This window comes from Tropicibacter oceani (genome assembly GCF_029958925.1).
GTDB classification, from domain to species: domain Bacteria; phylum Pseudomonadota; class Alphaproteobacteria; order Rhodobacterales; family Rhodobacteraceae; genus Pacificoceanicola; species Pacificoceanicola oceani.
In genome coordinates this window covers 561,904-677,246 of record NZ_CP124616.1, presented here as the reverse complement: position 1 = coordinate 677,246, position 115,343 = coordinate 561,904, and the positions used below count along the sequence as shown (strand labels likewise).

At 63.5% G+C, this 115,343-nt stretch carries 98 protein-coding genes and 1 tRNA gene (2 of these 99 only partly in view); 53 read left to right on the top strand and 46 right to left on the bottom strand.

Translation table 11 applies throughout. The features are described from left to right. The 4 genes from QF118_RS03180 to QF118_RS03165 form a co-directional block, all read left to right on the top strand. Window positions 1–766, top strand: the 3' portion of a protein-coding gene (locus QF118_RS03180) for an ABC transporter permease (RefSeq protein WP_282301205.1). 224 nt of this gene lie to the left of the window's left edge; 766 of the gene's 990 nt are visible here — the last part of the coding sequence; its start codon lies off the left edge, out of view; it ends in the stop codon at window positions 764–766. After that, window positions 763–1,959, top strand: a complete 1,197-nt coding sequence (locus tag QF118_RS03175; protein ID WP_282301204.1) for an ABC transporter permease — start codon at window positions 763–765, stop codon at window positions 1,957–1,959. The genes QF118_RS03180 and QF118_RS03175 overlap by 4 nt, the downstream gene beginning before the upstream one ends. After that, on the top strand, window positions 1,956–3,602 hold the full coding sequence (locus tag QF118_RS03170; RefSeq protein ID WP_282301203.1) for an ABC transporter ATP-binding protein: 1,647 nt from the start codon (window positions 1,956–1,958) through the stop codon (window positions 3,600–3,602). The genes QF118_RS03175 and QF118_RS03170 overlap by 4 nt, the downstream gene beginning before the upstream one ends. Window positions 3,603–3,667: 65 nt before the next feature. Further along, window positions 3,668–5,221, top strand: a complete 1,554-nt coding sequence (locus tag QF118_RS03165; RefSeq protein ID WP_282301202.1) for an ABC transporter substrate-binding protein — start codon at window positions 3,668–3,670, stop codon at window positions 5,219–5,221. An 81-nt stretch (window positions 5,222–5,302) separates the two neighbouring features. On the opposite strand, the gene QF118_RS03160 is transcribed toward QF118_RS03165, so the two are convergent. Continuing rightward, window positions 5,303–5,980, bottom strand: a complete 678-nt coding sequence (locus tag QF118_RS03160; RefSeq protein WP_282301201.1) for a D-lyxose/D-mannose family sugar isomerase — start codon at window positions 5,978–5,980, stop codon at window positions 5,303–5,305. Window positions 5,981–6,147: 167 nt separating this feature from the next. Next, on the bottom strand, window positions 6,148–7,458 hold the full coding sequence (gene hslU / locus QF118_RS03155) for an ATP-dependent protease ATPase subunit HslU (RefSeq protein WP_282301200.1): 1,311 nt from the start codon (window positions 7,456–7,458) through the stop codon (window positions 6,148–6,150). A gap of 152 nt (window positions 7,459–7,610) precedes the next feature. Here hslU and QF118_RS03150 point away from each other — a divergent pair, with 152 nt between their 5' ends. Further along, complete coding sequence (locus QF118_RS03150) at window positions 7,611–7,811, top strand: hypothetical protein (RefSeq protein WP_282301199.1); 201 nt, start codon at window positions 7,611–7,613, stop codon at window positions 7,809–7,811. On the opposite strand, the gene hslV is transcribed toward QF118_RS03150, so the two are convergent. The 9 genes from hslV to regB form a co-directional block, all read right to left on the bottom strand. Beyond that, complete coding sequence (gene hslV, locus QF118_RS03145) at window positions 7,808–8,368, bottom strand: ATP-dependent protease subunit HslV (protein ID WP_282301198.1); 561 nt, start codon at window positions 8,366–8,368, stop codon at window positions 7,808–7,810. The genes QF118_RS03150 and hslV overlap by 4 nt on opposite strands. Window positions 8,369–8,488: 120 nt before the next feature. Beyond that, complete coding sequence (gene trxA, locus QF118_RS03140) at window positions 8,489–8,809, bottom strand: thioredoxin (RefSeq protein ID WP_282301197.1); 321 nt, start codon at window positions 8,807–8,809, stop codon at window positions 8,489–8,491. 78 nt (window positions 8,810–8,887) lie between these two features. Further along, on the bottom strand, window positions 8,888–12,241 hold the full coding sequence (gene addA / locus QF118_RS03135) for a double-strand break repair helicase AddA (protein WP_282301196.1): 3,354 nt from the start codon (window positions 12,239–12,241) through the stop codon (window positions 8,888–8,890). Further along, window positions 12,238–15,156, bottom strand: a complete 2,919-nt coding sequence (addB, locus tag QF118_RS03130; RefSeq protein ID WP_282301195.1) for a double-strand break repair protein AddB — start codon at window positions 15,154–15,156, stop codon at window positions 12,238–12,240. Before addB ends, addA begins: the two co-directional genes overlap by 4 nt. Then, a complete protein-coding gene (locus QF118_RS03125; RefSeq protein WP_282301194.1) occupies window positions 15,149–15,820 on the bottom strand; it encodes a nucleotidyltransferase family protein in 672 nt (223 codons plus the stop codon). The genes addB and QF118_RS03125 overlap by 8 nt, the downstream gene beginning before the upstream one ends. Then, a complete protein-coding gene (locus tag QF118_RS03120; RefSeq protein WP_282301193.1) occupies window positions 15,805–16,767 on the bottom strand; it encodes an aminoglycoside phosphotransferase family protein in 963 nt (320 codons plus the stop codon). The genes QF118_RS03125 and QF118_RS03120 overlap by 16 nt, the downstream gene beginning before the upstream one ends. After that, window positions 16,764–17,237, bottom strand: a complete 474-nt coding sequence (gene tsaE, locus QF118_RS03115) for a tRNA (adenosine(37)-N6)-threonylcarbamoyltransferase complex ATPase subunit type 1 TsaE (RefSeq protein ID WP_282301192.1) — start codon at window positions 17,235–17,237, stop codon at window positions 16,764–16,766. The genes QF118_RS03120 and tsaE overlap by 4 nt, the downstream gene beginning before the upstream one ends. A gap of 40 nt (window positions 17,238–17,277) precedes the next feature. Then, window positions 17,278–18,801 (bottom strand): PAS-domain containing protein, encoded by a 1,524-nt coding sequence (locus tag QF118_RS03110; protein ID WP_282301191.1) that lies wholly within the window; start codon window positions 18,799–18,801, stop codon window positions 17,278–17,280. 102 nt (window positions 18,802–18,903) lie between these two features. Then, window positions 18,904–20,301 carry a sensor histidine kinase RegB gene (regB, locus tag QF118_RS03105; protein WP_282301190.1) on the bottom strand — a complete coding sequence of 466 codons (1,398 nt, stop codon included), beginning with the start codon at window positions 20,299–20,301 and terminating at the stop codon, window positions 18,904–18,906. Between the two features lie 78 nt (window positions 20,302–20,379). Between regB and QF118_RS03100 the strand changes: the two genes are divergently transcribed. Continuing rightward, entirely contained in the window at window positions 20,380–21,000 is a 621-nt protein-coding gene (locus QF118_RS03100) for an SCO family protein (protein WP_282301189.1), read from the top strand. Window positions 21,001–21,106: 106 nt separating this feature from the next. Then, window positions 21,107–21,661: an ActR/PrrA/RegA family redox response regulator transcription factor gene (locus tag QF118_RS03095; protein ID WP_282301188.1), complete on the top strand. Its 555-nt coding sequence runs from the start codon at window positions 21,107–21,109 to the stop codon at window positions 21,659–21,661. Between the two features lie 18 nt (window positions 21,662–21,679). Here the strand turns inward: QF118_RS03095 and QF118_RS03090 are convergent, their stop codons facing one another. The 3 genes from QF118_RS03090 to QF118_RS03080 all read right to left on the bottom strand — a co-directional run bounded on the left by QF118_RS03090 (window position 21,680) and on the right by QF118_RS03080 (window position 23,838). After that, window positions 21,680–22,321: a hypothetical protein gene (locus QF118_RS03090; protein ID WP_282301187.1), complete on the bottom strand. Its 642-nt coding sequence runs from the start codon at window positions 22,319–22,321 to the stop codon at window positions 21,680–21,682. 215 nt (window positions 22,322–22,536) lie between these two features. Further along, window positions 22,537–23,130, bottom strand: coding sequence for an HD domain-containing protein (locus QF118_RS03085; protein WP_282301186.1), 594 nt, complete (start codon window positions 23,128–23,130; stop codon window positions 22,537–22,539). A gap of 9 nt (window positions 23,131–23,139) precedes the next feature. Next, a complete protein-coding gene (locus QF118_RS03080) occupies window positions 23,140–23,838 on the bottom strand; it encodes an FkbM family methyltransferase (protein ID WP_282301185.1) in 699 nt (232 codons plus the stop codon). Between the two features lie 121 nt (window positions 23,839–23,959). Here QF118_RS03080 and ahcY point away from each other — a divergent pair, with 121 nt between their 5' ends. Together ahcY and QF118_RS03070 are read left to right on the top strand one after the other, a co-directional pair. Beyond that, on the top strand, window positions 23,960–25,351 hold the full coding sequence (ahcY, locus tag QF118_RS03075; protein ID WP_282301184.1) for an adenosylhomocysteinase: 1,392 nt from the start codon (window positions 23,960–23,962) through the stop codon (window positions 25,349–25,351). Window positions 25,352–25,568: 217 nt separating this feature from the next. Then, on the top strand, window positions 25,569–25,910 hold the full coding sequence (locus tag QF118_RS03070) for a DUF2853 family protein (RefSeq protein WP_282301183.1): 342 nt from the start codon (window positions 25,569–25,571) through the stop codon (window positions 25,908–25,910). Window positions 25,911–26,151: 241 nt separating this feature from the next. Here QF118_RS03070 and QF118_RS03065 read toward each other — a convergent pair whose 3' ends face one another. The 5 genes from QF118_RS03065 to tsaD are packed head-to-tail and all read right to left on the bottom strand — an operon-like array spanning window position 26,152 to window position 29,323. After that, window positions 26,152–26,547 (bottom strand): DUF1761 domain-containing protein, encoded by a 396-nt coding sequence (locus QF118_RS03065; protein WP_282301182.1) that lies wholly within the window; start codon window positions 26,545–26,547, stop codon window positions 26,152–26,154. A gap of 51 nt (window positions 26,548–26,598) precedes the next feature. Continuing rightward, window positions 26,599–27,018 (bottom strand): EVE domain-containing protein, encoded by a 420-nt coding sequence (locus tag QF118_RS03060; RefSeq protein ID WP_282301181.1) that lies wholly within the window; start codon window positions 27,016–27,018, stop codon window positions 26,599–26,601. Further along, window positions 27,015–27,290 (bottom strand): YciI family protein, encoded by a 276-nt coding sequence (locus tag QF118_RS03055; RefSeq protein ID WP_282301180.1) that lies wholly within the window; start codon window positions 27,288–27,290, stop codon window positions 27,015–27,017. The genes QF118_RS03060 and QF118_RS03055 overlap by 4 nt, the downstream gene beginning before the upstream one ends. 3 nt (window positions 27,291–27,293) lie before the next feature. Next, window positions 27,294–28,244, bottom strand: a complete 951-nt coding sequence (locus tag QF118_RS03050) for an NAD(P)H-dependent glycerol-3-phosphate dehydrogenase (RefSeq protein WP_282301179.1) — start codon at window positions 28,242–28,244, stop codon at window positions 27,294–27,296. Beyond that, window positions 28,241–29,323: a tRNA (adenosine(37)-N6)-threonylcarbamoyltransferase complex transferase subunit TsaD gene (gene tsaD, locus QF118_RS03045; protein WP_282301178.1), complete on the bottom strand. Its 1,083-nt coding sequence runs from the start codon at window positions 29,321–29,323 to the stop codon at window positions 28,241–28,243. The genes QF118_RS03050 and tsaD overlap by 4 nt, the downstream gene beginning before the upstream one ends. A gap of 73 nt (window positions 29,324–29,396) precedes the next feature. Here tsaD and QF118_RS03040 point away from each other — a divergent pair, with 73 nt between their 5' ends. The 4 genes from QF118_RS03040 to QF118_RS03025 all read left to right on the top strand — a co-directional run bounded on the left by QF118_RS03040 (window position 29,397) and on the right by QF118_RS03025 (window position 33,194). Beyond that, a complete protein-coding gene (locus QF118_RS03040) occupies window positions 29,397–30,119 on the top strand; it encodes a uroporphyrinogen-III synthase (protein WP_282301177.1) in 723 nt (240 codons plus the stop codon). A 59-nt stretch (window positions 30,120–30,178) separates the two neighbouring features. Then, on the top strand, window positions 30,179–31,537 hold the full coding sequence (locus QF118_RS03035) for a mitofilin family membrane protein (RefSeq protein WP_282301176.1): 1,359 nt from the start codon (window positions 30,179–30,181) through the stop codon (window positions 31,535–31,537). 10 nt (window positions 31,538–31,547) lie between these two features. After that, a complete protein-coding gene (locus QF118_RS03030; RefSeq protein ID WP_282301175.1) occupies window positions 31,548–33,071 on the top strand; it encodes a heme biosynthesis protein HemY in 1,524 nt (507 codons plus the stop codon). Window positions 33,072–33,118: 47 nt separating this feature from the next. Beyond that, window positions 33,119–33,194: transfer RNA gene (locus QF118_RS03025), tRNA-Thr, on the top strand. A gap of 255 nt (window positions 33,195–33,449) precedes the next feature. On the opposite strand, the gene QF118_RS03020 is transcribed toward QF118_RS03025, so the two are convergent. The 8 genes from QF118_RS03020 to QF118_RS02985 form a co-directional block, all read right to left on the bottom strand. Beyond that, window positions 33,450–36,914 (bottom strand): class I SAM-dependent DNA methyltransferase, encoded by a 3,465-nt coding sequence (locus QF118_RS03020; protein WP_282301174.1) that lies wholly within the window; start codon window positions 36,912–36,914, stop codon window positions 33,450–33,452. 279 nt (window positions 36,915–37,193) lie between these two features. Next, entirely contained in the window at window positions 37,194–38,681 is a 1,488-nt protein-coding gene (locus tag QF118_RS03015) for a YfjI family protein (protein ID WP_282301173.1), read from the bottom strand. After that, on the bottom strand, window positions 38,678–39,568 hold the full coding sequence (locus QF118_RS03010) for a DUF7146 domain-containing protein (RefSeq protein WP_282301172.1): 891 nt from the start codon (window positions 39,566–39,568) through the stop codon (window positions 38,678–38,680). Before QF118_RS03010 ends, QF118_RS03015 begins: the two co-directional genes overlap by 4 nt. A 192-nt stretch (window positions 39,569–39,760) precedes the next feature. Continuing rightward, a complete protein-coding gene (locus QF118_RS03005; protein WP_282301171.1) occupies window positions 39,761–40,165 on the bottom strand; it encodes a winged helix domain-containing protein in 405 nt (134 codons plus the stop codon). Window positions 40,166–40,167: 2 nt separating this feature from the next. Next, entirely contained in the window at window positions 40,168–40,353 is a 186-nt protein-coding gene (locus tag QF118_RS03000) for a helix-turn-helix transcriptional regulator (RefSeq protein WP_282301170.1), read from the bottom strand. Between the two features lie 107 nt (window positions 40,354–40,460). Continuing rightward, the gene (locus QF118_RS02995) at window positions 40,461–41,183 is read right to left on the bottom strand and encodes a hypothetical protein (RefSeq protein ID WP_282301169.1); all 723 of its coding nucleotides are present in this window, start codon (window positions 41,181–41,183) and stop codon (window positions 40,461–40,463) included. Beyond that, window positions 41,180–42,382 carry a tyrosine-type recombinase/integrase gene (locus QF118_RS02990; RefSeq protein WP_282301168.1) on the bottom strand — a complete coding sequence of 401 codons (1,203 nt, stop codon included), beginning with the start codon at window positions 42,380–42,382 and terminating at the stop codon, window positions 41,180–41,182. The genes QF118_RS02995 and QF118_RS02990 overlap by 4 nt, the downstream gene beginning before the upstream one ends. Before the next feature lie 374 nt (window positions 42,383–42,756). Next, window positions 42,757–43,470 (bottom strand): LuxR family transcriptional regulator, encoded by a 714-nt coding sequence (locus tag QF118_RS02985; protein ID WP_282301167.1) that lies wholly within the window; start codon window positions 43,468–43,470, stop codon window positions 42,757–42,759. A gap of 225 nt (window positions 43,471–43,695) precedes the next feature. Here QF118_RS02985 and QF118_RS02980 point away from each other — a divergent pair, with 225 nt between their 5' ends. The 23 genes from QF118_RS02980 (at window position 43,696) to QF118_RS02870 (ending at window position 65,224) form a co-directional block, all read left to right on the top strand. Beyond that, entirely contained in the window at window positions 43,696–44,370 is a 675-nt protein-coding gene (locus QF118_RS02980; RefSeq protein ID WP_282301166.1) for an acyl-homoserine-lactone synthase, read from the top strand. A 119-nt stretch (window positions 44,371–44,489) separates the two neighbouring features. Next, a complete protein-coding gene (locus QF118_RS02975; RefSeq protein WP_282301165.1) occupies window positions 44,490–45,041 on the top strand; it encodes a hypothetical protein in 552 nt (183 codons plus the stop codon). A 30-nt stretch (window positions 45,042–45,071) separates the two neighbouring features. After that, on the top strand, window positions 45,072–45,476 hold the full coding sequence (locus QF118_RS02970) for a VOC family protein (RefSeq protein ID WP_282301164.1): 405 nt from the start codon (window positions 45,072–45,074) through the stop codon (window positions 45,474–45,476). Further along, window positions 45,473–46,423, top strand: a complete 951-nt coding sequence (locus QF118_RS02965; RefSeq protein ID WP_282301163.1) for a hypothetical protein — start codon at window positions 45,473–45,475, stop codon at window positions 46,421–46,423. Before QF118_RS02970 ends, QF118_RS02965 begins: the two co-directional genes overlap by 4 nt. After that, on the top strand, window positions 46,420–46,680 hold the full coding sequence (locus QF118_RS02960) for an acyl carrier protein (protein WP_282301162.1): 261 nt from the start codon (window positions 46,420–46,422) through the stop codon (window positions 46,678–46,680). The genes QF118_RS02965 and QF118_RS02960 overlap by 4 nt, the downstream gene beginning before the upstream one ends. 1 nt (window position 46,681) lies before the next feature. After that, complete coding sequence (locus QF118_RS02955; protein ID WP_282301161.1) at window positions 46,682–47,341, top strand: acyl-CoA dehydrogenase family protein; 660 nt, start codon at window positions 46,682–46,684, stop codon at window positions 47,339–47,341. Window positions 47,342–47,385: 44 nt separating this feature from the next. Then, window positions 47,386–47,958, top strand: coding sequence for a hypothetical protein (locus tag QF118_RS02950; protein ID WP_282301160.1), 573 nt, complete (start codon window positions 47,386–47,388; stop codon window positions 47,956–47,958). Next, window positions 47,955–49,310, top strand: a complete 1,356-nt coding sequence (locus QF118_RS02945; protein WP_282301159.1) for a hypothetical protein — start codon at window positions 47,955–47,957, stop codon at window positions 49,308–49,310. Before QF118_RS02950 ends, QF118_RS02945 begins: the two co-directional genes overlap by 4 nt. Beyond that, window positions 49,300–50,271, top strand: a complete 972-nt coding sequence (locus QF118_RS02940; protein WP_282301158.1) for an alpha/beta fold hydrolase — start codon at window positions 49,300–49,302, stop codon at window positions 50,269–50,271. Before QF118_RS02945 ends, QF118_RS02940 begins: the two co-directional genes overlap by 11 nt. After that, window positions 50,264–51,217 (top strand): 3-oxoacyl-[acyl-carrier-protein] synthase III C-terminal domain-containing protein, encoded by a 954-nt coding sequence (locus QF118_RS02935; protein WP_282301157.1) that lies wholly within the window; start codon window positions 50,264–50,266, stop codon window positions 51,215–51,217. The genes QF118_RS02940 and QF118_RS02935 overlap by 8 nt, the downstream gene beginning before the upstream one ends. After that, window positions 51,214–51,510, top strand: coding sequence for a hypothetical protein (locus QF118_RS02930; protein ID WP_282301156.1), 297 nt, complete (start codon window positions 51,214–51,216; stop codon window positions 51,508–51,510). Before QF118_RS02935 ends, QF118_RS02930 begins: the two co-directional genes overlap by 4 nt. A gap of 3 nt (window positions 51,511–51,513) precedes the next feature. Further along, window positions 51,514–52,803, top strand: a complete 1,290-nt coding sequence (locus QF118_RS02925) for a type III PLP-dependent enzyme domain-containing protein (protein ID WP_282301155.1) — start codon at window positions 51,514–51,516, stop codon at window positions 52,801–52,803. 3 nt (window positions 52,804–52,806) lie between these two features. Further along, entirely contained in the window at window positions 52,807–53,934 is a 1,128-nt protein-coding gene (locus QF118_RS02920) for an acyl-CoA dehydrogenase family protein (protein WP_282301154.1), read from the top strand. A 3-nt stretch (window positions 53,935–53,937) separates the two neighbouring features. Next, complete coding sequence (locus QF118_RS02915; protein WP_282301153.1) at window positions 53,938–54,795, top strand: hypothetical protein; 858 nt, start codon at window positions 53,938–53,940, stop codon at window positions 54,793–54,795. Continuing rightward, window positions 54,792–55,703 carry a beta-ketoacyl-[acyl-carrier-protein] synthase family protein gene (locus tag QF118_RS02910; protein ID WP_282301152.1) on the top strand — a complete coding sequence of 304 codons (912 nt, stop codon included), beginning with the start codon at window positions 54,792–54,794 and terminating at the stop codon, window positions 55,701–55,703. Before QF118_RS02915 ends, QF118_RS02910 begins: the two co-directional genes overlap by 4 nt. Beyond that, a complete protein-coding gene (locus QF118_RS02905; protein WP_282301151.1) occupies window positions 55,703–56,653 on the top strand; it encodes a 3-oxoacyl-[acyl-carrier-protein] synthase III C-terminal domain-containing protein in 951 nt (316 codons plus the stop codon). Before QF118_RS02910 ends, QF118_RS02905 begins: the two co-directional genes overlap by 1 nt. After that, on the top strand, window positions 56,650–58,161 hold the full coding sequence (locus tag QF118_RS02900; protein ID WP_282301150.1) for a class I adenylate-forming enzyme family protein: 1,512 nt from the start codon (window positions 56,650–56,652) through the stop codon (window positions 58,159–58,161). The genes QF118_RS02905 and QF118_RS02900 overlap by 4 nt, the downstream gene beginning before the upstream one ends. A 14-nt stretch (window positions 58,162–58,175) precedes the next feature. Beyond that, window positions 58,176–59,555, top strand: a complete 1,380-nt coding sequence (locus QF118_RS02895) for a cytochrome P450 (protein WP_282301149.1) — start codon at window positions 58,176–58,178, stop codon at window positions 59,553–59,555. Between the two features lie 32 nt (window positions 59,556–59,587). After that, on the top strand, window positions 59,588–59,851 hold the full coding sequence (locus QF118_RS02890; protein ID WP_282301148.1) for an acyl carrier protein: 264 nt from the start codon (window positions 59,588–59,590) through the stop codon (window positions 59,849–59,851). Next, entirely contained in the window at window positions 59,851–61,320 is a 1,470-nt protein-coding gene (locus tag QF118_RS02885) for an AMP-binding protein (RefSeq protein WP_282301147.1), read from the top strand. Before QF118_RS02890 ends, QF118_RS02885 begins: the two co-directional genes overlap by 1 nt. Then, the gene (locus QF118_RS02880; RefSeq protein ID WP_282301146.1) at window positions 61,307–62,593 is read left to right on the top strand and encodes a cytochrome P450; all 1,287 of its coding nucleotides are present in this window, start codon (window positions 61,307–61,309) and stop codon (window positions 62,591–62,593) included. The genes QF118_RS02885 and QF118_RS02880 overlap by 14 nt, the downstream gene beginning before the upstream one ends. A 30-nt stretch (window positions 62,594–62,623) precedes the next feature. After that, window positions 62,624–64,135, top strand: a complete 1,512-nt coding sequence (locus QF118_RS02875; protein ID WP_282301145.1) for an AMP-binding protein — start codon at window positions 62,624–62,626, stop codon at window positions 64,133–64,135. Window positions 64,136–64,189: 54 nt separating this feature from the next. Continuing rightward, window positions 64,190–65,224 carry a helix-turn-helix domain-containing protein gene (locus QF118_RS02870; protein ID WP_282301144.1) on the top strand — a complete coding sequence of 345 codons (1,035 nt, stop codon included), beginning with the start codon at window positions 64,190–64,192 and terminating at the stop codon, window positions 65,222–65,224. Window positions 65,225–65,298: 74 nt separating this feature from the next. Here QF118_RS02870 and QF118_RS02865 read toward each other — a convergent pair whose 3' ends face one another. The 4 genes from QF118_RS02865 to QF118_RS02850 are packed head-to-tail and all read right to left on the bottom strand — an operon-like array spanning window position 65,299 to window position 69,535. Continuing rightward, window positions 65,299–66,489: an ABC transporter permease gene (locus QF118_RS02865; protein WP_282301143.1), complete on the bottom strand. Its 1,191-nt coding sequence runs from the start codon at window positions 66,487–66,489 to the stop codon at window positions 65,299–65,301. A gap of 4 nt (window positions 66,490–66,493) precedes the next feature. Beyond that, entirely contained in the window at window positions 66,494–67,618 is a 1,125-nt protein-coding gene (locus QF118_RS02860) for an ABC transporter permease (RefSeq protein WP_282301142.1), read from the bottom strand. A gap of 33 nt (window positions 67,619–67,651) precedes the next feature. After that, window positions 67,652–68,368, bottom strand: coding sequence for an ABC transporter ATP-binding protein (locus QF118_RS02855; RefSeq protein WP_282301141.1), 717 nt, complete (start codon window positions 68,366–68,368; stop codon window positions 67,652–67,654). 3 nt (window positions 68,369–68,371) lie between these two features. Next, window positions 68,372–69,535, bottom strand: coding sequence for an efflux RND transporter periplasmic adaptor subunit (locus QF118_RS02850; RefSeq protein ID WP_282301140.1), 1,164 nt, complete (start codon window positions 69,533–69,535; stop codon window positions 68,372–68,374). A gap of 244 nt (window positions 69,536–69,779) precedes the next feature. On the opposite strand from QF118_RS02850, the gene QF118_RS02845 reads away from it, so the two are divergent. Then, the gene (locus QF118_RS02845) at window positions 69,780–70,499 is read left to right on the top strand and encodes a 4'-phosphopantetheinyl transferase family protein (protein WP_282301139.1); all 720 of its coding nucleotides are present in this window, start codon (window positions 69,780–69,782) and stop codon (window positions 70,497–70,499) included. A gap of 15 nt (window positions 70,500–70,514) precedes the next feature. On the opposite strand, the gene QF118_RS02840 is transcribed toward QF118_RS02845, so the two are convergent. Both QF118_RS02840 and QF118_RS02835 read right to left on the bottom strand, forming a co-directional pair. Beyond that, window positions 70,515–71,957: a mannose-1-phosphate guanylyltransferase/mannose-6-phosphate isomerase gene (locus QF118_RS02840; protein WP_282301138.1), complete on the bottom strand. Its 1,443-nt coding sequence runs from the start codon at window positions 71,955–71,957 to the stop codon at window positions 70,515–70,517. Window positions 71,958–72,074: 117 nt separating this feature from the next. Next, complete coding sequence (locus QF118_RS02835) at window positions 72,075–74,393, bottom strand: Tex family protein (RefSeq protein ID WP_282301137.1); 2,319 nt, start codon at window positions 74,391–74,393, stop codon at window positions 72,075–72,077. A gap of 125 nt (window positions 74,394–74,518) precedes the next feature. On the opposite strand from QF118_RS02835, the gene QF118_RS02830 reads away from it, so the two are divergent. Beyond that, entirely contained in the window at window positions 74,519–75,913 is a 1,395-nt protein-coding gene (locus QF118_RS02830; RefSeq protein WP_282301136.1) for a phosphomannomutase, read from the top strand. Between the two features lie 15 nt (window positions 75,914–75,928). Here QF118_RS02830 and kdsA read toward each other — a convergent pair whose 3' ends face one another. Genes kdsA through QF118_RS02815 form a run of 3 tightly spaced genes read right to left on the bottom strand, consistent with a single transcriptional unit; the run spans window position 75,929 to window position 78,521 of the window. Continuing rightward, complete coding sequence (kdsA, locus tag QF118_RS02825) at window positions 75,929–76,786, bottom strand: 3-deoxy-8-phosphooctulonate synthase (protein WP_282301135.1); 858 nt, start codon at window positions 76,784–76,786, stop codon at window positions 75,929–75,931. Beyond that, window positions 76,783–77,571, bottom strand: a complete 789-nt coding sequence (locus tag QF118_RS02820; protein ID WP_282301134.1) for a 3-deoxy-manno-octulosonate cytidylyltransferase — start codon at window positions 77,569–77,571, stop codon at window positions 76,783–76,785. Before QF118_RS02820 ends, kdsA begins: the two co-directional genes overlap by 4 nt. Further along, window positions 77,568–78,521 (bottom strand): KpsF/GutQ family sugar-phosphate isomerase, encoded by a 954-nt coding sequence (locus QF118_RS02815; RefSeq protein WP_282301133.1) that lies wholly within the window; start codon window positions 78,519–78,521, stop codon window positions 77,568–77,570. Before QF118_RS02815 ends, QF118_RS02820 begins: the two co-directional genes overlap by 4 nt. A gap of 156 nt (window positions 78,522–78,677) precedes the next feature. Between QF118_RS02815 and QF118_RS02810 the strand changes: the two genes are divergently transcribed. The 7 genes from QF118_RS02810 (at window position 78,678) to QF118_RS02780 (ending at window position 87,137) form a co-directional block, all read left to right on the top strand. Beyond that, a complete protein-coding gene (locus QF118_RS02810; protein ID WP_282301132.1) occupies window positions 78,678–79,982 on the top strand; it encodes a UDP-glucose dehydrogenase family protein in 1,305 nt (434 codons plus the stop codon). Then, window positions 79,979–80,986 (top strand): SDR family NAD(P)-dependent oxidoreductase, encoded by a 1,008-nt coding sequence (locus QF118_RS02805; RefSeq protein WP_282301131.1) that lies wholly within the window; start codon window positions 79,979–79,981, stop codon window positions 80,984–80,986. The genes QF118_RS02810 and QF118_RS02805 overlap by 4 nt, the downstream gene beginning before the upstream one ends. After that, window positions 80,983–82,287: an oligosaccharide flippase family protein gene (locus QF118_RS02800; protein ID WP_282301130.1), complete on the top strand. Its 1,305-nt coding sequence runs from the start codon at window positions 80,983–80,985 to the stop codon at window positions 82,285–82,287. The genes QF118_RS02805 and QF118_RS02800 overlap by 4 nt, the downstream gene beginning before the upstream one ends. Window positions 82,288–82,424: 137 nt before the next feature. Next, window positions 82,425–83,828 carry an asparagine synthetase B family protein gene (locus tag QF118_RS02795; protein WP_282301129.1) on the top strand — a complete coding sequence of 468 codons (1,404 nt, stop codon included), beginning with the start codon at window positions 82,425–82,427 and terminating at the stop codon, window positions 83,826–83,828. Between the two features lie 159 nt (window positions 83,829–83,987). Further along, window positions 83,988–84,995 carry an EpsG family protein gene (locus tag QF118_RS02790; RefSeq protein WP_282301128.1) on the top strand — a complete coding sequence of 336 codons (1,008 nt, stop codon included), beginning with the start codon at window positions 83,988–83,990 and terminating at the stop codon, window positions 84,993–84,995. Window position 84,996: 1 nt separating this feature from the next. Continuing rightward, window positions 84,997–86,112: a glycosyltransferase family 4 protein gene (locus QF118_RS02785; RefSeq protein ID WP_282301127.1), complete on the top strand. Its 1,116-nt coding sequence runs from the start codon at window positions 84,997–84,999 to the stop codon at window positions 86,110–86,112. A gap of 359 nt (window positions 86,113–86,471) precedes the next feature. After that, window positions 86,472–87,137 carry a sugar transferase gene (locus tag QF118_RS02780; protein ID WP_282301125.1) on the top strand — a complete coding sequence of 222 codons (666 nt, stop codon included), beginning with the start codon at window positions 86,472–86,474 and terminating at the stop codon, window positions 87,135–87,137. A 583-nt stretch (window positions 87,138–87,720) separates the two neighbouring features. On the opposite strand, the gene QF118_RS02775 is transcribed toward QF118_RS02780, so the two are convergent. The 5 genes from QF118_RS02775 to QF118_RS02755 form a co-directional block, all read right to left on the bottom strand. After that, window positions 87,721–89,091 carry a polysaccharide biosynthesis/export family protein gene (locus tag QF118_RS02775; RefSeq protein WP_282301124.1) on the bottom strand — a complete coding sequence of 457 codons (1,371 nt, stop codon included), beginning with the start codon at window positions 89,089–89,091 and terminating at the stop codon, window positions 87,721–87,723. A gap of 147 nt (window positions 89,092–89,238) precedes the next feature. Further along, the gene (locus QF118_RS02770; RefSeq protein ID WP_282301123.1) at window positions 89,239–89,493 is read right to left on the bottom strand and encodes a hypothetical protein; all 255 of its coding nucleotides are present in this window, start codon (window positions 89,491–89,493) and stop codon (window positions 89,239–89,241) included. Window positions 89,494–89,606: 113 nt separating this feature from the next. Next, the gene (locus tag QF118_RS02765) at window positions 89,607–90,266 is read right to left on the bottom strand and encodes a YjbF family lipoprotein (protein ID WP_282301122.1); all 660 of its coding nucleotides are present in this window, start codon (window positions 90,264–90,266) and stop codon (window positions 89,607–89,609) included. Continuing rightward, on the bottom strand, window positions 90,263–92,410 hold the full coding sequence (locus QF118_RS02760) for a YjbH domain-containing protein (protein ID WP_282301121.1): 2,148 nt from the start codon (window positions 92,408–92,410) through the stop codon (window positions 90,263–90,265). The genes QF118_RS02765 and QF118_RS02760 overlap by 4 nt, the downstream gene beginning before the upstream one ends. Window positions 92,411–92,601: 191 nt before the next feature. Then, entirely contained in the window at window positions 92,602–93,897 is a 1,296-nt protein-coding gene (locus tag QF118_RS02755; protein WP_282301120.1) for a S8 family serine peptidase, read from the bottom strand. A gap of 70 nt (window positions 93,898–93,967) precedes the next feature. Between QF118_RS02755 and QF118_RS02750 the strand changes: the two genes are divergently transcribed. Continuing rightward, a complete protein-coding gene (locus QF118_RS02750) occupies window positions 93,968–95,131 on the top strand; it encodes a helix-turn-helix transcriptional regulator (RefSeq protein ID WP_282301119.1) in 1,164 nt (387 codons plus the stop codon). Here the strand turns inward: QF118_RS02750 and QF118_RS02745 are convergent. Continuing rightward, window positions 95,123–97,075: a di-heme-cytochrome C peroxidase gene (locus QF118_RS02745; protein ID WP_282301118.1), complete on the bottom strand. Its 1,953-nt coding sequence runs from the start codon at window positions 97,073–97,075 to the stop codon at window positions 95,123–95,125. The two genes, QF118_RS02750 and QF118_RS02745, sit on opposite strands and share 9 nt — an antisense overlap. Window positions 97,076–97,126: 51 nt before the next feature. Here QF118_RS02745 and QF118_RS02740 point away from each other — a divergent pair, with 51 nt between their 5' ends. From QF118_RS02740 to QF118_RS02725, 4 genes are all read left to right on the top strand, one after another. Beyond that, complete coding sequence (locus QF118_RS02740; RefSeq protein ID WP_282301117.1) at window positions 97,127–98,443, top strand: hypothetical protein; 1,317 nt, start codon at window positions 97,127–97,129, stop codon at window positions 98,441–98,443. Beyond that, complete coding sequence (locus QF118_RS02735; protein WP_282301116.1) at window positions 98,440–99,288, top strand: hypothetical protein; 849 nt, start codon at window positions 98,440–98,442, stop codon at window positions 99,286–99,288. The genes QF118_RS02740 and QF118_RS02735 overlap by 4 nt, the downstream gene beginning before the upstream one ends. 377 nt (window positions 99,289–99,665) lie before the next feature. Then, window positions 99,666–101,534 (top strand): NHL repeat-containing protein, encoded by a 1,869-nt coding sequence (locus QF118_RS02730; RefSeq protein ID WP_282301115.1) that lies wholly within the window; start codon window positions 99,666–99,668, stop codon window positions 101,532–101,534. A gap of 227 nt (window positions 101,535–101,761) precedes the next feature. Continuing rightward, window positions 101,762–105,841 carry a peptidoglycan-binding domain-containing protein gene (locus QF118_RS02725; protein ID WP_282301114.1) on the top strand — a complete coding sequence of 1,360 codons (4,080 nt, stop codon included), beginning with the start codon at window positions 101,762–101,764 and terminating at the stop codon, window positions 105,839–105,841. A gap of 59 nt (window positions 105,842–105,900) precedes the next feature. On the opposite strand, the gene QF118_RS02720 is transcribed toward QF118_RS02725, so the two are convergent. The 3 genes from QF118_RS02720 to QF118_RS02710 all read right to left on the bottom strand — a co-directional run bounded on the left by QF118_RS02720 (window position 105,901) and on the right by QF118_RS02710 (window position 111,034). Next, window positions 105,901–106,692 (bottom strand): HpcH/HpaI aldolase family protein, encoded by a 792-nt coding sequence (locus QF118_RS02720; RefSeq protein WP_282301113.1) that lies wholly within the window; start codon window positions 106,690–106,692, stop codon window positions 105,901–105,903. A 152-nt stretch (window positions 106,693–106,844) separates the two neighbouring features. Then, window positions 106,845–108,710, bottom strand: coding sequence for a hypothetical protein (locus QF118_RS02715; RefSeq protein ID WP_282301112.1), 1,866 nt, complete (start codon window positions 108,708–108,710; stop codon window positions 106,845–106,847). A 206-nt stretch (window positions 108,711–108,916) separates the two neighbouring features. Next, complete coding sequence (locus tag QF118_RS02710; protein ID WP_282301111.1) at window positions 108,917–111,034, bottom strand: polysaccharide biosynthesis tyrosine autokinase; 2,118 nt, start codon at window positions 111,032–111,034, stop codon at window positions 108,917–108,919. 279 nt (window positions 111,035–111,313) lie between these two features. Here QF118_RS02710 and QF118_RS02705 point away from each other — a divergent pair, with 279 nt between their 5' ends. Together QF118_RS02705 and QF118_RS02700 are read left to right on the top strand one after the other, a co-directional pair. Then, window positions 111,314–112,642: a UDP-glucose dehydrogenase family protein gene (locus tag QF118_RS02705; RefSeq protein WP_282301110.1), complete on the top strand. Its 1,329-nt coding sequence runs from the start codon at window positions 111,314–111,316 to the stop codon at window positions 112,640–112,642. A gap of 140 nt (window positions 112,643–112,782) precedes the next feature. After that, the gene (locus QF118_RS02700; RefSeq protein WP_282301109.1) at window positions 112,783–113,847 is read left to right on the top strand and encodes a Hint domain-containing protein; all 1,065 of its coding nucleotides are present in this window, start codon (window positions 112,783–112,785) and stop codon (window positions 113,845–113,847) included. Window positions 113,848–113,859: 12 nt separating this feature from the next. Here the strand turns inward: QF118_RS02700 and QF118_RS02695 are convergent, their stop codons facing one another. Further along, window positions 113,860–114,354: an SH3 domain-containing protein gene (locus QF118_RS02695; protein WP_282301108.1), complete on the bottom strand. Its 495-nt coding sequence runs from the start codon at window positions 114,352–114,354 to the stop codon at window positions 113,860–113,862. Window positions 114,355–114,459: 105 nt separating this feature from the next. On the opposite strand from QF118_RS02695, the gene QF118_RS02690 reads away from it, so the two are divergent. After that, a protein-coding gene (locus QF118_RS02690) for a 2-hydroxyacid dehydrogenase (RefSeq protein WP_282301107.1) crosses the window boundary here: on the top strand, window positions 114,460–115,343 show its 5' portion. Its footprint extends 103 nt past the window's final position; 884 of the gene's 987 nt are visible here — the first part of the coding sequence; the start codon lies at window positions 114,460–114,462; the stop codon falls past the right edge of the window.

Here is a 115,343-nt window from a genome sequence, read left to right as displayed (position 1 = left end):
GCTGCGCGGCGATCTTGGGATCAGCTTTGCCCAGCTCAACTTTCAGTCGAACATGGGCGCGGTCGAGCTGAAAACCGTGACCGACCAGATCGCGCCGCGTTTTGCCAACACCATGTTCCTCGCCGGCGTGACCGCTGCAATCGCCGTGCCCTTTGCGGTGACGCTGGGCGTTCTGGCGGCGCTGTATCGCAACTCGGTCTTTGACAAGGCAGTGAACATATCCACGCTGACGTCGATTTCCTCGCCCGAATTCTTCCTGGCCTATATCCTGATCCTGTTCCTGGCGGTGCTGAATCCGATCCTTCCGGCGATTTCCAACATCTATCAGGGGATTTCCTTTGGCGATCGTCTGGCGGCAACGCTGCTGCCGGCGCTGACGCTGACTTTGGTGGTCACGGCGCACATGATGCGGATGACACGCGCGGCGATCATCAACCTGCTGGCCTCGCCCTATATCGAAATGGCTCGGCTCAAGGGGCTTAGCCCGATGCGGGTGATCGTGAAACACGCGCTGCCGAACGCGCTGGCGCCGATCATCAACGTGATCGCGCTGAACCTGGCCTACCTGATCACCGGCGTCGTCGTGGTCGAGGTGGTCTTTGTCTATCCCGGCATCGGCCAGCTGTTCGTCGACGCGGTCAAGAACCGGGACATCCCGGTCGTGCAGGCCTGCTGCCTGATCTTTGCCGGAGCCTACATCCTGCTGAACCTTGCCGCCGACATCCTGTCGATCCTGACCAACCCGCGTCTGAGGCACCCGAAATGAGCGTCTGGATGAACATTGCGGGCGCGCTGGTCGGTGTTGCGCTGGTGGGCTGGCTGTTCCGCTTGGTCGGGCAAAAGACCACGGGCAACAAACCCTATTTCCGGGACATGCCTTTTGCGGTTGCCTTCGGCTTTGCATTGGCCGTCGCGCTGATCCTTGCCGGGCTTTGGCTGTATTTCCAACCGGCAGAAACCGAACAGGGCGTGCCGCGCGCCTCGGTGATCTTTTTCCGCTGGGCGGTGCACTTCTTTGCCGTCTCGGCGTTGATGGCCTTTGTCTTTCGACTTTTGGGTCGAAATGTCGGCACCACGGACAGCAAAAAGCTGTTCCGCCAGATGCCGCTCACGGCCTCTTATGGCATTCTTGTCGTGTTGATCTACGCCACCGTCGCGATCTTTGCCGGAGTTCTGGCGCCGCATGGGCAGGACCAGGTCTTTGCCGCCGCCAACGTGGTGCCGGGGGGCAACCCGGCGCTGGGCGGCAACCCCGACTTTCCGCTGGGCACTGACCAGATCGGCCGGGATATCCTGTCGCGCCTGATCTTTGGCGCGCAGAACACCGTCGGCATCGCCTTTGCCACCACGCTGATCGCGTTTTTTCTGGGCGGCACGCTGGGCTTTCTGGCGGCAACGCTTCGGGGCTGGGTCGATCAGGTTCTCAGCCGCGGCGTCGACGTGCTGATGGCGATCCCGTCGCTGATCTTTTCGCTGCTGCTGATCACGGTCGCATCGGCCTGGGTGACGGGCACCGGTCTGACCATCGCCATGGTGCTGATCATCGCGGTGATCGATTCCACCCGGGTTTATCGCTTGGCCCGCGCCGTCGGCATGAACATCGTCGTCATGGATTATATCGAGGCCGCCAAGCTGCGCGGCGAAGGCCTGCCTTACCTGATCTTCAAGGAAATCCTGCCCAATGCCACCGCGCCGCTTCTGGCGGAATTCGGGCTGCGGTTCTGCTTTGTCTTCCTGACGATTTCGGCGCTGTCCTTCCTGGGGCTTGGCATCCAGCCGCCGCTGGCCGACTGGGGCACCATGGTCAAGGATCTGTCGGCTTTCATCAATTACGCTGCCTTTGCCCCGCAGATCGCCACGGCCCCGCTGATGGCCGCCGGGGCGATTGCCCTGCTGACGGTCGCGGTCAACTTTGTGGTGGACTGGATGTTGCAGCGTAGCTCGGGGTTGAAGGAATGAGCCATCTTGTCGAAATGCGCGGCATCGTCATGGAAGGCCGCAGCGATGAAACCTGGAACCCGATCATCAACGGCGTCGACCTGACCCTGGACAAGGGCGAGGTGCTGGGCCTGATCGGCGAATCCGGCGCCGGGAAATCCACACTGGGCCTTGCGGCCATGGGCTTTACCCGCGACGGCGTTCGGATTTCCAAGGGCTCGGTCATGTTCGACGGCATCGACCTGCTGGCCGCCAGCGCGGAACAAAAGCGTGCGCTGCTGGGCAAGCGGATCGCCTATGTCGCGCAATCGGCCGCGGCCAGTTTCAACCCCGCGCACAAGCTGATCGACCAGCATTCCGAGGCGCCCGTTCAGCACGGCGTCATGTCCCGCGCCGAGGCCGAGGCCGACGGCATGGAGCTGTACCGCAAACTGCGCCTGCCCAACCCCGACCAGATCGGGTTCCGCTATCCGCATCAGGTGTCCGGCGGACAGCTTCAGCGCGCGATGACGGCCATGGCCATGTCCTGCCGCCCCGATCTGATCATCTTTGACGAACCCACCACCGCGCTGGACGTCACCACCCAGATCGAGGTTCTGGCCAGCATCCGCGACATCGTCGAAGAATACGACACCGCCGCGATCTATATCACCCATGACCTGGCCGTCGTTGCCCAGATGGCCGACCGGATCAAGGTGCTGCTGAAAGGCGACGAGGTCGAAGAGGCCGAGACCCGCGAAATGCTGAGCGCGCCGAAAGAGGACTATACCAAAAGCCTGTGGGCCGTGCGCCATTTCCAGCGCCCGCAAAAGCCCGCCGTAGCGCTGGATGCAACGCCGGTCATCTCGGTGCAGGGCATTACCGCCGCCTACGGCAAGATTGACGTTCTCAAGGATGTCAGCTTTGACATCCACGAAGGTCGCACCGTTGCGGTTGTCGGCGAAAGCGGATCGGGCAAATCGACCACCGCGCGTTGCATCACCGGATTGTTGCCGCCGCGGCTGGGTCATATCGAGTTGGATGGCGAACCCCTTCCGCTGGATTACCGCAAGCGCAGCAAGGATCAGCTGAGGCAGATCCAGATGATCTATCAGATGGCCGATACGGCCCTGAACCCGCGCACCAAGATCGGGGAAATCATCGCCCGCCCGGTGGAATTCTACATGGGTCTCAAGGGCCGTGAAAAACGCCGCCGGGTCGATGAACTGCTGGAACAGATCGAACTGCCCGCCGCGGAATACTATCACCGCCTTCCGTCCGAGCTTTCGGGCGGTCAGAAACAGCGCATCGGCATTGCTCGCGCCCTAGCGGCCGAGCCCAAATTCATCATCTGCGATGAGGTGACAAGCGCCCTTGACCAACTGGTGGCCGAGGGCATCCTGCGCCTGCTTGCCGATCTGCAGGACAAGCTGAAATTGTCCTACATGTTCATCACCCACGACCTGGCCACGGTGAAATCCATCGCCGACGAGGTCGTCGTGATGAAAGAGGGCAGGGTGATCGAACAGGGCGGCAAGACCGAAATGTTCCGTCCGCCGCATCACGCCTATACCGACCTGTTGCTGTCTTCGGTCCCGGAAATGGACCCCGATTGGCTGACGAATCTTCTTGCCGAACGCGGAGTTGATAACATCGGCGACGCTGCTGTTGGTAAGATGGACTGAGAATCACCTATAATGGGTGCGAAATAAAGGCGGCGCAGTCCGCCAAAACAAAGGGAGATGACCATATGACACGCATCAGCAGACGCGGACTTTTGACCACGGGCGCTGCCGCCGGTGTGCTGGCGGCCTCGGGGCTGCCGCTTCGGGCGCAGGCAAAACGCGGTGGCCGGCTGCGCGCTGGCCTGTCTGGGGCCAACACCTCGGACAGCTGGGATGGCCGCACGCATTCCGACCTGTTCATGATCGCTTCGGCGCAGGGCACGGTGTTCGACAGCCTGACCGAGGTCAAGGCAGACGGTTCGCTGACCGGCGAACTGGCCGAAAGCTGGGAGGCCTCGGCAGACGCCAAAACCTGGACCTTCAACCTGCGTCAGGGCGTTTCCTTCCACAACGGCAAGGCCTTTGGCGCGGACGACGTGATCGAATCGCTTCAGATGCACGTTGCAGAAGGCTCGAAATCTGCGGCCCAGCCGATTGTCGAAGCCATCACCGAAATGAAGAAGATCACCGAACATCAGGTGCAGTTCACGCTTGCCGCTGGCAACGCCGACTTCCCCTACCTGATGTCCGATTACCACCTGCTGATCTATCCCGCGGGCCAGATCGAAGAAGCGATCGCCAAGGGCATCGGTACGGGCCTTTATGCCGTCACCTCGTTCGAGCCGGGTGTGCGCATGACCGCCAAGCGCGTCGACAGCCACTACAAGGGCACCGATGCGGGTCACTTCGACGAAGTGGAATATATCGCGATCAACGACAACACCGCCCGGATGAACGCGCTGATGACCGGTCAGGTCGACGCCATCAACCGGATCGACTTCAAGACCGAGGCGCTGCTGAAGGCAAACCCGATGGTCCGCATCCAGGAAGTGACGGGCAACCAGCAGTATACCTTCCCGATGCTGACGAACGTGGCGCCCTTTGACGATGTGAACATCCGCCGCGCGCTGAAGTTCGCGATCAACCGTCAGGAAATGGTCGACAAGATCCTGCTCGGCCATGGCCGTGTCGGCAATGACACCCCGATCGGCCCCGCCAACCAGTACTTTGCCGCCGACATGGAGCAGACCGCCTATGATCCGGACAAGGCCAAGTTCTACCTGAAAGAGGCCGGGCTGGATTCGCTCGACATCGACCTGTCCGCCTCGAACGCGGCCTTCGAAGGCGCGGTTGATGCGGCGCAGCTGTACCAGGCGTCGGCCAAATCCGCGGGCATCAACATCAACGTGGTGCAGGAACCGGCGGATGGCTACTGGTCCAACGTCTGGCTGAAAAAGCCGTTCTGCGCCTGCTACTGGTCCGGTCGCGCCACCGAAGACTGGATGTTCGCAACCGCCTACGAAGAAGGCGTGCCGTGGAATGATACCCAGTGGGGCCGCGAAGACAGCGAGCGTTTCCAGGATCTTCTGGTTGTTGCCCGCGCCGAACTGGACAGCGGCAAGCGCCGCGAAATGTACGGCGAGATGCAGCAGATTCTGCGCGACGATGGCGGCGTGGTGCTGCCGATGTTCGCCAACTACGTGCAGGCCGTCAGCAACAAGGTCGCCAACCCGGACACGGTGGGCAACCTTTGGCAGATGGACAACGCCCGTATGGCCGAACGGTGGTGGATGGCCTGAGCCAACCTGACTTGAAACCAAAAACGCCCCGCAGAATTTGCGGGGCGTTGTTGTTTTGACGGACCCGGGTGGACCCCGCCCTTACAGAAGCGTGTCGTAATCCGACACCAGCAGATGCAGAGGCTCTTCGTCTTCTTCGACATTGGCAAAGCGGCCGATGGGCTTGGCAAAGATATTGTCGGTCACATCGTCGTTGACGGTCGACACTTCACCGATCAGTACATCGCCGCGCTCGCCCCAAAAGGCATGCCAGGTGTCAGGGTACAGCGTCACGGATTCACCGGGCTTCAGCTTCAACAGCCCGCCGCCATCGATACGGCGAACCAGCCCGTCGCACATGACCTCGACCTTGGCTTCGTGGTCGATTTCACCCTTGGTGTCCGCCTTGTACAGCTTCAGCACAAGATCGCCGCCACCGCGGTTGATGATGTCCTCGACCTTGATGTCGTGCCGGTGCATCGGGCTCAGCTGGTCCTCGCGCGAGATCATGATCTTTTCAGCGTAAAGCATCGCCGACTTCCGCCCCAGATCCTTGTTCAGGCCATTGCGGGTGGTGAACAGGAACAGACCCATCTCGTCAAAATTGCCATCGCCATAATCGGTAATGTCCCAACCCATCCGGCGTTCCTTGATCTGCGCATGCGGGGCATTTCGCAACTCGCCGGGGGTGAAATAGGCAAAGGGCGGAAGAGAATAGCCGTGGCTGCGGATAAAGGCATCGGATTCTCGGATGATCTGGTTGATACGGGAACGTTTCATGGCATGTACCTGTCTGATGTTTGCGCAACCATATCAAGGATCAGCGCAAGTGGTAGAGGACGGATGCCTCCGGCGGCAGTATTTTTGACCAAGAAGAAGACCAGACCAATGCTCTTCTTCTTGGCGGAAATACTCCGGGGGTCTGGGGGCTGGCCCCCAGTCGGCACCTACAAAACGTAGCGGCTCAGGTCGGTGGAGCGGGTCAGTTCGCCCAGGTACTTTTCAACAAAGTCGGCATCCACCGTGACACTTTCCCCTGCCTTGTCGGGCGCGTTGAAGCTGAGCTCTTCGAAGACCCGTTCCAGAACGGTGTACAGACGGCGCGCACCGATATTTTCGACCGATTGATTCACCTCGGCGGCGATCTTGGCCAGCGCGGCAATGCCTTCTGACGTGAAGGACACGGTGACGTTTTCAGTGGCCATCAGCGCCGTGTATTGCAGCGTCAGGGCGTTGTCGGTTTCCGTAAGGATGCGGACAAAGTCGTCTTCGGTCAGGGGGCGCAGGTTCACCCGAATTGGCAGGCGGCCCTGCAATTCGGGCAACAGATCCGACGGTTTCGCGATGTGGAAAGCGCCCGAGGCGATGAACAGGATATGGTCGGTTTTCACCGGTCCGTATTTGGTGCTGACGGTCGTGCCTTCGATCAGCGGTAGCAGATCGCGCTGGACGCCTTCGCGGGACACGTCTCCGCCGCGGGATTCCTTGCGCGTGGCGACCTTGTCGATCTCGTCCAGAAAGACGATTCCATTCTGCTCGACTGCGTCGACGGCGGCCAGTTTGACCTGTTCGTCATCCAGCAGTTTGTCGGCCTCTTCGGAGATCAGGACTTCGTAGCTTTGGGCGACGGTCATCTTTTTACGGATGGTGCGCCCGCCAAAGGCTTTGCCGAAAAGATCGCCCAGGTTCATCATGCCCATCTGGCCGGCGCCGGGTTGGCCGGGAATGTCCATCATCGGCAAGGGCGACGCGGTGTCGGCGACTTCGAGTTCGATTTCCGTATCGTCCAGTTCGCCGGACTTCAGCTTTTTGCGGAACATTTCGCGCGTACCTTCGCGGGCGTCTGTCCCTGCGATGGCGGTGATCACGCGTTCTTCGGCAGCGTGATGGGCGCGGGCCTTGACGTCTTCGCGCATCTGTTCGCGGGTCATCAGGATGGCTGCATCCACAAGATCGCGCACGATCTGTTCGACATCACGCCCGACATAGCCAACCTCGGTGAACTTGGTTGCCTCGACCTTGATAAAGGGCGCCTTGGCCAGTTTGGCGAGTCGGCGGCTGATCTCGGTCTTGCCGACGCCGGTGGGGCCGATCATCAGGATGTTCTTGGGATAGACCTCGTCGCGCAGATCATCGGACAGCTGCTTGCGCCGCCAGCGGTTGCGCAGGGCCACGGCAACGGCGCGCTTGGCCTCTTGCTGGCCGATGATGAAACGATCGAGTTCCGAGACGATTTCGCGGGGGGTAAGGTCGGTCATGGGGGGCACATATATCCGTGGCTGTCATTTTCCAAGTCGCGCGGACCGGGATTTTTACTCGCCCAAAAGGCGAATTTGCGGTACATTGAACATTCTCAGGCATTTCACCCCAAGTCTTTCACCAATCTTTTCAGTCACAACAGGAGATTACCATGTCCAAAGGATATGCCGCATTCAAGACCCTCGCCCGCGACGAATATTGCAGCGCAAAAGAGTACAAGAACCACGACGGGGCCGCAGACTGGGCCTCCCGCGCGCTGACGCATCTGGGGATCGCAGCCAACCAGATGAGCGGCAAGGTACGCTACCCGCTGGACAGTCAGCCCAGCGGGGCAACCGAGCTTGACGTCTAGCTGGCCTTGATGGTTTCGACGGTAAGGTTGCCGTTGGTGTAAACGCAGATGTCGGCGGCGATGGCCATGGCGTCCCGCGCCACGGCTTCGGCGTCCTTGTCGCTGTCCATCATGGCGCGCGCTGCGGCCAGTGCAAAATTGCCTCCTGATCCGATGGCGGCAACGTCATGTTCGGGTTCCAGTACATCGCCTGCGCCGGTGATGATGTAGAGATCGCGCCCGTCGGTGACGATCAGCATCGCTTCGAGTTTTTGCAGGTACTTGTCGGTGCGCCAGTCCTTGGCCAGTTCGACCGAGGCGCGCTGCAACTGGCCGGGCGTTGCCTCGAGCTTGGCTTCGAGACGTTCCAGCAGGGTAAAGGCATCGGCGGTCGAACCGGCGAAACCGCAGACCACGTCGTAGCCGCCCGGGGACAGGCGACGCACCTTGCGGGCTGTGCCCTTGATCACGGTCTGTCCAAGGCTGACCTGTCCGTCGCCGGCGACGACGACCTTGCCGCCCTTGCGCACGCCGATGATCGTGGTGCCATGCCAGCCGGGGAAATCTGTGTCGCTCATGGTCTGCCTCCTTTGGTTCCTGCCGATATGGGGGATTTGAGTATTTTTGCCAAGAAGAAGCCGGGAAAAGAAAAAGGCCCCGCCGGGAAGGCGAGGCCCTGATTGCACCGGCAGGCCGGTTCAGATCGAGTCGTCGATCCAGCCCTTGAGCGCGGCCTTGGGGGCAGCGCCGGCGCGGTTGGACACGACCTGGCCGTCCTTGAAGATGAACAGCGCGGGGATGCCGCGCACGCCCATGGCGGCGGCGGCGTTGGGGTTCTGGTCAACGTCGACCTTGGCGATCTTGACCTTGCCATCATATTCAGCGGCCAGCTCTTCGAGGGCCGGACCGATCTGCTTGCAGGGGCCGCACCATTCGGCCCAGAAGTCCACGACAACGGGGACATCGGAATTCTTGACTTCGGCGTCAAAGGTGGCGTCGGTAACGGCAACAGTGGCCATGGGTCTTCTCCTATCGAAAATGGGGGCAGCTGTGTTGAGGCCGGAAGGTATGGAGCCGCCGCCCGCCCGTCAAGGTGTTCACATCCGCCCGAGTGCCTGTGTCACAGTATCGTGCGGCAAGGGCATGTATTGCGCATTGATGGTCCAGATCAGCCCGGTTTCGATTTCACGGCCCGGATAGATCTGGCCGAGCGCGCGGGCATAGGCGCCCATCTGCCGCTTTAGACCTTCGGGGACGGCATCGGCGTTTGCGGGCAGGACCCGGTTGGATTTGAAATCGAGCACGGTGATCTTGTCGGGGGTGACAACCAGCCTGTCGATGATGCCGTGGATCCGGCCAATGCCTGGAAGGTCGGCTGCCACGGGCACTTCGGCCAGGGTGCCGGGCGCGAAGAACGGGGCAAGATCCGGCGCCTGAAGAACGCCCAGGCTTTCGCGCAAAAGCGGTTCTGCGCCTGGCCAAAACCCTTTTGCCGTCAGCAGGGCCTGGCCGGCAGATTCGCGGGTTTCGGCGGGCAGGGGGGCCAGCAGTTCCAGCAGTTCATGGATCAGGCTGCCGCGTTCCTTGGCAGCGCCTTCATCGTCGCCTTCGTCGCCGGGCAGCGCCTTGGGGCCGCCAAGGTCAGACGGGCTGACCGTCGCCGGGGGAATCTGCGGCAAAGGCGCGGCGCGGGTCAGGTGGCTGGGCAGGTCAGGCGACAAATCGGCCACGGTGGTGGGCCGGGTCATGTCAAGCGCCGACCAGTCGCCATGCCGGACGGTCAATCCCTTGCCCGAGCCCAGATCGCCAAAGTCGAACAGCGTCTCTTCGGCGCCAACGCCCTGCATGCCGCGCGCGACCTTGTCGTACCAGGCGGCGCCGCTTTTGCCTGTATCGCCTGATGCGGCCACGATCAGCCACTTTTCCGCCCGGGTCAGGCCGACGTACAGCAGGCGGTCGTGTTCGCGGGCCTCGGCATCCTTTGCGTCCTGGATCGCGGCGGCGTGGCGGGCGGGCAGGGCGTCACTGGTTTGTTTCCACAACAGCCCGCCCTGGTCGCGCAGCAGACTGGCGCGCAGAGTATCCCTGCGTTCGGCGCAATCGGGCATGATGACGATCGGAGCCTCGAGCCCCTTGGCGCCATGCACCGTCATCACGCGCAGCGTCTTGCCGGCGCTTTCGGCGGCGCGCTTGATTTCAAGGTTGTCCGCTTCGGCCCATTGCAGAAAGCCGGTCAGCGACGGGATGTCGCTGCGTTCATAGGCCAGTGCCTGCACCAGCAGGGCGTTGATGCCATCCTCGGCCTCGGCGCCCAGGCGCCCGACCAGCAGCTGACGCCCTTTGTGCCGGGTTAGGATGCGTTCGATCAGATCGTAGGGCCGCAGGAAATCGGTCTGGTCGCGCAGGTCGTCGATCACCTGCATCACCGCCGGGAATTTTTCCCGGTTTTTGCGCAACGCCTCCCACAGGTATCTTTCGGTGCGCCGGTGGGCCAGGTCGAACAGCGCCTGTTCGCTGATCCCGAAAAGGGGCGAGCGCAGCGCCGTGGCCAGCGAAAGGTCGTCCTCGGGGGTCGACAGAAAGCTGAGCAGCGCCATGATATCCCGGACGGCCAATTCTGCCATGACCTTGAGCCGGTCCGCCCCGGCAATGGGCAGGCCCTTTTGCTTGCAGGCGCGGATGATTTCCGAAAACAACCGCGACCGCGCGCGCACGAGGATCAGGAAATCGCCGGCGTGGACGGGTCGGGCCTGATAGTCGCCGCTGTGCCCCTTTTCGATCGGCAGGGGGGTTTCCGCCTGGATGGTTCCGTGGATGAAATCCGCGATGCGTTTCGCCAGAATGACGGTGTGGTGCTGCACGCCGACCCGGTCGACCGGGTCGAACCACTCGGCGTCGACGTCTTCCTTGACGGTTTCCACGACGGGCCACAGATCGACGCGGCCGGGCATGCGATCCTTGAAGGCGCGGTGCTTTTGATCGGGGACAAAGCCCGACTCCTGCGCGTTGTCAAAGGTGCAGTCGACCAGCCGCAAGATGGGGTCGGCCGACCGAAAGGAATGCTCCAGTTCCATCGCGGCCAGCGGCGCATCCGTGTGCAGCAGACGTTCGCGGAATTCGTCGCGCATCCGGTCGAATTCGGCGGGATCGGCCCCCTGGAACGAATAGATTGACTGTTTCTTGTCCCCGACGACAAAGATCGTGCGCCGGGTGTCGGTCCGCGCGCCTTCGCCCGAGGTGAATTCCTGCGCCAGACGTTCGATCACCTGCCATTGCACCGGCGAGGTGTCCTGCGCTTCGTCCACCAGGATATGGTCAATCCCGCCGTCCAGTTTGTATAGAACCCAGGCCGCCACCTTGGGATCGTTCAGCAGGTCGCGGGCGCGGGTGATCAGATCGTCGAAATCAAGCCAGCCGCGGCGTTGTTTGGCCAGCTCGTAGGTGGGAATGAAGCGGGCGGCGAACCGGTGCAGGGCGATGTCGCGCTGGGCGGCAAGCAAGGCAAGGCGCGTCTGGCGCGCGTCTTCGACCCGCTGCATCAGCTGGGCAAAGGCTTCGGCCAGGTCAGGCGCGTTTTTCGTAAGCCCCTTGGACAGCAGGCGTTTGCTGACGGTTCCGGCCTTGGTCAGAACGGCGGCCTCTAGCGCGGTCAGGCCTGCGGGATCGGCGGCGATACCTGCCTCAAGCGCGTCGGCAAGGGCGTTGTCATAGACGCCGCTGGCCCGCAAATGGGGGATGATCTGCTGAAACAGAGCCTGTTCGCTGCCCAGAAAGACCTGCGCCGGCAGGGTGTCCAGGGTCAGCCCCTCGGCCAGGCCATAGGCGGCGTGGATCGCCGCATCAGACGGGGCCAGGGCAAAGGCATCGCGGTGCCGGGTCAGTTCCGCCAGCAGGCTTTCGGCATCGTCGCCGGAAATATAGGGCGCAATCGCCTGCACCAGATGGGCGTCCGGCCCTTCGGCGATCTGATCCAGAATCTCGGCCCGCAGCAATTCGCCGGACCGATCGACCATTTCCTGGAACTGCGGGCTGACCTTCGCCTCAAGAGGAAAGCGGCGCAGCAACGAAGCGCAGAAGGAATGGATGGTCTGAATGCGCAAACCGCCGGGGGTTTCGATGGCCCGGGCAAACAATGTGCGGGCCTGACGCAGGAAATCGTCATCCAGCGCGGTTTCCACCCCCAGCGTGCGCAGCTCGGCCCGCAGGGCTTGGCCGTCCAGCATCGCCCAGGCGCCAAGGCGGCGGAACAGGCGGTTCTGCATCTCGCTTGCGGCGGCCTTGGTATAGGTCAGGCACAGGATGTGCTCGGGCAGGACACCTTCGAGCAGCAGGCGCGCGACGCGGTCGGTCAGCACGCGGGTCTTGCCCGACCCGGCGTTCGCGGCCAGCCAGGTCGAGTTTCCGGGCGCGGCGGCATCGACCTGCCGCTGGGTTGCCAGATCGCGGGTCATGTCAGCACCTCGGGGTCGGCCGGGTCGGTCACGTCCCATTCGCCCAAGCGCGACAGGTGGTCGAATTCGGCGAAATCACTGTCCGACATCAGGGCGCGCCTTGCGGAAAACCCTTTGGCCGGGTCCAGGTAGGCGGCGATCAAAAGCGCCAGTTCTTCCCAGACCTTGTCGGGCGGGCTTTCGTCCAGGGGGGCAGGCACCTCTTTGAGGTCGCCGGGTTTGAGCGCGATGAACAGCGCGCGTTCGACGTGGCGCGGGGCAAGGTCCTTGAAGGCACCCTTTTCGACCATCGCGGCCTCTAGCAGCAGTTGCTTGTCGAACTGCTTTTGTTGCGGGCCGGTCGGGGCCGAGCCGGTCTTGTAATCATAGATATGGGCGCCTCCACGGTCGTCGATGTCGATCCGGTCGGCCTGTCCGGTCAGGGTGAACCCAAGCGCCGGGATCACCGCCTTGCCGCGCACTTCGAAATGCGCGGGATGGGCCAGCGCCTGCCGTTCCGCTTCGGTCGCCACGAACCAGCCCGAAATGGCCCGCATCCGTTCGGTCCATAGCGCCCGGATGGTGGGAAAGGGTACCTGTTCGGCATCGCCTACCAATTCGGCGGTCTTCTGCATCAGGGTTTCGACGGTCAGGTTGGCGGGGTCGTCCTGCGTGGCTTTCACAAAGTTCTCAAGCACCGAATGGACCAGCACGCCGCGCATCAGGGCATCGGGCGCGCGCATCAGTGGATCAAGGGCGCGCAGTCGCAAAATGCGCCGGACGTAGATCGCGTAGGGGTCGCGCACCAGTTTCTTGATGTCGGTCACCGGCAGTTCGCGCGGGCGTGCCTCGGCCGGGGGGGCGGGCGACGGACGCCGCGCCGGCGCGGTCGTCAGCGGTTGTTCCGATGCACGCGCAAGGGCCAGCCAATGCGCGCCCTTCGCCTTCATTGTCGCCAGCGCTTCGGGGCCATGGCGATCGGACAGGCCGGTCATCAGGTTCACGGTACGGTTCAGCCAGCGTGACGGAACGGTTTCCGCGTCGTCGGATTTCAGCGCCCGGGTGAACCAGACCTCTGGCGCGGCGGCGGCCTGCTGGAAGTCATGCGCAGACAGGCCGATGCGCCGTTCGGGCAACAACAGACCCACATCGGCGCGCATCTTACGGTTCAGCCAGGGATCGGCCCCGGGCATTTCGGGCCAGCTGCCTTCGTTCAATCCGGCCAGGATCAGCAGGTCGGCGTCCATCACCCGCGCTTCGAGCGTACCCCAGATCAGAATGTGTGGATGGCCTTCGTCGCGGTTGCGCACCTCTTCGGCGGCCAGGATCGCGCCGAACAGGTCGGCATAGTCGCGCGCATCCAGCGGGCTTCCATGCTCGGCCTCGGCGGCCAGGCCTGACACGATTTCCTGCAGCTTGCGGCCGGCGTTCTCTTGCCACAGGCCGCCTGACCCATCGGTCGCCGCTCCGGCGGCGATGCGTTCGGCCAGCGCCACGTGCCGATCAATCCAATCCGCCAGGGCCGGTTCGCCCGCTTCGCGCTGATCGCAGAAGGTTTCGGCGACCCAGGCGCCCCATTGCGGGCAATCATGCGCCTGCGCCCAGGCTTGCACCGCCTCGGCCCCCGGAAAAGGAAGCCCCTTTTTGCGGATGTGCAGTTCAAGATCGCGCGTATGGATCAGGTGCGGGCCGCGTTCCGCCCCCGAATGGGTCAGCGGATGTTTCAGCAGCGTCAGCAACGCCTCGGCGGACAGGTCCTTGGTGAACAGTTCGGCGACATGGCGCAGGAACCGCCCCGGAGGCGTCAGTTGCGCCGGTATTCCGGCGCTGTCATCGGGCGTGATGCCCCAGCGATCCAGCGCCGAGGTCACCTGCCGGGTCAGCATCCGGTCCGGTGTGATCAGCGCGGCGCGGGTGCCGGTTTCGGCAGCGTCGCGCAGGCGCAGGGCGATGGCCATGGCCTCGTCGCGGGTGGTCGGGGCCTCAAGCAGGGTGACATCGGCGCAGGCCTGCCGCAGGTCGGGCAGGTTCGGGCCTTCGCTCATCCATTGGTGGGTCACCGGGGCGGGGCGCAGCGCCAGCGACAACAGCTGCCCGCGCGCCGGGCTGGGCGGCAGGGCCCCGGTCCAGCGCGCCACGTCGTCCTTGGTCAGGCCCAGTTCGGCCAGCAGGCGGGCAAAGCGGAATTGCGGATGATCCTCGCCCTTCATCGGGTCGCCCAGCCGATCCCAGACCGTGTCCGGCATGTCGAAATCGAAACCGGGCAGGACGACAGCGCCCCTTGGCAGCCGCGCGACGGCGCGCATGAAAGCCGCCGTCGTCCCGCGCGACCCGGTCGATCCGGCAACGATGATCGGATGCTGGGGTGGCGCGATTTCCCAGCGATTCAGCCTTTGTTCCAGGGCAAGCCGCGCGTGCGATTGGCGGTCGGGTTCGGCGCCTTCGTCAAAGAACGGCTGCACGGCGTTGAAAAAGGTCAAAGCCCGCGCCCAATGCCCCGATTGGTCCGAGATATCCAGCTGCGCGACCTTTTCGGGCGGCACGTCTTCGCTGTGCATTTCCTCCATCAGGCCCACCAGGCTGTCGGCCAGGTCATACAGCGCCGAGCGCGGGGCAAGGTCGGGCTGTGCCTCGATCAGGCGCGCGACCAGGCCGACCATCTCAAGCCGGCGGCGCAGGGGCGGAACCGGTTGCGGCAGCTGCGCGCGTGTCAGCGGATCGGCCAGATCGGTGACCAGGCGTATTCTTGGCAACAGGGTCGCCGGGCCCTGGTCGAACAGGCTGCGCAACCGGCGCGCCATGCGTTCGGTGTTCACGTACAGCTCGACCTCGGCCATGGCTTCGGGCGGGCCGTCGATGCGGGCGCGTAGTCCGTCCAGCAGTTCGCGGGCGAAATCCACCCCCGGGGGCAGGGCGAATATGTTGGGCTTAGCCATCCCGCAAAACCCCTTCGGCCAGGGCGATCCCGTCCGGGTGGCCGACGTCGCACCATTTGCCGGGATAGGTCAGCCCGTTCAGGCGATCGTCCTGGGCCATGCGGTTCCACAGCAGGTTCAGGGAAAAGGCGGGCTGGGTCATGTCGTGCAACAGGTCGGTCTTGACGATCTGCGCGCCGGTATACACCAGGTCGCCCTGCCGGATCAGCCGTCCGCTGGGGTGCAGGGTAAAGTCCCCCGGGGCATTGCGCCCGACCGCCTGGGCAATCGGAACGCAAAGCAAAAGCGCATCCATCTTGCCGGGGTCCCAGGCCGCTTGCAGCAGGTCCAGCGGGTTCGGGCCGTTCCAGATGGCATCCGTGTTCAGCGTGAACACCGGCGCATCCCCCAAAAGCGGCAAGGCATGGCGCAGGCCGCCCCCGGTATCAAGGATCTCGGGGGTTTCGACGCTGACGGTGACATCGCGGCCTTGCAGGTGACCCAGGATCTGATCGGCGTGGTAATGCGCGTTGACGACCCGGGTGGACAGGCCCCGGGTCAGGTCCAGCGCATGATCCAGCAGCGGCCGTCCGGCGACCTCGATCAGCGGTTTGGGGCGGTCCTTTGTCAGGGCGCCCATGCGTGTTCCGAACCCGGCGGCGAAAAGCATTACGGCGTCGGGCATGGGGTTCTCAGTCTTGCAAGGTGGGGTTCATCGGGCTTTGGCAGGGCATCGGCCAGCAGATCGCGCAGCGGGGCAAGCGCCGGGTGCCGCAGGTCTGATTGCAGGTGGCGCCAGACCCGGGGGATCAGGTCGATGTAGTGCGGTTTGCCGCGCGTGGCTGCAAGCCGGGCAAAGACGCCCAGAATGCGCAGGTTGCGCTGGGCGCCCAGCACCGCCAACGAGGCGCGAAACCCGTCTTCGGGCAGGCCGGTTGCGGCGATATAGTGCCTGATGCAGGCCTCGGCGGTTTGCGGATCAACGTCGCGGCGGGCGTCCTCGATCAGCGACACCAGGTCATAGGCGCGGTGCCCTTCCATTGCGTCCTGGAAATCCAGCAGGCCGGCCTGGGCGGCGCCGTGCCGGTCGGGCAAAAAGAGGATGTTTTCGGCGTGATAGTCACGCAAGACCATGACATCGGCGGGCAGGGCGTGTTGCTGCAGGATCGGCAGGAACGCCGCGATGGCGGCGGGTTTGGCTGACTGGGCCTGCGTGTACCAGTCAAAGGCCAGATCGATCATTCCGGCCAGACGTTCGGGCGTGGCCTTTGGCAGGCCAGGTGCCGCGGGGTGGGCGTGCAGTTCGACCAAGGCCTGAGTTGCGCATAGATAGAGCCGCTTTTCGTCGCCTCCCTGCTGGGCAAGCCGTGCAATCAGGCCGTCGCCCAGATCTTCGAGCAGCAGCAGGCCGTGTTCGGCATTTTCGGCCAGAACCTGCGGAGCGCTGAGCCCAAGCGCGCCAAGGTGTCGTGCAAGGCGGGCGAACAACGCCACGTCGCCTTCAGGGTCTTCCATTAGGATGGCCCGGTCTGCGCCCCGCACCAGCCGGGTATAGCGCCGCGCCGAAGCATCGCCAGCCAAAGGTAGCGCATCGGCCCCGGCCCAGCCCGCCGCTTGCAGGAAATCGGTCATGCCACCAGGCCTTTCAGAACGGTGTCCCATCGCGGCGTGTGCCACGTCAGGGTCAGATTGCGCGCATCGTCCTGCGGGCCAGCGTCAAAACCAAGCCAAAGCGCGGTTTCCGGGGTCAGATCCTGCAATTTGTCGGGCCATTCCACAAGGCAGATGGCCGTTTCAAAAGCATCGGTGAGGCCCAGTTCGACACAATCGTCAGGGCCGGACAGGCGGTACAGATCGCTGTGCCACAGTTCGCCCTGCCGGGTGTCGTACACCTGGACAAGGGTAAAGGTGGGGGACGGAATGTCTTCGTCCTCAAGCAGCACGGAACGGATAAGGCAGCGCGCGAAATGCGTCTTGCCCGCGCCGATGCCGCCGGTCAGCAGGATCACGTCGCCAGCGCGCAGCAGCGGACCCAGGCGGGCCGCCAGTGCACAGGTGTCTTCGGGTGAGGTCAGGGTGGTCGTGATTTGCCGATCGGTCATGGCCCGAAGATACCGCCGGACCCGGCCGCTGCAAGCCCGTTCAGCCAGTCGCGACCTTGCTGCTGGGCGGGGCTAGCCGGGCGCGTGACGCGGGCAGGTTGGAAAACCGCACCATCGTCGCGCCAGCGGACACCGGTTCGATCCAGCACTGCAGTTCGTCGCCATCGCGAAGCGTCAGGTTCGCGCTCCAGGCCGCGCGGTCCTGCATGGTCAGCACGTATTCGCGCAGTTCGGACCAGATCGGGCTGGGGTCGCAGGCATCTTTCCATTCATTCGTCGCATCGACGATGGTCAGTTCGGAAAAGGCGCTGTCGGGGTCGCAGCTCCAGAGTTTGCGATATGCCGAGTTGCTGAAGGTCAGCACGCCCAGCCGGGAAAAGACGGCGACGGCATCGTGGAAACAGTCGATGACGGATTGCGTCAGTTCCAGCTCGGAGCGAAAGCGCCGGGTCAGCGAAATCTCGGCGCTGATGTCCTCCAGCAAAAAGGCCACGGCGCCGTCGGGATGCGGGCGACCGGAAATCTTGTAGGTCAGGCCCGAGGCCAGGCTCCAGGTTTCGCAATAGCGGTCATCGCGCGCGGCGGTGATCACATCGGTCAGCTGTTCGCGCCAGGTCGCATAGTTCTTGGGTTCCGGCATCATCCGCGTTTCGCGCATGTGGTCGAAAAAGCTGAGCAGGTTGGGCCGGGCCGACAGGAAATTGACCGGCAGTCGCGTCAGATCGACCAGGGCGGGGTTGAACAGGACAAGCCGCCTGTCGCGGTCAAAGACGGCCAGTCCGATCGGCAGATGGGCAAAGGTCTTGGCCAGCGTCTGGACAAAGTTGCGCTGGGCCAGTTCCGCTTCGATCAGGGCGTCGATATCGGTGGCGAAATGCACGCTTCCTTCGGGGGTCTTGCGCGATGTCACCTCGAACCAGCGGGTGGTGCCATTCGACATTTCAACCCGGACCCGGCTGCTGTTGGCATCAGAAAGCCCCGCCTGCCCCATGTCGAAAAGAGGTTTGTCGCTGTCCTGGTTGCCTATGGCCGCCAGCAACACATCGAAGGCCGCGTTTTTCCAAATGACCTGATCGTCGTGGTCGGTGGTCCAGATCGGGTTGGGGGCCACGTCAAAGGCGGTGCTAAGCTGTTCCAGCTGGTCGCCGCGCACCAGGTACTGGTGCTGCGCGGCGGGGCCAAGGGGCGCCGCCTTGAGTGTTGCGCGTATCCTGCTGCCGTCGGGTGTGACGGTCAGTTCGGTCTGCGCGATGTCATGCGAGATCAGTGAAACCGGTTGGGTGGGCAGATCGACCGGCAAATCCGGGAACCGCGTGACCAGCGCCTCGTGCAGGTCGCGCCAAACCCCGCCATTGGCCACCGATGCCCCAAGGATCGCATGCGCATCAGCCGTGCAATCCAGCAAGGCCCCGCTGCGATCGAACAAAAAGACGGTTTCGCTAAGCCCAGCGGTTTCGACCGATCGCGGGCTGGAGGATCTGGTGATCCGGATGACCAGCCAGCCCAGGATCAAAAGCGCGACTCCGCTCAGGATTCCGATCCCTATTGCCCAATGGTCTTGCAATTCGATTTTCCCGCTTCGGTTGCGTTGGCGAAATTCCACCAAGCCAAAAAGTAGTTTACGAAATGTTAAGTTTCAGAGCAACTGCGCCGGATTTCCGTGGGCTCATTGCGAGAAAGGTACATTTTCCCCCAGTGCGGTTCCGGGCTGCGCTGCCTCGGCGACGATCTTGTTGCGCGGCCAGACGACTTCGACCACGGCGCCGCAGCGATCACCCTGACGGTGAAGCCCGGTTGCCGGGTCGGACCCATTGGCAAAGCTCAGCTCGGCCCCGCTGCGTTCCAGCAGGGTTTTGGCGATGAACAGACCCAGCCCCATGCCTTCGTATTCCGGGCGCGCCTTGCGGTCGGCTTCGCTGCGCCGTTTGCGCACAAAGGGATCACCGATGCGCCCGATCAGGTGCAGCGGAAAGCCGCGCCCGTCGTCGATGATCCGAATGGAAATGACGTCATCGGTCCAGATCGCTTCGACCCAGACGGTGCTTTGTGCGAAATCGACGGCGTTCTGCACCAGGTTGCGCAATCCGTGGATCACTTCGGGGCGGCGCAGGACCTGGGGCTGGCCGAATTCGCCGCCGGGGCCGGGCCCGTCCTCGATGACGATCTGTTTGCCGCGGTCCTGATGCGGTTCGGCTGCCTCGCGGATCACCTCGATCAGGGGGGCAAAGCGCATGTGCAGGTCGTCCTTGCCGGCCCGTCCCATGGAGCGGAGGATATCGCGGCAACGGTCCGCCTGTTCACGGATCAGCAGGGCGTCTTCTTGCAGGTCGGGCCGATCATCCAGATCATCGGCCAGCTCGGAGGAGGCCAGCTTGATCGTCGCCAGCGGCGTGCCCAGTTCATGCGCGGCGGCCGCAACGACGCCGCCAAGGTCGTTCAGTTTCTGCGCACGGGCCAGCGCCATCTGGGTCGCGGCCAGCGCGTCGGACATCGAATTCATCTCGCGCGTGATGCGGCGTGAATAGACCGAGATGAAGACAAGGGCGATGCTGATCGCGGTCCATTGGCCAAAGACAAAGACATCCGGAATGCGCAGGATGAACCCTTCCTGGGTGCGCAGGGGCAGGTGGTAAAATACCATGCCTGACACCAGGACAAAGCCCGTCACGCCCAGGATCACCGTCGACCGCAAGGTCAGGACCGAGGCCGAAACCGTCACCGGCCCCAGCACCAACAGCGAAAACGGATTGTGCAGCCCGCCCGTCAGGTACAGCAGGAAACACAGTTGCAGCAGGTCGAACATGACCATCAGGAAATTCTCGGTTTCCGACAGCCGCTTGTTTTCCGGAAAGACAAAGATCGCCACCAGGTTGCCGACGATGGACACCCCGACCGCCAGGTAACAAAGCCCCAGTTCCAGTTGCAGGTTGTACATCCGCTGCGCGACGGTGATCGCGATCAACTGGCCGACAATGGCGAACCAGCGCAACAGGATCATCGTCCGAAGGCGAATCCAGTTGCTGCGTTGGTATTCGCCGAAAAGGCCGATTTCACTATTCGCCATCTGCGCCCATTCGTCACTTGCGGGGATCGTGTGGATTGTTACCTGTCAGGCAAGTCTTCGCAATGGGAGAGCCTGAAAATGAGACGTCTTGCCTTTTTGTCCGCCAGTGTTGCCATCGTTGGCCTGATGGGGGGTGTCTGGTACGCGACCATGGGTGCGAAAGGCGGCGATCAGTTCGCCCAGTGCCGCAGCACCGCCATTGCCGGGGGCAGTGGTCAGATCGGTGGCCCCCTGACGCTGGTCAACAAGGATGGCGAAACCGTCACCGATGCCGATTTCATCACCGAACCGACCCTGCTGTATTTCGGCTATACCTTCTGCCCCGATGTCTGTCCGCTGGACACGGTGCGCAATGCCGATGCGGTCGATGTTCTGGCTGACCGGGGGTATTCCGTGACGCCGGTCTTTGTGACGATCGACCCCAACCGCGACACGCCGCAGGCGGTGGGCGATTTCGCCGCCAACATTCACGAAAAGATGATCGGCCTGACCGGCAGCGAAGAGCAGATCAAGGCCGCCAGCCAGACCTATCGCACCTATTACAAACGCCAGCCCGGCGAGGATGATTATTACCTGGTCGACCACTCGACCTTTACCTATCTGGTCCTGCCGGATCACGGCTTTGTCGAATATTTCCGCCGCGAGGTTTCCCCCGACGAGATGGCAACCAAGGTGGCGTGTTTTGTCGATGCGTCGTAACCGACAAAGCACGCTGCCAAAACCCTTTTCCTCAATGGTTTGACCACCACCCATCGCGCCGCTAATACTCATCTTTACACGGGCGAACGGGCCGGGAGGATGGGCTTTGGCAGAACGCGACATCGATGAACTCGGTGAAGACAAGACGCTGCTTCTTGTTGACGACGATGAGGCTTTTCTAAAGCGCCTGGCGAAGGCCATGGAAAAACGCGGCTTTGAGGTTGAAACCGCCGGATCGGTGGCTGGCGGCAGGGCCATCGCAACAGCGCGCCCACCGGCCTATGCGGTTGTCGATCTGCGGCTCGAGGACGGTAACGGGCTGGATGTGGTCGAACTGCTGCGCGAAAAGCGTCCGGACAGCCGGATCGTGGTTCTGACGGGCTATGGCGCGATTGCCACGGCCGTGGCCGCGGTCAAGATCGGGGCAACGGACTATCTGTCCAAGCCCGCCGATGCGACGGATATCACCAATGCCTTGCTGGCCAAGGGCGATGACCTGCCGCCGCCGCCGGAAAACCCGATGAGCGCGGATCGCGTGCGGTGGGAACATATCCAGCGCGTTTACGAACTGTGCGACCGGAACGTGTCGGAAACGGCACGGCGGTTGAACATGCACCGCCGCACCCTGCAACGCATTCTGGCCAAGCGCAGCCCGCGCTAGGCCCATTGGCGTCGGCGCTTAGCCCGCCGTGACGTTCAGGCGGGCCTTGGCGCTTTCGGCAACGCTTTGAATCCGGGTCATTGATGCCAGATACCACGACAGACCGGTCTGGCCGTTGTCCTGCGCCTGTTCGAACATCTTGCGGGCCTTGGCGGCCTGCGCGGCACTCAGGGTCAGCGCCTCGGCCACGGCAGCGCGGGTTTGCTGCATGGCGGTGACGCGGGTGTTGTATTCCTGATCCGAAACCAGTCCCGCCGCGTGCTCTTTTTGCAGATGGAGCAGTTCCGCGCTTTGCTGTTTCAGCATCAAGGTCACGCCCTGATCGACACGCTCAAGCTTTTCGTGGCTTTGGGCGAGGCTGGCGGTGACGCGTTCCAGGTCGATGGGATCAGCGCCTTTTCCAAGCCCGCGCAAGCCGCCGATGGTGCGCCCCAACAGTTGGGTTTCCGAACAATCGGCCATCGTCGGATCGGACAGCACAGCCGAGCATTCGCCCCTGGCTGTGCCGCCCTTGGCCGAACGCATCAGCGCGCGCAAGGAATCCTCGAGCGCGATGGCCTCTTCTGTCAAAAGCACCTCTTGCGCCGAGGTTTGCGCGACCGGTTCGATCAGGAACGAGGTGCCCAACATGAAGGACGTGTCGTTGCGCGATGTCGTCATCAATCGAGGCGCCTGACCGCAACCGGTCAGGACAAAGGTCAAAGCTGTGATCAAAATGATTTTGCTGGGGGACATTGGGAACCTCTGGAACGAAACAATTGTCGTTCTCGATAGGGGACCAATGCGGCAAGAATTGGGCGCTTTGTTTCCAGGCGCGCACCGGCAAAACTCCGGTCAAACCTGTGGCAGTTTCCCCACGGTCACCCTGACCCGGATCAAAGCGCGACCATCAAGGCGGCATGCCGGGCGGTAAAATCGCGCCGCACCTGCAACGGCGGGCGCAGCAGGATTTGCAGGTCTGCGATCAGGTCAAGATCGGGGGCGCCAAAGAACTTGTCGGCCTCGGCCCGGGAAAACCCGGCGATCTGCACCGCCTCCATCCAGGCGCTGATCCGATCCGCCTGCTTGATCTGTTTCTTCAACTTGGCGGGGGTCATCGCGGGCAGGCCAAACCGGATGTGGATGGCCGAGGTCAACCGTTTGTCCAGGTCTTCATAGCCCGGGCCAACGGCGGCCTTGACCGGGGAAATCATGTCTCCGATCACGTATTCCGGCGCATCGTGCAGCAGCGCGGTCAAGCGGTCGGCCACCGTCGCCCTGGGGCACATGCGGCCAAAGATCTCTTCGACCAGCAGCGAATGTTCGGCCACCGAATAGGCGTAATCGCCGTGCGTCTGCCCGTTCCAGCGCGCAACAAAGGCCAGCCCGTGGGCGATGTCCTCGATCTCGATATCCACCGGGGTCGGGTCCAGCAGGTCCAGCCGACGACCGGACAACATGCGCTGCCATGCGCGTGGTTGTTTCGCCATGACAGCCCCCTAACGTTCCGAAAGGTAAAAAGCGTTGCGTTCCATGCCGCCGCAATACCGATAGCCCAGATCCCCGAAGTGTTCGTTCAGGAAATCCAGATACATGTTCCGCATCCATTTCCTGTCGGCTTCCAGAACGATCATCGGGCGACAGTCCTGAATGATCCGCTGCGCCCCAAGCAGGGCAGCCTTTTCATGGCCTTCGACATCCAGGTGCAGCACGGAAACCTTGCGGCCCTTGTCGACCAACGTATCCAGCGGCACGACGTCAACCTCGATGGTTTCGCCGTCGCCTGCGTTCTCGACGATCTTGGCGCGGGCGGCGGTGGCGCTGCCCCCCTGGCGCGCCAGTTGCAGATGCAGCTTGGCCGGCGCTTCGCCCACGGCAACCGGCGCAAGATCGACATTTGTCAGCCCGTTCAGCGCAATGGTTGCCTGCGCGGCGGCAAAGCTCAGCGGGTTCGGCTCGAAGCTGATCAGGCGGGCACCGGGGGCCAGGGCGCTGCCGAGTGCCGGAAAGAAATCCCCGATAAAGGCGCCGCCGGTCACGATGTCGCCATCGCCCACCCGGCGCCGCATCAGTTTCAGCGTATTGGGTTCGTAAACCCCGCCGTGGGCCAGGATTTTCGGTATCTCGCGCTTGGCGTATTCATCCGGAACACAGTAGAACCCATACTCATTGACAAAGGTGCGATGCTTGAAGTCCATTCCACGGCGTCCATGTTACCCGACGTGGTCCTGCATATGGCAACGGGGCTTGTTGTCAATCGGACCACCCTTTGTTAACGGAGCACGTCTTATACGTGTGGCATCAGGAGCAAGGCGCATCATGACCCAAGATTACATTGTGAAGGACATTTCGCTGGCAGAGTTCGGTCGCAAGGAGCTGGACATTGCCGAAACCGAAATGCCCGGCCTGATGGCCCTGCGCGAAGAGTACGGCGAAGAGCAGCCCTTGAAGGGCGCGCGGATCGTCGGCTCGCTGCACATGACGATCCAGACCGCGGTTCTGATCGAAACGCTGGTGGCGCTGGGTGCGGACGTGCGCTGGGCCTCGTGCAACATCTTCTCGACGCAGGATCACGCGGCGGCGGCGATTGCCGCGGCGGGGGTTCCCGTCTTTGCGATCAAGGGCCAGACCCTGACCGAGCATTGGGATTACCTCGACAAATCCTTCATGTTCCCCGAGGGCGCGAACATGATCCTGGACGATGGCGGCGATGCCACGCTCTACGTCCTTCTGGGCGCCCGCGTCGAAGCGGGAGAAACCGGGTTGATCGACGTCCCAACCTCGGAAGAGGAAGAGGTGATCTTCAAGCAGATCAAGAAGCGCATGGCCGAAACTCCCGGCTGGTTCACCAAGACGCGCGATGCGATCCTTGGCGTGTCCGAGGAAACCACCACCGGCGTGCACCGTCTGTACGAATTGCAAAAGAACGGGCAACTGCCTTTCCCCGCGATAAACGTCAACGACAGCGTCACCAAGTCGAAGTTCGACAACAAATACGGCTGCAAGGAATCGCTGGTTGACGGCATCCGCCGCGCCACCGACACCATGATGGCCGGCAAGGTCGCCGTGGTCTGCGGCTATGGCGATGTGGGCAAGGGCTCGGCCGCGTCGCTGCGCGGTGCCGGTGCCCGCGTCAAGGTGACCGAGGCCGATCCCATCTGCGCGCTTCAGGCCGCGATGGACGGGTTCGAGGTGGTCCTGCTGGAAGATGTGGTCGACAGCGCCGACATCTTCATCACCACCACCGGCAACAAGGACGTGATCCGGATCGAGCATATGCGCGCGATGAAGGACATGGCCATCGTCGGCAACATCGGCCACTTTGACAACGAAATCCAGGTTGCCAACCTGCGCAACCACAAGTGGACGAACATCAAGGACCAGGTCGACATGATCGAGATGCCCTCGGGCGCGCGGATCATCCTGTTGTCCGAAGGCCGGTTGTTGAACCTGGGCAATGCCACGGGCCATCCGTCTTTTGTCATGTCCGCCAGCTTTACCAACCAGGTTCTGGCGCAGATCGAACTGTTCAAGAACGGCGACAACTACAAGAACGGCGTCTACATCCTGCCCAAGCATCTGGACGAAAAGGTCGCCCGCCTGCACCTTGGCCGGATCGGCGTCAAGCTGACCCAGCTGTCGCCCGAGCAGGCCGCCTATATCGGCGTTTCGCCGGACGGCCCCTTCAAGCCCGAGCATTACCGCTATTGATCGGATGACGGTCCCTAAGTGATCCAAAGCCCTCTTTCGAAAGAAAGGGGGCTTTGTTTTTTGCGGGCTGCGTTCAGGGCGGCCAAAGCTGCGCCTTGGTGGTTTCTGTCCTTTGTCGCGACGTTGCCCCGCAGTTTTTCCCCTAGATTTACGCGCCGGGCTTGTCCAAGGTATCCGTGATTTATTGACCCGATCAAATTCCGAGGGAGAGTGGAACATGGGAAAACGTGACGACCTGATCGCGAAATACGCCGAAGACCTGAAGACCAAATGCGGGATGGAGCCGGACATGGCGCTGCTGACCAAGGTCACCATCGGCTGCGGCCCGGCGATCTACAACGCCGATGCCTCGACCGTCGCGGGCAGCCAGGAATCCGAGCTGGAAACCGTCAAGGAAAACTTCCTGATGAAAAAGTTGGGCCTGAAAGACGGCCCCGAGCTGATGGACGCGATCAACAGTGTGATCGAAACCTATGGCCGCTCGGAGCGCAACAAATACCGCGCGGTGGTCTATTACATGCTGACCAAGCATTTCGGCAAAGAGTCCGTCTACGGCTAAGCCAAGGTTTATCCATGATTAAAGGCCCCTGCTTCGCGGGGGCCTTTTCAATTGCAAAGCAAATCGAATTGCTTGGACTCGATGATTGCCACGCAGCCCTGTTTTCGGTTAGCTGATGTTCAAGCAGGCCAGAAAGGCCGGTTCTTTGATCAATTCACGTGTGGTGCGTAGGGAGCACGTGGGGTGACGGGGGTACCGACCATCTGGCTGGTACCCCCGTTTTATTTTGCGCGGTGACGTCTCAGAAAATCGTCAGAACCAGACCCATGATGGCACAGGCCAGCGTGGCATAGCCGCCGTCGATCAGGGTCAGTTTCCAGGGCCGCATGGAATAGACGTTGTTCAGCCCGATCCAGGGCGTGATGAAGAAAAGCCCGATACCAAGCCCTGCCACGATGCCTTCGCCAAGGGTGTCGATCCCGGCTAGCGAAAAGACATGGCGCATCATGCCCGCCACGACCAGCTGCAGGAAAAAACCGATGATGAAGGGCGCGGGGTTGTTGCCCCCCTCGGGCTTGCCATCGGGTCCGACAGGGATGCCCGTTGCCTCCAGCCACGGCTTGGACAGTTTCATGTACCAGACGGCCCCGGCCGCAAAGGCCGCGACGGTGGCAAGGATGACTTGGACGATTTCCATGGCGATGCCTCCTGTTTGCGCGAACATCCTGCCCAAAGCCGGCGCGTCTGGCTAGCCTTGCAATCCGGCCATGTCGCAGATGATCCGCCATTCCGCGTCTGTCACTGGCTGGACGGACAGGCGCGAACTCTTGACCAGCACCATGTCGGCCAGTCTTGGGTCGGCCTTGATGTCATCCAGCGTGACGGGGGTCTTGGCGGTCTCGACCGCCTTGATGTCCACGCAGTCCCAGCGCGCGTCGTCGGTGCTGCTGTCGGGGTGCGCCTCGGCGATCACCTCGACCACGCCGACAACCACGCGTTCTTTCTGGGAATGGTAGAAAAAGCCGCGATCGCCGACTTTCATTTCGCGCATGAAGTTGCGGGCCTGGTAGTTGCGCACGCCGTCCCATTCTTCGCCCGCGTCGCCCTTGGCCAGCTGGTCGTCCCAGCCCCAGGTCGAGGGTTCGGATTTGAACAGCCAGTATCTCATCCGCCGATCACCCGTTTCCACGCGGTCAGGGTGACGCTGTCGAACAGCCCGGCCTTGGCATAGGGGTCATTGTCCGCCCAATCCTGCGCGGCGGCCATGTCGGCGACATCCAGGATCACAAGGCTGCCGCACATTTCACCCGCGCCGTCCAGCAAAGGCCCGGCCTGGTTCACGACACCAGTTGCCTTGATATAGGCAAGGTGGGCATCGCGGTTGTCCTTGCGCGTTTGCAGCGCGCCTTTCTTGTCGTGGGCGATCAGGGCGATAAGCATGGTTCATTCCTCTTTCAAAGGTCGGGACAGCAGTTGGGTCATGGCGTCCTGCACCGTCAGGCTGCCATCGGTCAGATGGGCCACGGCGGTGCAGACGGGCAGGGGCAGGCCGCGCTTTTGGGCAATCTGCGCCACGGCGCGGGCGGTGGCGGCCCCCTCGACGGTGACGGTGGGGTCAAAGGCCTGCCCCTTGCCCAGGGCCAGCCCATAGCGAAAGTTCCGCGACAGGTCCGACGTGCAGGTCAAGGTCAGATCGCCCAGCCCGGAAAGCCCGGCCAAGGTTTCGGGGCGCGCCCCAAGGGACGCGGCAAGGCGGGTCATTTCCGCAAAGCCGCGCGTCATCAGCGCGGCGCGGGCGCTGTCGCCCAGGCCCGCCCCGATGCAGGCGCCACAAGCGATGGCGATAACGTTTTTCAACGCGCCGCCCAGTTCGGCCCCGGTCACATCCGTGGTGCGATAGAGCCGCAAAGTCGGCGTGGACAGCCATTCCTGCAAGGTCGTCCCAAGCGCGTCATCGGCGCAGGCCAGCGTCAGCGCGGTGGGCAATCCGCGCGCGATATCGGCGGCAAAGCTGGGGCCGGTCAGGATGGCCGGAGTTGCCTGCGGCCAATGCTGCGACAGGATCGCGGCGGGGCCTTGCAGTGTGGTCAGGTCGATCCCTTTGCAGCAGGCGACAAGCGCCTTGCCGGTCAAGGGGGTGGAAATCTGCGCCGCGAACCCCTCAAGGCTTTGCATCGGCATGGAAAACAGGATCGCGGTCTTGTCCAGCGCCTGTTCCAGATCGGCGGTGATCGTGACGGTTTCGGGCAGGGTCACGCCCGGCAGGCGGGGGCTTTCGCGATGTTCCAGCAGGTGCGCGGCATCGCGCGCCCACAGCGTCACAGGCCGTTTCTGCCCGATGGCCACGGCCAGGGCGGTTCCGAAAGCGCCGCCACCAAGGATCGCAACACTCATGCCTTGGCCCCCTTTTTGCCGGACCCGACCAAAGGCGCGGCACGTTTGTCCAGCGGCCAACGCGGGCGCGCCGACAGGGTCATGTCGGCGGTCTGACCGGCCGCGAGCATTTCGCCCCCGGCATAGGCGATCATCGCCGCGTTGTCGGTGCACAGGCGCAGGGGCGGGGCGGTGAACCGCAGACCCGCATCCGTGCAAACAGTCTCTAACCCCGCGCGAAGTGCCTGATTGGCCGCCACGCCGCCTGCAACGGCCAGCGCCGGATCTGCCGGGGCTTCGTCCAGATAGGCCGCAATCGCGCGGCGGGTCTTTTCCATCAGGACATCGCGCACGGCGGCCTGAAACCCGGCACAAAGATCGGCGCGATCCTGCAGGGTCAGCCCACCCTGATCGGCGATCAGGGCGTCGCGCTGGCGCAGGATCGCGGTTTTCAGCCCGGAAAACGACAGATCACAGCCCTCGCGGTCCAGCAGCGGGCGGGGAAAGCGGAACCGCTTTTCATCGCCTTTCAGCGCCTCGGCCTCGACCGAGGGGCCGCCGGGTTGCGGCAGGCCCAGAATGCGAGCGGTCTTGTCAAAGGCTTCGCCGGGGGCATCGTCGATGGTGCCGCCAAGCCGGGTAAAGTCCTGCGCCCCGCGCACGATCAGGAACTGACAATGCCCGCCCGATACCAACAGCATCAGGTAAGGATAGGTCAGATCGTCGGTCAGGCGCGGTGTCAGGGCATGGCCCGCCAGATGGTTCACCCCGATCAGCGGTTTGCCAAGACCCGTCGCCAGCCCCTTGGCCAGCATAACGCCCGAAAGAACCCCGCCGATCAGCCCCGGCCCGGCGGTCACGGCAATCGCATCCACCTGCGTCAGGGTCACTCCGGCCTCGTCCAGGGCCTGCTCGACACAGAGGTCCAGCCGTTCCGCATGGGCGCGGGCGGCAATTTCCGGCACGACGCCGCCAAAATCCGCGTGCAGCGCGTTCTGCCCCATCACGACGGAACTGAGCACATCGCGCCCGCGCAGCAGTGCCGCCGCGGTATCGTCGCAGCTGCTTTCCAGCCCAAGAATGAGAGGGGGAGGTTTCATCCGCCGTTCCCGTTGCTTTACCCTGCCTCCGCAGCTACCACCCTGAAAGGCGCCCCACAATCCCGGAGACGAGATGGCCAAGCCCGATCCCATTGTGCTGATGACCCGCCCCAGGGCGCAGTCCGATGGACTCGTGCAACAGTTGCAGGCCGCAGGCGCGCGGTTTCGGCCGGTGTTTTCGCCCTTGATCGGAATCACGGTGACTGGCCCCCTGCCGCCGCAGGACGATCTGGCCGGGCTGATCTTTACCTCGGCCAATGGGGTGGATGCCTGGATCGCGCTGGGCGGGCGGGTTGACCTGCCGGCCTTTGCCGTGGGCAAGGCCACGGCCGAAAAGGCAAAAGCCGCCGGCATCACCGCGCAAAGCGCCGATGGCAATGCACAAACCTTGATTGACATGATCGACGCCCGGCGGCCGAAAGCGCCCTTGCTGCATGTTTGCGGCGCGCACAGTCGCGGCGATGTGGCCGCTGCGCTGACGGCGCGCGGTATCGCCACCCGGGCCGCCATCCTTTATGATCAGCCTGCTTTGCCGCTGACGACGCAGGCCTGCGATGCCCTTGCGGGGGAAATTCCGGTGATTGCCCCGCTGTTTTCGCCCAGAACCGCCGCTCTTTTGGCGAAACAGCCGGTAAAAGCGCCGCTTCTTGTCGCGGGGATCAGTCAGGCTGTGGTCAATGCGGTTCAGCCGCTTCATATATGGAAGTCGAAGATTGCAAAGCGCCCCGAATCCGACGCGATGCTGGCTGCTGTCCTGGAATTGCTGGAAGTCGCTGGGGAATCGGTAAAGAATTGAAGACTGCAACCGCGGCCGCCAAGGGGTGCGCGCGCGGGAATGTGAAAGGGTGACGAAACGTGGCAAAGGCAAAGTCCGGCAAACCCTCAGGCAAGCCTGAGGCAGAAACCGCCAAACCCGATGAAACCGTCGCGGCCGTGACAGAAACGGCTGCCGAAGGTCAGGACGGCGTTGCGCCGTCTGATCCGTCACCTGATGAACCCCCCGTGGTCCAGGCCGAACCGGCCAAGGCAGAGGCATCCGAGGTGGACAGTGACGCGCTGGCCGACGAGGTGACCAATTCCAAGGGCGCCGCCGAGGTGCTGGACGAGGAAACGGCCGATGACGTGGCCTCCTCCGAGGTCGAGGATATCCTTGCCGACACGCAAACCGCCGAACCCACGCCTACCCCGGCACCGGTGGTGCAGGAAAAGGTGATCGAGCGTAAAGGCGGCTTTGTTCCCATGGCGCTGGGCGGCGTGGTCGCTGCGGCGCTTGGCTTTGGCGCAGCGCAGTTCACCGATTTCGGCGCCGAGCCCAACCCCTTTGAGGCCGAGGCCCGCGCGACCATCGAAGCCCAGGCCAAGCAGATTGCCGATCTTGAGGCAGGGATCGCCGATGCGCAAAAGGCCATCGGCATCATCGACCTTGGCCCGGTCATGTCCTCGGTCGCCGGGGTCGAAGACGCCCTGTCCGGCATGACCAGCAGCCTTGCCGCGCTGGAAACCGGCCTTGCCGGGCTGGACAGCCGCATGACTGCGCTGGAAAAGGCGCCGGTTGCCGGTGCCGTCGGCCCCGAGGCCATCGCCGCCTATGAACGCGAACTCGAAGAACTGCGGCTTGCCATCACCGCCCAGAAACAGGCGGTCGAAGAGCAAAAGGCCGAAATCCAGGCCATGGCGCAAAAGGCGCTGGCCGACCAGTCCAGCGCGCAGGAACAGGCCCAGTTGGCATCGTCCCGCAGCATCCTGGCGGAACTGATCGCGCTGGCCCAGGACGGCAAACCCTTTGCCGAACCTTTGGCGCAACTGGAAGAAAACGGTGTTCAGGTGCCGGACGCCATCGCATCGCGGGCGATCAAGGGCGTGCCGACGCTGACCGCCCTTGCGACGGAATTCCCGGACCTGGCCCGCGACGCGCTGAGCGCCGCGCGCAGGAATGCCCCGGCCGATGAGGGATCCGGCGGTCTGGCCAATTTCCTGTCGAACCAGCTGGGCGCCCGTTCGGTCACCCCGCGCGAAGGCAATGACCCCGATGCGGTCCTGTCGCGCGCCGAGGCGGCGATCAAGGTCGGTGATCTGGACGCCACGCTGGGCGAATTGCAGGCCCTGCCCGCCGAGGCGCAGGCCGTTCTGGCCGATTGGGTCGCCCGCGCCACCGCGCGCAACGAAGCTCTGGCAGCGGCGCAGTCGCTCGCTCAGGAACTGAACAAAGAATAAGGGTCGCGAAATGCTTTGGTCACTTATCAAGATTGTCATTTTCGTCGCATTGGTCGCGGCCCTGACCCTGGGCGCCGGGTATCTGATGGAAAGCTCGGGCGGGATTCAGATCACCGCGGCAGGCACCGAATTCACCCTTGGCCCGCTTCAGTCGGTCATTGCCGCCGTGGTGCTGGTGGTTCTGGTCTGGCTGTTCTTCAAGCTGTTCGGCCTGGTGATTGCCCTGCTCAAATTCATCAATGGCGACGAAACTGCGCTTAGCCGCTATTTCGACCGCAACCGTGAACGCAAGGGGTTCCAGGCCCTGTCCGAAGGGTTGATGGCGCTGGCTTCGGGCGAAGGACGTCTGGCGATGGCCAAGGCGCAAAAGGCCGACAAATACCTGCACCGCCCCGATCTGACCAACCTGATCACCGCGCAGGCGGCTGAAATGGTCGGCGACAACAAAAAGGCCGAAGAGGTCTACAAACGCCTGCTCAAGGATGAAAACACCCGGTTTGTCGGCGTTCGCGGGCTGATGAAGCAAAAGCTGGCCTCGGGGGATACCGAAACCGCGCTGAAGCTGGCCGAACGGGCCTTTGCCATCAAGCCCAAGCACACCGAGGTGCAGGACACCCTGCTGCGCCTTCAGGCCGAAGCCTCGGACTGGGAAGGTGCGCGCAAGACCCTGGCCGCCAAGCTGAAGACCGGCGCCCTGCCGCGCGATGTGTTCAAGCGCCGCGATGCGGTTCTGGCCCTGTCCGGCGCCCGCGGCGTCATCGACGACGAACAAAGCATCGAGGCCCGCGAGGCCGCGATCGTCGCCAACAAGGCATCGCCCGATCTGATCCCTGCTGCCGCCCTCGCGGCGCGCGGTTATATCGCCAAGGGTCGCCCCAAGAATGCGATCCGCGTGCTGAAAAAGGCGTGGGAGGTGCACCCGCACCCCGATCTTGCCGCCGCTTTCGCCGAGATCGAGCCCAAGGAAACCCCCGAGGCCCGCGTCAAACGCTTTGCCGCACTGACCGCGATCAACCCCGAGCACCGCGAAACCCGCCTGCTCAAGGCCGAGCTGAACCTGGCTGCCGAAAACTTCCCTGAAGCGCGCCGCAGCCTGGGCGATCTGGTCGAAAGTGATCCCGACGCCCGTGTCCTGGCCATCATGGCCGCGATCGAAAAGGGCGAAGGCGGGTCCGACGCGGTTGTGCGCGGCTGGCTGGCCAAGGCGCTGACCGCCCCGCGCGGCCCGCAGTGGGTCTGTGACAAGTGCAACACCATCCACGCGCAATGGGGGCCGCTGTGTTCGAACTGCGGGGCCTTTGACACGCTTAGCTGGACCAAGCCGCCGCAATCCGAGGTCGTCCTGCCTGCCGGCGCCGAAATGCTGCCGCTGATCGTCGGCGCGATCGAAGATCACTCGGCCGTGACCACCACCGATGCAGAGGTGATCGACGCAACGCCCAAGGCGGACACCACCGCCCCACGGGCTGCCTCTGAACCGGTGGACGCCGAAATCGTCGAAGAGGCGGAAACGGTCAAAGAGAGCGAAAAATAGCGCTTTCCTTGCGGCGGCCTTCTTGCTAATAGGCCGCCCACCAGAGTGCCGCTGTAGCTCAGCTGGTAGAGCACGTCATTCGTAATGATGGGGTCGGGGGTTCGAGTCCCTTCAGCGGCACCATGAAAAGCCCCTAAGGCATTGGCCTTGGGGGCTTTTTTGATTTTAACCGAAATTCAATCCACCTTTCTATCCACCCTTTGGGGCGTGATGGGAAGCCCGTCGCGCTCCCCTTTTGTCGGGTTGCGTCATTTCAGGGCACATCAAGGCGCTGGGCCTTTTTACCTTGGTTTTGCCCGCGCATAAAATCGGCTCCCCCCGCCGGTTCCTGACGGGTCAGCGGCAAGATTGATATACCCCCCTCCCCCCGACCACGGGTCACAGGGCAAATCGGCCACCTTCGACGGTGCGGGCCTGTCCCAGCGCCGTCAGGCTTTCCAGCAGCGGCTGCACCGTGGCGGCGCGGCCCCGTTTGAAACTGCGCGCAACCTGTTCGGGGGTGGCTTCGCCCAGATCGGACAGGGCTTCGCGCACGGCGGCGATTTGTTCGGGCAGGGATTTGGGGAAATCGGGTTTGGCAGTCGTGTCCCTGGGGCCAAGGTCCATGGCGTTCTGAGCGCCCTTGGTTTCGGCAACAAGGCCTGCGGGGTTCTGGTAATCGGGGCGCAGCCAATGCACGATTCCCTGCGCTTCCTTGGCCGCGCGTTCGCGGTTGAGGTCCACCAGCCGGTGCAGGATGTCATCGTCGGACAAATCAGCGGGCCAGCCATAGGCCTCGGCCACCGCCGCGTCGATGCGGTCGTGAATGTCGCGCAGGATGCCGATCAGGCCCTGATCGTAAATCTCGCGGTCCTTGCCTTCGATCTTTTCCCCGGCGCGGAGTTTTTCCAGCACGTTGTACATCTGGGTCAGGGTCAGCTTTGGATGGGCTTTCTGCTGCGCCTTGCGGTGCTCATCGAGTTCTTCTCCAAGAGCGCGCAGGCGGGTGTTCTGAGCGTCGGTTGGGGTTGGAAAGGGGAAGGGGGCGAAGCTGTGAGAAAGGTGGTATCTTGGGCGGTCCTCCAGCGTTCCACTGGTGGCTAAAGTCCAACTTAGATGAAGGCGGCTTGACAGAATTGCCATAAGAGAAGCATCGCAAACTGCTACCGCAATGATAGATCCATCGACCAATTGGTCAGGCCAATTTAGCCACGAAAAGAACCGATGCTTCGCAACCTCGCTTGTCGCTAGATACCTCGGCAGACCGCTCAACGCCTCTCGCATTTCGGGGCGCGGCCTTCCAAATAGCCACCATTTTTCGCGAAAGGTCTTATCGTTGTTTTGTTCGCGATACGGCTTCACGCTGTCGCCCAAATGCTGAAAAAGAGCGGGCACTTTCGTCTGTGCCTCGCTCTGGCCCAGTCCTGTCAAGTCTATTACAAATCGCTCGTCTACAATACCAGTAAGATCGGAACCGGTAAGGTACTGGGGTAAATATTGAGCAAAATCGGGACGGTCAGCTGCCCACCCATCTCTCAACCCTTTGGTAATCTGAAATCCAGCACCGACCAGCTTGCAACCTTGCCAGACCAGCTTGGAGTTAGCCTTTAGCGGCATCGCGCCCGCCACATCCGCGCCCAACCTTAGGTTGGCAAAAATCTTGCCCAGTTCGGTGGACAGCGTGACCGGGCGGCCCTCGGCCTCGGTCGCGCCTTTCACTTCCTCGGTTACGGTCAGCAGCCGCCCCGGACGGTTGCCAGCCGCCGCCACGGTCATGGCGATGCGCACCGCCGCACCGTCGCCCGCATCCACCCAAGGGTGATCGGGAATGGCAAACAGCAGCGACAGCGGCGTTTTCGGGTCGGCCATGTGTGGTTCCAGCACCTTGCGGTTAAAGGTCTGGCGCAGGGAATTGGTGGTGATCAGGCCAAAGCGCCGGGTGCCCTTGGCCCGCGCCTTGGCGGTGGCGGGTTTCCAGCCGCGCGTCGCCAACGCCGCCTTTTCCCACCAAAACATGACAAAATCCGTACTTTGCGGCATCTTGGGGTAGGCTTTCCACAGAGCCTCGGCATATCCATCGCCAAGCGCTTCTCTTATACGTTTCGCCCCAATAAACGGCGGGTTGCCGATGATGAAATCCGCCCTCGGCCATGTGACGGGCTTGGGGTGCAGATAGTCCAGCACCGGCACGCGCGCCGCCGGGTCTGGCACCTGTTCGCCGGTCACGCTGTGCGTGATGGTCGTCACGCCATCCCACCGGGTCACGGGCGCGCCCGCGTCGTCCAGCCGGGGCGTCGTGCCGTCATAGATCAGCACGGCATCGCGGTTTTCGATGTTGTGAAAGTCGCGCAGCACGGGTTCTGACGGGCTGGCCCGCCCATGGGTGCGAAAGTGCCATTGCAGATAGCCGATCCACAGCACCAGTTCCGCCACCGCCGCCGCCCATGGGTTCAGTTCCAGTCCAAGGAATTGATGCGGGTCCACGGTGTGACCGGCCAGCGCAAATGCGCCCTGATCCTCGCCCAGTTCCGCTAGCAGGTCGGTGACCTCGCCCTCCAACCGCTTCATCAGTTCGAGCGCGACATAAAGAAAGTTGCCCGATCCGCAGGCCGGATCCAGCACCTGGATGTCACAGAGTTGGGTGTGAAAAGCGCGCACGGTGTCGCGGGCCTGTTCCTCTTTGCCCTGGGTCGCAAGGGTCAGGGCGGCGGCCTGCACATCCCGCCAATCGGCGCGCAGCGGTTCCATGATGGTGGGCACAACCAGCCGTTCGACATAGGCGCGGGGCGTATAATGCGCGCCCAGCTTGTGGCGCTGTTTCTTGTCCAATGCGCGTTCCAGCAGGGTGCCGAAAATGGCCGGTTCGACCTCGCGCCAATCGCATTTGGCGGCGTCGATCAGCAGCGACAGTTGGACGTTCGACAGGGGCAGCGCCTGCGCGTCCTTGAACAGGCCACCGTTGAAGCGCATCAGATCGGTTGTCAGGACCGAGCAAAAGCCGCCGGTGTCCATGGTCTGCCACAGCGCCTTGAGCGCGGGGGCGGCGTGTTCGGGGTGGCCGCGCAGCCGTTGCAGAAGGTCGGTAAAGCTGCCCAGCGGGATCAGTTCGACATCCTCGGCAAACATGGTGAACAGGCAGCGCATCAGAAAGCGCGCGACGGCCTCGGGTTCGTGGCCTTGGCCCTCGAAAGATTTTCCAAGGGCTGCCAGTCGGTCGGCCACGGCGCGGGTGACCTGGGCCGATACCTTGGACGGGTCCAGCGCGGTCGGGTTGGTCCAGATCAGGCGCAGGCGTTCGCGGGTCTTTTCGTCGCGCAGGTCGTCCATGGTGATGCGATAGCGGCGACCATCGGGAAATTGCGTATAGCCCTGCCCCTGCCCTGAGAAATCGGCGTAGAGTTCGATAACGTGCCCCACGTCCACCACCATCAGGAAGGGCGGCCAGCCATCGTCGCGCGACACGGCACGGGCGTAGCCATCGGCCTGAGAGCGGGCGCGCAGCATGGTGTCGTCCCAACGGCGGGTGCCGCGTTTGCCGTGGCCGGTTCGGGTGACCTTGGGCAGATCGGGCAGCAGGTCCGCTTGTCCCGTGTCGGGTTCGGCGGGGGCATCCGTGCCCTGTTTGGCCTCCATCACAAAGTGTTCGGCCCGGTATAGGTCGATGAACCCCCGCGATTTGCTGCCGGTGTGAATGAAGGTCACGGGGCGCTCAAAACAATAGGCATCGGTTTTGGCGTGCTGGGTGGCGGGGTCCGGTCTGGGCAGGTCCAGCACATCGCAGAGTTCATTTGCAAAGGTCTGAAAATTGGCGCGTTCGCTGCCGCCCGAGTTTTTCCATCTGGAAATGAATTCTTCGATTTGCACGACGCCCCACCAAAACACTTGCCGCCAAGCGGTTTAAAAAATTGCGATTTCTGTTCATGAATGCAAATCACACGCGCCCCGTCTAGTGCGAATCCGCCCAGCTACGGGCCATGCCGCATCATGGCGGTCCATGTTTGAGGTCGCCGCGCGACGGATTGGCAATGCGTGAAAGGATCAGGTGCGAGAACCTGCGGTTCTGGCGTTCGGGGTGTTGCGACACTTGCGACACCTGCGACATTCCTTGTCCGGTGTCGCAGGTGTCGCGGATGTCGCAAAGGGTCAGTCGGTGTCCCGCCAAATCCGCCAGGCTTCAGCCCGCGCCGCCCCCCGCACCACGGTTCCGGGTTCCAGCGGGGTCAACCAGCCATGACGTTCCAGAAGTGCCAGCGCAGCCCGTGCCTTTGGGCTTTCCCGCAAAGGGTTCGGCCCCAGCCGCACAACGTCGCGCACCATCACGTCAGGGTGCGGCCAGCTTTCCAGCAGCCATTTGCGTAGGTTTTCCGCGCGGTCGATGTCCTGACTGACGGTTGCCGCATCGGCCAGCCGCACCGCCTCGGACATGTAGAAATGCGCAAGGGCGATACCATCGGCCATCGCATCCACTGTCACGACAGGCGAAAACAAATCGCCCCATAGCGTCAGAACCCCAGCGATGCGCGCCGCCTGTTCCGCCGCCTTGGACGCATAGCCCGTGACATGGGCAAGGTCACCGCCAGGGGCCTGCGCCGCCTCTGTCGCATCGGCAAAGCGGATCAGCAGCGCGCGGGCCTCGGAAGCAAGGGGCAAGACGCGTGGGGACAGTTCGCGGGTGGCGTCATCCATCGGCATGGGTGTATCGAGAATGGCGCGCATCCGGGTTCGGAATGCCTCTATTGCCTCTAGGTCGCCATTTGAATTGCGGTGCAGGCGGGTGCCGATGGTGCTGGGCGGTTCACAGATCAGGAAGCGCGGCAGAAAGCCCGTTTCCCCCGCCATTCGATCAGCCATGAAGGCCCGCGCGACAATCGGCTGCGCCATCAGATGCACCGCCAGCCGCCGCCCGAACAAAGTTGCGTGCCCATCCCCTGCCCGCGTGCGGCGGATCGGGTTGCCCTGCCAGAGGTCGTTGAGCGCGGCCAAGGTCTTTTGTCTGTTGTCGCTGTTCATCGCGTGACCGCCAAGGAATTGCCCGCCTTCATCGCTGAAAATGCCCAAAGACGGTTGCCCGGTTGTATAGAGCCGCGTCAGCCCCTCGAAGGTGGGTTCAGTCGCGGTGCGGTCGCCTGATGGCGGCGCAGCGGGTTCTTTGCCCAGCGCCTCAAGGTCTGCGCGCGCAGCCGTCTTTCGCTCGCCCTTGGCCTTGCGGGCCTCGGTCAGTATGCGGTCACGCTCGCCTTTCCAAAGCGCGTGCGCATTCTGCCAGCTTGCCAAAGCGTCGCCCTGGGCGCGGTTCTGTTCGCGCTCATGTTCGCGCAAACCTGCCATCAGCGGCCCGTCGCAACTGCTTTTGCGTTCGCCAGATCGAGCGATAGTCAAAGCGTAAAGCGATACAGGACGCGTGCCCCCCAGCGTTTCGACATCGGCAAAGCCTTGAACGGCCAGCGACGCCACCGCCAGGGCAGATGCCGCCGGGATGGCGACGGGGGCCTGCGTCATGCTTTGCACCGCTTCGACGGCGGTGCGCAATGGCCCAAGGTTCTGGACAGGATAGGCCGCACCGGCTGCAATCTCGCGCACCAAAGGTTGCGGGCCTTCAGGGGTGAAGGGTATCGGTTCCGGGGCGTTCATTGCTTGCCCCCTTTCATTGTCAGAATATCGTTCCAGTCGCGCCCGTTTGGCGCGGGAAGTTGCGAGACGGTCCAACCCGCTGCGTGTGCCCGTTTGGCAAGGGCATGGGCTGCTGCACGGCCCGCCGGGTCGCCATCGGGGGCAATGGTCAAACGGCCCGCGACTTTCGGAAGGCGCAAGCCGCGAAGGCCTGAGGTGGAAAGCGCCGCCCAGATGGTTGCCGGGGTTCGCAGCAGGCCGCTGCCAAGCGAAAGGGCGGTTTCAATACCCTCGGCAACCACAAGTGGCCCACCTGCGTCGGCCAACCTGATAGAGCCGCCAGCGACAGCCCCGAGCATGGCTTTGTCAGGATCAACCGCCGCCTTGCCACCGCCATCAGCGCAAAGGTAGGTGCGATGCACTGCGCAACCGTCGCCACCTTCGACCAGCGCCACAAGCGCCGGGTGCCGGGTCGCGGTTGCACCATGCCAGCAGTCTGCCTTGTAGCGCAGGGTTTTCGGCAATTCGCATGTGATGCCGCGCACTTCGCGCAAGTAGGTTTCCGCCGGGGTGCCACCAATGGGCTGCGCCTCCTGCCAAAGGCGATGCGCCTGCGCGGCGCGGCGCTGGGCCTCGGCCTGACGTTCCGCCGCCCGCTGCGCGATGGTCACAGGGTTCGGCGGGTTACAAGGTCCGGATTCCGGGGCGACGCCAGCCGCCCCCAGAATGTCGCGAAAGCCGCAATGCGATTTCTTGCAATGCGCCAGCAGGCCCGCATCACCATCGGCCAGCGTCAGGGCGTTCTGCCCCTTTCGCTGTTCCGGTTGGCAAACGGGGCACGGGGCAGTCCCATAGCGGTTGTACCATTGGCCCCCAAGGGCTTGGGTCAGGTGCCTTGCATCCATCATTGTCCCAACCCCCAGATCAGGACCGCAATTGCCTGGGCCTGCGCCTCGGTCAGGCCATGAACGCGCATCAGAAAGCGGATTTGTAGTTGGTTCACCACATCCCCTCCCAGATCAGAAGCGCCGCCAGAGAATAGAAGGTCAGCACAAAGGCCAGCGCCTGCCAGAACGGCACGCCGCAAAACAGAAGGAAAATCAGCATGCCGCACCGCCCTTCCAGGCAGGCGATACCTGACTGCGCAAGACATAGCGGGCGTGATGCCCCGCAAAGTCGCCGCCATGCGGTTCGGTGATGGTTTCGATTTCCACCGCAAGTTCGCGCAGGTTCCAGACGTATGCGCTCCAACGCGGTGCGGGTTCGGTGATCGGTGTGCAGCCCTTCGCGCCCGACGCGCGCAGGCGTTCCAGCGCCCAGCGATTGCGGCCAGCGACCACGATGCGGAAAGGGTCGCCCGCGCTGGGCGTGACCAGATAGGGGGTTCCCGCTTCCTTTACACGGGGTTTGCGTGCTATCGTTTGGGAGCCGTCAGCCTTCGGATGTTGAGGTAGTTTTGCCCCGGTTGCGCCCGCCAGCGCTCCGGGGTTTCGCTTCATGTTCATGGTCACGCCCCCCCATCGCGTTGGGCGCGCAAATGTTCTTCGGTTTCGTCCAGGGGCCAGTAATTGCGCCCCCCGAGTTTCAGGGGTTTGGGCAACCGGCCCGCATCAATGTCGTTGTAGACGGCGCTGCGAGAGCGGTTGCCCAGTAAGGCGCGCAATTCGGTGAAGGTGATGTATTTCGTTGCCATTTCGGACCATCCTTTCGTGCCTGTTGGTGGCTTAGGTGGTCCGATTTTGGGCGGCCTTGCTTGGCAACGCTTATCAAGGCTTGCCAAGTATTTTCGGAATTTGGCTTCTAGCGCAGCGTGCGGCGGTCACCCCGAATGGTACGCGGCGAAACGTCTATATCATGTCTTTTATGTAGCTGGACCTTGATCCACTTATCCAAGGCCCCGCCCGTCAGTTTGGTTTCACCCAACATTGACTCGACCAAAGCCCGCCTTGACTCCACGGTCGCCTTGGCCGCTTCGTTTTGCTTTTCTCTAAGTTCGCTAAGGTGCCGGTTTCTCTGAATAGTTGAAACAATCTGTTCTTTGCGCGTCGCTCGCCACTCCCATTCTGTTCGCAATCGGGATATTTCGAAAATCATGCTGTAAATGTGGCCCTTTGGGTCATTCTCTTTGTCTTTACTCATCAACACCAATCGGATGTGATGGCCAATGCGAGCGGCGTACCACTCATTGGAAAAATCCGCCGTTTGCGTTTGAACAAAATGCGCCCCATTGGTCATGGTCCAGCCAGCATTGTCTTTTTTCCATTCATCCAGAGAAAAGTAGCGCCATTCGCCTTCGCTATTGAACCCAACTTGATCTGACGCAGGCGGATAACCGCATTCTTTCAAAATCTTGTCGCAATCATCGGCCATGCGCTCAAGTTGCTGCCAAAAGTCGCCGTTATCAAAAGCTGCTGAAACTCGACGCAAATCTTCGAGTGTGTGGACGGTAACTCTATCCTGCACTAAAGTAGACAGCTCGTCTTTTGCGATGATTTTCCGGGTGTAAACAGGTTCGTCGCTCATACCGCCCCCACCATCTTGACCACTTGCCCCGCGCCGCCCGTCACATGGTCGGCCCAGCGTTCGGCCAGCACGCGGCGCTGTTCCAAAAAGTCTGTTCTGCGATAGGCCCGGACCACGGCGCTATCTGTCGTGTGCCCCAATATGGTTTCCGCCACTTCGTGCGGGGTGTTTGTTGCCTCTGCCAGCCAGTCGCGCAGGCTGGAACGGAAGCCGTGCGGGCGCGCCTCCTGCCCTGCGCGTTTCATGTGTTGGGAAAGTGTCATGTCGCTAAGGACGCCCTTTCGCACATTGGCAAAAAGATAGCCTTCGCGCTCGAAGGGGCGGGCCAATTCGATCACGGCCAAGGCCTCACGCGACAGGGGAACGCGAAAGTCTGAGGTCGCGCCCTTGCGGCCCTTCATGGCTTCACCCGGTATCGTCCACACATCGCCATCCAGTTGGTCAAGGCGCAGGTGGCGCAGCGGGTTCGAGCGCACGCCCGTCAGGATCAGCAGCCGCATCGCAAGATGTGTCGGGGTCTGCTCTGTCAACGTCGCATAGAAGGTCGGAACCTCGGCCCAAGGCATTGCGGGAATGTTCTTTGCTTCGTGACGCGATTTGCCCAGCAGCGCCTTGGCCTTTTCAGTCGCCTGCAAATCCACGTCCAGGCCCAGCGCGGCCCCGTGTTTCAATACGATGTTGAGACGGTTCATGGCCTTGCGCGCGGTATCAGCCTTTGTATGCCAAAGCGGGGCCAAGGTGTCGCGGATGTCGCGTTGATCCAGTTCCGTGACTGGTACACCGCCCAGCTTTGGCAAGACATGCAATTCAAGGGGCGAGAACCAGCGTCCAGCCTTGCCGTCGCCTTTCAGTTCCGCTTTGCGCGCCTCGAAGGCTTCAAGGGCGACAGTGCGCAAGGTTTGATCTGCGCGCGCCGCCTCGCGTGCCTGCCTTTCGCGTTCCTTCACCGGGTCTTTGCCCGCCCTGGCAACGCCGCGCCATTCCTTGGCCAATTCACGGGCCTGCGCGAGAGAAACTTGCGGAAAGCCGCCCAGCCCCATTTCCCGACGCCTGCCGTGGATCGTGATTCTTAGCATCCACTGCGCGCATTTGCCTTTGTGGTCCGGACGCTTCACAAGCCAAAGCCCCTGACCATCGCAATGCTTGCCCACCGGGGCGGAATTCACGAAGGCAGCCGATAATCTGTCGCGTGCTGGCATCTGGTGTCCTATCCAGAGGGAAAATCTCAATCCACCTTTCAATCCACCCCAAGATATTGGATACCCCCGGACATTTCAATACAGCCCCGGACAGATAAAGGCTGTAATACCAGTGTGATAGCTTTCTATGCCGACAGGGAAATACAAGATAGGGTATTGATGATGTGCCCTTCAGCGGCACCACTTTCTGCCCAAGTCTGCCAGAAAGCCCCCTAATCCCTTGGAATTTATGGATATTCCCTTGTTCTGGCAAGGGTCCCGGCCGTCCGGTCCGGGCGCGTCCAGCCTACCGTGGGCAGTAAAACGCAGCTTCGGGCAGGGTGGATTCGCGCGCCCCGGAACCGCAGGCATGGCCCAGGATACCGGCGATGGCTTCAGATCAGGCCAAGGCGGCTGGCGCGGCCTACCGCCTGCGCCAGGGATACGCTGTCCAGTTTCAACCGCGCGACCTTGAGATAGGACCGCACCGTGTGTTCGGACAGATCAAGGATGATCGCGATTTCTGAATAGGTCTTGCCCTCGGCGGTCCAGCGCAGGCATTCGAATTCGCGCGGGCTGAGCTGGGGAATATCGCCCTGTTCGGCAAAAGCCTCGGCCACGGCCTGCACGTGCAGGTCCTTGGACAGGCCGACCAGGTCCTGACCATTGCTGTCCAGAAAGGCCGTCCAGTCGGCGTGATCCAGATGGCTGTTCAGCGACAACACGCTTTTGCGGCCATAAGGATCGGCGCAGGGGATCGAATAGCCCGACTGCCCCAGCCCGAATTCGGCCGCCTTGACGAACAACTGCATTTCCGATGCGCTCGGCTCGATCTCGCTCCAGCTGAAGGGGCTGTTGCCGGTCAGGGCCTTGCGCAGGATGGGGTCTTTGACGACGTAATTGTTCAGCAGGTAATGCGACACCCAATTCGCCGGATAGGTCGTGCGCACAAAGGGGTTGTCCATCCCGGACTTGGCATTGCTGACCATGTGAAAGGTCACGTGGTCGATGGCAAACTGCCTGGCGAGGATCTCGATCGAGCTTTGGACCGAACCGGCGGCCAGAATTCCATTCAGTATCTGTTCGGAGTCAAATTGAATCACGGACACAAAACCCACTTGTCACTTTGTTGGCTGGCGCATGACCGCTTGAAAACTGACGTAAAGTCAAGACTGCAAATTGCGAAACGCCGATTCCCCGGCAATCTATCATAAGTTGTTTCATTTCTGCCCCCCGCATTTGTATGTGATCAAACGCGTGGCCTCAGGCGTGGAAATATCCAGACATGGCAATTCTTCCTAGCGTCCCCCCAACAGGACAGTGCGGAGGCGACCATGTTTACAACCATTCAACCCCATGAAGTAAAACAGAATTCCAAGCTGATGGCCGATGTTTTCCGGCTGCGCAAACGGGTGTTCGCGGACCAGCTGGGCTGGGACGTTCCGGTGCACGAAGACATGGAAAAAGACGCATATGACGACATGGGCGCCAGCTACCTGGTGTGGTGCTCGGATGACAAGGCCACTCTCTACGGGGTTGTGCGTTTGATGCCCACAGAAGGGCCGACATTGCTGCATGACGTGTTCCACGCAACCCATGGCCGCAACCCAGATCTGATCGACCGGACCGTCTGGGAAGGCACCCGGATGTGCCTGGACGACGCGCTGATCGCCCGCGATTTCCCTGACCTGCCGGCGGCGCAGGGGTTCAACCTGCTGTTCCTGGCCCTGTGCGAAGCCGCCTTGGCCCACAACATCCGCCGTATGGTGTCCAACTTTGAACCCTGCATGAGCCGCGTCTATCGCCGCGCCGGCCTGGCCTATGACATTCACGGCCGCGCCGATGGGTATGGCGCCAAGCCGGTCTATTGCGCCTCGTTCGCGGTGACGCAGGACGTGCTGGCGACGATCTGCGCCAAGATCGGCGTGCACGAACCGGTCTTTGAGCGGTCGCGGGGCTTCACCCCTCTGGTCGCCCCGGTGGCCCGTCCCATCCCCGAGCTGGCCTGATGCGCGCCGGCCGACCCATGTGCGGATCACGGCCCGGGGCAGTGCGCTGCCCCGCCGATGCAGGGCGCAATTCCCCCGTTCCGACCCACCTGACAGAAAGATCAAAGCAGCGCCCCCCGATGACATTGAAAGACCTCTACCGGCTGGCCATCGAACAAGGGGGCGATGCGGTTAGCCGCGCCCTTGGACACGCCGAGGCGCAGCTGGCCCGCAACCCGGGCCATCGACAGGCCCTGATGTACAAGGGCAGCCTGCTGACGATGGTCGGTGACCAGATGCTGACCCAGGAAAAGCGTCGGGCCTATATCCGCACCGGCGTGGCGCTGATGGACAGCGCCATGGCCAGCGACGATGCCTCGCCCGCCGTGATGTGTGAAATGACCTATGTCCAGGCCAGCACGCTTGCCTGTCTGCCCGGCGATCTGGGTCTGGACCGTGTCGCACTGGAGGCGCTGCGCGAATTGGCGCATTCGCCCTGTTTCGATGCGACCGATCCTTTTGACAGGGTGCGCACGCTGGTCCTGTTGTCCTGCCTCGCCAAGCACTTTGGCCAGCAGCAAGAGGCGCAAAGCCGTTTTCGCCAGGCCCGCGGTATCGACGAAGACCTTGCGATCCGGACCTACAGCGCCTGGCTGAACCGGTCGTCCCCCGACACCTCTGTCTCTCCGTGACCCGGCCCACCCGCTGAAAGGAACTGTGCCATGCAGATCGACCATTTCGCCTATCTGGTAAAGGATACCGACCGCGCCATCGCCGCGCTGCCCCATCCCGGTGCCGAGGTGACGTTGTACCGGCACGCCTTGGACAGCCAGCAGGCCTATATCAGTTTTGTGCGCACGGCCCATGACGCACCGCTGATCGAACTGGTCGAACCGTTCGAAGGCAACGCCGTGATGCAGGCCCGCCTGACTCGCGAAGGCACGCCCAGCGTATTGTATCACGTCGGCTATACCGTGGACGATTTCGACGCGGAATTCGGCCGGATGCGGCGCGGTGGCTGGATGCCCCTGACCCGCCCCTTCGAAGGGCTGACCCCCGGCTGTCGTGCCAGCCACCTGTACAACCCCGATTTCGGCGTGGTCGAGATCATGGAGGTCGCGCAATGACCTGGGGTCTGGACAGCATCACCCTGCCGGACCCCGGCCCGCAACCAAGGCCGCTGGACACGCTTGAACCCAGCCACGGGGTCAGTGCCCGCGCGGCGCGGATGTATACGCGGTTCTTCGGGCAGGAACAGGTTCTGATGACGGGCCTGCCGCATTCGGGAATGCTGCTGGAGACGCTGCGGCAACTGGTGGCGCGGCGTCCCGAGATCGCGGCGCTGGATGGCATCGCCTGCTATACCAAGACCCAGACCCACAACACCCCGGCAGAAGCCGACTGGCTGCGCGGCATTTTCGATGCCGCCGGGCTGCAGCGGTGGGAGGTCGGGACCTTTTCGATGACCAATTGCGCCTCGGCGCTGGCGGCCGTTCATGCATTTGCCGGTCAGGACCGGCCCTTGCTGATCCTTGCCGGCGAAAAAGCCTTTCACGCGACGGGCAACCGTCTGGCGGTTGGCTTGCTGGGCGAAGCACCTGCCGCTGCCCTTTTCCTCCCTGGGGGTGGGCGGCGGGTGCGCTTTTCCAGGGTGCGGCACATGCCGCGCTATTTCCTGAACCCGGACGACATGGCCGAAGACGACCGGCGCGCGCTGCAGACCGCCTTTGAAGAAGGGTTCGAGGGCTTTCTGGCCCAGATCCTGCGCGATGATCCGGCGTTCTTTGATCTGCGGCCGGTGCTGGTGCCCTATAACCTGAACGTGCCTTTGGTGGCGCGGGTGCTGGGGCGGCTGGGGCTGGGCGATCTTGTCCAGCCGGGCCATTCGGGCCGCTTTGGCCACACATTCTGTTCCGACAGTTTCCTGAACCTCGCGGCGCATCCCGTGCCGCAGGACAAGCCCGTGCTGCTGTTTTGTGCAGGCATGGGCGTCACCTATGCGGCCGTCGCGCTCGAGCGCGCGGCGCATGATCCCCAAGACCACTCCCCTGAAAACCCGGAGACCCAACAATGACCCATGCCCACCTGAACATCGTGCGCGAAGCGCTGAGCGAAGTGCTGGAATACGACGTCAAGGCACTGACCCCCGAGATGGAGATCGACCGCGAATTCGACCTGGATTCGGTGATGTTCGTGCAATTCCTGCTGTCGGTCGAAGACCGCATTCCCGGCCTGCGCTTTGACCCCGACGTCCTGGCCGAAGCCTCGTTCAACAATGTCGCCTCGCTGCTGGCCTTCATCGACAGCGTCGCGCAGGCCGAGGTCGCCTGAGATGTGGGCGCACAAGGCCTGTGACGAGGTGATCACGCAGGCGCGCACCCGTGACGCTGCTTCCGGGGCGCTGGCCCTGGGGCAGTTCGTGACGGGGCGGCCCTGCCATGTCGCCCTTGGCGGGGTGTACCTTCGCCGTTGCGACGACAACGAAACGCCCGTGCTGGACAGCGCGGGCAACCCCCTGCCGGTGGCGGGCGTGGTGTTCCCCGATCCGTCGCTGGCGGTGCTGGGGATCGAAGCCGTCCGGTTGCCGGGCGGTCCGTCGATGGCGCTGGACAGGCGCGCCCGTGTCGGGGCGGTTCTATGGCGCATCGGGGTGCTGCTGAAAATGCTGGACACCGCCTTTGCCCATCTGTCGACCCGCGAAAGCGGCGGCCAGAAGACCCTGCAACACCAGTTGGTCAAAGCCACCTTTACCGAGTGTTTCAGCCTGGCCGAACAGCTGCGACTTGAGGCGCCGCATTGGCTGGGCGCGGCCGAGGTGCCCGACCTGTCCGACCCCCATGCCCGGCTGACGGCAGCGACCTGCAAGGCCGCCAAGTTGATGGGCGGGCACGGTTATCTGCGCGGCAGTCTCAATTCGCTCGAATGCCTGTCGCTGTGTGTGTCGTCGCTGACCAACGCGGCGGTGCAGGCGCAATCCCGCGCGGCGGCCTGACCGCCCGCCCCCCCATCGCCAAGGACCCTGAAGGGAGCCACCCCATGCTAGAAATCAAACCGATCCGGCCAATGGACCCGGCCGGGGCCGTGATCCCGCAGGCGCCCCTGGCGATGCGGACCATAAAGCCCCACGTCACGATCCGGCGCGCCACGCCGGAAGAACAGTTCGCCGCGCAGGTCTGGAAAACGCTTGCCGCGCCGGGCCTGTTCGCCCCCGAGGTCGCCGAATTCAAGGGCGGGCGCATGACCCACGCCCCCGAGGTGATCGCCGCCTACCGCGACGAGGCTTCTGCGCTGCCGCCCGATTTCCTGCTGATCTACCTGCATCGCGGGGCGCAGGCGCAATGCGTCAACCCGCTGTTGCCCAGCCTTCTGCACCTGACCGGCCACCAAGGCCCGTCGCATGCCCTGCGCCGCGACGGACAGGATGGGCTGTCGGCGGATGTGATCCGCTTTGCCCGCGCCATGACGCCCGCCGGCGGCGCGGCGCTGATCATCGACGACCGCCAGCTGCGCCTGGCGGCGCCGGGGCGGATCACCGCCGAAGCGGTGCATTTCCATCAATTCCACAAACCGGGCCTGGCCCGCAGTCACGCCCAAGGAGCCTTTCAATGACCGCCATCGACACCACCCAATTTTCCGATCCGCCGCTGGGCCATCTGGGCATCATCGGTCGGATCGGCAAGCTGGCCATGCCGCTTATGGTCGGCTCGCTGGCCGCTGCCGGGTTGCAGGTCGTCAAGGCCGGCATCCTGACCTACAACGGCGAAGAGGCCGCGCTGTATTCGCTGTCTCTGGTGCAGCCGGCCTTTATCTTCATGCTCGCCTTTCTCGAGGCGCTGGCCATCACCAACCAGGTGTTCTCCTCGAAATCGGTGACCAACTGGGCCAAGGGCGACGTGCTGCGCGCAACACGCGTGTTCAGCGTGATCGGCCTGGTCCTGACCGCGCTGCTGGTTGCCGGGTTTTACGGAGCATCCTTTGCCGTGGCCGGACGCTGGCCCGATGCGGCGCCGGTGCTGCCGCAGATGGGCCTGTTCGTGCTGTCCATGGCCCCCTACCTGCTGTTCGAGTTGCGCAACGGTGCGCTGCGCGGTCAGGGCAAGACGGCCAAGGCGCTGATCCCCTTTGCGGTTCTGATCGTTGCGGATGTGGTGGCGACCTGGGTGGCGGTGGCCGAACTGGGGATGGGCTTTCACGGTGTTCTGATCGGCAATGCTGCCGGTCCGTTGATCGCCCTGCCGCTGGTAACGCTGATGCTACGCCGGGAGATCGGCGATGCCCCGCGCGGCGAAGCGGGTGATTTCAAGAAACACATGATCGGGCTGACGATCGGCGTTGCCGGGCCGGTCTTTGTGTCGATGTTCGCGGGCTCTGCCTCGGCGGCGGTGATCTTTCCGACACTGGCGACGCTTGGGTCGGACGTGGCCTCGGGGTTTCTGGTGATCGTGCGGCTGCGCATCCTGTTCATCATTCCGGCCATCGCCGTGGGGTCGGCCATTGCCATCCTGATCAACCAGATGCCCGAACAGGGCCACGCCAGCGAAAAGCGCGGCATCCTGTCGGTCGGCGTCACGACGGTGTTGGGGATCTATGCGCTGGCGACCTTTGGCATCTACGTGATGCGCGCCCAGGTCGTCGGGCTGGTGGTTCCGGCGGAAAACGCCGCACTTTTCGCCGCCACGTTGGACCTGATGATGGTGCTGATCGTGACCTTTTTCCTGGTGGCTGCCTTTACCATGCTTCAGGTGATCCTTGAACATCTGGGGATGGGCGTGCGGGTGCTGGTCGTGACCATCGCGACCGAACTGGCCACCATCGGGCTGGTCTTTGCGGTGTTGGCACGGGGCTATGGGCTGGACGGCGTGCTGCAGACGATGAACGTCATCGCGGTGGCCACCTTTGTCCTGCTGGGCGCGGTCTTTGTCGGATACGTGCGCAAGATGGGGCGGTCCGATGCTGTATGAGGTCGCCTTTCCCGCCCTGTATCTGGGTGCCAAGACCCGCCAGATGTCGCGCCGTACCCGGGCGCGTCTGGGGCTGGCGCCCGCCGACATGGCGCGCGTCACCTACCACCCCGAAAGCTATTACCGCGTGGCCTGCTGGCACCTGCGTCGCCTGGATGTGCAACTGATGATGACGCTGGCGCCGTTTCGCGCGGCGCGGCTGTCGATCGAGCGGTTCGAGCGGATCCGCCAGATGCCGGACCGCCCCGGGGTCGAAGCCCCGCCCCCCGCGGCCGAGCATCAGGATGTGAAGTACCGCGGCAAGCGCGTGCACCTGAGTTTCTACGGGCCAGAGGACGGCCCGAAGATCCTGGCGCTGCACGGCTGGAACGGGCGCGCCTCGATGATGCGCAAGCTGGTGACGGCGCTGGCAGGGCAGGGGTTCCGCGTGGTGGTGCCCGACCTGCCCGGCCATGGCCGCAGCGAGGGCAACCGCTATTCGTTCTATGACCTTGGTCAGGCGATGGCTGACTTGTTCCTGGGCACGCGGTTCCGCGCCGTCATCGGGCATTCGGCGGGCGGCCTGATCGCGGGCTTTGCCATCGGGCGCGGGTTGCGGGCGGATTGCTACATTCCCGTCGGGGCGCCTGCATCGTTGTCCAACCTGTTGAAATCCTACGTGGAAATCACCCAGATGCCGGCGCGCGCGCTGCCCTATATCGAACGCTACTACATCCGTCGATACGGCGTATCGCCCGAGGATGTCGGTACGTCGCTGCTGTCGCGCCTGCCGGTGCGCACGCTGGTCGTGCACGAAACCCGCGACTGGCAGGTCGGGGTCGAAAACGCCCATGAACTGGCCAATGCCGCCATGAACGGAGAGCTGTTCCTCACAACTGGGCACACACATCTGAGCGTGTTGAACGCCCCCGAAGTCCATGACCGTATTGTGTCATTCATCACGCGAGGGCGCCATGTTTGACATACTCGATATCGAGACCACCGTATCGGCCCGCAGCATCACCGTGTCGCAGGCCTGCGCTCAGCTGACCCTGTCGAACAAGGACCGTCGGATGTACGAACGGTTCTTCGGACTGGCTTCGATCCCCAGCGATCCCACGCAGTCACTGAACGTGATGACCGGCGCGGCGATTGCCCGCCTGCTTGAAGGACCCGAGGCGCCCGACCTGGTGGTGCATTGCCACACGCTGTTGTCCTCGGGGCCGTGCCGCAGCGACAGCGCCGTGCCGGTGCACCTGATCGAGGCCGGCAAGACCGAGGTCTTCAGCGCAACCATGTGCCATTGCGCCAGCGGTGTCGCGGTGCTGGAAATGGTCGAAAGCCTGCTGCCCGAAAACGGCACCGCGCTGATCGTGGTCAGCGACAAGGCCTTTCACCCGGCGGTTCAGCTGATCCGCAACACGACCCTGATGGGCGATGGCGCGGCCGCCATTCTGGTGGGCAAACGGCCGGGGCGCTTTCGTTACCTGGGCGGGCACACCGAACGGCTGGGGGCCTATTCGATCATCACCGGGCTTGTGGGCGAAGAAACCGACACCGCCTTTGCCGATGAATACATCGAGTTTACCGCGCGCTGCATCGAACTGGCGCTGGTCAATGCGGGGATCACGATTGCCGATGTACGGCTGATCCTGCCGCACAACGTCAACATTCCCAGCTGGGACCAGATCGCCCAACGGATCGGCGCCGCGCGCGACCAGATCTGGCTGAAGAACGTAAGCCGCTACGCCCACACCTTTGGCGCCGACCCCTTCCTGAACCTTGCCGACGCGGACCGCGACGGGGCGCTTGCCCCGGGTGATCACGTCGCGCTGGTCAGTGTCGGGCTGGGCGCAACGGCCGCCTGCGCCGTGCTTCAGGTCAATCCCCCCGTTGACGGGGCCAATGAAAGGACAGTTGAGAAATGACCGATATCTATTCCCGCATCGACGAGGCCCTGCTGATGTGCGGCCTGCAACCGGCCCAGGTGGTCGCGATCAAGGCTGGCGCGCCGATCTATGGCGACAACGGCCAAGTCGACAGTCTTGGCCTTGTGCGGCTGATCTCGGCGGTGTCGACCGGGTTCCAGGACATGGGCGTCGACATGTTCGACATGATGGCTGATCTCGACGTCGAGGCGATCGAAGCCTTTGCCGACCGCGACTCGATCCATGCGTTCCTGATGCGGTTCCTGAAGGACCGCCAGCCCGAGGCGGTCTGAGCCATGTCCCTGACCGCCGATCAGATCGACAACGCCGCCCGGCTGGCCGGAACGCCCCTGTATGCCTACAGCGCGCCTGCGCTGCGCGACCGGGTGCAGCAGCTGCGCAAGGCAATCCCCGAGGCGGGGTTCGTCTATTCGCTCAAGGCAAACCCGAACCTGTCCATCGTCCAGTGCCTGACAGGGCAGGGCATCGGAACCGAGGTCTGTTCCCTGTTCGAGCTGGAAACCAGCCTGGCCGCCGGGGTGCCGGCGCAGGCTACGATCTTTGTCGGCCCGGCAAAATCGCCCCGGGAAATCCGCCGCGCCATTGCCGTCGGGATCAAGGCGATCATCGCGGAATCGCTTGAAGAGCTGGGCCTGATCGACACCATCGCCGCTGAAATGGGCGTCGTGCAGCCCGTGGCGCTGCGCATCAACCCGTCGTTTCACACCCGCGGCGCGAAACTGTCGATGAGCGGCAAGCCCACGCAGTTCGGCATCGGTGACGAAGACATCGACGGCGCGCTGGCCCTGATCGCCGAGGCGCGTCAGATCCGGCTGGTCGGGTTGCATGTCTACATGGGCACCCGCATCCTGGATCATCAGGTGGTGGCGGAAAACACCCGCAACGTGCTGGCCCTGGCCGATGACATCATCGCCCGCGCCGGTCACGGGCTGGAGTTCGTCGATATCGGCGGCGGCTGGGGCGTGCCCTATGCAGCGGATGAAACCGCGCTGGATTTCCCGGCGTTGGCCGAGGCGGTCAACACCATGGCCGCCGCCTGGAAGACGCGCCATCGCGGCACCCAGATCATCATCGAACTGGGCCGCTACCTGGTGGCCGAGGCAGGCGTCTTTGTCACCGCCGTGCGCTATGTGAAATCGTCCAAGGGGGTACGCTTTGCCGTCTGTGACGGGGGCGCGAACCTGCACGGCGCAGCGGGACAGGCGGCGGGGTTCCGGCGCAACTTTCCCATCCGCGCGCTGCACCCGCGCCCCGGCGACACCGCGCCGTGGAACGTGTCGGGGCCGCTGTGCACGCCGATGGACGTGATCGGGCAAAAGGTCGACCTGCCGCCGGTGCAGCCCGGCGATCTGCTGTGCATCGACCGGTCGGGGGCCTATGGGCTGACCGCCTCGCCGGCGCAGTTCCTCAGCTTTGCCAGCCCCGCCGAGGTGCTGGTGGATGGGCCGCGCATCACCCAGATCCGCGCCCCAGGCACGCTGGCCGCCCATCTTGCACAATTCACACCCGCCGAGCTGACGCCCTTGGCGGATGCTCCGAAAACCCTCCAGACAGCCGAGGTCTGACCCATGTCCGTATTCAACCACCCCACCCTGGACGCGCTGGATGCCCTTGGGCCGCTGTTTCGCGACGTCGGCCACCGGATGGAAAGCGACCCCAGCGACTGGGCCCCGCTGTGGGACCATGAATTGCTGCGCGCCATCACCCTGATGGAGGTGCCCGAGCCCTGGAACCCCCTGCCCAATTGCGGCGGCTTCTTTGGTCCCGACCCGATGGTCTATGGTCTTCAGATCGCCGTCGCCGAACGCATCGCACGCCATGACGCCGGCTGCATCCTTGCGCTGCCGACACCGACCATGTCGGGGTTCGCGGTGCGGGTGTTGGGCAATGCGCAGCAGGTCGAAACCTATTTCAGCCGCTATACCGCGCCGAAACCCGGCCGCAGCTTTTTCGCCATCACCGAACCCAGCGTCGGATCGGACGCGACGGCGGGGCGCAGCGTGCTGCGTGACACGCCCCGGGGCCGCCGTCTGGACGTCGAGAAAAAGTTCATCGGCGGTGCGGCGCAGGCCGATTTCGGCCTGATCTTTGCCCGGGACGAACGCAGCAACAGCCACAAGATGGTCATGGCCGATGCCGATTTCATCGCCGGTCTGCAGATCGAACGCCTGCGCCATCACGGTCTGGCCGGGGCCGACCTGACCCAGATCACCGCGCAGGACATCGACGTTCCGGACGAATTGGTCCTGGGTCACGGTCTGCAACGCGGGCTGCGCGACGGGTTCTATGCCATGAACAGCGTCTTTGAACGCTATCGCCCGGTGGTCGCCACGCTGGCCATCGGCGGCGCGCGCGGCCTGATCGACTGCATGGCCGAACTGGGCCTGAACGACAGCCTGCTGGAACCGCTGCGCATCCGGCACATGGTGTTCCTGGGGCGGCTTGAACAGATCGCCATGTCCTATGACCGGGGCACGCAAAAGGTGCACGAAACCTCTTGCCTGAAACTGGATGCGGTCAGCTTCCTCGACGAGGTGGTGGCAACTGTGTTCCGGCACATCCCGTCGCAGGACATCTTTGCCCACCCTGACCTGCTCAAGCGGTGCCGGGACGCGAAATCCTATGAGTACATGGAGGGCACCTCGAACATTCACCTGCTGCAGGCCTTCCGCAGCTATGTAGCCGCGAGCGCCTGACCCATGAGCCTTTACCTGAACACACAACACATCGTCTGGGACGAATTCGGCGGGCTGGAAAAGCCCAAGGAAGAATGGCGCGACCAGTTCGCCTATTGGGAGGACTACGTCGAAAAGTTCTTTCAGTCGAATGGCATGGCCTTTGATCCCAGCGACTGCAACGTCGAACCCTGGCTGATGTCGGACGACCGCGCGCCCTTTGCCGGGATGGTGGAAAACCTGCTGCCGCGCCTGGCGGAACGCACGGGGCTGGACGATACCGACGCGATCCTGTTTGCCCATTGGCTGCCCGATCTGCACCTGGGCACCTCGGTCACCAATTTCGCGATGCATCAGCTGGGGCTGCGCAACTGCTTTGGCTTCGCGATCTCGGATCGGGGACTTTCGGCGCCGTTCTTTGCCTTTGACAGCCTGTACAAATACCTGCTGAACGGGCGCCGTCGCGGGTTGCTGATCGTCGCGGATCAGAAACACGTGATGTACAAATCCGACCTTGTGCACCGGCTGAACCCCAAGAACGCTGCCTGCGTGGTGCATGTGGACACCGAGAATGAAACCGGGCTGCGCTATGCCGGCTATCGCCGTCACGTGCTGGCGCAGGGCGAAAGCGCGGGCGCGGCGGTTGCGACGATCCTGGACGGTCTTGGGCTGGACGCGGCGCGCACCTGTCTTGTGGGGCCTGCCGATCTGCTGGATGCCGCCGCGCTGGGCGCGGACCGTATCGTCACGCAGGACAGGCTGGTCTGCTCGGCGCCCTTTGCCGCGCTGAGCCAGGCCCAGGACATGACCCGCAATTACCTGCTGCTGTGCCGCGACGGCCAGGCGGTGTCAGCCCTTGGTTTCGAAGGAGAGTCAGCATGAGACTGGCGTCTTTCTCGAAATACGTGCCCGAGGGCCGCATTCCGGTCTCCGATTGCGTCGCCGCCACCGGCGCATCGCAGGGCGAGGCCAAGGCCTTTGGCCGGTTGTTCGGCTTTGACAGCGTGGCCAGTACCCCGGCGGACATGACGCTCGAGGCGGCCTTTGGCCAGGTGCTGGACAGGGTCGCGCCCGGTGCGGTGCTGCCTGATACGCTGATCTACGTGCACGGCAACCCGGTGCAATACGCCGAAGGGCGCAGCCCGGTGCAGGCGCTGGTCGCCAGCCATCCGATCCTTGCCGGGATCGAGGATGTCTATGAAATGGATCAGCAGAATTGTTCGACCCTGTTCTGGGCGCTTCAGGCAGCGCAGCGGTTGCTGGCGGATGATGCGCGGGCGGTGCTGGTCCTGGCCGGTGACAGCCTGCACCAGATGCCGCTGGGCGAACGCTATGCCCCTGGCGTGACGGCGATCGGTGATGCCTATTGCGCGCTGTTGCTGGACGGCGAAGCGGGCGGCACGCAGATCGACAACATCTGGCTGAAGACCTGTTCGCAGCACTACGCGGGCCGCTTTGGCACCGCCGCCCAAAGCGCGGCCTTCAACGCCGAGCATACGGCGCTGGTCAATGCGATCCTGGACGGCACCGGGTTTGACGTAGCCAGCGATGCGCCGATCCTGCCGCACAACGTCAACCGGCTCAGCTGGACGCTTTATGCCAAGCAGACCGGGATCGACCGGGATCGCATCTGGCTGGATCTGCTGCCTGACCAGGGCCACTGCTATACCGTTGACGCGGTGTCGATGCTGGACCGGGTGCGCGGCACCCGCTGCCCCGAGGCAGCGCTGTTGTCGGTCGGGCAGGGCGGGTTCCTGGGTGGCTGCATGGTCCGGCGGGAGGCCGCGTGATGGAACTGGTCCGGATCGCCCATACCATGGACTGCGCGAGCTTTCCCGACCTTGCCACGCTGGGCGAGGCCTATGGCTGGTCACAGCGCACGCACCGCATCTTTGACCGGATGTTCGGGCTGCAATCGACGGCCCTGCATCCAAAGATGTCGCTGGCCGAGGGGCTGCGCCTGTCCGCGCAGCGTCTGGCCGATCAAAGCACGGAGTTGCGCGGCACGGTCGACTATCTTGTCTATTGCCACGCGCTGAACACCGCGCTGCCCCTTGAACAGGAAACCCTGTCGCAGATCGCGGCCCAGGTGTTCGACAGTACGCCCGAAGTGCTGTCCGTCACCCACGGATCTTGCGCCAGCGCCATCATGGCGATGCAGATGCTGCGAACGCTGCCCGGCGACCGGCCCGCGAACATCGTTCTTCTGACCGGGGAAAAGTGCTTTTTCGAACTGCTCAACTATGCCGACAACAACGGACTGTTCGGGGAACTGGCAAGCGCGGTCTATCTGCGCGCCGGGGCAGGGCAGGGCGGCACACGGGTTGCGGCCACCACCGCAGGGGTTTTCGAAGGCGTCTGCCAGCCGCTGGCCAAGGCCGACAGGGACTTGGCCGCCAGCTATGACCAGGCCTTCATCCCGACCATGACCCGCGCGGTGCAGACCGTCCTGGACGAGGCCGGGCTGACAGCGGACGACATCGACGTGATCCTGCCGACGCATCTGTCGCCCTTCACCTTCAACCGGGTCGCCGCCCAGCTGGGCATTCCCGGCGAACGGGTGATCAAACAGAACCTGTCCCGCATCGGCCACTGCTTTTGCGGCGATCTTTTCATCAACTACGACACCTGGCTTCAGGCGGTTCCGGCCAATGACAGGCCACTGAATGTCCTCTCTTTTGCCGCGGGCATGACCGGCTCTTACGCGGCGATCATCCTCACCAAGGACCAATGCGCATGATCCCCCATCACCTGTTCCTTTACCAGCACCTGGACCACAGCGCCGCGCGCCGCGCCGATCATGTGGCGGTGCAGGACACCCGCATCAGCCTGACCTATGGCGCCCTGCGCCAAGAGGCCGTGGCCATCGCCCGCCGGCTGCAGACGCTGGGCGTTCAGCCCGGAGACCGGGTCATCCTGCTGCTGGAAAACTCGGTCGATTTTGCCCGTGCCTATTGGGGCGCGGTCTATGCCGGGGCGGTTGTCACCCCGCTAAGCGTCGAGACCAAGACCGACAAGCTGGGCTTTATCCTGGGCGATTGCACCCCCGCCGCCGTCATTGCCGACGAGGCACTGACAGACGAGGTGCACGTGGCCCTGCCCGCCGACCTGAACCCGGCGGTGATCAGCCTGCACGCCCCCGGCGAGATCACGGCCGACGGCCCGGCGCCCTGCGCGGGCCGGGTGATCGACCAGGATCTGGGCTGCATGATCTACACCAGCGGTTCGACCGGGCACCCCAAGGGCGTAATGCTGAGCCATCAGAACCTGACGGCCGCCGCGCGGTCGGTCTGTACCTACCTGGGGTACACCGAAGACGATCGCATCTTTGTGACCATCCCGCTGACCTTTGACTATGGCATGCACCAGTTGACCATGGGCGCGCTGGTCGGCGCGACCGTGGTGATCGAACGCAACTTTGCCAGCCCGCTGTTCACGCTGGACCGGCTGGTGAAGTCCGGCGCGACCTGTTTCCCCCTGGTGCCCACCATGGCGCCGCTGATCTCGGCGCTGGCCGACCGGTTCGATTTCTCGGGGATCCGGCTGATTTCCTCGACCGCCGCGGCGCTGCACCCGCGCGTCATCGACCAGCTTCGGGAAATCTTTTCGCAGGCGACGGTGTTCTCGATGTACGGGCTGACCGAATGCCATCGCTGCACCTATCTGCCGCCTGACCAGTTGGAGCGCCGCAAGGGTAGCGTCGGCATCGCCATCCCCAACACCGAAATGTGGGTCGAGGACAGCGAAGGCCAAAGGCACTATCGCGACGCAACCGGCACCCTGGTGATCCGCGGCGCAACGGTGATGAAGGGCTATTGGAACAACCCCGAAAAGACCGCACAGCGCCTGCGCCCCGGCAAGTTCCCCGGTGAATTCGTGCTGAACACCGGCGATCTGTGCCGGCTGGACCCCGAAGGATACCTGTATTTCATCGCCCGGTCCGACGACGTGCTGAAGATCCGCGGTGAAAAGGTCGCCCCGAAAGAGGTCGAGGACGCCCTGCTGATGCACCCGGCGGTGTCCGAGGCAGTTGTCGTCGGACGCCCCGACAAGGTGCAGGGCCACCAGCTGCACGCGCTGGTGACGCTGAAACCGGGCATGTCCCCCGATCCCAAGGAGCTGCGCGACTGGTGCGCCCAGCACCTGGAAAGCATCGCGGTGCCGCGCCGGGTGGAAATCCGCGAAGCCTTTGCCCGCAACGCGAATGGCAAGATCGACCGCAATTCCCTGATCGACGAACTGGCCTGAGGAGGACCGAAACGATGCTGACCCTTCGGGAAAGACCGCGCAGCCTGACCACGGGTGCCGCGCGCTGTATCGCCGATCTGCCGCAGATCTCGATGGACAGCGACCATTACGCCTCGATCGGGTTTCTGCGCTCGGTCCAGATGGCGGCGCGCAAACACGGCCCGGTGCTGAACCTGCGCTTTGACCGGGACGGCAACAAGGTGCTGCTGGGCGAAGCGGGCTTTGGTGACGCATGGCGGCGGCATTCGCGGCAGCTGGTCAAGGACGTGGACGACTATCCCGCTCCGGCCTCGCTTGCGCGGATGTTGCTGGACAACAACCTGACCACCGCCCGCGAAGGTGCGGAATGGGAGGACATGCGCGCCCAGTTCGCCCCGCTGATGCGCTACAAGATGCATTCCTACGCCGAGGCGGTCGAGGCCGCGGCCGAGCAGATGATCGAAAGCCTGTCGCGCACCGACCCGGACCGCCCCTCGCTTTGGAGCGTTTGCGGAACCTGGTCGGCGCAGACGGTGGCGCACCCGGTGCTTGGGTTCAGCTTTACCGACGACATGGTGCTGGATCTGGTGAATGCGCTGCGCCAGTGCATGTTTCACCTGGTCCAGGAATCCCCGGGCAAGGACCGCGCGGCGCTGCTGAACGACGACCAGCTGCTGAAAATGCGCGCGCGGCTGGGGCAGCTGGTGCATTGCGCCATCCGCCTGTGCCGCCCCGGCGACGATACCATGGTGGGCCACCTTTTGGACCTGCGCGGGGTACCGCGCGGCTCCGAGGCCGCGCCCGAGGTCGTGGCAGACCTGCAGCCCATCCTGATCGGCGCGCTGGCGGCGACGGTGCACAACAACTCGCTTGGGATGTTCTGGACCATGATGAAGCTGGCCCAGCACCCGCAGGCCGCCGCCGCCGTCGCCGCCGAAGCGCGGCAGGGCAAGGACGCGCCCTGGCATCTGAACACGGCCCCCGTGGCCCTGGCGGCCGTGCGCGAAGCCCTGCGCATCAACCCGGTCCTGCCCTTTATCGAACGCAAGGCAACCGCCGATCTGGACCTGAACGGGCTGTCCATTCCGCGCGGCACCACGGTCGTGTTTTCGCCCTGGATCGTGCACCGCGATCCGCGCGACTGGCCCGATCCGATGAACTATGACCTGACCCGGTTCACCAATGGCGAACGGGTCGACCTGACGCGCTGGTTCCCGTTTGGGCTGGGCCACCGCGCCTGCATCGGATCGAACCTTGCGCTGAACCAGATTGCCCGGTCGATCACGCTGATCTGTGACCGTCTCAGCCTGTCGATCCCGCGCCAGACGCTGGCGTCCTATTGGCAGCCCACCTACCGCGTCCTGCTTGAACCGCGCGAGGACGGCGGCGTTCTGACCGCCGTTCCGCGCCCCTGATCCCCCAAACCGCAACACAAGGAACCTGACCCATGAAAGCCCATTTTGCCCAAGTCGTCGAAGCCATCCGCGACATCCTTGAATTCCAGTCTGCCGAGCAGTTGACCGAAGACACCCTGCTGGAAACCGACCTGGGGATGGACAGCGGTCTGATGCTGGAACTGATCATGCAGCTCGAGGACAGCGTCGAAGGCCTGGTCATCGACCAGGCGTCGATTTCCTACGAGGAATTCAAATCCGTCGGCTCGGTCTGCGATTACATCGCTGCCCGCGTCCAGATCGCCGAGCCTGCGTGATGCAAGGGGCCGCCGATTTTCTGGCACGAATCCATGCGGGCTTTGCCGGGGTTTCGGCACCGGCCTGCCTGCATGACGCCGGGGACCTCAGTTTTGACCAGCTGCACGGCCGGTCCTCTGCCCTTGCGGCAGAGCTGGCCGGGGATCGGTCCCCGGTGATGATCCGGGGGCACAAGCATGCCAGCTATCTGGTGGCCTACTGGGCCTGCCTGCTGGCGGGCCGCCCCCTGATCCCGATCGAACCCGACCTGCCGGTGCAGCGCATCCGCGATGCTGCCGCCAAGGCCGGTGTCGGTCTGATGCTGGGCGCCGGGACCGCCGCGTTGACGGATGATCCCGGTGTGCCGCAACGCGATGTGACCGATTTTGACGAAAGCCTGCCGGGGTTCTCCCCGGTGCCGCGCGCGGGCCGGGATACGGCCTATATCATGTTCTCGTCCGGCACCTCGGGGCAACCCAAGGGTATCCGCGTCAGCTATGACAACCTTGCAGGTTTTGTCGACTGGCTGCGCGGCGGGCTGTTGCCCGACGTGCCGCTGCGCGCGGTGACGGGCAACGTGCGCTATTGTTTCGACGTCTCCCTGTTCGAGCTGTGGACAAGCTGGCTGCGCCGGATTCCGATCTCGGTTCTTGATCACGGCGACTTCATCAACTCGCGCAAGTATATCGACCGCTACGCCGCGCATGGGGCGGGGCTGTGGATATCGACGCCGTCGGCCATCCAGTTCTACATGCGGGACAAGCAGTTCAACGGCCAGAACATGCCCGACCTGCGTCTGTTCCTGTTCTGCGGAGAGATCCTGCCGAAACATCTGGTGGTCGACCTGCGCCAACGGTTCCCCGGCGCACGGGTGATCAACACCTACGGGCCGACGGAATGCACGGTGGCGGTGACCTCGGTCGAGATCACCGACGATCACCTGGTGGCTGAGCGCCCCTTGCCTATCGGCGCGCCGCGCCGGGGCTGTTCGCTGGTGCTGGAACAGGGGCAGATCACCATCTGCGGTGCGCCGGTTGGCCCCGGCTATGTCGGGCTGCCCGACAAGCAGGCCGCCGCCTTTCCCGCGCCGAACCGCTATCGCACCGGCGACATCGGCCATCAGGGCGCGGACGGTCTGTGGTACTTTCAGGGCCGCGCCGACCGCGAGATCAAGCTGCAGGGCATCCGCATCGACCTGAACGAGATCGAGGCCCAGATCCGCGCCCTGCAGGGTGTGCAGGCGGCTGTCGTCGATCCGCACAAGCTGCGCGGGTCGTACCGGGCGCTGAACGCCTATGTCAGCGGGCCTGATTGCGCCGACGGGCTGGCCAGCCTTGCGCGCCGCATGGCCACCGATCTGCCTGCCTACATGGTGCCGCGGTTCTGGTTCGGCTGCCGCGATCTGCAATTCAACCACAACACCAAGCTTGACCGAGGCACCTTCATGGCCGCGGCCCACGCAGGAGATTTGCGCTATGTCCATGACTGAGGTGATCGACAAACCGGGGCTGGCCCCGCCCGAAATGCCGGTCAGCGAAGGCCAGTTCGCCACGCTGGGCCTGATCAAGATCGCCGAACGCGCGGTGCGCCAGCACGGGCCGGTGGTCACGCTGCTGTTGCCCGGCGGGCGGCGCATGACGGTGCTGGGCCGGGCCGCCCATGCGGCGCTGTGGCAGGACAACCCGGATGCCTTTCACAAGGACGTGGACGACCCGCATTCCGGCGTGTCGCTGACCCGCGCCGTTCTGGGGCCGACCTTGCTGACCGCCCGCGCGGGCCAGGAATGGGACACCATGCGGCGCGAGATGACGCAGATCCTTGGCCTGTCCAAGACGTGGTTCCAGCGGCCCTTGGCGCAGGCGACGCAGGCCCTTGTCACCGATCTGCACACCCGCCCCGATCTGCCCCTGCTGGAACACTGCATCGCCTGGGCGACCCGCGCGATTTGCGAGCCGCTGATCGGCCAGCGCGCGCTGGATGCGGTGTCGCGCGACCTGGTGCACCGGCTGAACGCCAGCTTTCTGGCGCTTTTGTCCGACCCGGTCGGCGCCGCGCCGCAAGGCATTCTGGACCACTACGCACAGGTCATGCAGCGCATCGCGGGGGAACATGGCCCCGACAGCATCGCCAGCCATGTGTTGGCGCGCGCCGGTGACGCGGACCAGACCGATGCGCTGCGTGCCACTGTCGGCGGGCTGCTGGTCGCCAGCCTGCATATCAACGCATTGTCACTGTTCTGGGCGCTGGTTCAGATCGCCGAGGACGCGGCCCTGCAGGACGCGTTGCACCAAGAGGCCAAGCCATGGGCGTTGGACCCGCGCCGCGTGGTCGACACGCCCCTGGCCTTTGCCAGCATCCGCGAGGCTCAGCGCCTGCGCCCTGTCATGGCCTTTATCGAACGGCAGGTGAAAACCGAAATCGCGGTCGACGGCCATACCCTGACCCCGGGGGATACGGTGCTGTTTTCGCCCTGGCTGGTGCAGCGCGGACCGGATTGGCCCGAGGCCCTGCGCTTTGATCCCGCGCGCTTTGCCCCCGGGCAGAAACAGCCCAAGGGCAGCTATTTCCCCTTTGGCATCGGCCCGCGCATCTGCCCCGGCACCAACCTTGTGAACCAGCAGCTGACCTTTGCCCTGTCGGGCGTCGCGCTTGCGCTGCGCCTTGCCCCCAACCCGACGACCCGCGCCGGGGATCTTGCCCCGATGTTCCGCGTGAACCTTGAACCGCGCGGCCCCGTCACCCTTGTTGCCACCCCGCGTTGACCGAATGTCACGCCCAAAAGGACCTTTGCCATGGCTTTGACCCTTGCCAGCCGTTTCAAGACCCTGATCGACCTTTGCCAGACCCGGTCCGGCCAGACCGCGCTGATCGGTGTGCGCGACAGCCTGAGCTATGCGGGGCTGGGTCGCCGCACGCAGGCGATCTATCACGCGCTCAGCACCGCGCCGCAGGGCATGGTGTTGATCCACGGACACAAGGAAATGGACGTGGTGCCCGCCATGATGGCCGCCACCTTTGCCGGGCGTGGCTTTGTCTTTGCCGATATTTCCTATCCGGCCGGCCGTGTCGCGCAGATCATCCAGACCTGCAATTGCGGCGTTGTCCTGCGCACCGATCCCAAGGCCCTGCAGACCGATCTGTTCACCATCGACACCGGCCGCCTGTCCGACCGCATTCTCGAAGATCTGCGTCTTGATCCCAAGGACGAAGAGGCGCTGTTCTATGTCACCTTCACCTCGGGGTCGACCGGGGTGCCAAAGGGCATTCCGACCACCCGCGCCAGCTATGCCGCGCTGTCCGACTGGTTTGAACCCGAAAACACCGGCTCCGCCGGCGGCACCGATGCCCATGTCAGCCACGCCAGCATGGCCTTTGACATGAGCATGAGCGACATCTGGACCGCCCTTTTCGCCGGGCGCAGCCTGTATCTGCTGGATCACACCAATACCCTGTCGCCGCGTGCGAACATCCACCAGTTGCTGTCGCACCCCAAGGCCCCGGCAGGCACGCTGACCGCCACCCCGGCGTTTTTCGCGCTGATGCTTGAGGACCCCAAGTTCAACGCCCAGACCCTGCCGCGTCTGCGCGCCTTCTGGATCGGCGGCGAGGCGGTGCAACGGTCGCTGCTGCTGCGGCTGCGTGACAGGTTTCCCGGCTGCGAGATTCACCATGCCTATGGCCCGTCCGAATGCGCCTGCATCACCCATTCGCATATCCTGAGCGATGCGGCGCTGGCCGGAACCGGGCCGCTGCCGCTGGGCCCCGAACAATCGGGGTGCCGGGTGCTGGTGGACACGGGCAAAGGCTTTGCCTTGACCGGGCAGGGGGAAATCGTGCTGGTCGGCCCACAGGTCGGCACCTGTTATTGGCCGCTGGACCACCCGAACAACGCCAATTTCGGCATGGTACAGGGCATGCGCAGCTATCGCACCGGCGATCACGGCGAAGTGGACGAAACCGGCAGCCTGAAGATCCACGGCCGCATCGACAACCAGGTCAAGGTCAACGGGTTCCGCATCGAGCTGGGCGAGATCGAGCGCAGCGCCGTGCAGGTGGACGGCATCCGGCAGGCCGTGGCGCTTCAGGCCGATGAAAGTAGCCCGACCCGGGGGCTGATCCTGGTGTTGAACGGCGACGGCCTGGATCAGGGCGCGGACAAGATCGGCCATGTGCGCGACCACCTGCGCGCCACCCTGCCGCCCTTCATGATGCCGGCCAAGATCGTCATCGCCCCCGACCTGCCGATGTCGCACAGCGGCAAGATCGACCGACGTGCGATGAAAGAGCGCTTTGGCACAGCGTGATATTCAACTAACAAGTGCGGGCCTAACCACGTTTCCCAACAAGGCCCGCACCGTATGTTTTCATTGCCCCTGCCTTTTGTCGTTGTCCTTTTCCTTGCCTTTTTCCTGCTCAGCCTGATTCTGGCAGACAAGCCCTGGACCCTGACGCGCCTTGCTTTTGCAGGGCTTTTGGGTTTGGGCATCCTGCACGGAAGCGTCACCGGCCTGGTCTGGAGCTATGATCTGACCTGGCTGCGCCCGGCGCTGCCGATCCTTGCCTCGCTTTTGCCTGTGGCGACATGGCTGGCCTTTCGCAGCATGGCGCAAAGCGCGCGCAGGTTGCATCCCACCCGCATCGCGCTGCACCTGATACCGACGCTGGTGATCGTGCCGCTGGCCTTTACCGGGTCGCTGCTGATCGACCCGATCATCGTCGCCAGCTTTGTCACCCATGGCGTGATCCTGTGGCGGATGGGGGCGCAGGGGCCGGACGGGTTTCAGAAAACCCTGCTGCACCGGGCCTTGTCCGCGTCGCGGGCGGCGATGGGGGCGGGGGTTCTGCTGATCCTCAATGCGCTGGTCGATATTTCCATCATCGTGGATTTCCAGCTGACCGGGGGGCGGCACGTGCTGACCATCCTTTCGGCGATTTCCGTGCTGATCCTGCTGCTGCTGGCCGTGGTCGCCGCCACCGGCATCAACGCCGCCAGCGAGGACGAGCCCGAGGAAGAGGACGCGCCCAGGCCGCAACTGCCCGCCGTGACCGAGGATCACAAGGACACGCTGCGCAAGGTCGATACCCTGATGCAGGACACCCGGCTGTACACAGACCCCGACCTGACGCTGATCAAGATCGCGCGCAAGCTGGGCATTCCGTCGCGCGAAATCTCGACCGCGATCAACCGGCACAATGGCATGAACGTGTCGCAATACGTCAACCGCCTGCGCCTGGACGAAGCCTGCCGCCTGCTGGACACCACGGACCAGTCCATCACCGAGATCCACCTGGACAGCGGGTTCCAGACCAAGTCGAACTTCAACCGCGAATTCAAACGGCAGTTTGGTTGTTCGCCGTCGCAATGGCGGGCAGGGCGCCGGGACAAGGCGTGATCCGGCATGAAAAAGCCCGGCGCGCATGTGCGGCCGGGCCAGTTGGTCGGGACAGGGAGGTCCGCGAAAGGGCGTCAGGATCGTCCGGTCATCGCCAGGCGCAGGGGAATGCGCGTGGCGTTCAGCGCCGGTAGCCCGCCGCCAATGGCGCCGATCACCAGCGACAGGATCACCGCCTGACCCACCAGCGCCGGGGACAACGCCAGCTGGAACCCGATCTGCGTCTGGTCCGCCCCGGTGGTCGAGGCGCTCCAGCCGTCCAGGCCGAACCAGGCGACGGCAACGCCCACGGCGCAGCCCAGCAGGGTCAGCACCATCGCCTCGACCCAGGTGCCGACAAAGGCGGCGCGGCGGGAAAAGCCGATGGTGCGCACGGTGGCGATTTCGGTGCTGCGATCCGAGACGCTGGAATACATCGTTGTCAGCGCACCGATCACCGCGCCCGCCGCCATGGTGATGGCCAGCGGCCAGCCCAGGAACAGGATCAACCGCGACGTGCTTTGCGCCATGCCGGCGAAATAGTCCTGTTCGCTTTTCAGCGGCAGGGCGATCTGCGCCGTGGTTTCGGCATGCTTGGCCAGGGGGGCCAGCGCCTCCGCCGAGGTCAGCTGAATGCGGGCCGATTGCACAAGGTTGGGGCGTTTGAACAGGGTCTGCACCATGGCGGCATCGGCGAACATCTCGGATTCGAACACCGATCCCTGCGCGTCGAAAATCCCCACGACCGTCCAGACCGAGGTGCCAAAGGTCACCTGATCACCCAGCGACAGGCCCTGGTAATCGGCGCTCAGCCGACGGCCCACGACGATCTCGGCGGCGCCGGGGGTAAAGGCGCGGCCTTCGGTGATCTGCACCAGCGGCCTGACGGTCAGACCAAAGGCCCCGATCCCGCGCAGCGACAGCGTTTCATACAGGCCCGACCCCTTGACCGAGGCATCGACCGGCACGACCAGTTCGGTCGAGATGATCGGCGTGCCATTGGCGTCGCGGGCAATGCCCTCCGCGCCGGACAACAGGTGCAGTTGCGACGGTTCGATCTGGCTGCCCAGCTCGGTCGAGGCACCGGTGCCAAGGGCGATGGCGATGTCCTGCGCGCCGGCCTGTTGCAGCGACGTGCGGAAGCCGTTCGACATGGCCAGGAACCCCAGCAGCACGGTGACGACCAGCGCCACGGAAAACACCATCGACACGGAAATCCACAGTCGTCTTGGCAGGCTTTTGAGGTTGGCGGCCGACAGGGCCACGGATTGTCTGATCAGGGACATTGGATCACACTCCTTTCAGAGCGGCAGAAGAGGGGATGCGCATGGCGTTGACGGCGGGCACGCCGCCCGTCAGCAGGGCAAAGACCGTGGCAAGGCCAAGCGCGTTCAGGGCAATCTGCGGGGTCAGCGCAAGGCTGGGCACCACCGTCGACAGCGGCGCCGCCAGGACCGAGGTCGCCCCCATGGCCCCCAGCAGCCCCAGACCCAGCCCAAGGGCAAAGATCCACACCGTTTCGGCCAGCACCGTGCGCAGGATGTACCCGCGCGAGAACCCCAGCACCTTGAGCACACCGATTTCCAGCGTGCGTTCGCGGATGGCAAAGAACATGGTGTTCGCGACGATCATCAGGATGGTGACAAAAGACGCCCCCACGATCAGCCGCACGATGGTGGTGATGTCCGCGAATTGCGCCACAAAGGCCTTCATGAATTCGCTTTCCGTGCGGGTGCGCGTTTCGTTGGCCGAGTTGGCAAAGCGCGCGTCCACCGCCTTGATCACATCGGCGGCGCGCACACCTTCGGCGGGCAGGATGCCGAAATTGCCGACGGTGTCGCGGTCATAGGTACGCGCGGCGTTGAAATAGTCGTAGCGCATGATGACAAAGTTGGTGTCGGCGGATTTCGTCGCGCCGTCAAAGATTCCGACGATCTGGAACCCCCAGTCGGACGATCCATCGGTCTTGACCGCGTTGGTGGCGGTCAGGACGATGCGCTGGCCGATCTCCCAGCCTTCGCGCTGGGCAAGGGCGCGGCCCACGATCAGACTGTCGCGCTGCGCCTCCATGGCGGTCAGCTGTTCTTCGGTAAAGGCGTATTGCTCCTTGAAAAAGGCGGCATAGCTGCGCGGCTCGACCGCGTTGGCGCCCAGGAAATTGGTCGGTTCGCGGTAGGTGGCGCGCATCCGGGTCATATAGGTGACGGCGCCGGTTTCGGGCATCTGTTCCAGCTTTTGGTAATAGCTGATCGGCAGGCTTTGGGCATTGCCGACCTTGTTGGTGACGATCAGGCGTTCGGTCTGCACCTCGCCTCCGTTAAAGCCGTATTCAAAGCTGGCCAGCAGGCCGTAGATGAAAAAGGCAATCCCGATCGACAGGACAAGCAGCACGCTGCGCGCCCGTTTGCGGGACATGTTTCGACGGATCAGGGTAAAGCTGTTCATGGCTCAGGCCGCCGCGCGCAGGGTTGCGTCTTCGACGAACTGACCCTTGTTCAGGCGCAGGGTCCGCTTGGCAAAGCCGCAGGCGTTGTCGTCATGCGTGACCATCACGATGGTCTTGCCCAGCTCCTTGTTCAGGACCTGCAACATGCCCAGGATCTCGTCCGCGCTTTTGCGGTCCAGATCGCCGGTGGGTTCGTCGCACAGCAGCAGGACAGGGTCCACTGCCAGCGCCCGGGCAATGCCGACGCGCTGCATCTGACCGCCCGACAATTCCGACGGCAGGTGATCCTTGCGTTCGATCAGGCCGACAAGGTTCAGGATGGTTTCCACCCGTTCGCGGCGCTGGCGCTTGTTCAGGCCAGTCAGCAGCAGCGGCAACTCGACGTTCTGCGCGGCGGTCAGCATCGGCATCAGGTTGTAGAACTGGAACACGAACCCCACCTTGGACCCGCGCCAGCGGCTAAGCGCGCTTTCCGACAGGCTGTCGACGCGGGTATAGCCAAAGCGGATTTCGCCCTGGTCGGGGCGGTCGATCCCGCCGATCAGGTTCAACAGGGTCGATTTGCCCGAGCCGGACGGCCCCATGACGGCAACGAAATCGCCCTTGGGAATTTCAAGGTTCAGATCGTGAAAGATGGTCACTTGCTGGCTGCCGATCTTGTAGCCCTTGCGGACCCCCTGGATCGAAATGCCGGTTTCTTCGGTAAAGTCGCGGGACATGGGTCAGTTTCCTTGTTGCTGAATCGCTGCTGTCTGTTCGGATGTGGCGAATGTGACCTTTGCGGCCATGTTAGCAAATACGCCCATCGGTGGGGTGTCGAAGGCCAGGCGCACCTGCACGGTGCCCTTCTGGATCGACACTTTGGGGGCGATGGTTTTGACTTCGGCGGCAAAGTCGCGGTTGGGGTAGGCGTCCAGTTCGATGCGGGCGCGCTGGCCCGGCGTGATGCTGGACAGGTTGCCTTCGGCCACGTCGACCTCGATGGTCAGGGCGGTCGGGTCGATCAGGGTGGCGATGCCTTGCCCCGGGCCGCCGTCCAGCGCCGAAACCACGATGTCGCCCGGGTTCATGTGCCGTTTCACCACCACGCCCGCGAAGGGGGCGGTGATGGTGTGGCGGGCGACGATATCGGCGTGTTTTTCGACCTCGAGCCGGGCAATTTCAGCCTGCTGGGTGGCCACGTCGACGTCGCGCTGCATCCGGGCCAGGGCAAAGCGCGCGGCCTCGACCTGGGTGCGCGGCGCGCTGCCGCGTTTCAGCAACTCCTCTTGCCGGGCCAGATCGGCGCCGGCCTCGTCCAAAGACGCGGCGGCGCGGGCGGCCGAAGCCTGCGCCATGGCCAGGTTGGCCTGGGCGATGCGCAGGTCGGTCCGGGCGGTATCGCTGTTCAGCACGGCAATCTCCTGCCCGGCGTCGAAATGATCGCCTGTCTCGATGTTCAGGCTTTGGATGCGACCGCCGATATCGGGCATCAGCATCAATTCGCGGTCCGCCACGACATAGCCCGACCCAACCACGGCCGGAGAGGGCGCCGTAACAGGGGCTGGCGGCGGGGCGACGGGACTGGCGGTTTCGATCACGGCGGGCGCGGCGGTTTCAGCCTGCGCGGCGGGGACGGTTTGCCAGCTTGCAGGCAGGTAATCGGCGGGCAGCGTTTCGCGGGCCAGGCCCTGCGCCCAGTCCATCGCCTGCGCCCCGCTGACATCATGGTGCCAGGCTGCCGCTCCGCCGCCGCCCAGCAGGGCCAGCAAGGCCAGCGATTTGATCGGCAGGCGGCGTCTGGGCCGGCTGGCCTGCGCCCGGGCGGGGGCCACCGGGTCCACCCGTTCGATGGACAGGGATTTAAGCTGATCGAGTATGTCGGAAGTGTGGGAAATGTCGTTCACGGCGGGCCTCATGTGGTGGTCTGCCCTCAGGATTGGCAGACCGGACCAGCCGGCGCGACCTGCATCACGATCCAGTCGGTGCAGAACACGATTCAGGACCTGATGGAAATTCAAGCATCTATATTTAAACGATAAAACCGTAAATCAGGACAGCCCGCGCAAAGCCCCGGAACAGGTACTGAATCACGTTCTGCACGGTTTTCGCTTGACCCTTTTGGCGCGGCGCGATCATTGAGGCCTCAGGATGACGCCACTTGCCCCCGATATCTTGCCCGAACTGACGCAGGGCTTTTTGCACCCCGCAGACCTGCGCCGCGAAGGCCAGGGCGTGCTGGTGCAGGGGGGCTATGATCTGGCGCGGTTCCGGTTGGAGCTGTTCGACCAGCTTGAGATCACGCGCCCGGCCAAGCTGGCCCGGGCCATCGACAAGCGGCTGGCCGAATTCCTGGCCGGGCGCGCCATGGCCCGTGTGGCGCAGGGGGCGCTGGGGATTGCCGGGCAGGTTGCCATCGGGGACGACCGCGCGCCGGTCTGGCCCGATGGTCTGGCCGGGTCGATCAGCCACGCGCGTGGGCGCTGCGCCTGTCTGGCCTTGCCGCAAGGCCAAGGCACCCCCGGCATCGACATCGAGGCGATCGCGCATGGCCATGCCCTGGAATCGATCCTGCGGATGACATTGAACGATGCTGAAACCGCGTTGATCGGCACGGCCAGTCAGCCCGATACCGTCGCGACCCTGTGTTTTTCCGCCAAGGAAACCCTGTTCAAGGCGCTTTACCCGGTGGTGCGGCGGCACTTTGGCTTTGCCTCGGCCCGGTTGCAGGCCCTGCCCCGTGATGGAGTTCTGCGCCTGACGCTGGCCGAAACCCTGCATCCCGACCTGCCGCAAGGCCGGTCACTCGACCTGCGCTATGACACCGGCAAGGGCCATGTGCTGACCTGGCTTGTCCACCAAAGCCCCTAGCGCGGCCCGCCCCGCCTAGCCGCGGGCGTAGACGTCTTCGTAGCGCACGATGTCATCCTCGCCGACATAGGCGCCGGTTTGCACTTCGATCAGGACCATCGGCACCTTGCCGGGGTTTTCCATCCGGTGCACTGCGCCCAGCGGGATATAGACCGACTGGTTTTCGGTCAGCAGCTTGACGTCGTCATCGACAGTGACCTTTGCGGTGCCTTCGACCACGATCCAGTGTTCGGAGCGGTGAAAATGGCTTTGCAGCGACAGCGATGCACCGGGATGCACCAGGATGCGCTTGACCTGAAAGCGGTTGCCGACGACCAGGCTTTCGAACCAGCCCCAGGGGCGGTGATCCTTGGGAAAGGTGGTGGCCTGATCTGCGCCCTTGTCCTTCAGCGCGGCGACCGCCAGCTTGACGTCCTGCGCACGGCTCATGTCGGCGATCAGAACGGCGTCGTTCATCGCAACGGCCATGATGTTGTTCAGCCCGATGCCGACAACTTCAAGGTTCGCGCTTTCCGACCGCAGCAGGGTATCGCGGCAATCAATGGCGGTGGCCCTGTCCTGCGCCACGACGCCGTCGCTGTCCGGGCCGCTTTCGCGCCAGACCGCATCCCAGCCACCCAGGTCGGACCAGCCATCGGCAAAGGGAACCACCGCAAGGTTGTCGGCCTTTTCCATCACCGCATAGTCGATCGAGATGTCATCCGCACCTGCCCAGGCCTCCGGGTCAAGGCGCAGGAACCCCAGATCGACGCGGGCCTTGTCGACGGCCTGGCTGACCGGGGTCATCAACGCGTTGGCGTGCTTTTGAAAGGCCGCGATGATGCCGGCGGCGCGGAACAAAAAGATGCCTGCGTTCCACATGTAGTTGCCCGCCGCCAGCATTTCCGCCGCGCGCGCTGCATCGGGTTTCTCGACAAAGCGGGACAGCGGGACCGGCTTGCCGTCCTCGCCCGGTGAGCGCGACAGTTCCAGATAGCCATAGGCGGTTTCCGGGTGCGTCGGGGCGATGCCAAAGGTCACCAGCTTGCCTTCGGCCAGGGCCTCCAGCCCGCGCTGGATCGCTGCGTGAAATGCCTTTGTATCCGGAACCACGTGATCCGAAGGCGCGACAAGCAGGACGGCCTCGGGGTCGGCCTTGGCCGCATGAAGCGCGGCGGCCAGAACGGCGGGGGCGGTGTTGCGCCCTTCGGGTTCGATCAGGATCGCGCCGGGGTCTATGCCGACCTCTGTCAGCTGTTCGGTCACGATGAACCGGAAATCCGAATTGGTCAGCACCATCGGCCTGTCAAAGCGGATTTCAGACGTGCCGCCCGACAGCCGCCGCGCCGAGGCCTGAAACAGGGTTTCCTCGCCCATCAGCTTGGAAAACTGCTTGGGATAGCTCTTGCGTGACAGGGGCCAAAGCCGGGTGCCGGACCCGCCGCAAAGAATGATGGGGGTGATCGTTGTCAAAGCCATGTGTGGAAACCCGAAAAGTACACTGCGCCCGTCTTAGCAAATCACCGCACAATCGCCAATGCAGGTTTGCCTGCGTTGACTCTCGGTCTGGATGTGTATGCTTTTGGTTACGCCGCTTTAGCGGCCTTTCTTCATTGCATCCATCAGCGCCGCGCCCAAGGCGCCGGGGCCTTCGGGTTTCTGCGGGCTGCGCGGCGGTTTGCCTTTGGGGGCAGGGCCGCGGCGGGGTTCATCACGGCGCGTGGGCGGCGCGGCGCGATCTTGCTGGCCGCCGTCCTTGCGCATGGTCAGCCCGATGCGCTTGCGGGGAATGTCGACCTCGGTCACGGTGACGGTCACCACATCGCCTGCCTTGACCACCTCGTGCGGGTCCTTGACAAAGCGGTCGGCCAGTTGGCTGATGTGAACCAGCCCGTCCTGATGCACGCCAATATCGACAAAGGCGCCAAAGGCGGCGACGTTGGTCACGGTGCCTTCCAGCCGCATGCCGGGTTTGAGATCCTTGATCTCTTCGACCCCGTCGGTAAAGCTGGCGGTCTTGAAATCCGGGCGCGGGTCGCGGCCCGGCTTTTCCAGTTCGGTCAGGATGTCGCGCACGGTGGGCAGACCGAATTTGTCATCGACGAACTGTTCCGCGCGCAGGCCTTTCAGCGCGGTGGCATCACCCATGATCGCCCGAATGTCGCGGCCGCAGGCCTGCACGATCTTGCGCGCCACGCCGTAAGCCTCGGGGTGTACCGAGGAGGCATCCAAAGGTTCGTCCCCGCCGCGAATGCGCAGGAAGCCAGCGCATTGTTCAAAGGTTTTTGCGCCCAGCCCCGGCACCTTCATCAGGGCCTTGCGCCCGGCAAAGGCGCCATGCGCGTCGCGGTGATCCACGATTGCCTGCGCCACCTGCGCGCCCAACCCGGAAACATAAGCCAGCAAGGGGGCCGAGGCCATGTTCAGATCGACGCCAACGGCGTTCACCGCGTCCTCGACCACCGCTTGAAGCGCCTGGGTCAGGCGGCGTTGGTCGACGTCGTGCTGGTACTGGCCGACGCCGATGCTTTTGGGTTCGATCTTGACCAGTTCGGCCAGCGGGTCCTGCAAACGCCGCGCGATGGACACTGCGCCGCGCAGGGACACATCCAGATCGGGGAATTCCCGCGCCGCCAGTTCAGACGCCGAATAGACCGAGGCCCCCGCTTCGGAGACGATCACCTTGGTCGGGGCCTTCACCGTCTTGGGCAGCAGCTTGATCGTATCGGCCACGAAACGCTCGGTCTCGCGCGAGGCGGTGCCGTTGCCGATGGCGATCAGGTCGACACCGTGGCGCTGGATCAGTTCCAGCACCTTGGCCTCCGAGCCACGCACATCCATGCGCGGCTGAAACGGATAGATCGTCGCGGTTTCCAGCAGCTTGCCGGTGGCATCCACCACGGCCGCCTTGACCCCGGTGCGAATGCCGGGGTCCAGACCCAGCGTTGCCCGCGCCCCGGCGGGGGCGGCCAGCAGCAGGTCTTTGAGGTTGCGGGCAAAGACGTTGATCGCCTCTTCGTGGGCGCGTTTGCGCAGGTCGGACAGCAGGTCGACATACATCGACAGGCTCAACTTGATGCGCCATGTCCAGCCTGCCGCATCGCGCAGCCATTGATCGCCGGGACCATCGCCGCGGGTGCCGATGGTGGCCGCGACCATGTTGATGGCGCGCGGGATGCCTGCCTCGGCATCGGGGGCGATTTCGATGGTGACGATTTCCTCTTTGGCGGCGCGCAGGATCGCCAGTGCCCGGTGCGACGGAATGTTTGCCCATTTTTCGGAATGGTCGAAATAGTCGGAAAACTTCGCGCCTTCCTGTTCCTTGCCGGGCTGGACACGGGCGGTGATCAACGCCTCGTCCTGCATGAACTGGCGCAGTTTGCCCAGCAGCTCGGCGTTTTCGCTCAGCTCTTCGGCCAGGATGTCGCGCGCGCCTTCCAGCGCTTTTTTGACATCCGGCACCTCGCCTTTGACATAGCCCTGCGCCAGCGCCTGGGGATCGGCTCTGCGATCCTCGAGGATCCCGCGCAGCAGCGGCTCCAACCCGTTTTCGCGGGCGATCATGGCGCGCGTCCGGCGCTTGGGCTTGTAAGGCAGGTAGATGTCTTCGAGCGTCGATTTCGTTTCGGCCCCGGCGATCTGGCGGGCAAGGGCATCGGTCAGCTTGCCCTGTTCCTTGATCGAATTCAGGATCGTTTCACGCCGCGATTCCATGTCGCGCAGATAGGCCAGACGATCGTTCAGCGTGCGCAGCTGCGTGTCGTCCAGACCGCCGGTCACCTCTTTGCGGTAGCGGGCGACAAAGGGGACGGTCGCGCCGCCGTCCAGCAATTCTACCGCGGCGGTGACCTGCCCGGCGCTGGCGTTGATTTCACTGGCGATGGTGCGGGCGATACGTTCGGCTGTGCTGGACATTTGTCGGCCTCCTGATGGGTCGGAAGATCGTGATAGCGGCCCCCCGCACAGGTGACAAGCTGGCAAATCGGTTGCCTTTGCACAGCCGCTTGGGCATCACACGACCAAGCGGAACGGAGAGCACGATGGCGCCCAAATTCGGAACAAGCGGCCTGCGCGGCCTGGTCACGGAACTGACCGAAACGCTGGTCAAGGATTACACCGGCGCCTTTCTTGCGGCCTGCCCGCATGGCGGTGCGGTGCATGTGGGGCGCGACCTGCGCCCGTCCTCGCCGCAGATCGCGCAATGGGTCATGCAGGCGGTCGAAGACGCGGGCATCCAGGTGATCGATTGCGGTGTGCTGCCCACACCTGCGCTGGCGCTGTCATCGCTTGGGGCGGGGCAGGCGGCGGTGATGGTCACCGGAAGCCACATTCCGGCGGATCGCAACGGGCTGAAGTTCTATGTCCCGAGTGGCGAGATTTCCAAGGTCGACGAGGCGGCGATCTGCGCGCATCTGGGCAGGGGTCTGCGCGGGGCGCATGCCCCGGCGCGGCAGGTCCGCGATGCGGTGGCGGCCTATGCGCAGCGCTATGTCCAGGCCTACGGCCCGGCGTTGCAGGGCATGCGCATCGGCGTCTATCAGCACAGTTCGGTCGCGCGCGACGTGATGGTCGACGTGCTGGGGGCGCTGGGCGCTGAACCGGTCGCGCTGGCGCGGTCAGACACTTTCATCCCCGTCGATACCGAGGCGCTTGACCCTGATACCCGCGCCATGCTGGCCGGATGGTGCGCCGAACATGGGTTGGATGCCGTGGTGTCGACCGATGGCGATGCCGACAGGCCGATGGTCGCGGATGCCGCCGGGCGGGTGATCCCCGGGGATGTGCTGGGGGCGCTGACGGCGCGTGCCTTGGGGGCAAGGGTGCTGTGCACGCCGGTCAGCTCGAACACCATGATCGCGCAGATGCCCGAGTTCGATCAGGTCACCCTGACCCGCATCGGATCGCCCTTTGTCATTGCCGCGATGGAGCAGGTTCTGGCGCAGGACCCGGCGGCCAAGGTCGTGGGCTACGAGGCGAACGGAGGCTTTTTGCTTGGCTTTCAGGCGCAAGGCCCGGCAGGGACGCTTGCCCCGCTGTTGACCCGCGATTGCCTGCTGCCGGTCCTTGCGCCGCTGGTGGCCGCGCGGCAGGCGGGCCTTTCGCTGGCCGCGCTGGCCGATGCCTTGCCACAGCGGTTCACGGCAGCGGACCGGATTGCCGGGATCGAAACCGAGGTGTCAAAGGCCTTCATCGCGCAGATATCCGGGGATGCGGCAGCGCGGGCGGCGTTTTTCGCCGACCTGGGGCAGAAGGAAGCCCGGGTTGACGAAACCGACGGGCTGCGCGTCACCTTTGCGGGCGGCGATGTGGTGCATTTGCGGCCCTCGGGCAATGCCCCGGAATTCCGCTGCTATGCCGAAGCCGACAGCGCCGAGCGCGCCTTGGCGCTGTTGACCGATACTCTGACCAAACTGCGCGACCGGCTGGCGGGGTAAAACCCCGCCGCCCCGTCAGGCAAAGACCGATGCCAGCGCTTCGGTCCGGCCTTTTGTCAGATCGTCGATGGCCCGCAGCCCGTGCAGAACGTGGCCCAAGACCTGAACCGGCACCATGTTCGGCCCGTCTGACGGGGCGTTGTCCGGATCTTCGTGGGTTTCCATGAAAACCGCCGCACAGCCGATGGCTAGCGCGGCGCGCGCCAGCGGTTCGACATACTCGCGTTTACCGCCCGAGGATGTCCCCTGACCACCCGGCATCTGCACCGAATGGGTCGCGTCAAAGACCACCGGGCGCCCCGTCTCGGCCATGATCGGCAGTGACCGCATGTCGGACACCAGCATGTTGTAGCCAAAGGATGTCCCGCGTTCGCACAGCATGATCTGTTCGTTGCCGGTGCTGGCGATCTTGTCAGCGACGTTTGCCATGTCCCAGGGCGCAAGGAACTGGCCTTTCTTGACGTTCACGGCCTTGCCGGTCTCGCCCGCGGCGATCAACAGGTCGGTCTGACGGCACAGAAAAGCGGGGATTTGCAGCACATCGACCACTTCGGCCACAGGGGCGCAATGGGCGCTTTCGTGCACGTCGGTCAGAACCGGAACACCGAATTCGCGTCGGATGGTCTGCAGGATCTTCAGCCCCTCATCCATGCCCAGCCCACGCTTGCCCTGCAAGGACGATCGGTTGGCCTTGTCATAGCTGGCCTTGAAAATCCACTTGGTATCATTGGCCTCGGCGGCTGCGGCGATCTTTTCGGCCAGCATCCGCGCGTGATCCAGGCTTTCCAATTGGCAGGGCCCCGCGATCAGCGCAAAGGGGGCGTCGTTGGCGATGGCGATGTCGCCAATCGTGACGGTGCGGATCTGGCTCATGCGATGCCTTCCTTTTTCAAGACGCCCTCGATGCGGTTCACATCGACGGGGTTGTTCAATTCCCAGAACACGCGGCCCTGACCATCGACCGGAACGCAGGTCACCGGCGTGCCGTTTTCAAGGAACCGCAATTGTTCCAGCCCCTCGGCGCGTTCCAGCGGGCCCTCGGCCCAGGACATATAGGCACGCAAGGCGGCAGGGCGATAGGCGTAGACACCGACATGGTGCCAGACCTCGGGCGGGGTTTCGAGATTGCCGACATAGGGCAGCACCTCTTTCGAGAAATACAGCGCCGTCCCATCGGCGCGCATCACCGCCGTGGTGCCGCCAACCCGACCTGCGTGCCGGTCGGACACGAAATTCGACAGGGTTTCGTGATCGCATTTCAGCACGGGCGTTGCCATCTGAACCGCCTCGTCCTGCATGGCGTCAATCAGCGCCTCGACAAACCAGGGCGGGGTCAGCGGCGCATCGCCCTGAAGGTTGACGACGGTGTCCGGTTCCTGCGCCAGTTGGGCGATCCCCTCGGCACAGCGTTCTGTGCCGTTGCGCGCATCCGAGGAGGTCATCAGCACATCAGCGCCAAAGCCGCGCGCGGCCTCGGCGATGCGGTCATCGTCAGTCAGGACATAGACGGCGCTGGCGCCCTTGACCGTCTGCGCCGCCTCCCAACTGCGCCGGATCAGCGATTTGGCGACACCGGTTGCGCCGGTCAGTTCCACCAGCGGTTTGCCGGGATAGCGCGTCGACGCGTAACGGGCCGGGATGAAGATGACCGCGCTCATGCGACACCTGCGCGCAAAGCGTCGTGGATATGCAGAAGACCAACCAGTTTGTGGCCCTCTTCGACCACCAGAAGGACGGTGCGTTTGGACATGTTCATGACTCCGAGGGCTTCTGTCAAAAGGGTGTCGGGGCGGGTGACAAGCGGCGTGCGGGTGGCGACCTGCCCGGCGGTGCGGTCCATCAGCCCGTCCATGTTGCGGCGCAAATCGCCGTCGGTGATGATCCCGGCCAGCTTGTCGCCCTGAACCAGTGCCGCCACGCCAAAGCCCTTTTGGCTCATCGTCAGAAGAACATCGCTCATCGCGGTGGTTTCGTGCACGACGGGCAGTTCGTCGCCCTTGTGCATCACCGCCGAAACGCGCAGCAATTGCGCCCCCAGCGTGCCACCGGGATGAAAGGCGGCAAAGCTTTCGCGGCCAAAGCCCCGGTGCTGCATCATCGCCACCGCCAACGCATCCCCCAGCGCCATCGCCATTGTGGTCGAGGTGGTCGGCGCCATGCCGATCGCACAGGCTTCGGGCGCGTCGGGCAACAACAGCACGCTTTCGGCGGCACGGGCCAGCGTGCTGTCTGCCTTTTTGGTCATGGCGATCAGCGGGATGGCAAAGCGGGCGCAATGGGCGATCATATCGGCCAATTCACGCGTTTCACCGGAATTCGAGATCAGGATCACGGCGTCGGCGCGGGTGATCATGCCCAGATCGCCATGGCTGGCCTCACCGGGATGGACAACCTGCGCCGGCGTCCCGGTCGAGGCAAAGGTCGCGGCGATCTTGCCCGCCACATGGCCGGATTTGCCCATGCCGGACACGATCACACGGCCCTGCACGGCCAGCAGCCGTTCGACAACCGAATCGAAACTGCCCGGCAGTTCATCGGCAAGACGGACAAGCGCGCCGCTTTCCGTCCGCAGCACATCGCGGGCGATGTCAGAAGGGGTTTGACTCATGGGATCCGGCTCTTGACTGCTTTGCTGGGTGTTATCGCGCATTTCGCCCCGTGTCCAATGGGGCATAACCACGCCCGTGCATGTTTGGCCGCGTTGACATTTTGGAAATTGGGGGCTCATTACGGGCGCAAATGTATTTGAGGAAGGCTGGATTCCATGAAGATAGCGATGATTGGCACGGGTTACGTTGGCCTTGTTTCGGGCGTGTGTTTTTCGGATTTCGGGCACGAAGTGGTCTGCGTCGACAAGGACCCGCGCAAGATCGAGATGCTCGAAGCCGGCCAGGTGCCGATCTACGAGCCCGGCCTTGATACCCTGATGCACAAGAACGTCGAGGCGGGCCGGCTGTCCTTTACGCTGGACCTGGCCAGCGCCATCGACGGCGCCGATGCGGTGTTCATCGCCGTCGGCACGCCGACGCGGCGCGGGGATGGCCACGCGGACCTGACCTATGTCATGGCCGCCGCCGAGGAAATCGCCCGCACGGCCAAGGATTACGTGGTGATCGTCACCAAATCCACCGTCCCCGTCGGCACCAACCGCAAGGTCAAGGAGGTCGTCGCCGCCGCCAATCCGGCGCTTGATTTCGACGTCGCCAGCAACCCCGAATTCCTGCGCGAAGGCGCCGCGATCGACGATTTCATGAAGCCCGACCGCGTGGTCGTCGGCGTCGAAACCGAGCGCGCGGCCAAGGTCATGGAAGACATCTATCGCCCGCTGTACCTGCGTGATTTCCCGATCGTCACCACCGATCTGGAATCGGCCGAGATGATCAAATACGCCGCGAACGCGTTCCTCGCGACCAAGATCACCTTCATCAACGAAATCGCCGCGCTGTGCGAAAAGGTCGGCGCGGATGTGAAATCGGTGTCCAAGGGCATGGGCATGGACGGGCGCATCGGGAACAAGTTCCTGCATGCGGGCCCGGGCTATGGCGGGTCGTGTTTCCCCAAGGATACCAAGGCGTTGGCCCGTATCGGCCAGGAACACGCGACGCCGATTTCCATCGTCGAGACGGTGATCAAGGTCAACGAAGAGGTCAAGCGCCGGATGATCGACAAGCTGCTGGACCTGTGCGGCGGCAGCTTCAACGGCAAGACGGTGGCGGTGCTGGGCGTGACCTTCAAGCCGAACACCGACGACATGCGCGACGCGCCGTCGCTGACGATCGTGCCGGCGCTGGTGGGTGGTGGGGCGGTTGTGCGCGCCTGCGATCCGCAAGGCCGCCGCGAAGGCGAGCACCTGCTGCCCGGCGTCGACTGGATCGAAGACCCCTACGCCGCTGCGCGCGGGGCTGACCTGTTGGTGATCCTGACGGAATGGAACGAATTCCGCGCCCTTGACCTGCCCCGCCTGGCCAGCAGCATGACCACCCCCCACATGGCCGACCTGCGCAACATCTACGACCGCGACGACGCCAAAAACGCCGGATTCACCGCATACGACGGGATCGGGCGATGAAGCGCGCCTTTATCACCGGCTCGGCCGGGTTCATCGGGTTCCATCTGGCAAACCTGCTGTTGCAGGAAGGCTGGGAGGTGCATGGCTATGACGGGATGACGGATTACTATGACGTCGCCCTCAAGCAGCGCCGCCATGAAATCCTGTCGGAAAATCCCAATTTCCACGCCACCGAAGCAATGCTGGAAGACGCGCAGGCGCTGAGCGCCGCCGTCGCCAAGGCCCGCCCCAATGTCATCGTGCACCTGGCTGCCCAGGCCGGGGTGCGCTATTCCATCGACAATCCGCGCGCCTACCTTGAATCCAACATCGTCGGCACCTTCAACCTGATGGAGGCCGCGCTTGCCGTGCGCCCCGATCATCTGTTGATGGCCTCGACCAGTTCGGTCTTTGGCGCGAATACCGAAATGCCCTATTCCGAGCTGCACAAGGCGGACACGCAGATGTCCTTTTATGCCGCCACGAAAAAGGCGAACGAGGCGATGGCCCATTCCTGGGCGCATATCCACAAGCTGCCCACCACCATGTTCCGGTTCTTTACCGTTTATGGCCCCTGGGGGCGCCCCGACATGGCGCTGTTCAAGTTCACCAAGGCGATCCTGGCCGATCAGCCGATCGACGTTTACAACCACGGCAACATGTTCCGCGACTTTACCTATGTCGAGGACCTGGTCAAAGGCATCCGCCTGTTGATGGACGCTGTGCCCGGTGGCCCCGAAAGTGCCGTCGAGGGCGACAGCCTGTCGCCGGTGGCCCCCTACCGCGTCGTGAACATCGGTAATTCCAACAAGGTCCGCCTTGAGGATTTCATTGACGCCATCGAAGCCGCGATCGGCAAGAAGGCGATCCGCAACTACATGGACATGCAGCCCGGCGACGTCGCTGCCACCTGGGCCGATGCCAGCGTGTTGCAAAAGCTGACCGGGTACAAACCACAGACCGACGTCACCGAAGGGGTCGCGCGTTTCGTGGAGTGGTATCAGTCGTACTACAACGCATCATGATCCGGAAACTCTGGAAGGCACGTCAGGGCCTGACCGTTCTGGGCCTCAAAGGCGCCGAGGCGCTTTTCGGTGCCGCCATGACCATCGCGCTTGCCCGTTTGCTGGGTGCCGAAACCTTTGGCATCTTTGCCTTTGGTCTGGCCACCACGACCCTGCTGGCGATTCCGATCAAGAACGGTGCATCGACCCTGGTCACCAAAAGCGTCGCGGTCGCAAATCGCGAAAACGATCCCGGCGACGCCGGGCCGCTGCTGGATACCGGGATACGGGTTGCGCTGGTCTATTCCTGCGCCATTGCGGGGCTGCTGTTTGCCTATCTGAGCTTTGACAAGACACCCAGCGCCTTTACGGGCAGTGTCGCCATGTTTTCGCTGGGGCTGCCGTTCCTGTGCCTGATCGGCCTGCTCGAAGGCGTCTTGCGCGGCAGTTTCAAACCCACAGCAGCCATCCTTGTCGGCACCGTGTTCATTCCGTCGCTGGTGCTGTGCGTGTTGTTCCTGTGGCCGCAGCTGGTTGTCGCGGATGGCTGGAAAAGCGCGGCCAAGGTCTATGTCGGCAGCGCCGTCTGCGTGTTCCTGGTGACGGTGATCTGGACGCTGCCCCTGCTGAAGGGGTTGTTTCCGGTGCCCTCGGCGCAGCGTGTGGGCTGGAAAACCTGGTCGGTCGCGGCCTTTCCCTTTGTCATCGTGTCCGGCCTTTTGATCTTTAACCGGCAGATCGACGTGATCCTGCTGGGGCTTTTGTCGGGCGAACGCGAGGCCGGCATCTACCGCATCGCCGCGCAGGCGGCCGTGCTGGTCACCTTCGGGGTTCAGGCCATCGGCCATCTGTACGCGCCGCACCTTGCCGCCGCCGACACAAGGACCGAGCCGCACAAGATCGCCGTCTACCTCAAGAAAAGCATCGCCTTTTCGATGTTGTTTGGAGTCACCGCCCTGCTTGGGCTGATCGTCTGGGGCGACGACATCATCCGCCTTCTGGCCGGCGAGGAATACCTGCCGGGCTATCCGATCATGTTGATGCTTTGCGCCGCAAACCTGGCCGTGGCCCTGAACGGCGCAACGTCGCAGGCACTGTTCATGCAGGGCCACCAGACCAAGGCGGCCTGGGTCTTTGCCGCCGCCGCCGTCTGGACCGTCATTGCCAATGTGACCCTGATTCCGCTGTACGGAATGATCGGCGCCGCCATCGCCACGTCTTCGGCCATCGTGCTGTGGTCGCTGGGGCTTCGTGTTCTGGCTTGTCGCGTCTGGGGGTTGTCCTTTATGACATTGGCCGTTCCAAACCGCGCCGAGCCTTAGGGTCGGCCACCTTGCCCAAACCGTAAACCAGTCCAGACCCAAGTTACCGTTTTTCAGACAACCCCTTGCTTCAACAACCCTATTCCCGGATTTCGAGGGCTCTTTGGCCCTGAAACCCCCACCAACTGCGAGTCGTCATGTCCAAATTCTCGATCACCAGCATTCCCACCGATCAAGACTATGCGTTCTCACGGGCCGGTCTTGCACATTATCTGCGTTTGGGGTTCCTTCCGGCGCCCTATTCGGTGTTTTCCAACGAACTTCTGGTGAACGACTACGGGCAGGGGTTTTCCGAAACCGCCGACCCGAAAAAGCCGGGCTTTCACCGGGACCTGCGCCAGTTCGTCGGGGTGCGCCGCTATGAAAGCGATCCGAAATTCGACGAGGCCAAGGCGCTGGACCTGATCGAACAGAACCTGCTGGATTGCGTCGCCCGCGACACCGAAGGCTATGACCGGATCTTTCTGATGATCAGCGGCGGCAAGGATTCGCTGTCGGTGGCCTGGGCTTTGCGCGAATTGAACAAATCGGTGACCTTGCTGCATTGCACCAACCGAGGCCGCGAAGATGAAACCGCCGACGTCAAGGTGGCGGCGGAAAAGCTGGGCTTTGACGTGCATTTCCTGCCCGACAACATCCACGATGTGGACCCGATCCTGAAGGCCCGCGCCGGCAAGCTTTCGGCGCCGATCGCCGATATCGCGTTCTTTTCGTATGTCTGTGCGGTCGCCAAGATCATCCAGATCCTGGACGAGACGCAGGAAGGCAAGGCCATCTTGCTCGATGGCATGGGCAACGATGCCTATATGGGCCACATCTGCGGCGCCCGCGAGAAAAAGCTGGTGCGCCTGCCGCATCTGCCCTTCCTTTCCGAAGGCATGGTGTCCTTGGCCTATGGTCACAACTTTGGGCACTACGCGCTGGAAACCCTGTTCAAGCCCCGCGAAGAGCGGCAGTTCAGCGGCGCCGGCTTTGCCGTGGGCGGCAAACCGATTGCCCCGCAGACCCCGCAGATCTTTCAGCAATACCAGGATCACCCCGAAGAACGCCGCGCGCTGATGCGGGGCGGGATTTTCGACGTCGACTGCTGCATGCGCAAAGGCGTTCTGGCCGCCGAGCTGGACGACCGTATCGACATCGCCTTTCCGTTCTTTGACGCATCCTGGATCGGCATCTACGAACAATTCCCGACCGAGGTGATGTTCGACTATGATGCCTCGTTCAACAAAAAGCTGCTCCGGACCTTCCTGAAACGCAGCGGCGTGTCGTCGGAATTCGTCTTTTCGCAAAAGGGGTCGTTCCGCTTCAACCTGGATCAGGTCAGCGAGGTCTACCAGCCGTCGGCGGTCGTGATCGACCTGCTTGCGCAGATGGGCATCGGCAAGCGCAGCGTCGAAAAGCTGGCGCAGCAGGGCAAGGACAACTTTGTTGCGGCGCAGAAATACGGCATGCTGTATGCGCTGGACCGGTTCTTGCAGGCACGCGACCTGCCCGCCGGCATGGCCAGGAACGAACCGCTGGCGATCACCTACGGCGTCTAAGTCCCGCCGGCCCTTTGGGTTGCGGCACATCGGGACTTGGAATACGGCAGGCATCACGCAAGGATACCCCCGGTCACACCGGCCACATCGCAAGAAGGCGCAGACAGACCCGTGTTACCTTATGTCATAGTCGGGATGGTTCCGTATTTCGCGGGCGTCATGTCGGCCATAGGACGGCGAACAACCCTGTTCAGCTGGATTGCCATGGTGCTGTTCACCATAGTGCTGTCGGTGTTCATCGGGCTGCGCTTTGAGGTCGGCAAGGACTGGCATCAATACGTCTATCTGTACGACCTGCTTGGCAGCATGTCCCTTGGCGAAGCATTGATGACCACGGATTCAGGCTATGCCCTGATGAACTGGATTTTCGGCCAGCAGGACATGGGGCCGAATTCCGTCTTTCTGGTCTGCGCCATTATCCTGTCGGTGGGCATCTTCCTCTTTGCCAAGGAAACGCCCTATCCCTGGATGGCGATTGCGGTAGCGATCCCCCATATCGTCACCGTGATGGCCATGGACCACGTGCGGCAGGCGACGGCTGTCGGCTTTATCCTGATCGGTCTGGCCTATCTGGCGCGCGACCGAGTTTGGCCGTTTCTGATCTGTGTTCTGCTTGGGGCGATGTTCCACCGCACCTCGATCATCGTCTTTGCCTTTGGCATGGTGCTGATCTCGAAGAACAAGTTCCTGATCTACCCGATCTTTGCCGCAGCGGGCGCGGTGATGTTCCAGTCGCTGCTGTCGGACCGGCTGGACCTGTATTCGTCGCGCTACATCGAATCCGAGTTCTACGGTTCGCGCGGCGCCCTGTTGCGGTTGTTGCTGAACGCCATGCCGGCGGTGGGCTTTTTGGTCTTTCGCAAACGCATGGTGATGAACCCCAAGTACCTAAAGGTCATGACCTACATGGCCTGGACGTCGATCCTGCTGGTGGTCATCCTGCCGCTGTCGCCGTCACCGGTGATCATCGACCGGCTGGGCAAGTACTTCTTGCCGGTGCAAATGCTGTTCTTTCCATACTTCCTGTCGATTTTCCGGGGCTACGGCGTGCGTTGCGCAATCGCCGCGGTCATGACGTTTTACCTGTTCTTCACGCAGGTCTATTGGCTTTCCAAAAGCCCTTTGGCACAGGACTACTGGATGCCTTATCAAAATTTGAGTTTCTGAAATGCATATTCTTCTGCTGGCCAACTCCAGCTTCAAGCTGGTCAATTTTCGCGCCGGGCTTATTCAACGGTTGCTTGAAGAGGGGCACCAACTGACCGCCGTGGCCCCCCGCGACGCCCATTCCGACCAGTTGGAAGCCTGGGGCCTGCGCTATGTCGATCTGCCGATGAACGCGACGGGCACCTCGCCGATCAAGGAGCTGGGGTTGCTGCTGCGCATTGCCCGGATCATCCGGCGCGAACGCCCCGACGCGATCCTTGGCTACACGATCAAGCCGAACATCTATGGCGCCCTATCGGCGCGCCTGACCGGCATTCCCTTTTTGCCCAACGTGACCGGCCTCGGCACCGCCTTCGATCACGACGGTTTTTTCTCGCGGTTGATCAAGACGCTGTATCGCGCTGCCTTTCGGCGTTGCCCGCGCGTGTTCCTGCAAAACCCCGAAGACCGCGACGTGTTCCTGCATGCCGGGTTGATCGCCCCGGAGCAGGCGTTCCTGCTGCCCGGTTCGGGTGTCGACCTAAAGGCGTTTTCCACAGAGCCGCTTCCGGGCAAAGGCGGGCAGCAGACCTTTCTTCTGGTTGCCCGGATGCTGCGCGAAAAGGGCGTGATCGAATTTGTCGAGGCCGCGCGCAAGGTCGCCAAGACCCATCCGCAGGCGCGCTTTCTTCTTCTTGGTCCGTTCGGAGAGGGCAAGGCCGGCGGGCTTGAGCGGGATGAAATCGCCGCGCTGACCGCCGATGGCGTCGTTGAGCACCTGGGCGCGGTCAAGGACGTGCGCCCGGCGCTGTCCCAGGCCGATTGCGTCGTCTTGCCGTCCTATTACCGCGAAGGCACCCCGCGGTCGCTGCTCGAGGCCGCCGCCAAGGGCCGCCCGATCATCACGACCCACATGCCCGGCTGCAAGGACGTGGTCGAACCGGGCAAGAACGGATACCTGGTCAATCCCCGCGATTCCGACTCGTTGGCCGAGGCAATGACCCAGTTCCTGGACCTGGACGATGACGCCCGTGTCGAAATGGGCAAGGCATCCAGAAGCCGGATGGAAACCCGATTCGACGAACAGATCGTGATCGACGCCTATCTTGAGGCGCTGACCCTGCCTCTCCACAAATAGCGGTGCCTTGACCAAGGGGATTTTCGTCGGCCCAGAGGTTAGCGACGCTGCAACGCGGCATTGGACTGTTGCCGAAGCGTCACTTTGGGGGTGTTTGCCATACCGATTAGATGGACATGACGCCACTAGGCGTCACCCCCAGAGTCGCCCTTGCGGGCGAAATGCAATCGATAAGTCATTGATAATATTTGTTTAAAAAAACTTTACCAATGCGTCTTGGCCGCCTTATGCTTGCCACAGTTATTAAGAATTTGTTAATTGACACCAAATCACGTCATGCACTAAACCATAGCTGAATTTCCGGGGTTCCCGGTATCCGTTTTCTGAGTCCAAAACAGTAATTTCCACTGGGGGTAGATTTGTTTGATCTTACCATTACCGAAGACAACGCCGGCGTAGCGTCGGGTCGTCTTCATCGTGAAACTACCGCAACATCGGGTCGCGCATTTCGGATTTTCAAGCGCGCTTTCGATATCCTTGGCGGTCTTCTTCTTTTGCCGATTTTCCTTATTTCCTGTCTCGTCATTCTTGCGCTGAACCCGTTCTACAACAAAGGGTCGCTGTTCTTCGTTCAGCCCCGGATGGGCAAGGATTGCAAAAGCTTCAATGCCATCAAATTCCGCAGCATGACCGCCGCCGCGCAGATCAAGCGCGCCGCGGACGAGCCGCTGGAAACCGATCGCATCACCCGTCTGGGCAAGTTCATGCGCAAATCGCGCGTCGACGAACTGCCCCAGGTGATTAACGTCCTGCGCGGCGAAATGAGCCTGATCGGCCCCCGCCCCGACTATTACGAACATGCGATCGAGTATCTGCGGATGGTTCCGGGTTACCGCGAACGTCATTGCGTGCGTCCGGGCATCAGCGGTCTGGCGCAGACCGAGTTGGGTTACATCGAAGGCATCGACGCCACCAAACGCAAAGTCGCGGCCGACCTCTACTACATCAAGAACATGAGCGTCGCGCTCGAGCTTTGGATCTTTTGGCGCACCATTCGCATTGTCGCGGTGCGCGGCGGATCCTGATCGTCTAACGATCTGACATACAGTTTGACGAAACCCCCAGGGCCAGCCCCTGGGGGTTTCTTTTTGTGCGGTGGCTATTGCTTGGACCCTGCGCAATCAGGCTTGAAACCGGGCCATCCCTGCGCGATTTTCTACGCTCTACGCTCTACGCTCTACGCTCTACGCTCTACGCTCTACGCTCTACGCTCTACGCTCTACGCTCTACGCTCTACGCTCTACGCTCTACGCTCTACGCTCTACGCTCTACGCTCTACGCTCTACGCTCTACGCTCTACGCTCTACGCTCTACGCTCTACGCTCTACGCTCTACGCTCTACGCTCTACGCTCTACGCTCTACGCTCCACGCTCCACGCTCCACGCTCCACGCTCTACGCTCCACCCCGGTGCATATGGATCGGCCTCTGTCGTGCAGGGGGCAGGTCAGGCGATTGCGTGATCTGGGGGCGCATGTCGGGCATCAAACATCCCCTACACCCGTCACCCTTGGGCGCTGTGGCGGACAAGAAAAACCCGCCCGAACCCATGTGGGCCGGACGGACGGGTGATGGTTGCGCTTTGGCGGCGGGTCGCCCCGCCCCGGCGTCACTGGATCGCGGCTGTTGCGGCCGTGGTGATCAGCGACGGGGTGATCTGACGGATCACGCGGCCCCAGCGGGTTACCGGCTGTTCAGCGACAAAGACCACATCGTTCGGACGCAGTTCGAACCGTGTCGCCAGCATGAAGTTGGTTGCATCCCGTGCATCCAGTTGCCAGGCCGTGACCGCGCCGAATTCACGCGGGTCGGGCGATCCGCGCAGGACATAGATCTCGCGGACGTTGCCCGTTTCGGTGGGAATGCCGGCGTTGCTGTAAAGGGCATCCGCCAGCGACGCGTTCTTGCCAAAGGGCAGGGGATAGCGCGCCTGCTTGGCCACTTCGCCCGCCAGATAGACATAGTCACGCTCGACCGAATCCAGCTCTAGCCGGGTCAGATAGTTTTCGCGCGCTTCGGACAGGTTGCCGCGGCGGATGTTCACCTCGGTCTGAAGTTCGTCCAGGGCATTGATCCGCGCGCGCTGCTTGAATTCGGCAAGGCGGATCTGCTCTTCGAAATAGGCCTGGGCGCGGTCCAGTTCGTATTCGGTATCGACAAAGACGCTATCGCCATCGACCAGCAGGATCTTGCTCAGCCCGCGGCTGGAATAGAGTTCGGTCAGCGGAATCTGGTAAAGCGTGCCTTCGCGGTAGATCCGGACCGAAGCATAGTCCTGATCCTGGGCCTGAATGCCGCCTGCCGCGGCCAGCGCTTCGTCAAGGTAAAGCGGCGTCAGGGAAATCGGCGCAACGGTCGGTTTCGCCACCGCCCCCCCGATCGAAACGCGGCGGGCGTTGAACTCGGCCACTTCCAGGCTGAATTCGGGATTGATCTGGTTTTCGACCAAGCGCTGGAACAGCTCGGCCTCGGCCTCGTCCAGGGTGTTGCCGGCGACCTGCACCCGGCCGACGTTGGGGATCGCGATCGCGCCATCGTCCTGAACGGTATAGCCCTGGCGCGAATTCGATGCTGCCAGAAGGCCGCTAAGCTGTTCGATCGTGGTGCCGCCGCTGGGCGTTGCCAGCAGCAGAACGTCGCCAACCCCGATACGGTAGGGGCGCGGCTGGATGTCCGGGGGCAGACGGGTTTCCATCGCAACCGGCTTGCGGGTCTGATCGACCACGGGGCTGGGCGTCACGCCCGCTCCGCGCACGCCGCTGCCATAGCCCGACGTCTGGAAAAAGACCGACGGCAGGGTCTTGGGGCGATAGGATGACCGATTGGCCGCAAGCACCGTTTCAGGCGTCATGCGCACTACGCGCACCTTGGTGTCACCGTCCCTGAGGGGGTTCACCTTGGGCGAGTTGTAGCCAATCTCGCAGCCACCCAGAAAAACGACAGCGCCAGCAAGAAGCGCCTTGAATGTGTGTCTGATCATCTTTGCCCCACTGCTTCGGGCGCCCGCTCTGATTGGCTGGCCCCTTGAAATGCACATTATATCAATACTGAGTCGAAAACAAAAAAGACGAGCCAGTATCTGGCCCGTCTTTCCAAATTGTTGCTTTCAGAGCAATCTCTGAACGGGCTATTGGTTCCCGCCAGTGGTCTGTGGCGACGAGCTGCCCGAACCGCCACCTGCGACGGCTGCGCCGATCAGGACAACGGCACCCAGTGCCAGCGCCGGAGCCAGTGCGCCAGCGGCGGACGAGGCAGACGCCGCGGCCAGAACGCCACAGTCTTCGTCATTGCTGTTTTCGCAATCGTTGGACTGCGCGTAGGCGGCGGTGGAAAGGAACAAAGCGCTTGCAGCGATTGCAGCGGTAAAGTTGAATTTGGTCATATCGTTTACTCCCACGAAATTTAACGATTCATTAATACACTCGGCCTGCCGAAACAAGCATTCAGAACTGAAATATGCCGCAAGTTGGCGAAAAACAGCACCATGCACGCATCTTAGTCATCAAGACGCTCTGATACCATGAAGCCGACCTTGGGTCCAATCCATTGTCGCGCCTTGCGAACGCGTCCATCCTGCCCGATCCAATAGCGATTCTCAAAGGTCAGATCGGGCCCGGCGCAGGATTCGTCGATGCGGATGGCCGGGATGTCCCCGACGGCGGTGCGCGCGGGTTCGCCGCCGCGATTGGTGTAATCGCAGATGAAGGCGGCCACCTGAACGGTGTCTTCTCCATCCAGATAGCGATGAATGCGGGTCGCGCGCGGCGCGCCGTTGTACAGGCCGGCCAGGACTTCGGCGATGTCGGCGGTCATCAGGTCGCCGCCAAGGCCGCGCGTTGCCACCACGATACCGCGGTTCAGGCTGACCGACACGCCGTCCGGGCTTAGCCAGGTTTCGACGCCGCCATTGTTGCCCAGTTGCGTCGCCAGCGCCTGCGCCTTGCGGTCAGGCAATTCGATCAACAGGATCGGCTTGCCCTCGGCGGCGACATTGGCGCGGGTGACGATCTTGCGCAGGTCCTGCGGTTCGGCCTTGCCCGCCTTCAGCCGGGCCAGCCCGCTGGACAGAAGGTTGGTTTCCGAGGAGGAGGAGCAGCCGACAAGCGCCAGCGCCAAAAGCGTTGCGCCAGCCGCGCGGGAAATCAGGCGTCTCATCTCCAGAACCGCCCCCATTGCTGTTGCAGCCCCGGGCGGTGATAGTCCCGCACGCTTTCATACAGCCGGTCGTCGACGATCAACCGGGCGCCGCCATCGCGCTGCACCGGGCGCACCGTGCGGCTGATCACCTGGGTCGAGGACCGCCCGGTGATGGCCGAAAGCGGCACTTCGAACCGGATGCCCTTGTCAAACGAACCTTCGCCGAAATCTGCAAAGGGAACATCGGTCAATGTCGCAAAGGCGCCGATCTTGATCCCGTTGTCGAACCGCCGGTCGATCCCCACGGTCGCCCCCCAGTCCCCGGCAAGATAGCGCCCGACGTCCAATTGATAGTCGAACCCGTTCGCTGCCTCGTAATAGGCCGAGGCATGGCCGGTCACGACTCCATAGCTTTGGAACCCAAGGCGTTGGTTGAAATCGCGCTGCTGGGCATAGTTCAGCTCCAGCCCCAGCGCGAGACGGCTGTTCACCGGTTTCCACAGCACCTCGCCCGAGATGCCGCCATACATGCTTTCGAAATAACCAAGGCTCACGCGTCCATAGACGTCCTTGGCGGGCCGGAAATAATGCGCGGCGGTCAGGTTGGTCAGGGCAATCTGGCTGTCCTTGGCATAAAGCCCCGCGTCCGACCGGACATGCCGGATGACCGAGTTCGAGACCGGCAAATCCTCGTCGCTGCCGCTCAGGCGGCCACGGACCATGCCGCCCAGCACAAAGCCCGGCGCGGGTTCATAGCGCGCGGTTGCCTGCATGCCGTATTCCAGGCGGATCGGGCTTCGCGGATCGAAATAGGTGGCGCTGACATAGGGGCCCAGCCGCCAGTCGAATTTCGGAAAGGTGCCTTCGGGAAAGGCCAGAGTGCGGTCCACCGGAAAGGCATCGGACAGCTGCGCCCGGGCAAAACTTTGCCATGCGCCGTCGGGGGCGTGCTCAAGCTCTTCCAGATCGCTGCGGTTGATCGTCACCTGCGCGGCTGGCAACCCGTTTTCACTGACCGGGATCAGCACGATGCGTTCGATCGAATCGGGCAGGATCTGCGTCAGGATTCGCGAGGCCCGCCCCAGCGCCTGCGCCGCCGAGCTTTGCCGCCCGGTGCGGAACCGCACGGTGGCTACGCGCGCCTCGGTGCTCATCGCCTCCAGCATCATGCCTTCGGCGTCGAACAGGGTCTTGGCGCTGGCGCGGATGGCCTTGGGGCGGTCGGCGTCGGTGGTCCAGCCCAGTTGCGCGGCCGAGCCGGCGGGCCGGGCGCGAACCGGAACCGGGGCGCTGTCGATGCCACCGGGATAGCGGCCCGGAGTCTTTGGATTGAACACATAGGACAGCTGCACGCCGACGGTCGTGCCGTGGAGATAAGCCAGCTTGGCATCCAGGCCCCAGCGGGTCTTGTAATTGATGCCAAAGTTGAACGGGGACTGGTGGTCGAAATCGACAAAGGCGGTTTCGCGGTCGTACTGGTCCGACGAATATTCCGCCGACAGCACAAGACGGTCGTTCACCGCGTATTGCAGCCCGCCAAAGATCCCCATGTCGCCGCGGAACCAATGCGCCGTGCGCAACTGGCCCGAGGCAACGGCAGTGCGCCCGGGGCGTGTTTTCATGTCGTCGCTGAGGATCCCCAGCGGGTTGGTGAAACCATTGTACGACCCAAAGCGTCCCCATCCGACACCGGCGGTCGCCCGCAGCTGGCCAAAGGTCTTGGTGGCTGTGATGTATTCGCCCGAATAGACACCGGTACCCCAGATGTCCTGCAGGCCGATGGTGATCGCCGGCCGGTTGCGGGTTTCTTCGGTCAGGTGATAGCGGAAATCGAAACTGCGGTCGAAGCGGTCGTCATAGGGGCCGATGCCTGTGTTCAGGTCATAGTCCTTCAGAACCGCATAGCGAAACACCCCCGACAGGCGCGGCGTGATCTGGAAATACAGCGTGTTGCGGTTGGACTTGCCGACGACCGCTGCGCTGAACACAAGGTCGGCGTCCCGCATCGGGTGGGCGGTGGGCATGTCGATCAGCCCCGGCACCCCCATGAACCCAAGGCTGGGCCGATCCCAGACAGAATTCTGCTGGGCCTCTGCGGCACCGGTCGTCACGACAACCGCGAGACCCGCCAACCCGGCCAATCTGTTCAGAATACTGCCCACAAAATGCCTCCTGAAACGCGGCGAAAAGGCCGACCCGGGCCTGCCCGGAAACTACAAATCATTTGGGTCTTATTGAACCATCTGCCCTCAAGATGAAACAACATCTTGTGCTTTTCCCGGGCCGCGTGCCCCCAAATCCACAGGGCGGGCAGGCCTGTTTGCGGTTTCAAGGGCTTGCCTGCCGCGGCAAGTTACGGATCGGGGCAAAGTTCGGCCACTTGGGCGGGTAGATCGCTCAGCACAAAGCGCAGGGTCTCGCCGGTCAGCGCGCCGGTCGAAACCTGCTTTGCCTCTTGGCGCAGGGCGTCGGGGATGGTGTCGGGGGCCTGCCCTTGCGCCAGCAGTTCGGCCACCAGCCCGGTGACAAAGGGCGCGGCCATCGACGTGCCGGACATTTGCCGCAACCCGCAGACATCCCGGATCGAGGCCGAGGTCACCGCCTCTCCCGGGGCATACAGATCGACGCCCGCCCCGGCGTTGCTGAAACTGGACAGTTGACCATCGGTCACAGAGCCGACCGTGATGACGCCGGGGATATTGGCCGGGGTGAACTGCGCTACGTCCTGTGACGCATTGCCCGCCGCAACCACCACCACGGCCCCGCTGTCCATCAGCCGCGTCACGGCGATGGCAAGCGGATCGATCCCGCCGGGATGTTTGCGCGTCAGGCTCATGTTAACAACGGCGGGGGCGCCGCGCGGCTGGGACATGACCCAGTCGATGCCCTTGATGACCGTGGCCACATCGCCGCCGCCAAAGGCATCCATCACTTTCACCGAAATCAGCCGCGCCTTGTCGCTGACGCCCAGCACGTGCCCGGCGATCCGGGCGGCGACATGGGTTCCGTGCCCGGAACAGTCCTCGGCCGCGATGCCGTTGTCAAAGGTGGTAAAGCCCGCCGCCGCGACACGCCCCTGCAAAGACCTGTGCCCGGCGCGAATGCCGGTGTCCAGAAGGTAGACATCGACCGCCGCCGTGACGTTTTGCGACGGTGTGACCGGGGTTGCGGTTGCCGCGGCATCGCCCGACCCGGCAACATAGATGCGGCCATTTTCGACCAGTTGGACACCGCTGGCGCGCAGGGCGTCACGCTGGCCGTCGTCCAGCCGCGCGGCAAAGCCGGTCAGCGCCAGATCATAGCGGTACAGAACCTGATCCGCCGCGATCCCCAACACCTCGGGGGCCTGATCGGTCAGCAACAGGTATTCCTGCGGGACGACCGCCGTCAAAACGCTGTCGGGCAGGATCAGCGGCGCATCCGACAGTCCAAGGATGGCCCAGGCGTGCGCCTCTTCCTGCGCGCCCAGCTTTTCGATCAGGGCGCCGACGTCACCCTGCGCGGGGGCCGCACGGCAGGATTGCCCTTCGGCCAACAGCGCTTCGAGCTGGGCAATGCGCGCCCTCAGCAGGGCATTTTCGGCCCGCAGGTCGGCGTCCTGCGCCGCTGCGGTGTTCGTCCATAGGCAGAGCGCCAGTAACGTCAACATTCTCATAGGTTTTTCCCGTTGAGCGAACGGGCGAAAGCCACGTAAGGTGAACCAGGTCTTGGGGACAAGCATGGCTGACGATCACCGTCTGATACAAGCGATTTACGACACGGCCCTGCGTCAGGACGCTTTGCCCGATGTTCTGCAAGATCTGTGCACCCGTGTCGGGGCCTTTGGCGCGATGATCTTTGACTGCACCACGCAGGACGGTCGCCGGCAAGTGGGTCTGCAACATCTGTCCAGCGCCTATGACCCTGACTTCGTGCAGGCCTATGTCGAGGCCTACAACGACCAGGAAGTCGCTGATCAGGATCGGCTGGCCGATCTGTCCTCGACCGGAAACGAAATCAACCTGATCCACGACAAGGCGCTGTATCGCGGCGGCACCCAGCCCGGGCCGAACGTGGCGGCCATGTTGCGGCGCGGCGTGTCCGACCGCTATGGCGCGCTTTTGTCCAAGGAAAGCTGGAACACCGACCGCTTTGCCTTTCAGTTCTGGAAGAATACGCCGCTGCCCTCGTCGGATCAGATCGTCTGGGCCGAAGCCATGCTGTCCCATCTGGCCAAGGCCCTGTCGATGGGGCGCGCCGTGCGCCGGGCCCGGGTGCTGGAAACCGCGCTGGACAGTTTTCTGGACAGCCTGCGCATGGGCATCGCGGTGATCGGCCCGTCGGGTCAGGTGATCTTTGCCAATACCGAAATGCTGCGCATCGTGCAGGACAGGCAGGAACTGTCGATCAACCGTGCGGGCAACCTGATCTGCGCCGACGGTGCGCAGCAGCCCAAACTGCACGCATTGCTGTCGCGCGACGACGTGCATGGCCGCCACGGCGCGCGCCCCCGCAACGAGGCCGTGCTTTTCCCGGATCCCGACAGCCCGGGCGAGGCCGCGCTTTTTGTCGAGGTCTGCCCGCTGGACAACCATCCCGAGCTGGACAAATTCGGCGCGGGCACGCGGTTGGTCACGGTGCTGGACGGGTCGGCCAGCCAGCAGATCGACGCCCAGGCCGTGGCGCGCTATTTCCCCCTGTCCAAGGCCGAGATCGCCTTGTTGGGGTTGCTGGGCGACGGGCTGTCCAACGCAGAAATCGCCGCCCACCGGGCGCGATCGGTCGAAACCATCAATTCCCAGATCAAATCGGTGCTGCGCAAGACCGGGACGCGCAACCGCACCGAACTGGTCAAGGTCGCGATGGGCCTGACCGCCACCGCGCCCAGCCGCCCGCTAAAGTGACTTCAGATAGGTCAGCAGCGCCGCGCGGTCACCTGCGCAGGTCTGCCCCTGCGGATCGGTGAAACAGGCAACCGAGGCCGGCATGTCATGCCCGCCGTTGTCGTTGCCCGGAATGGCCTGGCCATCGTCATCGTGGCTGCGGAACCGCGATACCGGCCCCTGCCCCAAGGGCGCGCCAAGGCCAACACGGTCCGGATCAAAGCGCACGGCACCGGTGGTGAATTCCCTGGGGCGCTGGTCGGGCGGCAACAGCAGGTCGGCCAGGCTGGGAACCGATCCATTGTGCAAGAAGGGCGCGGTGGCCCAGATGCCGTTCAGCGGACGCGCCTTGTATTCCGGCACGGCCCCGGCCTTGCGCAGCAGCTCGGCGCATAGCGCGCGGGCCTGCGGCACGCTGGTGGCGCCATGGGTGCCGGGCGTTGGTGTGAAATCGCTGTTCTGCGGATCGACCCCGGTCGTATCCGGGGGGCCCCACAGCGCCTGGGCAAAGCTGTCGGCCATCGCGCGGGCCTCGGCCTGCAGGTCTTCTTTTTGCAGGTCTGCCAGCTCTCCTCGTTTTTCGAAGATCAGGCGCAGCGCCAGTTCCTCGATCAGGCGCAGGGTCGTCACGTCGGGGGCGAATTTCTGCAAGGATACGGCCTGTGGCAGCGCGCCCTTGCTCAGTTTGCGGAACGCGCCAAAGCTGTCGTCCAGTTCGCCAAAGGCCCCGGCCCAGGTGGTGTGGGTCAGCGCGTTGCAGGCCATCATCGGATCGGTCTGAAGCCCCGCTCCCTGCGGATCACGCAGATCGAACAGCGGCACCATCCGGGTCACCGGGCCCTGCGTTGCGGTGCTGGCATCCTCGATCACGGTTTGCAGGTCGTCGCGGTCCATCAGGCTGTGACAGCTTGCGCAGTTTTCCGCATAAAGCGCGGCGCCATGGTCGAACAGCGCAGGATCAGCCTGCGGGTCACCCCAGGCCTGCGGCCATGCCGGGCTTTTCAGCGTTGCCAGGCTGCGTTCAAGCCGGACCAGGTTGGCCATGCGGATCGAACTTGTGACATTGGGGTAACTGCCCCAGTCGTCCATCGCCTCCGAGGTCAGGCGCACCTCGGCAAAGACGCCCAGCACTTCGGCGACGTTGCGCACCACGGCGCCCATCTCGATGGATTTGACCAGGCCGATGTCCAGCAGCTTCCAGGCCGACCCGTTCCACTGCACCCGGCGCATCTGCGGGGCGTTCCAGACATGGGGAAAGGACACCGGCGCACTGGCCGCCGGCAGCAGGGTTCCGGCGCGGGTGTCCGACAGGCTGGCGGCCGTGTTCAGGATCACGGCGACGGCATCGGTGCGCCCGTGGCCCCAGTCCCTGCCGGCCTCGATGCTTTGCTGTACCTTGTTGAACCGTTCCAGCCAGGCCAGGACATCCTGTTGCAAATCCAGCGCTTCGGACGCCCGATGGTCGTCGCCCAGAACATCCCGGGCGAACCCCGTCCAGACCGGCCCCGGCTGCGGTCCGCCATCGCGGTAAAGCGCCAGCATCGCGCCGAACAGGTCCCGCATATAGCTTTGCAGATCAAGGTCCGAGGGCGCGCCATCCACCACGAAGCGCTGGTTGCCATCGTCCAGAACCGCCGTGTGACAGGCGGCGCAGTTCAGCCCCAGCGCATCGCCCGCCGCGACATCGCGGTCCACGACAAAGCCCATCGGCCGCCCGGTGTCGGGGCAAAGATGCGTGGCATAGCGGCCCTGCACCTCGGGGCTGTCAAAGCGCGCGCCGTCCGGCAGGCGGATCGCCTGATACCAGGGCATCGGGATCAGCCGGGACCCCTGGCTGGTTTCGTACCAGGTTTCCTTGTCGGCTTGGGGCCAGTCCTGTTTCAGCGGATCGCCATAGGCGTCGGTCCAACAGGCCAGTGCCGGGACAGGCAACAGGCAAAGCAGCGTGAAGGCAAAGATACGCATTGTTTGGACCGGCCTTTCAGGTCAGGGTAAAGCGATGTTAAAGCTTGCCAAATGACCCGCGCCCTGTCCAGTTTTGCAGGCATTTGCCTGTCGCTTCTTTCCTTTTCCGCTGGCGCCGAGGGGCTGAACCCCTGTCCCGGGCTGGATCTGTCATGGCAGTGCGAAGGCGGTCAGCCCGTGGCCCGCGCCACGCGCAATGCGCGCGACGATGCCGGCCTGCCCTACAGGGTGCTGAGCGGGGGGCAGTTGTTGTCGCTGCCGGTGACACGGCAAAGCCTGAATCTGACCGGGGCAGGGCCGGTGACCGTGGTTGGCCTGCCTAAGGGCGAAGGCCCCTGCTGTCTGTCGCAGCGCAGCCTGCCGCCCGCACCGCCCGATCTGTGCATCGCGCCGCCCCCGGGTGATCCTGGCCGCGAAACGCCCGCATCTGATCCGCGCCCTGCACCCGAACGCCAGTTCGATTTCGCCGCCGCGATCGAAGCCGTTACCGCCTGTCCGTCCGGCGCTGCCGGTCATCTGTGCCGGGGCAGCCTGATGGTCAGCCGTCTGTCGGGGGCGCCTGAACAGCGGGTGATCCCGATCACGCTGACGGCCACCGGGGCCCGCGATCTGACCCTGACCCTGTCTGGCGCCGCCAGTTGCAACGCGGCGGGGCAGGGCGCGCTGTTCTGCCAGTTGATCGAAGGGGTCAGCGGGCGCTTTGACTTGCCGATGACGGTGCAGGCCGGCCCGTCCTTTGACGACCGCAAGGTGCAGCTTTGCGCCGATCTTGCCGCGCCGGGCGATCCGCGCCAGCAGCTGTTTCTTGTCCAGACCGCCCTGACCGGGCTTGGCCTTGATCCTGGTCCGATCGACGGCGCCGAAGGGCCAAGAACCCTGGCCGCTGCCGCGCAATTTGCCGGCCAGTTCGGGCTAAAGGATCTGCGTTCGGCCCGCGATCCACGGCTGTTGGCGATCCTCGGGCTGGGGGGCTTTGATGATGCGCAGGCCGGGAACAACCGCGCCTGCACCGATGTCCTTCTGCCCAGGGCCAAGCGCCCGTCCTGCCAGCCTGCCACCACCGTCGCCAGCAGCGATGGCTGCGCCTGCCGCTATGCGCGCATGATCCGCACCGGCGCGACCTCTTGCGCCTGCGTCGAGGGCTATCGCCTTGTGCCCGGGCGCGGCTGCGTCGAACGGCTGGGGGGCAGTTCGGGCGGCGGACCGGTGAAACCGGATGATCCGCCCCCGGCGCAATGCGATGCGGCCAGCACGGTGAAACGCAACGGCGCCTGTGTGTGCCGGTATGGCGACATGGTGCAGGTCAATGCCAGCGCCTGCCAGTGCCGCAGCGGTCAGCCGCCCATTCCCGGGCGGGGCTGTCCATGATCTGGGCCTTGCGCATACTGGCCGCGCTGGCGCTGGCCGCCGCCGCCCTGTCCTGGGCCGCCAATCGCCAGCCGCTGGAGCGCGATACCATCGCCATGCTGACCGACCGGCTGATGGAGTTCGGCGCGGTGGATTTCGTCCACGATGGTTACTTGGGACCCGAGGCCGCGCTGTTTGCCTGCGTGACTGCGGGCCAGACATTGAACACTGAACAAAGCGCCCGATACCGCATCGCCTATCAGGGATTCCTGCTGGACAAGCAGCGGCTGTTCTCCGCGCTGGATGCCGATCTGCAGCTGCGTCAGGACCAGGGCATGACCCTGCCCAACAACGTTGGCGGGCAGGGCATCGCCGGGCTGCACGACCATCACGACGCCTCGGCCCGCGCCAATCTTGAGGATATCGCGCAGTCCCTTGTGCGGCTGGAAACGGCGGCTTTTACGACCCGTACCTTGCTGGCGAATGACATCTACAAGGATCTGACCGATCTGATGGTGCATATGGCCCCTGCGGTGCATTCCGTGGGGTTGATCCCGCCCGATCCGATGCCGCAAGACCTGCCAGACACGCTTTCGGGACCCTTCGCACGCTTTTACGCCGGGATGAAGGCGGCCCAGGGCATGGCGGTGAACAGCGCGGGCTATTGGTCGGCGCTGGACGACGCCCAATCGGGATATGCCGATCTGATCGCGGCGGTGCAAAGCCGCCTGCGCGCCCGCAATGGCAGCCTCTTGCACATGATGTCCGGCAACTGGCTGTCGCTGCAAACCGTGGCGCCGGTTCTGGGCGTGGACAGCCCGTCGACACAGCGCCGCCGCCAGGGCGGCCCTTGCCGCAGCGGCTGACCCGAGGGGGGATCAGCCCGGAAATCCCGGCGCAAATGGGCGCTGGCACGACATTAACTGCGGTTTTTCACCCGGTCTGGTGATTTTGTCGCCACCCGGCCTCTGCCTATGCTGGGGAAGCCTTTTTTCACAGAAGGGGTATTTTGATGCCTGTTGTTCGACACTGTCTTGCCCTTGGGGCAGGAATTTTCGCAAGTCTTGTCGGGGCCGAGGCCCCGGCCCAAGTCCAGTGGATCCTGCCTTCGGCGGTGCAGTCCCCTGCCGAACAGGCCCGGCCGGTCACCCGTGAGGAGTGGATATTACCCACTCGGCCGGCCATTGTGAGGGACGCAGCGGGGCGGGAACGTCTTGCCCGATCGGACCGTCCCTCGGTCCCCTTGTTTGATCACGGCACCGTGGTCACCAGCGGCTTTAGCGGCTTTGTCACCAAGACACCGCTGGTGCGCGCGGGTGATCCACCGCCGGATCTGGCCGCGCCGCGCTATCGCTATCTTGATCCCAACGGGACGGTGGCGGCGCTGTTGGGCGCCGATGCGCTGGGCCGCAGTTTCGACGGAACCGAAATCACCCGAAGCCCCTATGACCGCATCCTTGCGCGCGATGTCGGGCAGGTCTTTGGGCTGGCCATCGACGATGAGGAATTCCGCAACCTCTACCTGACCGCAAGTTCCGCCTATGGGCTGAACATCATCGGGCCGGATCGCGACAACGACACCTTGCCCGACCGGCTTGTTCGGGGCCAACCCGAAGCGCGCTGGATGGCGGGGCAATGGGGCAACCACGGCAGCGCCGGACCGGGCAGCGTCTGGAAGGTGGACGGTGAAACCGGGCAGATCAGCATGCTGACCAACATCACGCTTGACGGTGCGGACAACACCGGGCCGGGGCTGGGCAATATCGCCTTTGACCCGGACCACAACCAGTTGTTCGTCTCTGACCTGCAAACCGGGATGATCCACCGGCTGGACCTGGATGGCCGCGATCTGGAGCAGTTCGACCACGGCGCCGGACTGGACAGCCCCGAACCCCACGATCCGTCCCTTGTGGTCGAAATCACCGACAGGGGCTTTGATACCGAAGACCCCGAAAGCTGGGGCTTTGCCGATCCCGCGCGCCGCGTCTGGGGTTTGGCCAAGCACGGCGGGCGGCTGTACTATGCCGTGGCCGACGGACCCGAGGTCTGGTCCGTGGGCATTGACGATCGCACCGGTGCCTTTGTCGATGACGCCCGGTGGGAGCTGACGGTGAAAAACGGCTTTGGCAGCGGTGAGATCACCGACATGGTCTTTGCCGGTGACGGCGCGATGGTGCTGGCACGCCGGGGCGAACGCATTGGCGCCTTTGACCACGAAGCCCTGACCAAGCCCCGCCGCGCCACCGTTCTGCGCTATGTCTTTGAAGATCCCGAAGATCCCGATACGCCCTCGGTCTGGGTCGAGCAGCCGCAGATCTACCCCGTGGGTTTTGGCGCCCAGGGCGAAAAGGCGCTGGGCGGGGTCGATGTTGGCCCCGGCTATGACGATCGCGGTGACTGGAGCAGTGATTTCTGCGGTGCCACGCTTTGGACCACGGGCGAAAGGCTGCGCGACGACGCGCCCTTGTCCCGCGCCCTGCAGCCGGGCGGCGCGCTTGAGATCGACGGCCTTCAGGCGCAGCCGGTGCTGTTGAACAGCGCGGGCAACCGCCCGCCATGGCAAAGCTTTTTCGCGGATTATGACCGCATCTATGACGGCCCTCGGGTCAGCGGCCATGTCGGCGACGTCGAGGTTGTCGGCTGTCGCGGCCAGGGCGGCCATGGCGAAGATTATGTCAGCTATGACGAGATCGGCGATGATTACGGCTATGGCGACGACGATGACGGCAACGGGGGTGGCGGCGGGTCCTGCCTTGCGCCGCCTTGCGGGAAAAAACCGCCCGCCTGCCTGACCACCCAGCTTTTGGCGCGGTGCAATCCGGCCTCGGGCGAATACGAAGTGGTCGGTATCTTTGACGACAAGCACGGGCAAGGGCTGGACCGGCTCAAGATCGACGATCCTTCGGGCCAGATCAGCACCCTGCCGACCGAGCAAAGCCTGCTTGCGCCTTTCTCGGCCTCGCTTGGGGCCATGGTGGCGGGGCAACGGGGGCAACTGAATCTGTGTGCCTTCAACGAAGCCGAACGCGACAGCGGTCAGCCCTATGCCTGCTGCAACGCCACAGTCGAAATCACAACGCCCGACGCGGCCTGCGAGAAGGAGGCAGAATGATGTTTGCCCATAACCTGAACAAGATTGGCGCCCTTGTGCTGGCGCTCATCTGGCTGAACGCCGGCTCTGCGACCGCGCAGATTTGCGAAACAGTTGATGACGGTATCGCCAATTGGCAGGCCTGCAGTTGGGGGCCTAACGTGACCTTGTCAAACCCCGTGAACCCGGTTGGATCGGACCCGTCAGACCTCTTCTTGCAGATCACGGACCGAAGCGGTCCTTCTGCAGTGTGTACGACCGCAAACAGCCCCTTTGTCGGGGACCTGTTTCACGGCAAGGACTGCGCCAGTTTCTGCTTTGATGTTCAGATCATCCACGATGGCACCGCCACCGCCAGCAATCTTGTCACGCCGGGGATTGTCTTCCTGGGGACCAACGGCAATCGGATCGCCCTGAATCCTACCAAGCCGATCACCGACCCTGAAGGAAGCAACCCCGGGTGGCATCGGATTTGTGCCGAAATCAAACGACTGGAGCCCGGTGAACCGATTCCGTCGGGCGGGTCTGGCACCTTTTCTGAAGTATTGAACGGCTCTACTCCCGTCGTGAACCAGTCTCAGGCCTTCAATGATGTCTTGTCGGATGTTGCCGAGGTTCAGCTTTATGGCGACTTCACATCCAGCCCTTCTGAAATTGTCGGCTACAACAATTTCTGCTTGGGTGACGAAGCTTGCCCGCAAGTGCCTGAAACAGAGGCAAGCATCGAAAAAACCTGTGATGCCCCGGTCAAGACCGGCGGCGCGGGGCAGCCGCTTTATGGCGCCTCCTGCCAGATCGCCGTGGTGCCGGGGTCGAACCCCAAGCCCGGCGATTTCCTGTTTCTCGAGGAAGAGCTGACAGCCCCCGATGGCACCATCAATGGTGATGCCATCGACGCGTTGACCGCCGCGGGCTGGGATTGCGATCCTGCCGCGCCGCCCTTTGGCGCGACCGTCCCGCAGTGCTTTATCCTTGAGGCAAGCCTGCCTGCGGGCGGCGTGACGGTGGATGTCGGCATGACCCTGACCCACGACAACGACGCTGACTGGACAAACTGCGCGCGTCTGGCCCGGATGGGGTTTGACCCCAACGCCCTGCCTGCGGCCGAGGACATGCACGCCAGCTATGCCAGCGCCGATGTCGCGCCCTTTGCCGACCCAATCGGTGAATCCTGTGTGGATATCCCCGTGCGTCACCCCGAAGACCCGCCGCCGCCCCCAACGGGCGCGCAGTGCACCCCCTTTACCCCGGACGTGGCCTGCGATCAGGCCACCGGCACCTGGGTTGTTAGCCTGCAAAACAGCCTTTCGGGCAGCTTTGACCCCAGCGATATCAAGGTCTCGACTGCCGCGCAGGGGATCACCCTGATCCCGGGCAGCGATCCGCTGAACTTCCGCGTTGCGGGCGCGCAGCCGGGCGACAGCTTTGCCATCAGCACCGAGGCCGTCCAGAACGGCGCGGGCGGCGGTAAGGGGCTGGACCTGTGCTGCATGGGCGAGGTGGAAATCACCATCCCCGAGGGCGAGACCTGCGAGCCGCCGCAAAGCGACCGCGACCTGACCGTTCACAAGACCTGCGCCCCGCTGGAGGCCGAAGGCGCCGATGGCGAGAACTATGAATGCGTCATCACGGTGGATTATAGTGGCCCCGCGCCGACTGCGACGAACCCGATCAAGGTCAGCGATACGCTGATAAACGGCGGGCCGATGCAGATCTGGTCCTTTGATCCGCCGGTTGGCGATGCCAGCGCCTGGTCCTGCGCCAATGCCGGAATGCCGACCGCCGGTCCGCTGGATTGCGAGATGCACACAGGCCTGTTGCCGGGCAAACCGGCCAGCTATTGGCAGACCTTCAGCCAAAGCTTTGCCCTGCGCATCGCGGTGACGGAACCCTTTACCAATTGCGCCGATGCTTCGGTCAACGATCAGACCGGCGCACCGATCGAGGTTCAAAGCTGTTTCTCGAAAGGCGATTTTGACCTTGAGATCACAAAGAAACTGGCTGACGTCCATGGCGGCGAATGCCAGACCGGGCAGGCTTGCACCTTTATCTACGAGGTCACGAATGTCGGCACCGGTGCCTATACCGGCCCGATCACGCTGTTTGACGGGGTGACGATGAACGGCACGATGCCGATCAGCAACGGCTTTGCCTCGATCACTCCGGCGATCTGTGCGCCTGCCGATCTGGAAGGCCCGGGGTGCACCGATACGGTTGCTCTGAATCCCGGCGACAGCACGACCTATCAGGTGGATTTCGTCCCGCCGGTGGGCTTTGGCAATGCAACGGGTGAAAACTGTGTCTCGATGGCAGACAGTTCCATCGCCCCCGAGGAAGACCTGTTCGAAATCGACGGTCATTCGGCCTGTGCCGAGTTCATCATCACCGAAGACGGCTATGACGTGGTCGATCTGACGATCGAAAAGACGCTGGTCGAAGGAAACGCCGATTTCGCGACATTCCAACTGGCGCCGATGGTGGCCCTTGGCACGCTTTCGGCTGGTGATGTGGTGACGGTGACCGATGATCTGGGCAGCGCCGGGTTCGCTTTGTTCCAGGCCAGCCCCGCCGCCGCGACCGATGGCTGGGTCTGTACCACAATCGGTACGGTCCTCAGCTGTGACTTTGCCGTGACGGCGTCGACCACCACCCTGCCGCCGATCCTTGTGCAGGCGCAGGTGGGCGCAGCCCTTTGGGATGAAAACTGCGCCAATGTGGGCGGCACCAGCAGTGGGATACCCATTGCCGAAACCGACATGGGCAACAACCAGTCCTGTGTGCAATCCGATTTCCCCGAAATCACCGAGGAGAAAACCGACCAGATCGACAACCCGCGCCCGGTGCCGACGACCTATGACCTGGTGAAAGCCTGTGAAGCAGCCCAGCCTGCCGAACATCAGGGTGTGCCGGGTTGGTCCTGGGCCTGCACCCTGACGCTAAGCGTCGAGGGCGCAGAGCCGCGCGACGACCTGGTCTTTGCCGATCGGTTCACGCCGGGGTCTGCCCCCTTTGGTGCGATCACGTCGATGATCCCGATTTCGGATGCGCTGGACTGCGCGATTTCGGCCAGCCGCCTGTCCGGGGAATGCCGGGCCGCAGCGGGGATGCTGGATCCGGGGTCTGACCATGTGGTCATGGCCCAGGTCTTTGCGGCCGATCTGACGAACCAGGGCGTTCAGGACGCGCGCAACTGCGCACAAAGCGATGGCGCTGTCCCGCTGTCGTCCTGCGTGACGCTGACGGCCGAGGGCGATGTCATCGACACCCCCACAGGCGCCCCCGAGCTTGAGCTGGTCAAATCCGCCGAAGGCGCCTGTTCGGTGAACAAGTCCGCGCAAAGCTATGGCTGTGACTTCAGCCTGACCCTGCGCAACGTCGGGGACGCGCCCTACAGCGGTCCGGCGGTCATCGACGATCTGTTCGGATCGCCGAAACCCACGCAGGTCAATGGCGCTGGCGACGGTTGGAACTGCTTCCGCAGCGACGGCAAGGGCACCAGCTGTGTCAACGGCGGACTTGCCTTGCAGCCCGGTCAGGCCAGCACCATCAGGATGCAACTGACCCTGCCGGGCCTGGTTCGGGGCGGACAGTTCGAAAACTGCGCCGCGATCGGAGTGGGCGACAGCAAGTTCCAGCGCGCCTCGATCGTGCAGCAGGCGATGCAGTTGATGGGCATCGACGGTGGGCCGGTCGATGGCGCGCCGGGCCGCAAGACCCGCGAAGGTGTGCGCGCCCTGCAGGACCGGTTGGGGCTGGAGCCCACGGGCGACATCGACGACGCGCTGTTCGCGGCGCTGGGTGTTCCCGCAGCGGCGGATGTCGATCCGTCCTGCGTGACGGTCGATCTGCCGCCGATGCCGGTGGTCTGCGAACCGGGGCAGGAACGCAATTCGAAAGGCGTCTGTTTCTGGCCCAAACCGGACTGCGCGCCGGGTCAAAAGATCAACTCCAAGGGGCAGTGTTATACCCCGCGGGTCGATCCCGACTGCGCCGCCGGTCAAAAGCTGAACTCGAAGGGGCAATGCTATACCCCGCGCGAGGAATGCCAGCCGGGTCAAAAGCGCAACTCGAAAGGCCAGTGCTATACGCCCCGGGCCGAGGTCAGCTGTGACAGCGCATCGACGGTCAAGCGCAACGGCGCCTGCGTCTGCCGCTATAAAGGCATGCGTCAGGTGACGGACAGCCGCTGCGCCTGCAGCAACGGCCTGCCCGTGGTTCCCGGCGCCGGTTGCGTGCGGATCGAGAAAAAGCGCAGCGAAGGCGACGTTGACGTGCCGGGCAAGGAAAAGACCTGCGTTACCCTTGCGGGGGTAAAGATCTGCCGCTGATCCTTTCCGGTCAGACAAGCAAAAGGGCGGTCTTTGGGCCGCCCTTTTTCATTTGCACGTCAGGATCCCGTGCCTGTGCCGGTCAATGCACGAAACCGGGCGTTGCTGGCCGCTGCCGCGTCAGCCATCAGCCGAAAATCTCCGCCCACGGTGGTCATGTCATAGCCCCATGTCACGGCGCGCGCGGCATAGTCCGGGGTGCCGCAGTGCAGGGCGGCCTTGATGCCGTGCGCATGGCATGTCCGCACGATCCCTTGCAGAACCTCGATGAATTCCGGGTCCTCCCGGTCAAAGGCAGGGGCAAGCCTGCCGTCGTACAGCGAAATGGCCAGATCCGCCGGACCGACATAGATGCCGTCCAGCCCCGGCGTCGCGGCAATCGCCTCAAGGTTCTGCAGGGCTTCGCGGGTTTCGACCATGGCCCAGCCGATCACTTGTGCATTCGCCTCGGCGGCGATCCCGGGGCCCAATGCAAACTGCGCGCGGGTGGGGCCAAAGCTGCGCTGCCCTGCGGGGGGATAACGCAGGTAACTGACGAATTCAGCCGCTTGTTCGGCGGTATTGATCATCGGGCAGATCACCTGCAAGGCGCCCGCGTCCAGCACCTTCATGATCATCGCCGGGTCCAGCCAGGGCACCCGCGCGCCCAGAACGACGCCGCTGGCGCGCATGGCCTGAAACATCGGCAGAAGGTCCGAATAGTCAAGCGCACCATGCTGGAGATCGACACTGATCGCGTCATAGCCCTGCTCGGCCATGACTTCGGCGGTAAACGGGCTGCCGATCGACAGCCAGCCGTGCAGGACCGGATGCCCCGTGTCCCAGATATCCATGAGCTTGTTCGTGATCATACTTGCCCTCTCGCAATCAGGGGCGATGGTCATCGCCGGGCGCGGGCAAAGTCAACCGGCATTTCCGGCGCTGGGCCAAAGCAAAGGGCGACACCCGCCAAGGTGCCGCCCCGCCAAGGAATGGACCCCCCTGCCATCGGCAGAGGGTGCCTTCAGGTGACCAGCCCCAGGTTCAACAGCGCACTGCGCAGCGAATTGGTCAGCGCCTGCGTCGAGGCAGCATCGACCGCCGGGCCTGCAATCGACTGTTGCGGCACCGGAGACTTGTTGAAAAAGCCCAGGTTGCCGTTGTTCCGGCCCTGCCAAAGAACGGACCAGTTGGCGCCGTTGTTGCTGGTGACCTCCATGCGGACTTCGTTGTTGGGCGAACTTGGGCCGCCGTCATAGATCAGCCGCGCAATGATCGAATTGCCTTCGTGGAAATTGATGGCGTGGCTGGCCCCGCCCGCACCATGGAAATCCACCTTTCGCCCCGTTCCGACGTTGGCATACCCCAGTTCCAGCCCTGACGCCGGCGTCAGGACATGACCGCCGACCGACACCATGTTGCTGGTCACGGTGTTCAGCCCCAGCGTCTGTTCGGGGTTGGTCGATGTGCCCAGCGATCCCATGTGGAACTGCCCCCGGGCAAAGCCCGAGCTGAGCTTGAGGTTCTTGTAGACCCCGACTTTTGGGTTCCCGCCGTCGATCTGGGAATTGTATTCCGCGTAGGTGCCGTTGATGAAACACTCGGACCCGTTCTGGAAATAAAACCCGTGCATCTGGTTATAGCTGGCCTGTCCACCCTGAAAGATGTTGTTATAGACCGCCTGGTTGACCCCGGAGAGGCCCAGCACCGTCTGGTGCACGCCATGTTCGGCATTGCCATCGAACTGGCAGTTGACGAACCGGTTGGCGTTGCAATTCTCGGTCAGGCGCAGACCCATACGGCCGTTGCCCTTTGACCAGACCCCGGTGAATTCGCAAAAATACGGCGCCTGCAGATTGGGATTGCCCGATCGGAAATTGATCCCGTCCAGCGGTGCGCCATGCACAAAGACCTCGTCCATGTGCAGCTTGCGCATGACCAGAACGCCGACCACGCCGGCCTCGGCGGTTTGCACGTCGATTTCAACGCCATTGATTCGCATCTGAGAGGCAAGCCCGGCGGCGTCATTGCCGCTGGCCACGATGCCGGCCTTTACCCCGTCATAGGTGGTGTGGCCGGTCACGATCAGCTTGGACTTGCGGCGGCCCTGGCCGATGATGCGAATATCGCGGTTCAGGATCAGTGAATCGATCGTCAGCGTTTCATCCGACAGATGGATTTCGCCCGACCCGCTGTTGTGGATCGCGCGCTGCAGATCCCCGCCGAAATGCGCCGCGCGCACCTTGCCAAAGGGTTTCAACCCGTCGATGCCGATGTCCTGCGTGGCGCTGGCGGCGCCGGTTGCGTTCTGGTCGACCTGGTACTGCAACCCGTCCATCTCGACGATCTTGCCATCGGGGTTGGTGGCTGCAGACCCGGCGGCCTGGGGGCTGCGCTTTTTCAGGTCGTACAGCTTGACGCCCCCTGCGGTGGTCAGGTCGTGATCGGCGGCGTCCTCGGCCGCGATACGATAGCTGAAGCCGCCATTGCAGACACCGATGATCCGCGTCGGCACCGCGCGGAACTGGCTGGCCGCTGACGAATAGAACAACGTTTCATCCGACTCCAGATCAGCAACCGAACTAAAACTGTAAAGACTGCCATTGTTGGTCGACGTTTCGACCACGACGTCATGTTCGGACAGCGCCGCCTCGCCCGACGCGGCGCGGATCACCACGCGGTAGGCGCCTTCGACCAGGTAGGACGTATCAAAGCGGCCCAAGGCATCGGCGATGATTGGATTGGCCTTCATGATGGTCAGGCCTTCGTCCTCGAACACCGGTGACAAGGTCGACTTGCCCGCGCCATAGACGAACATTTCGGCAAAAGGCACCGGTTGTCCGTTCGCGTCCTGCGCAAGGCTTGCGCCTTTGAAATTCAGAATTCCCATTTTCAACCTTTCAGTTTTGGTCCTGTGCCGGGACACACGATGTCTGAAAGGGAAGCGGACGCGCGCTTGGATCCAGCCGTTGTCTCGACGCCAGGGCGGCGCCGGTACAACGGTCGGAAATGATGTTCGGCTTCCCAACCGGCCTGCGGTGGAAGTCTCGAATTTAACTCTTAAAGTCGTTTTACAGGGGCGTTCGGTGGTCTGCCTCAGGTGTCGTAATAGGCATTGCCATAGCCCGAATAGGCCCCATAGCGCCCACCATAGCCATAGCGTTTCATGCCCTTGGGATCGACCCGCGACAGCACCAGGCCGGTCACATGCACCCCCACCGAGGACAGTTCGCGCAGGCCGTTCTTGACCTGGATTTTCTGGGTGTGATCCCAGTGCACCGAATAGATGATCGCATCGACCAGCGGGCCGATGATACGCGCATCGGGCACCACCAGAACGGGCGGCGTGTCGATGATGACATAGTCATAAACGTTTCGGATGTTCAGCAGGAACTGGCGGAACATCTCGGTCGAAAACAGGTCGGCCGCGTTCATCTCGGACTTGCCGCCCATCAGGATGTCGGCGCCCAGCAGGTCGTCCTTCATCACGGCCTCTTCGATCGAGGCGTCTCCCATGACGACGGCAACCAGCCCTGCGGGCGATTCCTTGCCAAAGTACTGGGACAGCGTGTTGCGGCGGATGTCCCCTTCGATCAACAACACCTTCTTGTTCATGCCCGACAGGTTCTGCGCCAGGGCGATCGCCTGGGTCGTCTTGCCTTCGCCCGGGATGGACGAGGTCGACATGATGATCTGCGGCGGCGACGCCATGTTCGACATCAAGACCGAGGTGCGCAGGTTGCGAATGGCCTCGGCGGCGGCCGAGGTCGGGTTCTGACGCAGAAAGGTGACAAGGCCGGACCGGTCCTTGATCGGCATCTGCGGGATTTGCGCAAGGCTGGTATAGCCGGTCGTCTTTTCCAGGTCTTCGGCGGTACGGAACCCGTTCTTGCGCAGATCCATCAGCAACGACAAGGCAGCGCCAAGAAGCCCGCCCAGGATGATCCCGATCGCGATCATCCGGGTCTTGCGCGGCGCCACCAGCCGGCCGGGAATGGCCTCGGACAGGATGCGGCTGTCGGCCTGTTGCAGCCCGATCTGGACCGAGGTCTCCTTGAGACGGGCAAGGAAGGTTTCGTACAGAACTCGGGTGGCGTCGGCCTCGCGCACCAGCTGGTTCAGCTTGAGAAGGTCGGTGTTCTGTTCGTCGATCTCGCTTTGAATGCGCCGATAAGATGTCTCGAGCGAGTCGCGCTGCGAGGTCGCGCGGTCCAGGTTGTCGCGTGCCTGATCCACGGCGGCCGTGACCATCGCACGAAAGCTGCGCAGCGCCTGGGCATCGCCGCGCTGGGCGTCGCGCAGAAGGGGCCGTAGCGCCGGCATGTTCAGCTTGGCCTCGATGGCGGCCAGATCGTCGGACTCTGCCAGCAGGGAAAGGTCTTCGAAACGGGCCTGCGCCGCGGTGACGGCGATTTCCGCATCGGCCAGGCGTTCGCGGATGTCCTTGGACCGGACGTTGATCGCCTCAAGCGCCTCAAGGCTGATCAGGTCGGTCTCGGCCCGCAGTTCGCGGATGGTATCCTCTTTCTGCTTCAGCTCCAGCTCAAGGTCCTGAACCCGTTCGGACAACCAGTTGACGGCATATTCAGTCGCCGCGAACTTGATCGCGATCTGGTCGTCCAGATAGATCTGTGCCAGGCGGTTGGCGATCAGCGCCGATTTCTTCGGATCGCCCGTCGAAACCCGGATTTCCAGCAGGTAGGTGTTGCGCTGCGCGTTGGCGGTGATCGACCCGGAAATCGCTTCGGTCACTGCCAGCAGGGTATCTTCGTCGCTGGGTTCCAGATCCTTGGGGCCGCCGACCCCGAACAGGTCCTTGATAAAGACCTTGATCTTGGACACCGACAGGCCGCTGTCATCCTGCAGCGACACGTTGAATTCCGGGTCTTCGGTCAGGTTCAGGTCCTGAACCAGCTTTTCCAGCAACCCGCGCGAGGTGATGACCTCAAGCTCGGTGTTGATGGCGGCCTGTTCGGTCGATACGCCGGACACGACGCTTTCCAGATCGACGACCTGCTGGCTGCGCACTTCCAGCGCCAGCCGGACCGAGGTCGCGTATTGCGGCTGGGCCACGTTGAACGCGTAATACCCGACCAACAAGGCAAAGCCTGTCGCAAAGATCGCGATCAGCCATTTGCCGCGCCAGAAAATTCGGAGGACCTCGACAAGGTCAATGCTGTCGCGTCCGGATTGCCCGTTTTCCTCTGAACTCATGATTTTCACTGGCTCCGAAATACGTTGGTCTTCAATACGCTGCCCCGGCAAAGCGGAACAATGAAAGGTTTTGATCGTGGTGACGGGACGACCTTGGGGCCTGGCCCGCGTCATCGTCGTCCGCGCGTGCATGTAGTCTACTACGCCAGTCGAAGCAACGTGCAATTCCCTTGCGGCTTAGCACCCAAGGTGAACACGAGTGGCTTTTCCATCGCGTTGACATTTTGGAAATTGGGGGCTCATTACGGGCGCAAATGTATTTGAGGAAGGCTGGATTCCATGAAGATAGCGATGATTGGCACGGGTTACGTTGGCCTTGTTTCGGGCGTGTGTTTTTCGGATTTCGGGCACGAAGTGGTCTGCGTCGACAAGGACCCGCGCAAGATCGAGATGCTCGAAGCCGGCCAGGTGCCGATCTACGAGCCCGGCCTTGATACCCTGATGCACAAGAACGTCGAGGCGGGCCGGCTGTCCTTTACGCTGGACCTGGCCAGCGCCATCGACGGCGCCGATGCGGTGTTCATCGCCGTCGGCACGCCGACGCGGCGCGGGGATGGCCACGCGGACCTGACCTATGTCATGGCCGCCGCCGAGGAAATCGCCCGCACGGCCAAGGATTACGTGGTGATCGTCACCAAATCCACCGTCCCCGTCGGCACCAACCGCAAGGTCAAGGAGGTCGTCGCCGCCGCCAATCCGGCGCTTGATTTCGACGTCGCCAGCAACCCCGAATTCCTGCGCGAAGGCGCCGCGATCGACGATTTCATGAAGCCCGACCGCGTGGTCGTCGGCGTCGAAACCGAGCGCGCGGCCAAGGTCATGGAAGACATCTATCGCCCGCTGTACCTGCGTGATTTCCCGATCGTCACCACCGATCTGGAATCGGCCGAGATGATCAAATACGCCGCGAACGCGTTCCTCGCGACCAAGATCACCTTCATCAACGAAATCGCCGCGCTGTGCGAAAAGGTCGGCGCGGATGTGAAATCGGTGTCCAAGGGCATGGGCATGGACGGGCGCATCGGGAACAAGTTCCTGCATGCGGGCCCGGGCTATGGCGGGTCGTGTTTCCCCAAGGATACCAAGGCGTTGGCCCGTATCGGCCAGGAACACGCGACGCCGATTTCCATCGTCGAGACGGTGATCAAGGTCAACGAAGAGGTCAAGCGCCGGATGATCGACAAGCTGCTGGACCTGTGCGGCGGCAGCTTCAACGGCAAGACGGTGGCGGTGCTGGGCGTGACCTTCAAGCCGAACACCGACGACATGCGCGACGCGCCGTCGCTGACGATCGTGCCGGCGCTGGTGGGTGGTGGGGCGGTTGTGCGCGCCTGCGATCCGCAAGGCCGCCGCGAAGGCGAGCACCTGCTGCCCGGCGTCGACTGGATCGAAGACCCCTACGCCGCTGCGCGCGGGGCTGACCTGTTGGTGATCCTGACGGAATGGAACGAATTCCGCGCCCTTGACCTGCCCCGCCTGGCCAGCAGCATGACCACCCCCCACATGGCCGACCTGCGCAACATCTACGACCGCGACGACGCCAAAAACGCCGGATTCACCGCATACGACGGGATCGGGCGCGGCGGTGCAGGCACATCTGCGGCCTGATCTGTGACTCAATTGACACGCCTTGGGGGGCATCTGTCCCCCTTGCGCCTGACGTTACGTCCATCAAGGGTTCCCGGCCCAGCGGATTTCCGCTAATCTGCGAAAAAATATAAGAAACAAAACTAGGCAGGCAGACAGGCATGGGAACGGGCTATCGAGGCACGTTCGTCATCTCTTGGTCACAGACGGATATAGACGGTCTCAAGGCCGCACCTCCGTCGTCCTTGTCGGTCGGGGCCACATGGTCCTGGCAGGGCGAGGCTGTTCGGGTCGACGGTCCTTCGTCGATCCTGCAGCTTGATCAGGCGACAGGCGAAGCACATTTGCGCAAACGCGCCGCACGTATGGTGCGGCGGCTGGTTGGCGCGGCAATCACCCACAAACCGGACATTTCGGATGTCGAGGTCGAACACCCCCTGACAGACAGCAGCTTTGTCGTCACGGACGGTCTGAAAAGCTACACGGTCACCGTGATCGAGGTCAGCAACGGCGCGCCGCCCCTGCTGATGTTCCTTGATGAAATGCCGCCAACGGCGCGCGACCTTTGGGTCGTCCATCATACCATGGAATTGATGCGCGATCCCGCATCGGGTGAACAGGCCGGCGGCGTGATCTGTTTCACGCCGGGCACCTGGATCCGCACGCCCGATGGCCAGACCCGCGTCGAAGACCTGCGGGTTGGCGATCTGGTACAGACCAAGGACAGCGGCGCACAGCCCGTGCAATGGATCGGCAGCCGTCACATGACCGGCGCGCGCCTGTTCGCCATGCCGCGGTTGCGCCCGATCCGGATCCGCGCCGGGGCCTTTGGCATCGAACGACCCGACCAGGAATTCCTTGTGTCACCCGAACACAGGATGCTGGTGCAGGGCGCCGTCGCCCGGGCGCTGTTCAACACCTCCGAGGTTCTGGTCGCCGCGCGTGATCTGGTGAATGGTCACAGCGTTGTCCTGGACACCAAAGCGCGCGAGGTGACCTATGTGCACCTGATGTTGCCACGCCACGAAGTGGTCTTTGCCAATGGTGTCGAAACCGAAAGCTTCCACCCGGCGAACACTGCGCTGACCACGATTTCCGAGGACGACCGCCGCCGCCTGTTGCAGATCCAGCCAGGCATCGCCGACAATCCGCATCTTTACGGAGCCTACGCGCGGCGCAACCTGTCCAGTTCCGAGGCGGCCATCCTGATGTTCGAGGCCGCCTGACCCGGCCCCCGCCTATTCGCGGGTTTCGTCCGGCCCGACGCCCCATAGTGCGGTCTTGGGGGCCCAGCCCCCATAGCCGCCGGCGGTCAGCTCGCACCAGGTTTTATCGCAGCTGCCCAGCTGCGCAATGACGCCCAATTCCAGGATCGCGGTGACGGGGCTGTCGTTGTCGGCCCGCAGGTGCAGTTGCAGCATGTCCTGTTCCACCAGAACGGTGCGCACGCCGGACAGCAGCGAATAATGCACCCAGCCACCCGCGCCATCGCGGTCGCGCACCCGGCGCCAGTGCCCATGCTCGGCGGTGATCTCAAGCGGCATGTTGCGGCGCGTATAGACCCAGTCGATCCGGTGGGTCAGCGACGGGCCGCGCCGTGCGTTGCCTTCCTGCGCTTTCATCGACACGAAACGCGGCAAGGGAAGGTTCGTCACGGGGCCGCGATCTTCGGCCACAGCGACGCTGGCCAACAGCAACAAACTAAGGGCAAAACCCCCGATTTTCCTGATCATTTTCCTGATCCGCCCGATATTATTGAGGTGGGGTTCTTGCGCCCCAAAAGCCTTTGACGCACTGTGCCACAAGCCCCTAGTCGGGAAAAGCAAGGGAGAGCCGGGATGCCATCAAAACGTCTGAGTGTTGTTGTGACGCGACGCCTGCCCGAAGTGGTCGAAACGCGCCTGACCGAACTTTTCGATGTCAGGTTGCGCGACGATGACACGCCCATGACGCGGGGCGAACTGGTCGACGCGATGCAAAGCGCGGATGTTCTGGTGCCGACGGTCACCGATGTGATCGACGCGGGGCTGATCGGCCAGGCGGGTGAAAACCTCAAGCTGATTGCCAACTATGGCGCGGGGTTCGACCATATCGACGTAGCCACGGCGCGGCAGCGGGGCATCCTTGTGTCCAATACGCCGGGTGTGGTGACCGACGATACCGCCGACATGGTCATGGCCCTGATGCTGGGCGTCACGCGCCGCATCCAGGAAGGGTTGACCGTCATGCAGGCCGGAGAATGGCAAGGCTGGGCGCCGACCGCCTTTCTTGGCACCCGGTTGGGCGGCAAACGGCTGGGCATTCTGGGCATGGGCCGCATCGGACAGGCCGTTGCCCGCCGCGCCGCGGCTTTCGGAATGCAGATCCACTATCACAACCGCCGCCGCCTGCGCCCCGAGGTGGAAGGCGCGCTTGAGGCGACATATTGGGAAAGCCTTGACCAGATGGTTGCCCGGATGGACATCCTCAGCGTCAACTGCCCGCATACGCCAAGCACCTATCACCTGTTGAACGCCCGGCGGTTGAAGCTGATGAAACCCTCGGCGGTGATCATCAACACATCGCGCGGAGAGGTTCTGGACGAAAACGCCCTGACCCGGATGCTAAAGGCCGGGGAACTGGCGGGCGCCGGTCTGGACGTTTACGAACACGGCATCAAGGGCAACCCCGAATTGCGCAACATGCCGAACGTGGTGATGTTGCCGCACATGGGGTCGGCAAC

Excerpts from the sequence above, each read along its gene's own strand:
- QF118_RS02790 (WP_282301128.1), top strand. The coding sequence starts at position 83,988 with ATGTCGGCCATAGGACGGCGAACAACCCTGTTCAGCTGGATTGCCATG.
- QF118_RS03175 (WP_282301204.1), top strand. The coding sequence starts at position 763 with ATGAGCGTCTGGATGAACATTGCGGGCGCGCTGGTCGGTGTTGCGCTG.
- QF118_RS02930 (WP_282301156.1), top strand. The coding sequence starts at position 51,214 with ATGACCGATATCTATTCCCGCATCGACGAGGCCCTGCTGATGTGCGGC.
- QF118_RS03170 (WP_282301203.1), top strand. The coding sequence starts at position 1,956 with ATGAGCCATCTTGTCGAAATGCGCGGCATCGTCATGGAAGGCCGCAGC.
- QF118_RS02855 (WP_282301141.1), bottom strand. The coding sequence starts at position 68,368 with ATGTCCCGCGACTTTACCGAAGAAACCGGCATTTCGATCCAGGGGGTC.
- QF118_RS02715 (WP_282301112.1), bottom strand. The coding sequence starts at position 108,710 with ATGGGAATTCTGAATTTCAAAGGCGCAAGCCTTGCGCAGGACGCGAAC.
- QF118_RS02925 (WP_282301155.1), top strand. The coding sequence starts at position 51,514 with ATGTCCCTGACCGCCGATCAGATCGACAACGCCGCCCGGCTGGCCGGA.
- QF118_RS02895 (WP_282301149.1), top strand. The coding sequence starts at position 58,176 with ATGCTGACCCTTCGGGAAAGACCGCGCAGCCTGACCACGGGTGCCGCG.
- QF118_RS02710 (WP_282301111.1), bottom strand. The coding sequence starts at position 111,034 with ATGAGTTCAGAGGAAAACGGGCAATCCGGACGCGACAGCATTGACCTT.
- QF118_RS03055 (WP_282301180.1), bottom strand. The coding sequence starts at position 27,290 with ATGCTTATCGCCCTGATCGCCCACGACAAGAAAGGCGCGCTGCAAACG.
- QF118_RS02795 (WP_282301129.1), top strand. The coding sequence starts at position 82,425 with ATGTCCAAATTCTCGATCACCAGCATTCCCACCGATCAAGACTATGCG.
- QF118_RS02920 (WP_282301154.1), top strand. The coding sequence starts at position 52,807 with ATGTCCGTATTCAACCACCCCACCCTGGACGCGCTGGATGCCCTTGGG.
- tsaD (WP_282301178.1), bottom strand. The coding sequence starts at position 29,323 with ATGAAACCTCCCCCTCTCATTCTTGGGCTGGAAAGCAGCTGCGACGAT.
- QF118_RS02695 (WP_282301108.1), bottom strand. The coding sequence starts at position 114,354 with ATGATCAGGAAAATCGGGGGTTTTGCCCTTAGTTTGTTGCTGTTGGCC.
- QF118_RS02860 (WP_282301142.1), bottom strand. The coding sequence starts at position 67,618 with ATGTCCCGCAAACGGGCGCGCAGCGTGCTGCTTGTCCTGTCGATCGGG.
- QF118_RS02980 (WP_282301166.1), top strand. The coding sequence starts at position 43,696 with ATGTTTACAACCATTCAACCCCATGAAGTAAAACAGAATTCCAAGCTG.
- QF118_RS02995 (WP_282301169.1), bottom strand. The coding sequence starts at position 41,183 with ATGAGCGACGAACCTGTTTACACCCGGAAAATCATCGCAAAAGACGAG.
- QF118_RS02875 (WP_282301145.1), top strand. The coding sequence starts at position 62,624 with ATGGCTTTGACCCTTGCCAGCCGTTTCAAGACCCTGATCGACCTTTGC.
- QF118_RS02800 (WP_282301130.1), top strand. The coding sequence starts at position 80,983 with ATGATCCGGAAACTCTGGAAGGCACGTCAGGGCCTGACCGTTCTGGGC.
- addA (WP_282301196.1), bottom strand. The coding sequence starts at position 12,241 with ATGACCCGCGATCTGGCAACCCAGCGGCAGGTCGATGCCGCCGCGCCC.
- QF118_RS02955 (WP_282301161.1), top strand. The coding sequence starts at position 46,682 with ATGTGGGCGCACAAGGCCTGTGACGAGGTGATCACGCAGGCGCGCACC.
- QF118_RS02815 (WP_282301133.1), bottom strand. The coding sequence starts at position 78,521 with ATGAGTCAAACCCCTTCTGACATCGCCCGCGATGTGCTGCGGACGGAA.
- QF118_RS02910 (WP_282301152.1), top strand. The coding sequence starts at position 54,792 with ATGAGACTGGCGTCTTTCTCGAAATACGTGCCCGAGGGCCGCATTCCG.
- QF118_RS02945 (WP_282301159.1), top strand. The coding sequence starts at position 47,955 with ATGACCGCCATCGACACCACCCAATTTTCCGATCCGCCGCTGGGCCAT.
- QF118_RS02905 (WP_282301151.1), top strand. The coding sequence starts at position 55,703 with ATGGAACTGGTCCGGATCGCCCATACCATGGACTGCGCGAGCTTTCCC.
- QF118_RS03065 (WP_282301182.1), bottom strand. The coding sequence starts at position 26,547 with ATGGAAATCGTCCAAGTCATCCTTGCCACCGTCGCGGCCTTTGCGGCC.
- tsaE (WP_282301192.1), bottom strand. The coding sequence starts at position 17,237 with ATGACCGATCGGCAAATCACGACCACCCTGACCTCACCCGAAGACACC.
- QF118_RS02935 (WP_282301157.1), top strand. The coding sequence starts at position 50,264 with ATGTTTGACATACTCGATATCGAGACCACCGTATCGGCCCGCAGCATC.
- QF118_RS02785 (WP_282301127.1), top strand. The coding sequence starts at position 84,997 with ATGCATATTCTTCTGCTGGCCAACTCCAGCTTCAAGCTGGTCAATTTT.
- QF118_RS03120 (WP_282301193.1), bottom strand. The coding sequence starts at position 16,767 with ATGACCGATTTCCTGCAAGCGGCGGGCTGGGCCGGGGCCGATGCGCTA.
- QF118_RS02865 (WP_282301143.1), bottom strand. The coding sequence starts at position 66,489 with ATGTCCCTGATCAGACAATCCGTGGCCCTGTCGGCCGCCAACCTCAAA.
- QF118_RS02755 (WP_282301120.1), bottom strand. The coding sequence starts at position 93,897 with ATGTTGACGTTACTGGCGCTCTGCCTATGGACGAACACCGCAGCGGCG.
- QF118_RS02765 (WP_282301122.1), bottom strand. The coding sequence starts at position 90,266 with ATGAGACGCCTGATTTCCCGCGCGGCTGGCGCAACGCTTTTGGCGCTG.
- hslU (WP_282301200.1), bottom strand. The coding sequence starts at position 7,458 with ATGACCGACCTTACCCCCCGCGAAATCGTCTCGGAACTCGATCGTTTC.
- QF118_RS03000 (WP_282301170.1), bottom strand. The coding sequence starts at position 40,353 with ATGGCAACGAAATACATCACCTTCACCGAATTGCGCGCCTTACTGGGC.
- ahcY (WP_282301184.1), top strand. The coding sequence starts at position 23,960 with ATGACCCAAGATTACATTGTGAAGGACATTTCGCTGGCAGAGTTCGGT.
- QF118_RS02720 (WP_282301113.1), bottom strand. The coding sequence starts at position 106,692 with ATGATCACGAACAAGCTCATGGATATCTGGGACACGGGGCATCCGGTC.
- trxA (WP_282301197.1), bottom strand. The coding sequence starts at position 8,809 with ATGGCCACTGTTGCCGTTACCGACGCCACCTTTGACGCCGAAGTCAAG.
- QF118_RS03150 (WP_282301199.1), top strand. The coding sequence starts at position 7,611 with ATGTCCAAAGGATATGCCGCATTCAAGACCCTCGCCCGCGACGAATAT.
- QF118_RS03165 (WP_282301202.1), top strand. The coding sequence starts at position 3,668 with ATGACACGCATCAGCAGACGCGGACTTTTGACCACGGGCGCTGCCGCC.
- QF118_RS03100 (WP_282301189.1), top strand. The coding sequence starts at position 20,380 with ATGAGACGTCTTGCCTTTTTGTCCGCCAGTGTTGCCATCGTTGGCCTG.
- QF118_RS03080 (WP_282301185.1), bottom strand. The coding sequence starts at position 23,838 with ATGGACTTCAAGCATCGCACCTTTGTCAATGAGTATGGGTTCTACTGT.
- QF118_RS03015 (WP_282301173.1), bottom strand. The coding sequence starts at position 38,681 with ATGAACGCCCCGGAACCGATACCCTTCACCCCTGAAGGCCCGCAACCT.
- QF118_RS02990 (WP_282301168.1), bottom strand. The coding sequence starts at position 42,382 with ATGCCAGCACGCGACAGATTATCGGCTGCCTTCGTGAATTCCGCCCCG.
- addB (WP_282301195.1), bottom strand. The coding sequence starts at position 15,156 with ATGGCTAAGCCCAACATATTCGCCCTGCCCCCGGGGGTGGATTTCGCC.
- QF118_RS02890 (WP_282301148.1), top strand. The coding sequence starts at position 59,588 with ATGAAAGCCCATTTTGCCCAAGTCGTCGAAGCCATCCGCGACATCCTT.
- QF118_RS03160 (WP_282301201.1), bottom strand. The coding sequence starts at position 5,980 with ATGAAACGTTCCCGTATCAACCAGATCATCCGAGAATCCGATGCCTTT.
- QF118_RS02960 (WP_282301162.1), top strand. The coding sequence starts at position 46,420 with ATGACCCATGCCCACCTGAACATCGTGCGCGAAGCGCTGAGCGAAGTG.
- QF118_RS02975 (WP_282301165.1), top strand. The coding sequence starts at position 44,490 with ATGACATTGAAAGACCTCTACCGGCTGGCCATCGAACAAGGGGGCGAT.
- QF118_RS02810 (WP_282301132.1), top strand. The coding sequence starts at position 78,678 with ATGAAGATAGCGATGATTGGCACGGGTTACGTTGGCCTTGTTTCGGGC.
- QF118_RS02705 (WP_282301110.1), top strand. The coding sequence starts at position 111,314 with ATGAAGATAGCGATGATTGGCACGGGTTACGTTGGCCTTGTTTCGGGC.
- QF118_RS02740 (WP_282301117.1), top strand. The coding sequence starts at position 97,127 with ATGACCCGCGCCCTGTCCAGTTTTGCAGGCATTTGCCTGTCGCTTCTT.
- QF118_RS02745 (WP_282301118.1), bottom strand. The coding sequence starts at position 97,075 with ATGCGTATCTTTGCCTTCACGCTGCTTTGCCTGTTGCCTGTCCCGGCA.
- QF118_RS02830 (WP_282301136.1), top strand. The coding sequence starts at position 74,519 with ATGGCGCCCAAATTCGGAACAAGCGGCCTGCGCGGCCTGGTCACGGAA.
- QF118_RS02820 (WP_282301134.1), bottom strand. The coding sequence starts at position 77,571 with ATGAGCGCGGTCATCTTCATCCCGGCCCGTTACGCGTCGACGCGCTAT.
- QF118_RS02845 (WP_282301139.1), top strand. The coding sequence starts at position 69,780 with ATGACGCCACTTGCCCCCGATATCTTGCCCGAACTGACGCAGGGCTTT.
- QF118_RS02970 (WP_282301164.1), top strand. The coding sequence starts at position 45,072 with ATGCAGATCGACCATTTCGCCTATCTGGTAAAGGATACCGACCGCGCC.
- QF118_RS02900 (WP_282301150.1), top strand. The coding sequence starts at position 56,650 with ATGATCCCCCATCACCTGTTCCTTTACCAGCACCTGGACCACAGCGCC.
- QF118_RS02950 (WP_282301160.1), top strand. The coding sequence starts at position 47,386 with ATGCTAGAAATCAAACCGATCCGGCCAATGGACCCGGCCGGGGCCGTG.
- QF118_RS02880 (WP_282301146.1), top strand. The coding sequence starts at position 61,307 with ATGTCCATGACTGAGGTGATCGACAAACCGGGGCTGGCCCCGCCCGAA.
- QF118_RS02775 (WP_282301124.1), bottom strand. The coding sequence starts at position 89,091 with ATGATCAGACACACATTCAAGGCGCTTCTTGCTGGCGCTGTCGTTTTT.
- QF118_RS02750 (WP_282301119.1), top strand. The coding sequence starts at position 93,968 with ATGGCTGACGATCACCGTCTGATACAAGCGATTTACGACACGGCCCTG.
- QF118_RS02870 (WP_282301144.1), top strand. The coding sequence starts at position 64,190 with ATGTTTTCATTGCCCCTGCCTTTTGTCGTTGTCCTTTTCCTTGCCTTT.
- QF118_RS02840 (WP_282301138.1), bottom strand. The coding sequence starts at position 71,957 with ATGGCTTTGACAACGATCACCCCCATCATTCTTTGCGGCGGGTCCGGC.
- QF118_RS03030 (WP_282301175.1), top strand. The coding sequence starts at position 31,548 with ATGCTTTGGTCACTTATCAAGATTGTCATTTTCGTCGCATTGGTCGCG.
- QF118_RS02700 (WP_282301109.1), top strand. The coding sequence starts at position 112,783 with ATGGGAACGGGCTATCGAGGCACGTTCGTCATCTCTTGGTCACAGACG.
- QF118_RS03005 (WP_282301171.1), bottom strand. The coding sequence starts at position 40,165 with ATGAACATGAAGCGAAACCCCGGAGCGCTGGCGGGCGCAACCGGGGCA.
- QF118_RS03040 (WP_282301177.1), top strand. The coding sequence starts at position 29,397 with ATGGCCAAGCCCGATCCCATTGTGCTGATGACCCGCCCCAGGGCGCAG.
- QF118_RS03050 (WP_282301179.1), bottom strand. The coding sequence starts at position 28,244 with ATGAGTGTTGCGATCCTTGGTGGCGGCGCTTTCGGAACCGCCCTGGCC.
- hslV (WP_282301198.1), bottom strand. The coding sequence starts at position 8,368 with ATGAGCGACACAGATTTCCCCGGCTGGCATGGCACCACGATCATCGGC.
- QF118_RS03085 (WP_282301186.1), bottom strand. The coding sequence starts at position 23,130 with ATGGCGAAACAACCACGCGCATGGCAGCGCATGTTGTCCGGTCGTCGG.
- QF118_RS03070 (WP_282301183.1), top strand. The coding sequence starts at position 25,569 with ATGGGAAAACGTGACGACCTGATCGCGAAATACGCCGAAGACCTGAAG.
- QF118_RS02805 (WP_282301131.1), top strand. The coding sequence starts at position 79,979 with ATGAAGCGCGCCTTTATCACCGGCTCGGCCGGGTTCATCGGGTTCCAT.
- QF118_RS02965 (WP_282301163.1), top strand. The coding sequence starts at position 45,473 with ATGACCTGGGGTCTGGACAGCATCACCCTGCCGGACCCCGGCCCGCAA.
- QF118_RS02915 (WP_282301153.1), top strand. The coding sequence starts at position 53,938 with ATGAGCCTTTACCTGAACACACAACACATCGTCTGGGACGAATTCGGC.
- regB (WP_282301190.1), bottom strand. The coding sequence starts at position 20,301 with ATGGCGAATAGTGAAATCGGCCTTTTCGGCGAATACCAACGCAGCAAC.
- QF118_RS03010 (WP_282301172.1), bottom strand. The coding sequence starts at position 39,568 with ATGATGGATGCAAGGCACCTGACCCAAGCCCTTGGGGGCCAATGGTAC.
- QF118_RS02770 (WP_282301123.1), bottom strand. The coding sequence starts at position 89,493 with ATGACCAAATTCAACTTTACCGCTGCAATCGCTGCAAGCGCTTTGTTC.
- QF118_RS02885 (WP_282301147.1), top strand. The coding sequence starts at position 59,851 with ATGCAAGGGGCCGCCGATTTTCTGGCACGAATCCATGCGGGCTTTGCC.
- QF118_RS02835 (WP_282301137.1), bottom strand. The coding sequence starts at position 74,393 with ATGTCCAGCACAGCCGAACGTATCGCCCGCACCATCGCCAGTGAAATC.
- kdsA (WP_282301135.1), bottom strand. The coding sequence starts at position 76,786 with ATGAGCCAGATCCGCACCGTCACGATTGGCGACATCGCCATCGCCAAC.
- QF118_RS02940 (WP_282301158.1), top strand. The coding sequence starts at position 49,300 with ATGCTGTATGAGGTCGCCTTTCCCGCCCTGTATCTGGGTGCCAAGACC.
- QF118_RS03125 (WP_282301194.1), bottom strand. The coding sequence starts at position 15,820 with ATGCCCGACGCCGTAATGCTTTTCGCCGCCGGGTTCGGAACACGCATG.
- QF118_RS03060 (WP_282301181.1), bottom strand. The coding sequence starts at position 27,018 with ATGAGATACTGGCTGTTCAAATCCGAACCCTCGACCTGGGGCTGGGAC.
- QF118_RS03090 (WP_282301187.1), bottom strand. The coding sequence starts at position 22,321 with ATGACGACATCGCGCAACGACACGTCCTTCATGTTGGGCACCTCGTTC.
- QF118_RS02735 (WP_282301116.1), top strand. The coding sequence starts at position 98,440 with ATGATCTGGGCCTTGCGCATACTGGCCGCGCTGGCGCTGGCCGCCGCC.